The organism is Mycobacterium sp. HM-7, from assembly GCF_053852335.1.
On sequence record NZ_CM132657.1, the window covers coordinates 1,018,874 to 1,127,109 of the forward strand.

At 66.7% G+C, this 108,236-nt stretch carries 121 protein-coding genes, 1 pseudogene and 1 riboswitch (2 of these 123 running past the window's edge); of the genes and pseudogenes, 67 read left to right on the forward strand and 55 right to left on the reverse strand.

What is annotated here, in order from left to right; genetic code table 11:
- Positions 1–86: the final stretch of an NAD(P)H-dependent amine dehydrogenase family protein gene (locus ACWW1C_RS04890; protein ID WP_455982401.1), read on the forward strand. 964 nt of this gene lie to the left of the window's left edge; 86 of the gene's 1,050 nt are visible here — the last part of the coding sequence; its start codon lies off the left edge, out of view; its stop codon occupies positions 84–86.
- A 67-nt stretch (positions 87–153) separates the two neighbouring features.
- On the opposite strand, the gene ACWW1C_RS04895 is transcribed toward ACWW1C_RS04890, so the two are convergent.
- Positions 154–1,197: a zinc-binding dehydrogenase gene (locus ACWW1C_RS04895; RefSeq protein WP_455984146.1), complete on the reverse strand. Its 1,044-nt coding sequence runs from the start codon at positions 1,195–1,197 to the stop codon at positions 154–156.
- A 40-nt stretch (positions 1,198–1,237) separates the two neighbouring features.
- Here ACWW1C_RS04895 and ACWW1C_RS04900 point away from each other — a divergent pair, with 40 nt between their 5' ends.
- Positions 1,238–1,723, forward strand: coding sequence for an SRPBCC family protein (locus ACWW1C_RS04900; protein ID WP_455982402.1), 486 nt, complete (start codon positions 1,238–1,240; stop codon positions 1,721–1,723).
- Between the two features lie 39 nt (positions 1,724–1,762).
- On the forward strand, positions 1,763–2,614 hold the full coding sequence (locus ACWW1C_RS04905; RefSeq protein WP_455982403.1) for a patatin-like phospholipase family protein: 852 nt from the start codon (positions 1,763–1,765) through the stop codon (positions 2,612–2,614).
- Here the strand turns inward: ACWW1C_RS04905 and ACWW1C_RS04910 are convergent.
- The 4 genes from ACWW1C_RS04910 to lpqV form a co-directional block, all read right to left on the reverse strand.
- Positions 2,611–3,582, reverse strand: a complete 972-nt coding sequence (locus ACWW1C_RS04910; RefSeq protein WP_455982404.1) for a patatin-like phospholipase family protein — start codon at positions 3,580–3,582, stop codon at positions 2,611–2,613. The two genes, ACWW1C_RS04905 and ACWW1C_RS04910, sit on opposite strands and share 4 nt — an antisense overlap.
- A gap of 47 nt (positions 3,583–3,629) precedes the next feature.
- Positions 3,630–3,836 carry a hypothetical protein gene (locus tag ACWW1C_RS04915; protein WP_455982405.1) on the reverse strand — a complete coding sequence of 69 codons (207 nt, stop codon included), beginning with the start codon at positions 3,834–3,836 and terminating at the stop codon, positions 3,630–3,632.
- 281 nt (positions 3,837–4,117) lie between these two features.
- Positions 4,118–5,743: an LCP family protein gene (locus tag ACWW1C_RS04920; RefSeq protein WP_455984147.1), complete on the reverse strand. Its 1,626-nt coding sequence runs from the start codon at positions 5,741–5,743 to the stop codon at positions 4,118–4,120.
- A gap of 198 nt (positions 5,744–5,941) precedes the next feature.
- A complete protein-coding gene (lpqV, locus tag ACWW1C_RS04925) occupies positions 5,942–6,361 on the reverse strand; it encodes a lipoprotein LpqV (protein ID WP_455982406.1) in 420 nt (139 codons plus the stop codon).
- A gap of 187 nt (positions 6,362–6,548) precedes the next feature.
- Here lpqV and ACWW1C_RS04930 point away from each other — a divergent pair, with 187 nt between their 5' ends.
- Entirely contained in the window at positions 6,549–7,103 is a 555-nt protein-coding gene (locus ACWW1C_RS04930; protein ID WP_455982407.1) for a cysteine dioxygenase, read from the forward strand.
- Between the two features lie 50 nt (positions 7,104–7,153).
- Positions 7,154–7,549, forward strand: a complete 396-nt coding sequence (locus ACWW1C_RS04935; protein ID WP_455984148.1) for a rhodanese-like domain-containing protein — start codon at positions 7,154–7,156, stop codon at positions 7,547–7,549.
- Here the strand turns inward: ACWW1C_RS04935 and ACWW1C_RS04940 are convergent.
- From ACWW1C_RS04940 to ACWW1C_RS04950, 3 genes are all read right to left on the reverse strand, one after another.
- The gene (locus ACWW1C_RS04940) at positions 7,526–9,181 is read right to left on the reverse strand and encodes an alpha/beta hydrolase (protein WP_455984149.1); all 1,656 of its coding nucleotides are present in this window, start codon (positions 9,179–9,181) and stop codon (positions 7,526–7,528) included. The two genes, ACWW1C_RS04935 and ACWW1C_RS04940, sit on opposite strands and share 24 nt — an antisense overlap.
- Before the next feature lie 105 nt (positions 9,182–9,286).
- Positions 9,287–10,060, reverse strand: coding sequence for an enoyl-CoA hydratase (locus ACWW1C_RS04945; RefSeq protein WP_455982408.1), 774 nt, complete (start codon positions 10,058–10,060; stop codon positions 9,287–9,289).
- 10 nt (positions 10,061–10,070) lie between these two features.
- Entirely contained in the window at positions 10,071–11,105 is a 1,035-nt protein-coding gene (locus ACWW1C_RS04950) for an enoyl-CoA hydratase/isomerase family protein (RefSeq protein WP_455982409.1), read from the reverse strand.
- A 161-nt stretch (positions 11,106–11,266) separates the two neighbouring features.
- Here ACWW1C_RS04950 and ACWW1C_RS04955 point away from each other — a divergent pair, with 161 nt between their 5' ends.
- Positions 11,267–12,109 (forward strand): Bax inhibitor-1/YccA family protein, encoded by an 843-nt coding sequence (locus ACWW1C_RS04955; RefSeq protein WP_455982410.1) that lies wholly within the window; start codon positions 11,267–11,269, stop codon positions 12,107–12,109.
- Between the two features lie 57 nt (positions 12,110–12,166).
- On the opposite strand, the gene purT is transcribed toward ACWW1C_RS04955, so the two are convergent.
- Positions 12,167–13,369 (reverse strand): formate-dependent phosphoribosylglycinamide formyltransferase, encoded by a 1,203-nt coding sequence (gene purT / locus ACWW1C_RS04960; protein ID WP_455982411.1) that lies wholly within the window; start codon positions 13,367–13,369, stop codon positions 12,167–12,169.
- A gap of 274 nt (positions 13,370–13,643) precedes the next feature.
- Between purT and ACWW1C_RS04965 the strand changes: the two genes are divergently transcribed.
- Entirely contained in the window at positions 13,644–14,510 is an 867-nt protein-coding gene (locus tag ACWW1C_RS04965) for an endonuclease domain-containing protein (RefSeq protein WP_455984150.1), read from the forward strand.
- 288 nt (positions 14,511–14,798) lie between these two features.
- On the opposite strand, the gene ACWW1C_RS04970 is transcribed toward ACWW1C_RS04965, so the two are convergent.
- Positions 14,799–16,016, reverse strand: coding sequence for an acetyl-CoA C-acetyltransferase (locus ACWW1C_RS04970; RefSeq protein ID WP_455982412.1), 1,218 nt, complete (start codon positions 16,014–16,016; stop codon positions 14,799–14,801).
- Between the two features lie 39 nt (positions 16,017–16,055).
- Entirely contained in the window at positions 16,056–17,021 is a 966-nt protein-coding gene (locus ACWW1C_RS04975) for an SGNH/GDSL hydrolase family protein (protein ID WP_455982413.1), read from the reverse strand.
- A 206-nt stretch (positions 17,022–17,227) separates the two neighbouring features.
- Between ACWW1C_RS04975 and ACWW1C_RS04980 the strand changes: the two genes are divergently transcribed.
- The 5 genes from ACWW1C_RS04980 (at position 17,228) to ACWW1C_RS05000 (ending at position 22,009) form a co-directional block, all read left to right on the forward strand.
- Complete coding sequence (locus ACWW1C_RS04980) at positions 17,228–18,280, forward strand: alpha/beta hydrolase (RefSeq protein WP_455982414.1); 1,053 nt, start codon at positions 17,228–17,230, stop codon at positions 18,278–18,280.
- A gap of 42 nt (positions 18,281–18,322) precedes the next feature.
- On the forward strand, positions 18,323–19,717 hold the full coding sequence (locus ACWW1C_RS04985) for a cystathionine beta-synthase (RefSeq protein WP_455982415.1): 1,395 nt from the start codon (positions 18,323–18,325) through the stop codon (positions 19,715–19,717).
- 172 nt (positions 19,718–19,889) lie between these two features.
- Entirely contained in the window at positions 19,890–20,960 is a 1,071-nt protein-coding gene (locus ACWW1C_RS04990; protein WP_455982416.1) for a hypothetical protein, read from the forward strand.
- A gap of 135 nt (positions 20,961–21,095) precedes the next feature.
- On the forward strand, positions 21,096–21,515 hold the full coding sequence (locus ACWW1C_RS04995; RefSeq protein WP_455984151.1) for an RDD family protein: 420 nt from the start codon (positions 21,096–21,098) through the stop codon (positions 21,513–21,515).
- The gene (locus ACWW1C_RS05000; protein WP_455982417.1) at positions 21,515–22,009 is read left to right on the forward strand and encodes an RDD family protein; all 495 of its coding nucleotides are present in this window, start codon (positions 21,515–21,517) and stop codon (positions 22,007–22,009) included. Before ACWW1C_RS04995 ends, ACWW1C_RS05000 begins: the two co-directional genes overlap by 1 nt.
- Here the strand turns inward: ACWW1C_RS05000 and ACWW1C_RS05005 are convergent.
- On the reverse strand, positions 21,993–23,159 hold the full coding sequence (locus tag ACWW1C_RS05005; protein ID WP_455982418.1) for an acyl-CoA dehydrogenase family protein: 1,167 nt from the start codon (positions 23,157–23,159) through the stop codon (positions 21,993–21,995). The two genes, ACWW1C_RS05000 and ACWW1C_RS05005, sit on opposite strands and share 17 nt — an antisense overlap.
- An 84-nt stretch (positions 23,160–23,243) precedes the next feature.
- Here ACWW1C_RS05005 and ACWW1C_RS05010 point away from each other — a divergent pair, with 84 nt between their 5' ends.
- Genes ACWW1C_RS05010 through ACWW1C_RS05020 form a run of 3 tightly spaced genes read left to right on the forward strand, consistent with a single transcriptional unit; the run spans position 23,244 to position 25,492 of the window.
- Complete coding sequence (locus ACWW1C_RS05010) at positions 23,244–23,768, forward strand: DUF4190 domain-containing protein (RefSeq protein WP_455982419.1); 525 nt, start codon at positions 23,244–23,246, stop codon at positions 23,766–23,768.
- An 11-nt stretch (positions 23,769–23,779) separates the two neighbouring features.
- On the forward strand, positions 23,780–24,295 hold the full coding sequence (locus tag ACWW1C_RS05015) for an NINE protein (RefSeq protein ID WP_455982420.1): 516 nt from the start codon (positions 23,780–23,782) through the stop codon (positions 24,293–24,295).
- A gap of 24 nt (positions 24,296–24,319) precedes the next feature.
- Positions 24,320–25,492: a cystathionine gamma-synthase gene (locus ACWW1C_RS05020; protein ID WP_455982421.1), complete on the forward strand. Its 1,173-nt coding sequence runs from the start codon at positions 24,320–24,322 to the stop codon at positions 25,490–25,492.
- Positions 25,493–25,556: 64 nt separating this feature from the next.
- Here ACWW1C_RS05020 and ACWW1C_RS05025 read toward each other — a convergent pair whose 3' ends face one another.
- The 3 genes from ACWW1C_RS05025 to ACWW1C_RS05035 form a co-directional block, all read right to left on the reverse strand.
- Entirely contained in the window at positions 25,557–26,219 is a 663-nt protein-coding gene (locus ACWW1C_RS05025) for a GOLPH3/VPS74 family protein (RefSeq protein WP_455982422.1), read from the reverse strand.
- Positions 26,220–26,265: 46 nt separating this feature from the next.
- Entirely contained in the window at positions 26,266–26,760 is a 495-nt protein-coding gene (greA, locus tag ACWW1C_RS05030) for a transcription elongation factor GreA (protein WP_455982423.1), read from the reverse strand.
- A 269-nt stretch (positions 26,761–27,029) separates the two neighbouring features.
- Positions 27,030–27,452 (reverse strand): DUF4307 domain-containing protein, encoded by a 423-nt coding sequence (locus ACWW1C_RS05035; RefSeq protein ID WP_455982424.1) that lies wholly within the window; start codon positions 27,450–27,452, stop codon positions 27,030–27,032.
- Positions 27,453–27,572: 120 nt separating this feature from the next.
- Between ACWW1C_RS05035 and mca the strand changes: the two genes are divergently transcribed.
- Genes mca through ACWW1C_RS05055 form a run of 4 tightly spaced genes read left to right on the forward strand, consistent with a single transcriptional unit; the run spans position 27,573 to position 31,151 of the window.
- Positions 27,573–28,439, forward strand: a complete 867-nt coding sequence (gene mca / locus ACWW1C_RS05040) for a mycothiol conjugate amidase Mca (protein ID WP_455982425.1) — start codon at positions 27,573–27,575, stop codon at positions 28,437–28,439.
- Entirely contained in the window at positions 28,436–28,750 is a 315-nt protein-coding gene (locus ACWW1C_RS05045) for a hypothetical protein (RefSeq protein ID WP_455982426.1), read from the forward strand. Before mca ends, ACWW1C_RS05045 begins: the two co-directional genes overlap by 4 nt.
- Positions 28,751–28,801: 51 nt before the next feature.
- Positions 28,802–30,778, forward strand: coding sequence for a thioredoxin domain-containing protein (locus tag ACWW1C_RS05050; protein WP_455982427.1), 1,977 nt, complete (start codon positions 28,802–28,804; stop codon positions 30,776–30,778).
- Positions 30,779–30,788: 10 nt separating this feature from the next.
- Entirely contained in the window at positions 30,789–31,151 is a 363-nt protein-coding gene (locus ACWW1C_RS05055) for a nuclear transport factor 2 family protein (protein ID WP_455982428.1), read from the forward strand.
- A gap of 51 nt (positions 31,152–31,202) precedes the next feature.
- On the opposite strand, the gene trhA is transcribed toward ACWW1C_RS05055, so the two are convergent.
- Positions 31,203–31,925: a PAQR family membrane homeostasis protein TrhA gene (gene trhA / locus ACWW1C_RS05060; protein ID WP_455982429.1), complete on the reverse strand. Its 723-nt coding sequence runs from the start codon at positions 31,923–31,925 to the stop codon at positions 31,203–31,205.
- 133 nt (positions 31,926–32,058) lie between these two features.
- Here trhA and ACWW1C_RS05065 point away from each other — a divergent pair, with 133 nt between their 5' ends.
- The 4 genes from ACWW1C_RS05065 (at position 32,059) to ACWW1C_RS05080 (ending at position 35,284) form a co-directional block, all read left to right on the forward strand.
- Complete coding sequence (locus tag ACWW1C_RS05065) at positions 32,059–32,856, forward strand: (2Z,6E)-farnesyl diphosphate synthase (protein WP_455982430.1); 798 nt, start codon at positions 32,059–32,061, stop codon at positions 32,854–32,856.
- Positions 32,857–32,877: 21 nt separating this feature from the next.
- Complete coding sequence (locus ACWW1C_RS05070; RefSeq protein ID WP_455982431.1) at positions 32,878–34,242, forward strand: hypothetical protein; 1,365 nt, start codon at positions 32,878–32,880, stop codon at positions 34,240–34,242.
- Positions 34,243–34,371: 129 nt separating this feature from the next.
- Positions 34,372–34,791: a hypothetical protein gene (locus tag ACWW1C_RS05075; protein WP_455982432.1), complete on the forward strand. Its 420-nt coding sequence runs from the start codon at positions 34,372–34,374 to the stop codon at positions 34,789–34,791.
- A 91-nt stretch (positions 34,792–34,882) separates the two neighbouring features.
- The gene (locus ACWW1C_RS05080; RefSeq protein WP_455982433.1) at positions 34,883–35,284 is read left to right on the forward strand and encodes a hypothetical protein; all 402 of its coding nucleotides are present in this window, start codon (positions 34,883–34,885) and stop codon (positions 35,282–35,284) included.
- Between the two features lie 89 nt (positions 35,285–35,373).
- Here ACWW1C_RS05080 and coaA read toward each other — a convergent pair whose 3' ends face one another.
- Positions 35,374–36,312: a type I pantothenate kinase gene (coaA, locus tag ACWW1C_RS05085; RefSeq protein WP_455982434.1), complete on the reverse strand. Its 939-nt coding sequence runs from the start codon at positions 36,310–36,312 to the stop codon at positions 35,374–35,376.
- 63 nt (positions 36,313–36,375) lie between these two features.
- On the opposite strand from coaA, the gene ACWW1C_RS05090 reads away from it, so the two are divergent.
- From ACWW1C_RS05090 to ACWW1C_RS05115, 6 genes are all read left to right on the forward strand, one after another.
- Positions 36,376–37,608: a DUF885 domain-containing protein gene (locus ACWW1C_RS05090; RefSeq protein WP_455982435.1), complete on the forward strand. Its 1,233-nt coding sequence runs from the start codon at positions 36,376–36,378 to the stop codon at positions 37,606–37,608.
- Positions 37,609–37,614: 6 nt separating this feature from the next.
- Positions 37,615–38,124 (forward strand): hypothetical protein, encoded by a 510-nt coding sequence (locus ACWW1C_RS05095; RefSeq protein WP_455982436.1) that lies wholly within the window; start codon positions 37,615–37,617, stop codon positions 38,122–38,124.
- A gap of 10 nt (positions 38,125–38,134) precedes the next feature.
- Positions 38,135–39,610 carry a glycine hydroxymethyltransferase gene (locus ACWW1C_RS05100; RefSeq protein WP_455982437.1) on the forward strand — a complete coding sequence of 492 codons (1,476 nt, stop codon included), beginning with the start codon at positions 38,135–38,137 and terminating at the stop codon, positions 39,608–39,610.
- A gap of 138 nt (positions 39,611–39,748) precedes the next feature.
- On the forward strand, positions 39,749–40,570 hold the full coding sequence (locus tag ACWW1C_RS05105; protein WP_455982438.1) for an acyl-ACP desaturase: 822 nt from the start codon (positions 39,749–39,751) through the stop codon (positions 40,568–40,570).
- Between the two features lie 189 nt (positions 40,571–40,759).
- Positions 40,760–42,073, forward strand: a complete 1,314-nt coding sequence (locus ACWW1C_RS05110) for a PhoH family protein (protein WP_455982439.1) — start codon at positions 40,760–40,762, stop codon at positions 42,071–42,073.
- 86 nt (positions 42,074–42,159) lie between these two features.
- The gene (locus ACWW1C_RS05115; protein ID WP_455982440.1) at positions 42,160–43,029 is read left to right on the forward strand and encodes a polysaccharide deacetylase family protein; all 870 of its coding nucleotides are present in this window, start codon (positions 42,160–42,162) and stop codon (positions 43,027–43,029) included.
- A 13-nt stretch (positions 43,030–43,042) separates the two neighbouring features.
- Here ACWW1C_RS05115 and ACWW1C_RS05120 read toward each other — a convergent pair whose 3' ends face one another.
- The 3 genes from ACWW1C_RS05120 to glpX form a co-directional block, all read right to left on the reverse strand.
- Entirely contained in the window at positions 43,043–43,402 is a 360-nt protein-coding gene (locus ACWW1C_RS05120) for a hypothetical protein (protein ID WP_455982441.1), read from the reverse strand.
- A 352-nt stretch (positions 43,403–43,754) separates the two neighbouring features.
- Positions 43,755–45,167, reverse strand: a complete 1,413-nt coding sequence (locus ACWW1C_RS05125; RefSeq protein WP_455982442.1) for a class II fumarate hydratase — start codon at positions 45,165–45,167, stop codon at positions 43,755–43,757.
- A 29-nt stretch (positions 45,168–45,196) separates the two neighbouring features.
- Positions 45,197–46,225 (reverse strand): class II fructose-bisphosphatase, encoded by a 1,029-nt coding sequence (gene glpX, locus ACWW1C_RS05130; protein WP_020099221.1) that lies wholly within the window; start codon positions 46,223–46,225, stop codon positions 45,197–45,199.
- 127 nt (positions 46,226–46,352) lie between these two features.
- On the opposite strand from glpX, the gene ACWW1C_RS05135 reads away from it, so the two are divergent.
- Positions 46,353–47,009 carry a DUF4245 domain-containing protein gene (locus ACWW1C_RS05135; protein WP_455982443.1) on the forward strand — a complete coding sequence of 219 codons (657 nt, stop codon included), beginning with the start codon at positions 46,353–46,355 and terminating at the stop codon, positions 47,007–47,009.
- On the opposite strand, the gene ACWW1C_RS05140 is transcribed toward ACWW1C_RS05135, so the two are convergent.
- Complete coding sequence (locus ACWW1C_RS05140; RefSeq protein WP_455982444.1) at positions 46,936–48,153, reverse strand: AI-2E family transporter; 1,218 nt, start codon at positions 48,151–48,153, stop codon at positions 46,936–46,938. The two genes, ACWW1C_RS05135 and ACWW1C_RS05140, sit on opposite strands and share 74 nt — an antisense overlap.
- Positions 48,154–48,185: 32 nt before the next feature.
- A complete protein-coding gene (locus ACWW1C_RS05145; RefSeq protein WP_455982445.1) occupies positions 48,186–48,950 on the reverse strand; it encodes an SDR family NAD(P)-dependent oxidoreductase in 765 nt (254 codons plus the stop codon).
- Between the two features lie 174 nt (positions 48,951–49,124).
- Here ACWW1C_RS05145 and ACWW1C_RS05150 point away from each other — a divergent pair, with 174 nt between their 5' ends.
- Complete coding sequence (locus ACWW1C_RS05150) at positions 49,125–49,601, forward strand: MarR family winged helix-turn-helix transcriptional regulator (RefSeq protein ID WP_455982446.1); 477 nt, start codon at positions 49,125–49,127, stop codon at positions 49,599–49,601.
- A 65-nt stretch (positions 49,602–49,666) separates the two neighbouring features.
- On the opposite strand, the gene ACWW1C_RS05155 is transcribed toward ACWW1C_RS05150, so the two are convergent.
- The 3 genes from ACWW1C_RS05155 to ACWW1C_RS05165 form a co-directional block, all read right to left on the reverse strand.
- Positions 49,667–50,269: a maleylpyruvate isomerase family mycothiol-dependent enzyme gene (locus ACWW1C_RS05155; RefSeq protein ID WP_455984152.1), complete on the reverse strand. Its 603-nt coding sequence runs from the start codon at positions 50,267–50,269 to the stop codon at positions 49,667–49,669.
- 42 nt (positions 50,270–50,311) lie between these two features.
- Entirely contained in the window at positions 50,312–51,301 is a 990-nt protein-coding gene (locus tag ACWW1C_RS05160; protein ID WP_455982447.1) for a hypothetical protein, read from the reverse strand.
- 159 nt (positions 51,302–51,460) lie between these two features.
- Positions 51,461–51,958: a nitroreductase family deazaflavin-dependent oxidoreductase gene (locus tag ACWW1C_RS05165; protein ID WP_455982448.1), complete on the reverse strand. Its 498-nt coding sequence runs from the start codon at positions 51,956–51,958 to the stop codon at positions 51,461–51,463.
- Positions 51,959–52,224: 266 nt separating this feature from the next.
- Between ACWW1C_RS05165 and ACWW1C_RS05170 the strand changes: the two genes are divergently transcribed.
- Positions 52,225–52,713 (forward strand): DUF417 family protein, encoded by a 489-nt coding sequence (locus tag ACWW1C_RS05170; RefSeq protein ID WP_455982449.1) that lies wholly within the window; start codon positions 52,225–52,227, stop codon positions 52,711–52,713.
- On the opposite strand, the gene ACWW1C_RS05175 is transcribed toward ACWW1C_RS05170, so the two are convergent.
- Complete coding sequence (locus ACWW1C_RS05175; RefSeq protein ID WP_455982450.1) at positions 52,710–53,336, reverse strand: TetR/AcrR family transcriptional regulator; 627 nt, start codon at positions 53,334–53,336, stop codon at positions 52,710–52,712. The genes ACWW1C_RS05170 and ACWW1C_RS05175 overlap by 4 nt on opposite strands.
- 104 nt (positions 53,337–53,440) lie before the next feature.
- Here ACWW1C_RS05175 and ACWW1C_RS05180 point away from each other — a divergent pair, with 104 nt between their 5' ends.
- A complete protein-coding gene (locus ACWW1C_RS05180; RefSeq protein WP_455982451.1) occupies positions 53,441–53,992 on the forward strand; it encodes a redoxin domain-containing protein in 552 nt (183 codons plus the stop codon).
- A gap of 97 nt (positions 53,993–54,089) precedes the next feature.
- Here ACWW1C_RS05180 and ACWW1C_RS05185 read toward each other — a convergent pair whose 3' ends face one another.
- From ACWW1C_RS05185 to ACWW1C_RS05200, 4 genes are all read right to left on the reverse strand, one after another.
- A complete protein-coding gene (locus ACWW1C_RS05185; RefSeq protein ID WP_455982452.1) occupies positions 54,090–54,968 on the reverse strand; it encodes a formylglycine-generating enzyme family protein in 879 nt (292 codons plus the stop codon).
- A complete protein-coding gene (locus tag ACWW1C_RS05190) occupies positions 54,965–55,858 on the reverse strand; it encodes an HAD family hydrolase (protein WP_455982453.1) in 894 nt (297 codons plus the stop codon). The genes ACWW1C_RS05185 and ACWW1C_RS05190 overlap by 4 nt, the downstream gene beginning before the upstream one ends.
- A 9-nt stretch (positions 55,859–55,867) precedes the next feature.
- Positions 55,868–57,418 (reverse strand): arylsulfatase, encoded by a 1,551-nt coding sequence (locus tag ACWW1C_RS05195; RefSeq protein WP_455982454.1) that lies wholly within the window; start codon positions 57,416–57,418, stop codon positions 55,868–55,870.
- A gap of 82 nt (positions 57,419–57,500) precedes the next feature.
- Positions 57,501–59,855 carry an arylsulfatase gene (locus ACWW1C_RS05200; protein ID WP_455982455.1) on the reverse strand — a complete coding sequence of 785 codons (2,355 nt, stop codon included), beginning with the start codon at positions 59,853–59,855 and terminating at the stop codon, positions 57,501–57,503.
- Positions 59,856–60,169: 314 nt separating this feature from the next.
- On the opposite strand from ACWW1C_RS05200, the gene ACWW1C_RS05205 reads away from it, so the two are divergent.
- On the forward strand, positions 60,170–60,445 hold the full coding sequence (locus tag ACWW1C_RS05205; RefSeq protein ID WP_029104721.1) for a dsRBD fold-containing protein: 276 nt from the start codon (positions 60,170–60,172) through the stop codon (positions 60,443–60,445).
- A 28-nt stretch (positions 60,446–60,473) separates the two neighbouring features.
- Here ACWW1C_RS05205 and ACWW1C_RS05210 read toward each other — a convergent pair whose 3' ends face one another.
- From ACWW1C_RS05210 to ACWW1C_RS05225, 4 genes are all read right to left on the reverse strand, one after another.
- The gene (locus tag ACWW1C_RS05210; protein WP_455982456.1) at positions 60,474–61,550 is read right to left on the reverse strand and encodes a 3-beta-hydroxysteroid dehydrogenase; all 1,077 of its coding nucleotides are present in this window, start codon (positions 61,548–61,550) and stop codon (positions 60,474–60,476) included.
- A 63-nt stretch (positions 61,551–61,613) separates the two neighbouring features.
- On the reverse strand, positions 61,614–61,826 hold the full coding sequence (locus ACWW1C_RS05215; RefSeq protein ID WP_061003281.1) for an exodeoxyribonuclease VII small subunit: 213 nt from the start codon (positions 61,824–61,826) through the stop codon (positions 61,614–61,616).
- Positions 61,813–63,045, reverse strand: coding sequence for an exodeoxyribonuclease VII large subunit (gene xseA, locus ACWW1C_RS05220; protein WP_455982457.1), 1,233 nt, complete (start codon positions 63,043–63,045; stop codon positions 61,813–61,815). Before xseA ends, ACWW1C_RS05215 begins: the two co-directional genes overlap by 14 nt.
- 4 nt (positions 63,046–63,049) lie before the next feature.
- Entirely contained in the window at positions 63,050–63,643 is a 594-nt protein-coding gene (locus tag ACWW1C_RS05225) for a lipid droplet-associated protein (protein ID WP_455982458.1), read from the reverse strand.
- Positions 63,644–63,709: 66 nt separating this feature from the next.
- Here ACWW1C_RS05225 and ACWW1C_RS05230 point away from each other — a divergent pair, with 66 nt between their 5' ends.
- Positions 63,710–64,720: a 4-hydroxy-3-methylbut-2-enyl diphosphate reductase gene (locus tag ACWW1C_RS05230; RefSeq protein WP_455982459.1), complete on the forward strand. Its 1,011-nt coding sequence runs from the start codon at positions 63,710–63,712 to the stop codon at positions 64,718–64,720.
- Positions 64,721–64,745: 25 nt separating this feature from the next.
- On the opposite strand, the gene ACWW1C_RS05235 is transcribed toward ACWW1C_RS05230, so the two are convergent.
- Complete coding sequence (locus ACWW1C_RS05235; RefSeq protein ID WP_455982460.1) at positions 64,746–65,879, reverse strand: DUF6542 domain-containing protein; 1,134 nt, start codon at positions 65,877–65,879, stop codon at positions 64,746–64,748.
- A gap of 83 nt (positions 65,880–65,962) precedes the next feature.
- Between ACWW1C_RS05235 and ychF the strand changes: the two genes are divergently transcribed.
- A complete protein-coding gene (gene ychF / locus ACWW1C_RS05240) occupies positions 65,963–67,036 on the forward strand; it encodes a redox-regulated ATPase YchF (protein WP_455982461.1) in 1,074 nt (357 codons plus the stop codon).
- A 37-nt stretch (positions 67,037–67,073) separates the two neighbouring features.
- Entirely contained in the window at positions 67,074–67,415 is a 342-nt protein-coding gene (locus ACWW1C_RS05245; RefSeq protein ID WP_455982462.1) for a DUF1801 domain-containing protein, read from the forward strand.
- Positions 67,416–67,460: 45 nt separating this feature from the next.
- Here the strand turns inward: ACWW1C_RS05245 and arr are convergent, their stop codons facing one another.
- Genes arr through ACWW1C_RS05260 form a run of 3 tightly spaced genes read right to left on the reverse strand, consistent with a single transcriptional unit; the run spans position 67,461 to position 68,989 of the window.
- Positions 67,461–67,871 (reverse strand): NAD(+)--rifampin ADP-ribosyltransferase, encoded by a 411-nt coding sequence (gene arr, locus ACWW1C_RS05250; RefSeq protein ID WP_455982463.1) that lies wholly within the window; start codon positions 67,869–67,871, stop codon positions 67,461–67,463.
- A gap of 35 nt (positions 67,872–67,906) precedes the next feature.
- On the reverse strand, positions 67,907–68,287 hold the full coding sequence (locus ACWW1C_RS05255) for a nuclear transport factor 2 family protein (RefSeq protein WP_455982464.1): 381 nt from the start codon (positions 68,285–68,287) through the stop codon (positions 67,907–67,909).
- A gap of 33 nt (positions 68,288–68,320) precedes the next feature.
- Positions 68,321–68,989, reverse strand: coding sequence for a DUF2510 domain-containing protein (locus ACWW1C_RS05260; RefSeq protein ID WP_455982465.1), 669 nt, complete (start codon positions 68,987–68,989; stop codon positions 68,321–68,323).
- 222 nt (positions 68,990–69,211) lie between these two features.
- Positions 69,212–69,277: riboswitch (guanidine-III (ykkC-III) riboswitch) on the forward strand.
- A gap of 9 nt (positions 69,278–69,286) precedes the next feature.
- Between ACWW1C_RS05260 and ACWW1C_RS05265 the strand changes: the two genes are divergently transcribed.
- Entirely contained in the window at positions 69,287–69,601 is a 315-nt protein-coding gene (locus ACWW1C_RS05265) for a DMT family transporter (RefSeq protein WP_455982466.1), read from the forward strand.
- A 27-nt stretch (positions 69,602–69,628) separates the two neighbouring features.
- Complete coding sequence (locus ACWW1C_RS05270; protein ID WP_455982467.1) at positions 69,629–70,192, forward strand: dihydrofolate reductase family protein; 564 nt, start codon at positions 69,629–69,631, stop codon at positions 70,190–70,192.
- Between the two features lie 58 nt (positions 70,193–70,250).
- Here ACWW1C_RS05270 and ACWW1C_RS05275 read toward each other — a convergent pair whose 3' ends face one another.
- Positions 70,251–71,204 (reverse strand): oxygenase MpaB family protein, encoded by a 954-nt coding sequence (locus ACWW1C_RS05275; protein ID WP_455982468.1) that lies wholly within the window; start codon positions 71,202–71,204, stop codon positions 70,251–70,253.
- A gap of 112 nt (positions 71,205–71,316) precedes the next feature.
- Here ACWW1C_RS05275 and ACWW1C_RS05280 point away from each other — a divergent pair, with 112 nt between their 5' ends.
- Complete coding sequence (locus ACWW1C_RS05280; protein WP_455982469.1) at positions 71,317–72,048, forward strand: TetR/AcrR family transcriptional regulator; 732 nt, start codon at positions 71,317–71,319, stop codon at positions 72,046–72,048.
- Here the strand turns inward: ACWW1C_RS05280 and ACWW1C_RS05285 are convergent.
- Both ACWW1C_RS05285 and ACWW1C_RS05290 read right to left on the reverse strand, forming a co-directional pair.
- Positions 72,045–72,428, reverse strand: a complete 384-nt coding sequence (locus ACWW1C_RS05285) for a VOC family protein (protein ID WP_455982470.1) — start codon at positions 72,426–72,428, stop codon at positions 72,045–72,047. The two genes, ACWW1C_RS05280 and ACWW1C_RS05285, sit on opposite strands and share 4 nt — an antisense overlap.
- A gap of 127 nt (positions 72,429–72,555) precedes the next feature.
- Complete coding sequence (locus ACWW1C_RS05290) at positions 72,556–73,002, reverse strand: Lrp/AsnC family transcriptional regulator (protein ID WP_455982471.1); 447 nt, start codon at positions 73,000–73,002, stop codon at positions 72,556–72,558.
- Positions 73,003–73,082: 80 nt separating this feature from the next.
- Between ACWW1C_RS05290 and ACWW1C_RS05295 the strand changes: the two genes are divergently transcribed.
- From ACWW1C_RS05295 to ACWW1C_RS05305, 3 genes are read left to right on the forward strand one after another with little or no spacing between them, the layout of a single operon-like run.
- On the forward strand, positions 73,083–73,781 hold the full coding sequence (locus ACWW1C_RS05295) for an AzlC family ABC transporter permease (protein ID WP_455982472.1): 699 nt from the start codon (positions 73,083–73,085) through the stop codon (positions 73,779–73,781).
- Entirely contained in the window at positions 73,774–74,097 is a 324-nt protein-coding gene (locus tag ACWW1C_RS05300) for a branched-chain amino acid transporter permease (RefSeq protein ID WP_455982473.1), read from the forward strand. The genes ACWW1C_RS05295 and ACWW1C_RS05300 overlap by 8 nt, the downstream gene beginning before the upstream one ends.
- Positions 74,098–74,142: 45 nt before the next feature.
- A complete protein-coding gene (locus tag ACWW1C_RS05305; RefSeq protein ID WP_455982474.1) occupies positions 74,143–74,541 on the forward strand; it encodes a VOC family protein in 399 nt (132 codons plus the stop codon).
- Positions 74,542–74,595: 54 nt separating this feature from the next.
- Here the strand turns inward: ACWW1C_RS05305 and ACWW1C_RS05310 are convergent, their stop codons facing one another.
- A complete protein-coding gene (locus ACWW1C_RS05310; protein ID WP_455982475.1) occupies positions 74,596–75,030 on the reverse strand; it encodes a hypothetical protein in 435 nt (144 codons plus the stop codon).
- A 233-nt stretch (positions 75,031–75,263) separates the two neighbouring features.
- Here ACWW1C_RS05310 and ACWW1C_RS05315 point away from each other — a divergent pair, with 233 nt between their 5' ends.
- The gene (locus ACWW1C_RS05315) at positions 75,264–76,010 is read left to right on the forward strand and encodes a class I SAM-dependent methyltransferase (RefSeq protein WP_455982476.1); all 747 of its coding nucleotides are present in this window, start codon (positions 75,264–75,266) and stop codon (positions 76,008–76,010) included.
- A gap of 16 nt (positions 76,011–76,026) precedes the next feature.
- Here the strand turns inward: ACWW1C_RS05315 and ACWW1C_RS05320 are convergent, their stop codons facing one another.
- On the reverse strand, positions 76,027–76,605 hold the full coding sequence (locus ACWW1C_RS05320) for a TetR/AcrR family transcriptional regulator (protein WP_455982477.1): 579 nt from the start codon (positions 76,603–76,605) through the stop codon (positions 76,027–76,029).
- 48 nt (positions 76,606–76,653) lie between these two features.
- Here ACWW1C_RS05320 and ACWW1C_RS05325 point away from each other — a divergent pair, with 48 nt between their 5' ends.
- The 4 genes and pseudogenes from ACWW1C_RS05325 (at position 76,654) to ACWW1C_RS05340 (ending at position 79,590) form a co-directional block, all read left to right on the forward strand.
- Positions 76,654–77,499 carry a phytanoyl-CoA dioxygenase family protein gene (locus ACWW1C_RS05325; protein WP_455982478.1) on the forward strand — a complete coding sequence of 282 codons (846 nt, stop codon included), beginning with the start codon at positions 76,654–76,656 and terminating at the stop codon, positions 77,497–77,499.
- 28 nt (positions 77,500–77,527) lie between these two features.
- Positions 77,528–77,617: pseudogene (locus ACWW1C_RS05330) on the forward strand (hypothetical protein); the annotation flags it as partial.
- A 77-nt stretch (positions 77,618–77,694) separates the two neighbouring features.
- Positions 77,695–78,330, forward strand: a complete 636-nt coding sequence (locus ACWW1C_RS05335) for a TetR/AcrR family transcriptional regulator (protein ID WP_455982479.1) — start codon at positions 77,695–77,697, stop codon at positions 78,328–78,330.
- Between the two features lie 27 nt (positions 78,331–78,357).
- Positions 78,358–79,590, forward strand: a complete 1,233-nt coding sequence (locus ACWW1C_RS05340; RefSeq protein ID WP_455982480.1) for an oxygenase MpaB family protein — start codon at positions 78,358–78,360, stop codon at positions 79,588–79,590.
- An 18-nt stretch (positions 79,591–79,608) separates the two neighbouring features.
- Here the strand turns inward: ACWW1C_RS05340 and ACWW1C_RS05345 are convergent, their stop codons facing one another.
- The gene (locus ACWW1C_RS05345) at positions 79,609–79,836 is read right to left on the reverse strand and encodes a hypothetical protein (RefSeq protein WP_455982481.1); all 228 of its coding nucleotides are present in this window, start codon (positions 79,834–79,836) and stop codon (positions 79,609–79,611) included.
- Between the two features lie 111 nt (positions 79,837–79,947).
- The gene (locus ACWW1C_RS05350) at positions 79,948–80,640 is read right to left on the reverse strand and encodes a guanylate cyclase (protein WP_455982482.1); all 693 of its coding nucleotides are present in this window, start codon (positions 80,638–80,640) and stop codon (positions 79,948–79,950) included.
- 76 nt (positions 80,641–80,716) lie between these two features.
- Here ACWW1C_RS05350 and ACWW1C_RS05355 point away from each other — a divergent pair, with 76 nt between their 5' ends.
- Positions 80,717–80,857 carry a hypothetical protein gene (locus ACWW1C_RS05355; RefSeq protein WP_455984510.1) on the forward strand — a complete coding sequence of 47 codons (141 nt, stop codon included), beginning with the start codon at positions 80,717–80,719 and terminating at the stop codon, positions 80,855–80,857.
- Here the strand turns inward: ACWW1C_RS05355 and ACWW1C_RS05360 are convergent.
- Positions 80,818–81,636, reverse strand: coding sequence for an adenylate/guanylate cyclase domain-containing protein (locus ACWW1C_RS05360; RefSeq protein WP_455982483.1), 819 nt, complete (start codon positions 81,634–81,636; stop codon positions 80,818–80,820). The two genes, ACWW1C_RS05355 and ACWW1C_RS05360, sit on opposite strands and share 40 nt — an antisense overlap.
- A 34-nt stretch (positions 81,637–81,670) precedes the next feature.
- Positions 81,671–82,558, reverse strand: a complete 888-nt coding sequence (locus ACWW1C_RS05365; RefSeq protein WP_455982484.1) for an alpha/beta fold hydrolase — start codon at positions 82,556–82,558, stop codon at positions 81,671–81,673.
- Positions 82,559–82,697: 139 nt separating this feature from the next.
- Between ACWW1C_RS05365 and ACWW1C_RS05370 the strand changes: the two genes are divergently transcribed.
- The 5 genes from ACWW1C_RS05370 (at position 82,698) to ACWW1C_RS05390 (ending at position 87,513) form a co-directional block, all read left to right on the forward strand.
- The gene (locus ACWW1C_RS05370; RefSeq protein WP_455982485.1) at positions 82,698–83,333 is read left to right on the forward strand and encodes an Mce protein; all 636 of its coding nucleotides are present in this window, start codon (positions 82,698–82,700) and stop codon (positions 83,331–83,333) included.
- Positions 83,330–83,905, forward strand: coding sequence for a hypothetical protein (locus ACWW1C_RS05375; RefSeq protein WP_455982486.1), 576 nt, complete (start codon positions 83,330–83,332; stop codon positions 83,903–83,905). Before ACWW1C_RS05370 ends, ACWW1C_RS05375 begins: the two co-directional genes overlap by 4 nt.
- Positions 83,905–85,143 (forward strand): WS/DGAT domain-containing protein, encoded by a 1,239-nt coding sequence (locus tag ACWW1C_RS05380; protein ID WP_455984153.1) that lies wholly within the window; start codon positions 83,905–83,907, stop codon positions 85,141–85,143. Before ACWW1C_RS05375 ends, ACWW1C_RS05380 begins: the two co-directional genes overlap by 1 nt.
- 63 nt (positions 85,144–85,206) lie before the next feature.
- The gene (locus tag ACWW1C_RS05385) at positions 85,207–85,668 is read left to right on the forward strand and encodes a DoxX family protein (RefSeq protein ID WP_455984154.1); all 462 of its coding nucleotides are present in this window, start codon (positions 85,207–85,209) and stop codon (positions 85,666–85,668) included.
- Between the two features lie 117 nt (positions 85,669–85,785).
- The gene (locus ACWW1C_RS05390) at positions 85,786–87,513 is read left to right on the forward strand and encodes a DUF3556 domain-containing protein (RefSeq protein ID WP_455982487.1); all 1,728 of its coding nucleotides are present in this window, start codon (positions 85,786–85,788) and stop codon (positions 87,511–87,513) included.
- Here ACWW1C_RS05390 and ACWW1C_RS05395 read toward each other — a convergent pair.
- Positions 87,503–88,300 (reverse strand): FadR/GntR family transcriptional regulator, encoded by a 798-nt coding sequence (locus ACWW1C_RS05395; RefSeq protein WP_455982488.1) that lies wholly within the window; start codon positions 88,298–88,300, stop codon positions 87,503–87,505. The two genes, ACWW1C_RS05390 and ACWW1C_RS05395, sit on opposite strands and share 11 nt — an antisense overlap.
- A 205-nt stretch (positions 88,301–88,505) precedes the next feature.
- Here ACWW1C_RS05395 and ACWW1C_RS05400 point away from each other — a divergent pair, with 205 nt between their 5' ends.
- Genes ACWW1C_RS05400 through ACWW1C_RS05410 form a run of 3 tightly spaced genes read left to right on the forward strand, consistent with a single transcriptional unit; the run spans position 88,506 to position 91,604 of the window.
- A complete protein-coding gene (locus ACWW1C_RS05400) occupies positions 88,506–89,651 on the forward strand; it encodes a thiolase family protein (RefSeq protein WP_455982489.1) in 1,146 nt (381 codons plus the stop codon).
- Positions 89,648–90,448, forward strand: a complete 801-nt coding sequence (locus tag ACWW1C_RS05405; RefSeq protein WP_455982490.1) for a crotonase/enoyl-CoA hydratase family protein — start codon at positions 89,648–89,650, stop codon at positions 90,446–90,448. The genes ACWW1C_RS05400 and ACWW1C_RS05405 overlap by 4 nt, the downstream gene beginning before the upstream one ends.
- Positions 90,449–90,461: 13 nt before the next feature.
- Positions 90,462–91,604, forward strand: coding sequence for an acyl-CoA dehydrogenase family protein (locus ACWW1C_RS05410; protein ID WP_455982491.1), 1,143 nt, complete (start codon positions 90,462–90,464; stop codon positions 91,602–91,604).
- Between the two features lie 73 nt (positions 91,605–91,677).
- On the opposite strand, the gene ACWW1C_RS05415 is transcribed toward ACWW1C_RS05410, so the two are convergent.
- A complete protein-coding gene (locus ACWW1C_RS05415; RefSeq protein WP_455982492.1) occupies positions 91,678–92,430 on the reverse strand; it encodes a fasciclin domain-containing protein in 753 nt (250 codons plus the stop codon).
- Positions 92,431–92,563: 133 nt separating this feature from the next.
- Positions 92,564–93,784: an MFS transporter gene (locus ACWW1C_RS05420; RefSeq protein WP_455984155.1), complete on the reverse strand. Its 1,221-nt coding sequence runs from the start codon at positions 93,782–93,784 to the stop codon at positions 92,564–92,566.
- 110 nt (positions 93,785–93,894) lie between these two features.
- Here ACWW1C_RS05420 and ACWW1C_RS05425 point away from each other — a divergent pair, with 110 nt between their 5' ends.
- Positions 93,895–94,410 (forward strand): gamma carbonic anhydrase family protein, encoded by a 516-nt coding sequence (locus ACWW1C_RS05425; RefSeq protein WP_020099267.1) that lies wholly within the window; start codon positions 93,895–93,897, stop codon positions 94,408–94,410.
- A 122-nt stretch (positions 94,411–94,532) separates the two neighbouring features.
- Positions 94,533–95,729: an integrase core domain-containing protein gene (locus tag ACWW1C_RS05430; protein ID WP_455984156.1), complete on the forward strand. Its 1,197-nt coding sequence runs from the start codon at positions 94,533–94,535 to the stop codon at positions 95,727–95,729.
- Between the two features lie 82 nt (positions 95,730–95,811).
- On the opposite strand, the gene tet(V) is transcribed toward ACWW1C_RS05430, so the two are convergent.
- Positions 95,812–97,095, reverse strand: a complete 1,284-nt coding sequence (tet(V), locus tag ACWW1C_RS05435) for a tetracycline efflux MFS transporter Tet(V) (protein WP_455982493.1) — start codon at positions 97,093–97,095, stop codon at positions 95,812–95,814.
- Positions 97,096–97,226: 131 nt separating this feature from the next.
- Complete coding sequence (locus ACWW1C_RS05440; protein ID WP_455982494.1) at positions 97,227–98,018, reverse strand: enoyl-CoA hydratase; 792 nt, start codon at positions 98,016–98,018, stop codon at positions 97,227–97,229.
- A 121-nt stretch (positions 98,019–98,139) separates the two neighbouring features.
- Between ACWW1C_RS05440 and ACWW1C_RS05445 the strand changes: the two genes are divergently transcribed.
- The 4 genes from ACWW1C_RS05445 (at position 98,140) to ACWW1C_RS05460 (ending at position 102,304) form a co-directional block, all read left to right on the forward strand.
- Positions 98,140–99,234 (forward strand): CaiB/BaiF CoA transferase family protein, encoded by a 1,095-nt coding sequence (locus tag ACWW1C_RS05445; RefSeq protein WP_455982495.1) that lies wholly within the window; start codon positions 98,140–98,142, stop codon positions 99,232–99,234.
- A 39-nt stretch (positions 99,235–99,273) separates the two neighbouring features.
- Positions 99,274–100,026 carry a 3-hydroxyacyl-CoA dehydrogenase gene (locus tag ACWW1C_RS05450; protein WP_455982496.1) on the forward strand — a complete coding sequence of 251 codons (753 nt, stop codon included), beginning with the start codon at positions 99,274–99,276 and terminating at the stop codon, positions 100,024–100,026.
- 13 nt (positions 100,027–100,039) lie between these two features.
- Complete coding sequence (locus ACWW1C_RS05455) at positions 100,040–101,041, forward strand: NAD(P)H-dependent flavin oxidoreductase (protein ID WP_455982497.1); 1,002 nt, start codon at positions 100,040–100,042, stop codon at positions 101,039–101,041.
- 117 nt (positions 101,042–101,158) lie between these two features.
- On the forward strand, positions 101,159–102,304 hold the full coding sequence (locus tag ACWW1C_RS05460) for an acyl-CoA dehydrogenase family protein (protein WP_455982498.1): 1,146 nt from the start codon (positions 101,159–101,161) through the stop codon (positions 102,302–102,304).
- A gap of 172 nt (positions 102,305–102,476) precedes the next feature.
- Here ACWW1C_RS05460 and ACWW1C_RS05465 read toward each other — a convergent pair whose 3' ends face one another.
- Positions 102,477–102,599, reverse strand: coding sequence for a hypothetical protein (locus ACWW1C_RS05465; protein WP_020099274.1), 123 nt, complete (start codon positions 102,597–102,599; stop codon positions 102,477–102,479).
- A 336-nt stretch (positions 102,600–102,935) separates the two neighbouring features.
- Between ACWW1C_RS05465 and ACWW1C_RS05470 the strand changes: the two genes are divergently transcribed.
- From ACWW1C_RS05470 to ACWW1C_RS05480, 3 genes are read left to right on the forward strand one after another with little or no spacing between them, the layout of a single operon-like run.
- Complete coding sequence (locus tag ACWW1C_RS05470; RefSeq protein WP_455982499.1) at positions 102,936–105,179, forward strand: MMPL family transporter; 2,244 nt, start codon at positions 102,936–102,938, stop codon at positions 105,177–105,179.
- A complete protein-coding gene (locus ACWW1C_RS05475; protein ID WP_455982500.1) occupies positions 105,176–105,844 on the forward strand; it encodes a TetR/AcrR family transcriptional regulator in 669 nt (222 codons plus the stop codon). The genes ACWW1C_RS05470 and ACWW1C_RS05475 overlap by 4 nt, the downstream gene beginning before the upstream one ends.
- Before the next feature lie 2 nt (positions 105,845–105,846).
- The gene (locus ACWW1C_RS05480; protein ID WP_455982501.1) at positions 105,847–106,476 is read left to right on the forward strand and encodes a class I SAM-dependent methyltransferase; all 630 of its coding nucleotides are present in this window, start codon (positions 105,847–105,849) and stop codon (positions 106,474–106,476) included.
- Here ACWW1C_RS05480 and ACWW1C_RS05485 read toward each other — a convergent pair.
- On the reverse strand, positions 106,463–107,191 hold the full coding sequence (locus ACWW1C_RS05485; protein ID WP_455982502.1) for an NAD-dependent deacylase: 729 nt from the start codon (positions 107,189–107,191) through the stop codon (positions 106,463–106,465). The genes ACWW1C_RS05480 and ACWW1C_RS05485 overlap by 14 nt on opposite strands.
- An 86-nt stretch (positions 107,192–107,277) precedes the next feature.
- Between ACWW1C_RS05485 and ACWW1C_RS05490 the strand changes: the two genes are divergently transcribed.
- Entirely contained in the window at positions 107,278–107,640 is a 363-nt protein-coding gene (locus ACWW1C_RS05490; RefSeq protein WP_455982503.1) for a GntR family transcriptional regulator, read from the forward strand.
- Positions 107,641–107,655: 15 nt separating this feature from the next.
- On the opposite strand, the gene ACWW1C_RS05495 is transcribed toward ACWW1C_RS05490, so the two are convergent.
- A protein-coding gene (locus tag ACWW1C_RS05495) for a PucR family transcriptional regulator (RefSeq protein WP_455982504.1) crosses the window boundary here: on the reverse strand, positions 107,656–108,236 show its final stretch. The gene runs 616 nt beyond the window's last position; only the last 581 of its 1,197 coding nucleotides appear in the window; the start codon falls outside the window, past its right edge — the gene reads right to left on this strand; the stop codon is at positions 107,656–107,658.

Genomic DNA, 108,236 nt, shown 5'->3' on the forward strand with positions numbered 1-108,236 from the left:
CCGCGGTGTGCGCGGCGGAACCGGGCATCGCCACCTACCTGGACCTGCCGCTGTTCAGTGCCAAGGCGGCCCCGCGTCTGAGGTGAGCGCGACGTTTTTGTACGCCCGCGGCGGCGTGTCGACGTACAGACACGGCCGCTCGCGGGAGTTGGGCTAAGCCTGGATCAGAATCCGGATCGGATTGCCTTCGGCCCGATCGAGTTTCGCGATCCCTTCGGCGACGTCTTCCAGCGGGACGATCTCGCTGATGGACCGGGTGAGGTCCAGGCGGCCGCGGGACACCAGCGTGGCCAGCGTGCCGATGTCGGCGTTCTGGTAACCCAGGTGCCCGAGCACCTGCTTACGGGTGAGGTTGAAGAACGCCGTCGGTCCGATCGTCGGGGCGTCGGCGCTCATGCCGACGCCGACAAAACGCCCACCGACGGTCAATGAGTTCAGTGCCTGGTCGAATGTCGACCCCTTGCCGACGGCGTCGAACGCGACGTCGAGCATGCGGCCGCCGGTCGCCTGGGCGATCTGCGCCGCCAGCTCCGGGTCGCGGGCGTCGAACGCGTAGTCCGCGCCCACGGCCAGCGCGCGCTCCAGCACCGCCGGATTGACGTCCACAGCGATGATCGGTGCCGCCCCGACCAACCGGGCCAACTGCACGATGTGGGTGCCGAGCCCGCCGACGCCCCACACCCCGACCGACTCGCCGATGCCCACCTGGCCGGTGCGGACCACGGCGCCGAATGGTGTGGACACCGCGTCGGCCAAGATCGCGGCCTGCTCCAGCGGCACGTTGTCGGGTACCCGGGTCAGCCCGAAGGCCTGTGCGACGGTGTACTCGGCCCAGCCGCCGTCGTACGCGAACGCCATGAGCCGGATGCGCAGACAGTTCGACATGTCGCCACGCAGGCAGTTCACGCAGTCCATGCACGGCTTGCCCGCGGCGACGACGACGCGGTCGCCCTCGGCCCAGCCGGTGACCCCCGGTCCCAGCTTGGCGATGGTTCCCGACGTCTCGTGCCCCTGGGTGACCACCGGGAGCTGCGACGGGAATGTGCCGTTGATCAGGCTGAGGTCGGAGTGGCAGATGCCGCAGTAGGCGACCTTGACCAGCACCTCGCCCGGGCCTGGTTCTGGGATCGGAACATCCTGCACCACAACCTTTTTGGTGTCGGCATAGAACCGTTGGGCCCGCATCGTCGAGGTCATGGCACTCCAGTGGTCAGCATCGATGGTTACGATCGCCATCATGGCGCAGCCTTTGGTGGTCGAGCAATCACGAACTGTCCCCGTTCCGGTGGCCGACGCGTTCAGCGGCACCGCCCCGATTCCCCTGAACGAGCTGTTCTGTCGCTGGTACGGTCCGATCCCGCCGATCAAGGCCGTTCGCGACCAGACCGGCATCTGGGATGCGGTGGGGCAGACCCGGACCATCCTGCTCACCGGCGGTGGCAGCATGGCCGAGACCCTGACGTCGTACGACGAGCCGCACTCATTCGGCTACACGCTGTCCGACATCAACGGCCCGCTGGCACCCCTGGTGGGTGGCGTGCAAGGGATGTGGCTGTTCCAGGACGTCTCCGATGGGCAGAACTCCCGCACCAAGATCACCTGGCGTTGGACGCTGCACCCGCGCAGCTCGCTGACCGCACCGCTGCTGCCGGTGTTCGGCAAGCTGTGGAAGGGCTACGCCGGCCGGTCTCTGGAGCATCTTTCTGACCTCCTGGTGGGATGACGGGCCTACGGTGCGCGCCGCATCCTGTTAGATGAACTAATGACCAAGCGCGCACTCGTCCTCGCTGGTGGTGGCATCGCCGGCATCGCATGGGAAACCGGCATCCTGCAGGGCATCGCCGACGAGGCCCCTGAGGTCGCGGCGGCGGTACGAAAGTCGGACGTGGTGTTGGGCACTTCGGCGGGCTCGGCGGTCGGAGCCCAGCTGGGTAGCGCGCTGAGCATCGGTGAGCTGTTCGAACGCCAGGTCGCCGCCGAATCGGCGGAGATCAGCCCGGGTGTCAACATCGAAGTGGTGATCGCCACGTTCGTGGATGCGATGTCGGCGGCCAACGGCAGCCGAGTTGAGCAGCTGCAGCGCCTCGGGGCGGCCGCGGCCACTGCCGAGACCGTCAGCCCGGCCCGGCGTCGCAGCGTCATCGAGCGCCGGTTGCCGTCGCACGAGTGGCCCGACCATGACCTGCGCATCACCGGCGTCGACATCGACACCGGCGAGTTGGTGGTGTTCACCCGCGAGTCGGGGGTGGCCCTGGTCGACGCCGTCGAGGCCAGCTGCGCGGTGCCGGCGGCCTGGCCAGTGGTCACCATCGGCGGCCGCCGGTACATGGACGGTGGGATGGGCAGCAGCGTCAACATGATCGCGGTCAAAGACTGTGACAGCGCCGTCGTACTCGTCCCGGCGCCGGCGGACGCGCCGTCACCGTTCGGGGCGGGCCCCGGCGCGGACGTCAGAAGCTTCGCGGGCAGCGCGTTCGCCATCCACGCCGACGACGAGTCCCTGGCCGCCTTCGGACTCGATCCGCTGGATCCGGCCTGCCGAATCCCGTCGGCGCAGGCCGGCCGGGCGCAGGGCCGGCGCCTGGCGGCCGAGGTCGCCGCGTTCCTGGGTTAGTTTTTGAGATCGAGGGAATCGAGTGCGGCGCAAGCCAATTCGTGCCCGATGTCGATTACCTCATCGGCGCGGTAGAACTCCAGGCTGCGGCACACCGTGCGCGGGACCTCGATCAGCAGATCGGGTGGATACGCCGCGAGGGTGTGCCGCATCAGCGCCGCCTGCGAGATTTCGATGGTGCGGTTCATGACCTCGAACCCACCGAGGCGCGGCACGGCAGCGTCCTCGGCTTCGGCCTCCACCTCGGAATCGCCGACGTGGTCGAAGCCGTCGACCGCGTTGCTGAACCGGCTCAGCATGGACCGCGCCGTGGGGCCGTCGAGCAGCGTGCTCGCCGCGGCCCGGTCGATCAGTGACGTCGTGCTGCGCCGCATCCGGGCCAGCAGTTCGGTGGTGGCGCTGGGCGATTCCTCCGGGCGGGTGGGGTCGCTGGCGTTCAGGCTGACCGCGATGGTCACGTCGGCGTTGACGGCCGCGAGAGGCGCCATCGGCAGGGGATCGAGGATGCCGCCGTCGGCCAGCAATCGGCCGTCGAGCAGATAGGGCGCGATGACGCCGGGGATCGCGATGGAGGCGCGAATGGCCGCGTCGATGGGGCCGCGCTGCAGCCACACCGATTTTCCGGCGATCAGGTCGGTCGAGACGGCGGTGAAGGGGATCGGCAGGCTCTCGATGGTTCGGGGGCCGATGATCTCGCGGACGGTCGCCAGAATCTTCTCTGCGCGGAGCACGCCGGCGGCGGTGAGTGATGGATCGAGGAGGCGGAGTACCGCGCTCTGGGTGAGGGCGCTGGCCCAGGAGGTGAATTCGTCGAGTTTGTCGGCGGCTTGCAGCGCGCCGACGAGCGCGCCCATGGATGAACCGGAGATGCCGACGACATCGAATCCGCGCTCACGTAACGCGTCGATGACTCCGATGTGTGCGTAACCCCGGGCGCCACCGCTGCCAAGGACCAGTGCGACCCGCATGGCCTTATTTTGGCGTGCGGATCAGGCTGCGGCGCGGCCAGGTGACGTCAGCAGCGGATGCGCGAGAAGAACGCCGCCGAGACCAGCCCGATGATCAGGGCGACCTGCGGCTGTCCGCTACTCATGGCGAAGACGATGCCGCTGACGGCCGCGACCGCGATGAGCAGCAGGAGGGTGCCCATGAGGAGCACTCGGCGCCCGTTGACCGCGCCACTGTGGACCCGAGCGACCGGTACGTGCTGAGGAGCAACCATCGAGCTCATCCCTTCGACAATGAGTGAGACACCCCATAGTGTGCACCATTGTGTGAGTCAAAGCACAATTACTGACCAGTAATTGGGAAATACGTCGCTTTCGTTAGCTGATCTCATTGCTTCTGCGACGTTTTGGCTGGTCGGCGGGCGAATTTGTTAGATGTGCTTTGTGTTCTGGAAATGGCTTTCGAGGCCGATTTCCCGCCCTCGATAGGCGGCGAATTTAATTCGTAGAACTAATCTAATTAATTCTGCAGATCGCGCGGCGTAGTGGACGTCAATCAGTTGACGCAGGGGAGCCCGTCGTTGGCGCGCACCGGAGGCCCGGATTCCGGGGTCGGCACTGTGGTGTCGTAGTTGGACGACTTGGCCGCGGCCAGCGACACGCTGTCCAGGGTGTCGGGCACCTGGAACCCCGGCCCCAGCGTGATGTGGATGCGGCCGGCAGGCACCGAAGGGTCGGCGCGGACGGCGTCGATGCCGAGAATCTCCGCGAGGTGCCTGGCCTCGGCGTCGGTCCCGGCGCCGAAGTCGACAGCCGTCGAGCTGAGCTCGCCGTCCTGCGAGCTTCTGGTCTGGCCGATGGAGTATTCGAGGTTGCCCAGGATCTCCGACATCTGCCGGCCCAGGCCCATGACTTCGGAACCGTTGATGACGTCGAGGATGGCGGTCTTGGCGTTCTTCGACGTCGTACCGGTGCTGTCCGCGGCCTTGTCCAGCGTGGAGGGCTCCGTCGACGAACTGGGCGCCGACGACGTCGTCGCTCCCGGCGGCGGCTTGAGGCCGAAGGCCTTGGCGACCTCGGTCTTGATGGCCATCGGGTCGACGATGTTGACGTCCTGGCCGTCGATGTTGTCGTAGCGCACGACGGGCAGCGTCCGGTACTGCACATTCGCGCCGCCGGCGATTTCGCCCATGCGCTTGAACTGCTCCTGGCCCCAGCCGGCCGACAGCACGACGTCCTTCTGCGCCACCCCGATCAGTTGATTCAGCTTGCCGAGGTCGCTGAACGACCCGTCCTTCTGGAGTTGGTGCATGACCGAGATCAGGAACGCCTGCTGGCGGTGTGTCCGGTCCAGGTCGCCGTTGTCCAGGCCGTGCCGCTGCCGGACGAACGCGACGGCCTGCGAGGCGTCGAGCATCTGCCGGCCCGCCGGGAAGTCGGCGCCCGAGTAGTCGTCATACACGGGGTGGTTCAGGCAGATCTCGATGCCGCCGAGACTCTCGGCGATGTCGTAGAAGCCGGCGAGGTTCACCTCGGCGAAGTAGTCGATGGGCGCGCCGGTCAGGTTGCGCACCGCGGCCAGGGTCGCAGCGCGGCCGGCCTCGCGGCTCTTGCGTTCCAGCTCGGCCTGGTCGGTGACGCCCTTGTCCATCAGGTGCTGCATCGCGTTGGCCTTCGTCAGGCCGTACGCCTCTTTGATCTTGATGTGGTCGTATCCGGGGATGCCGGTGACGCGCACGTAGTCGTCACGCGGGATCGAGAACGCGACCACGTGATTGTCGGCGGAGATGTGCGCCAGGATCAGCGTGTTGGTGTTGTAGCCGCCGTTGTCCGAATCCCCGGCGTGCAGCTTGTCGAGCAGCGCCTGCGGCAGGTCGTTGCCCTGCTGGTCTTTGCGCGAATCAAGGCCGATCAGCAGGATGTTCATCGCCCCGCCGGTGGACTTCGGTGCGTCCGCCCCGAGCGCGTCGCTGACCGTGATGCCATGCAGCGCGCCGCGGACCGTCCACCAGCCCAGGCCGGTCGTCGCCACGGCCACCGCGGTGACCAGCGCGAGCACCACGCGGCCGACGGTGTCCCAGCCCACGCGGGTGCTGAGCAGGCTTTGCAGCCGGCTCCGGCGGTGCCGGGCTGGAAGACGATGGCGCGCGGAATCGCTGCGCTGGAAATCGGAGGTGCTCAGGTGCGACCTCGCGGGGATGCGGTCATGGTGTTCATCTCGGCGGGCCTCGCGGGTACGTGAGGACCGCCGGTCGGATCCGGCGGTCGGAAGTTCGCTGTCACCGCGGCCCGCGTGGATGCGTCAGAGCGATCGGACGGCAGTGCCACCGATTTTAGGGCAACGCCGCAGACTCAGCGAATCCTCAGTGAACGGGGCCCATCAGCCGCATTCCCCTTTGGAAGCGCTGGTGGCGGCCATGATCACGCCGGCCTGCTGGCCTGCTGTGAGCTCGGTCCAGGGGATGTTGAAGTTACCGGGATCACGTGTTTGCGGGCGTTGCATGAGGTTCAGATACGGCTCGACGAGCGTCGCCGGGTCGGCGTGCTGAGCGTCCATCCACAGTTTCGCGGCGTGGCAGGCCTGGCCGAACTCGGATTCCGTCGCCGCCGGCGGGGCGTCGACGGCGGTCGTCACACCGCTCGGGGAGACGGCGGCCCCGCCGGGTGCCGGCTGTTCGTGCGACTGCGTGGGCAGTTCGGCGGGGGTGTGGGCGGGGGCCGCCTGCTTGTCCGGACCGCAGGCGGTCAGGAACGTCAGTGCGGTGGTCGTGAGCAGCGTTGCCCGGATGACGGTCTGCATGACAGCCAATCTATGCGGTGCGGCATTCAGGATCACCCTGACGCTAACCATTCCCCGCCGGCCCGGAACTCGGCAATATCGGGAACATGGCAGTGCAGAACTTGCAGAACGCGACGTGTTGTCGGGCTTGAGCCCGGCCTCGTGAGGGCTTGAAGCCCACCGTTCGTTTCTGCATTGGAGTTCCGACATGTCCGTTCTGACAGAGTTTTCTGTATCTGGTCCCACCTCTCTCGCGCCGACCCGGCTGCGGCTACCCGACCTGCTGCACGCCACCGACCGGTGCGCCGACGACGTGCTGAGCGGCCGCTACGATCGGCTGTTGCCGGCCGACGGCCTGCCACTCGGCGAACGCTGGTACCGCCGGTTGTACGGCGACGACGAACTCGACCTCTGGCTCATCAGCTGGGTTCCTGAGCGCAGCACCGAACTGCACGACCACGGCGGATCGCTCGGAGCGCTGACGGTGGTCTCCGGGGCGCTGGAGGAAACCCGGTGGGACGGTCGCCGGTTGCGGCAGCGCACCCTGGAGGCGGGCGACCAGGCCGCTTTCCCGCTGGGCTGGGTGCACGACGTGGTGCGGGCGGGTGTCGAAGACACCGCGGTGGGGTCGCCCGTCCCGCCCACGCTCAGCGTGCACGCCTATTCGCCGCCGCTGACCGCCATGTCGTACTACGACGTCACCGACAGCCAGAAGCTGCGTCGCGTCTACACCGAACTCACCGACAAGCCCGAGGGGGAATAGTGGCTGGGACGAGCGAAGCGACGGGAAATGTGGTGAGCAAGGTCGATGCCATGCTGGATGCGGCCCGTGCGCGGCTGATCCGGCTCTCTGCCGCCGAAGTCCCCGCCGCACTGAACCGCGGCGCCGTCCTCGTGGACATCAGGCCCAGCGCGCAGCGCGCCATCGAGGGCGAGTTCCCGGGCGCGCTCGTGGTGGAACGCAACGTCCTGGAGTGGCGCTGCGACCCGACCAGCGACGCCCGGCTGCCGCAGGCCACCGGCGACGACATCGAATGGGTGGTGCTGTGCTCGCAGGGCTACACCTCGAGCCTGGCCGCCGCGGCGCTGCAGGACCTCGGGCTGTACCGGGCCACCGACGTCATCGGTGGATACCGGGCGCTGGTCGACGAAGGGCTGCTGGGCGGGACGGCCGCCTCGGTGCTGCTACGTGCCGGCGCTTGGGTGTAGCAGCGGCCGCAACCGCTCCGTCTTCTCCGGGGTCCAGCCGGGCGGCTGCAGCACGTCCGCCCAGGCGTTCGCGACGTCACGGACGTAGACGTGGCCGTGCCCGTCCGGCACGTCGACTGCGACGGCCATGTCGGCCGACACCTGCAGGAACGTCACGACGGGAATCCACTCCATCCGCGGTGAGACGTCGCGGCCGCGCGGTTCGTGCAGCCAGTCCGGCCGGGAGAACAGCAGGTCGGGGTTCCACCAGGCGATCGGGTCGGATGCGTGCTGCAGGTACACGACCCTCGGATGATCCCACGGCGCGTCGGCCGGACGGTTCAAATCCTCAGGGCGAGAACCGAACCGGGCGTTGCGGCCGTGGTCGTAGATCGGCAGCTTCTCCGGGGACCCGGCATCACGGTAGCGAGTGAGTTCGGTCCAGATGGGATTGTTGAACGTGGGCCCGGAGAACAGTGCGCCGTTGGTGCGTGCCACCAGGTTGTTGAGGGCCTGGAACGGGGCCTCGCCGCCGAACGAGCCCAGGCTCTCGCCGAACACCACGAGCTTCGGCCGCTTGGCCTCGGGCATCTGCCGCACCAGTGCGTCGACCTCTTCGAAGAGGTCCTGACCGGCTTCTTGGGCGTTGGCCTTGTCCACGAGGAACGAAATCCAGCTGGGCAGGAACGAATACTGCATCGACACGATCGCCGTGTTGCCGTTGTACATGTACTCGAGCGACGCGGCTTCGGCCTCGTTGATCCAACCGGTGCCCGTCGTGGTGGCGACGGCGACGACGGCGCGCTCGAGTCCGCCGGTGCGCTTGAGTTCCTGCGCGGCCAGCTTGGCGGTCGCCCGGATGCCGTCCGCGGAGTGCAGCCCGGCGTAGGTGCGGATGGGTTCGATTGCCTTGCTGCCGTTGAATTTCGAGAGTTCTTCGACGCTCGGGCCGTTGCCGACGAAGATGCGGCCCTGCCGGCCCAGTGACGACCAGGTGGCCAGGGAACCCGGCCCGCCCGTGCGCAATGGTGTTGTGGGAGGCGGGTTGTCGGGGTCGTCCTCGTCGTTGGCGGAGGCGAAGGTCTGGTTGATCCACGACATCGCATAACTGCCGACCACACCGTTGAACACTTCGACGAACACGGCGATCACGAGCAGCACCGCGACCACCCCCGATACCCGCGGCGGGGCGACGCGCTCGAGCTGACGCATCAGGAAACGGACCAATTTGCGGATCAGCTGGCCGATCTCGACGAAACCGAACAGGAAGACGATCGAATACACCGCGGTCAGCGGGTGGTCCCAGAACTTCATCCGGGGCACGCCCATCATGTCGCGGACCTCGTCCTGCCAGACGTGGAACCAGATGATCGCGAGGATCTGGCCGATGACCCCGAGCCCGATCAGGATCAGCCAGGCCCAGCGAGGGGCCTGGGGGCTGGTGTCCTTCGACCGCATGTAGCGGACCAGAAAGACACCGAGCACCCCGAGGCCGTAGCCGCACGCGCCGGCGGCGCCGCTGACGATGCCCTGGAAGAGCGGTCCCCGCGGCAACAGCGACGGGGTCATCGAGAGCCAGATGAACGTCAGGCCGACAGCGGTGCCGAAGAACGTGTAGCGGCGAACCCACCAATCCGAGGGTGGCTCTTCCAATTTCGCGACGAACGACTCCTCGTCCGACGGCTCGGCTACCGCGACAGCGGCGCCGTCGTCGGCGGCGGGATCAGGCAGTTGTGCGGTGTCGGCCACCGATCGACTTTACCGATGCGTGAAGTTCGGCGCGCGCTTCTCGGTGAACGCCGCCATGCCCTCGGTCTGGTCGTCGGTGGCGAAGGCCGAGTGGAACAGGCGGCGCTCGTAGAGCAGCCCCTCGGCGAGCGTGCTCTCGAAGGCACGGTTGACGGCCTCCTTGGCCATCCGCGACGCCGAAAGCGACATGCCGGCAATGGTTTTGGCGACGGCGTTGGCCTCTTCGAGCAGCGTGTCCGCCGGGACGACCCGCGACACCAGGCCGCAGCGCTCGGCCTCCTCGGCGTCCATGTTGCGGCCGGTGAGGATCAGGTCCATGGCCTTGGCCTTGCCGACCGCGCGGGTCAGCCGCTGGCTGCCGCCCATGCCGGGGAGCACGCCCAGCTTGATCTCGGGCTGGCCGAATTTGGCGGTATCGGCGGCGATCAGCAGGTCGCACATCATGGCCAGTTCACAACCGCCGCCGAGCGCATAGCCGGCGACGGCGGCGATGGTGGGGGTGCGGGTCGCGGCGAACTTGTTCCACAGCGCGAAGAAGTCCTGAGAGAACACGTCGGCGAACGACAGGCTCGCCATCTCCTTGATGTCGGCGCCCGCGGCGAAGGCCTTCTCGCTGCCGGTGATGATGATGGCACCGATGCCCGGGTCGGCGTCGAGTTCGGCTGCGGCCGTGGTGACTTCGGCCATGACCTGGCTGTTGAGGGCGTTGAGGGCCTTCGGCCGGTTCAAGGTGATGGTGGCGACGCGGTCGTCGCGGGTGACCAGGATGGTTTCGAATGTCATCAGGAAGCTCCTAGAAAGTCAGGTCGGGGTCGACGGAGACGAAGTAGGCGTCGACATCGGCGGCGGTGACGTCCGACAGGCTAGCCGGGGACCACCGGGGGTTACGGTCCTTGTCGACGAGCTGGGCTCGGATGCCCTCGACGAAATCGTGAGATTTGTGCGATGCCATCGACACTCGGAATTCCTGGATGAGGGTGTCCTCGAGGGTCGGCAGTTTCGCGGCGCGGCGCACAGCCTCCAGTGTGACAGTCAGCGCGATGGGGGATCGGGTGGCGATCAGGTCCGCCGCGGCGTTGGCGGCCGTCTCGGCACTGTTGCGCAGGTTCTCCAGAATCTCCGCGACGGTGCCGGCCGCGTAGCACTCGTCGATCCAATGCTGTTGCGCCAGAAGCTCACTCGCGGGCGGCTCGACTGCGTACTTGGCCAGCGCCGCGTCGGGGCCGGAGCTGATGACCAGGTCTTTGAACGCGGCGAGATCAGCCTGCGGGACGAAATGGTCGGCGAAGCCGAGGGCGATGGCGTCCGGGCCGGAGAACGGGGCGCCGGTGAGCGCGGCGTGCAGTCCGATCAGCCCGGGCGCGCGGGACAGCAGGTACGTGCCGCCGACGTCGGGGATGAAGCCGATGCCGACCTCGGGCATGCCGAGCTTGGTCTTCTCGGTGACGACGCGGATGTTGCCGTGCGCGCCGACTCCGACGCCGCCGCCCATCACGATGCCGTCCATCAGCGAGACGTATGGCTTGGGGTAGCGGCCGATGTGCGCGTTGAGCACATATTCGTCGTGCCAGAACGTCCTGGCTTGGTCGTCTTGTGCCTTGGCGCTGTGATAGAGCGCGATGACGTCGCCGCCCGCGCACAGGCCGCGCTCGCCGGCGCCGGTCAAGAGGACCGCGCGCACGCTGTCGTCGTGCTCCCAGGCGTCGAGCGCGTCGGCGAGGCCGGTGACCATCGCATAGTTGAGCGAATTGATGGCCTTCGGACGGTTCAGCGTGACGACGCCGACGCCGTTCTCGACATTTACTAGGATATCCTCGTTTTCCGCCACGGTAAGCAATCTAGATCGTTGCGCGCCGGCCGCGCCGACCAGGTACCGTTTCACAGTAAGTTCCCAGTTTCTCCGTCTCGCCGGGAACCAACACCCGAAGCCGTACGTTGTGTGGGTGTTCGTCAGCAGACGGACGAAAGCTTCAGGAGAGGAACCCGACGGTGCGCGAGAGCAGCAACCCGATATTTCGTTCCCTGCCCAAATCGCAGGGCGGATACGCGCAATTCGGTAGTGGCGCCGCCGCATATGGTGCCCAGCAGACCATGGCCCAGCCATACACCCAATACCCGCCGCAGCAGGCCGGCTTCTCGCGGCCGCTGACCATCGACGACGTCGTCACCAAGACCGGCATCACGCTGGCGGTGCTGTCGGTCAGCGCGGTCGTCTCGTACTTCACGATCATGTCGAACCTGGCGCTGGCCGGGCCCATCGCCATGATCGGTGCCATCGGCGGTCTGGTGATGGTCCTCATCGCCACGTTCGGCCGTAAGCAGGACAACCCGGGCATCGTGCTCACCTACGCGGTGCTCGAGGGCATGTTCCTCGGTGCCTTCTCGTTCATCATGGCCAACTTCGCGGTGTCCGGCGCCAATGCCGGTGCCCTGATCGGCCAGGCGATCCTCGGCACCTTCGGCGTGTTCTTCGGCATGCTCGTCGTCTACAAGACCGGCGCCATCCGCGTCACCCCGAAGTTCACCCGCATGATCGTCGCCGGCATGTTCGGTGTCCTTGCGCTGATGCTCGGCAACTTGGTCATCGGATTCTTCAACGGCGGCGCCGGCATGGGCCTGCGCAGCGGCGGCACCATCGCGATCATCTTCTCGCTGGTGTGCATCGCCTTGGCGGCGTTCAGCTTCCTGATCGACTTCGACGCCGCGGACCAGATGATCCGCGCCGGTGCTCCGGCGAAGGCCGCCTGGGGCGTCGCGCTCGGCCTGACCGTCACCCTGGTCTGGCTGTACGTCGAAATCCTGCGACTGCTGAGTTACTTCAACAACGACTAGCTCTGGTCCGAAAGAAGGGGCGTCCGCTTCGGCGGGCGCCCCTTCTTCGTGTCGTGCTCAGACTGCGCGCGGTTTGACCCGGCCGGCCGCTTCGGCAGCGTTGCGGCGCGCGGTGTCGATGTCCTCGGCCCGGGCCAGGGCCACACCCATCCGGCGGGTGCGGAAGCTCTCCGGCTTCCCGAACAGACGAATGTCGGTGCCCGGCACCCGCAGAGCCTCATCGACGCCGTCGAAGACGATGCCCTCGGCCTCGACACCGCCGTAGATCACCGCACTGGCGCCCGGACTCTTCAGCGACGTGTCCACACGTAGGCCGAGGATCGCGCGGGCGTGCAGCTCGAATTCGTTCTGCCACTGCGTGATCATCGTGGTCATGCCGGTGTCGTGCGGCCGCGGGCTCACCTCGCTGAACCACACCTGGTCGCCCTTGACGAACAGCTCGACACCGAAAACGCCTTGCCCGCCGAGGTTTTCGGTGACCTTGTGGGCGATCTGCTGCGCGTTGGCCAGGGCGGCAGCCGGCATCGGGTGCGGCTGCCAGCTTTCCACGTAGTCGCCGGCGACCTGCCGATGCCCGATCGGCTCGCAGAACTGGGTGTCGACCTGACCATCGGCACCGACGGCGCGGACGGTCAACAGCGTGATCTCGTAGTCGAAGTCGACGAAGCCCTCGACGATGATCCGGGTGTTGGTGACGCGGGCCCCGCCCATCGCGTAGTCCCAGGCCTTCGCGACGTCGTCCGGCCCGTCGAGCTTGCTCTGACCCTTGCCCGAACTGCTCATCACGGGCTTGACGACGCAGGGGTAGCCGATGCCGTCCTCGATTGCCGCTTGGAGTTCCTCCAGCGAGTCGCAGAATTTGTACGGGCTGGTCGGCACCCCGAGTTCCTCGGCGGCCAGCCGGCGGATGCCCTCGCGGTCCATGGTCAGGCGGGCGGCCCGCGCGGTCGGGATCACCCGCACCACACCGGCTTCCTCGAGTTCCTGCAGCGCCGGCGTCGCGATCGCCTCGATCTCCGGCACCACGAGGTCCGGCTTCTCGGCCTCGATCAGGGCCTTGAGCTGGTCGGGATCGGTCATCGAGATGGTCCGGGCATGGTGGGCCACCTGGTGTCCCGGTGCATTCGGGTAGCGGTCGACGGCGATGGTCTCGACGCCCAGGCGCTGCAGCGCGATCAGCACTTCGCGACCGAGTTCGCCGGAGCCGAGCAGCATTACCTTGGTCGCGCTGGGCGACAGAGGGGTTCCGATGGTGATCATTGGGCGGAAAGTCTATTGGTCGGATGCCGAGTGCCGTTGACCCTGTACTGAGGGCGTGGGTTTCTCGAACTTTTGCGCCGTAGGTGCGGGGTCAATAGCGGGCATCCGTTGACCCTGCACTGATGGCCTCGGCTACTCGAACTTTTGCGCCGCTGCCGCAGCATGAACGGCAGGGGTGTTATCCACAGTTCGGGAGTCGTCCACAAGCGGGCTCGGGTAGCTGATTACGCGCCCAACTGTGTCGGACTGCGTCTGCACGGTTACCGCTATGGACATCGACAAGCAGCCGTTCATCGGCAGCGAGGCGCTGCAAGCGGGGGCCCTCAACCGTTACGAACTGCGTCGGTATTACCGCGCGATCATGCCGAACGTGTACGTGGACAAGCGAATTGATCCGTCTCTGCACCAGCGCGCTGCCGCCGCGTGGTTGTGGTCGCAGCGCGATGCGGTGATCGCGGGCTCGGCGGCGTCAAGCTTGCTGGGCGCGAAGTGGATTCCCGACGATGCCGCGATCGAACTGATCTGGGCGAATGCTCGCCCGCCGCATGGCGTCGTCACTCGCGACGACCTGATTTTTGCTGATGAGGTCCACGTCGTCGACGGCCTGCCGATCACCACGCCTTTGCGCACTGCATTCGACCTGGGACGCCGCGGGCGACTCAACGATGCCGTCGCGCGGCTCGACGCGCTTTGTGTGGCAACGGCATTCGTTGCCGACGAGGTGTTGAGGCTTGCGGGGGAGCATCGACACTGCCGGGGGCTTCGTCAGCTGGAGCGAGCCCTGGACCTCTCCGATCCGGGTGGTCAATCTCCCCAGGAAACGAGGATCCGACTGCTGCTGATCGCCGAGGATTTCCCGCGGCCACAGACGCAGATTCCTGTCCCCGGACCCGATGGCAGTCCCAAGTACTTCCTCGATATGGGCTGGGAAGACCTGATGCTAGCTGTGGAGTACGACGGGGAACAGCATGCAGATCAACTCGGCTATGACATCGTGCGCAGTGAGTACATCGCCGGAATCGGGTGGACGGTTGTTCGGGTCGCGGCGGGCCACCGGAAGCCCGATGTTCTGGCCCGGGTGAATCGCGCCTGGGAGCTAGCGGTGCGTCGGCGAAATCGCGCGGCAATCAGTCTGCGGTGAGGGTGCACGCTACTCGGAAAAATTCGCCGTCAGCGCAGAGCCAGCGACAGAAGCACGTTGACCCTGCGGTGAGGGCACACGCCACTCGAACTTTTGCGCCGCGGCCGCAGAGTCGGCGATGGCGCGGTTGAGTCTGCGGTGAGGGTGCACGCTACTCGGAGAAATTCGCCGCCACCGCAGAGCCAACCTCAGAAACACATTGACCCTGTACCTGGGGCGCATTCCACTCGAACAAATGCGCCCTGAGTACAGGGTCAACGCGAGGCGGCTGGACGCCGCTTGTGGGACTTACGAAAGCCGCTCGATGATCATGGCCATACCCTGGCCACCACCGACACACATGGTCTCGATGCCGAACTGCTTGTCGTGGGTCTGCAGGTTGTTGATCAGCGTGGCGGTGATGCGGGCGCCGGTCATACCGAACGGGTGGCCGAGGGCGATGGCGCCACCGGAGACGTTCAGGCGGTCCTCGTCCATGCCGAGGGCGCGGGCCGAGCCCAGGACCTGCACGGCGAAGGCCTCGTTGATCTCGTAGAGGTCGACGTCACCGATGGCCATGTTGGCGCGGCCGAGGGCCTGCTTGACGGCCTCGATCGGGCCCAGACCCATGATCTCCGGCGACAGACCCGATACACCGGTCGAGACGATGCGCGCCAGCGGGGTCAGGCCGAGGGCCTTGGCCTTCTCGTCGCTCATGATCACGAGGGCGGCGGCGCCGTCGTTCAGCGGGCAGGCGTTACCGGCGGTGATGGTGCCGTTCGGGCGGAACACCGGCTGCAGCTGGCTGATCTTCTCGTAGGTGGTGCCGGCGCGCGGGCCGTCATCCTTGGAGACGACGGTGCCGTCGGGCAGGGTGACCGGGACGATCTCGCGCTCGAAGAAGCCCGAGTTGATGGCTTCCTCGGCCTTGTTCTGCGAGCGGACGCCCCAGTGGTCCTGGTCCTCACGGCTGATGCCGGTGTGCAGGACGACGTTCTCGGCGGTCTGGCCCATGGCGATGTAGACGTCGGGCAGGACGCCGTCTTCGCGCGGGTCGTGCCACTCGGTGGCGCCTTCGGCCTGCTTGATGGTGCGGGCCTGGGCGTCGTCGAACAGCGAGTTCTTGCTGTTCGGGGCGCCGTCGGCAGCGCCGACGCCGAAGCGCGACACGGTCTCGACACCGGCCGAGATGAACACGTCACCCTCGCCGGCCTTGATGGCGTGGAACGCCATGCGGGTGGTCTGCAGCGACGACGAGCAGTAGCGGTTGACGGTGGTGCCCGGCATGAAGTCGTAGCCGAGCTCGACGGCCACGGCGCGGCCGATGTTGTAGGCGGCCTCACCGCCGGGCTGTCCGCAACCCATCATCAGGTCGGCGACATCGCGCGGGTCGAGCGCGGGCACCTTGTCCAGCGCGGCGCGCACCATCTGGGCGGCGAGGTCGTCGGGCCGCATGGTGGCCAACGAGCCCTTGACGGCACGGCCGATGGGGGAGCGGGCGGTGGAGACGATGACGGCTTCGGGCATGACGGGCTCCTAAGGATCCAGGAATACTTCCTGGCGAATTTATCCCGTGACAGGAGCGACGATCGGCGCGGGTACGCCTGTCGTGCGCCGCCAGAGGTGCGCCACGCCGGCCAGCCGGGCCAGCAGGCTTGTCATGTCCGCGGTCCGCGAGACCAGCGCGGATGCCGGCGGGGACTCAGTTGTCCACTCGCCCAACGCTTCACACAGGGCGGGCAGCAGTTGCTGGGCGGCCAGCGAGTATCCGGCGGCCGACGGGTGGAACATGTCCGGGGAGAAGAGCACCTCGGGTGCCTTGAGGAAATCGGGTGCCAACAGGTCGGAGAACGGCACCGGCACGCCGCCGTGTGACCGGACCTGACCGGCCTGCGCGCGGGCGAGACGCAGGCCCCGGTTGCGGGCCACGAAGCGCAGCGGCTGGGGGATGGCGGCGATGGCGCCGAAGTCCGGGCAGGTGCCGACGACGACCGCCCCGCTGGCGCACAGGCGCTGCACCGCGTTGCCGAGACGGCGGGCCGACTGCCCGATGCCGTTGACGGCGGTGATGTCGTTGGCCCCGATCATGATGACCGCGGCGTCCGGCGGCGGCCCGGCGACGAACATGGCGTCGATCTGGCCGGACAGGCCTTTCGAGGTCGCACCGACGATGGCCTTGGTGGACAACCGGATTCGCTTGCCGGATTGCTGCGCGAGCCCGCGGGCGACGAGCACGCCGGGTACCTCGTCGGCGACGCGGCAGCCATATCCGGTGGCGGTGGAGTCACCGAAGATCATCAGGTGGAGGTCGAACGGCACCCCCCGCTGCCACTTTTCGACGGGGCCACCGCCGGGGCTGTAGACGCCGTCGGCGCGGGGCGGGACTTCCCATGATTTGGGGATCACCCGGCGCGCCTTGGCCGCCTGGCCGCTCAAGAAGTTTCGCGCCCCGACGTAGAACGACCCCGTCGAGGCAATGGTGGCTGCGGTCGCCAGAGCGATGGTCGTCCGGCGCGGTGCACGTGTGCCCACGGCGTTCAGTCTAGGTCGGTTGCCGAGATTCGCAGGTCGATGAACCGCGGGAGGCCGGGTTACGTAGTCATATCGACTGGGGCATCAATTCGGCGACTTTGATTGTTGATCTATATAGCGGTGGCAAGCTAAGTTACGCGGGTTGTCTATTAAGTGACGTAAATAACGAAGTGCACCGGAACTACAAAGGCGTAGGAGTGGTGGCGATGACCGCACCGAGCAGGGTTGTCAGAACCCATAGTGTTGCTATAAGTGCTGCTAAGGGGCGGAAACCACGCCGCTATCCGGTCAGCGACGGCGCACCGGTAGAGATCGTCGAGGACGGTCCGAGCCTGGCCGGACGGTTGATGTCGGTAGCCGCGACACTCGCCATCAAGTCAACTCTGACCATCGGCAGCTACGTTCCGAAAGCCCCCTGGCCGTGGGGAATGGTGGACTTCGTCGCCCGGGCCATGAGGCCGGAGCCGGGCACCGTCCGCGCCACGATCGGTTTGCCGAACTGTACGGCGCACCTGGTTCGTGCGAAGGGTGTGCTGCCGGCTGACGGCCGTCGCAGCGTCATCCTCTACATGCACGGCGGGGCGTTCCTGACCTGTGGCGTGCACACGCATGGTCGCGTGGTCGGCGCGCTGTCGAAGTACGCCGACGCTCCCGTTCTGGTCGTCGACTACCGGATGATTCCGAAGCATTCGATCGGCGAGGCCCTCGAGGATTGCCACGACGCGTACCGGTGGCTGCGCCTGAAGGGCTACGAGCCCGATCAGATCGTGCTGGCCGGGGATTCGGCCGGCGGTTACCTGTCGCTCGCGCTGGCCGAGAAGCTCCAGGAGGAAGGCGAGTTGCCGGCCGCGGTCACGACGATGTCGCCACTGTTCGAGATCGACAACGAGAGCCGGGCCCAGCACCCGAACATGAAGTCCGATGCGATGTTCCCGGCGCACGCGTTCGACGCGCTGGTCGAACTCATCGAGCATGCTGCATCGCGCCACCTCGTCGACGGAAAGCCCGAAGAGGTGTACGAACCGCTCGACCACATCGAGCCCGGACTGCCGCGCACCCTCATCCACGTGTCCGGTTCCGAGGTGTTGCTCAACGACGCCCGCAAGGCCGCGCACATGCTGGCCGCCAGCGGCGTGCCGGTCGAGGTGCACGTCTGGCCCGGTCAGATGCACGTGTTCCAACTCGCTGCCCCGCTGGTCAAGGAAGCCGACCGCTCCCTCAAGCAGATCGGCGAGTACATCCGCGAGGCAACCTGGTAATCCGGCATGCGCAACCCGGGTGCGGCCTGACAACATGTACCCATGCGCATCGCCAGGCACGTCAGTGAGCTCATCGGCAATACGCCTCTGGTCCAACTGAACTCGGTTGTTCCAGCGGGGTCGGGGGTGGTGGCGGCCAAGATCGAATACCTCAACCCCGGCGGCAGCGCCAAGGACCGCATCGCGGTCAAGATGATCGACGCCGCCGAGGAAGCCGGACTGCTCAAGCCCGGCGGGACCATCGTCGAACCCACCTCCGGTAACACCGGTGTCGGGCTCGCCATCGTCGCGCAGCAGCGTGGCTACAAGTGCGTCTTCGTCTGCCCCGACAAGGTCAGCGAGGACAAGCAGAATGTGTTGCGCGCGTACGGCGCCGACGTCGTCGTCTGCCCGACGGCCGTGGCCCCCGACCATCCGGACAGCTACTACAGCGTCTCCAACCGACTGGTCACCGAGATCGACGGCGCCTGGAAGCCGGACCAGTACTCCAACCCGAACGGTCCGGCCAGCCACTACGAGACCACCGGTCCGGAGATCTGGGCCGACACCGACGGCAAGGTCACGCATTTCGTGGCGGGCGTCGGGACCGGCGGCACGATCACGGGCACCGGCCGCTACCTCAAAGAGGTCTCTGGCGGCCGGGTGAAGGTCGTCGGCGTCGACCCCGAGGGCTCGGTGTACTCCGGCGGCACCGGCCGGCCGTACCTGGTGGAGGGTGTCGGTGAGGACTTCTGGCCGTCGGCCTACGACCCCAGCGTCCCCGACGAGATCATCGCGGTGTCCGACGCCGATTCGTTCGAGATGACCCGGCGCCTGGCGCGCGAAGAGGCCCTGCTGGTCGGCGGCTCGTGCGGTATGGCCGCGGTCGCCGCGATCAAGGTCGCCGAGCGCGAGGGGCCCGAAGCGGTCGTCGTCGTCCTACTGCCGGATGGCGGAAGAGGTTATCTGTCAAAGGTTTTCAACGACGAGTGGATGTCGTCGTACGGCTTCCTGCGCACCCGGCTGGACGGCTCGCCGGAAGAGCACACCGTCGGCGACGTGCTGCGCGGCAAGTCCGGCGGACTGCCGGACCTGGTGCACACCCACCCCTCGGAGACGGTGCGCGACGCCATCGGCATCCTGCGCGAGTACGGCGTCTCGCAGATGCCGGTCGTCGGGGCCGAGCCGCCGGTCATGGCCGGTGAGGTTGCCGGCAGTGTGTCCGAACGTGAACTGCTCTCGGCGGTTTTCGAAGGCCGGGCGAAACTGGCCGACGCGGTGGCGCAGCACATGAGCCCGCCGCTGCCGCTGATCGGTGCCGGCGAGCTGGCGTCGGCGGCCGCCAAGGAACTGCGCGAGGTCGACGCCGTGATGGTCGTCGACGACGGTAAGCCGGTCGGCGTCCTGACCCGGCACGATCTGCTCGGGTTCCTGTCTCAGGGCGGCTCGCGGAAATAGCCTTCGGCTACGTGGAGGGACGCGAAACACCCGGCAAGTTGTGGAGTCTGCGTGTTTTTCGTCTACAGCGCGTCGTTCGTGCCACGCTGTTCGTATATTCGTGAAGTTCGATGTTGATCTCGTGCCGTGGCGACCGAAGTCACGCCAAATCCTCTCGGAGAGGGACTGAACTATGACGGACAAACCGACGGACGGCACTCCGCCGGACGCCAATCAGCCGACGGAGTACATTCCGCAGCCGCCGCCGGGTGGATTCCCCCCGCCCCCGGGAGGCGCTCCGACGGAGTACATTCCGCAGTCGCCGCAGGGCGGTTTCCCGCCGCCGCCGCAGGGTGGCTACCCGCCCCCTCCGTCGGGCGGATACCCGCCGCCGCAGGGCGGCTACCCGCCGCCGCAAGGTGGGTACGCTCCGCCGCCCCCGCCACCAGGTGGTGCCTACCCGCCGCCCCCGCCGCCGCAGGGCGGCTTCGCGCCGCCGCCTCCGGGGGCGTACCCGCCGGCCGGTTACCAGTACGGTGCGCCGGGTGGTGCGGCTCCGTTCAGCGTCGGCGACGCGCTGTCCTGGGCATGGAACAAGTTCACCAAGAATCCGGCGCCGCTGATCGTGTCGGTTTTGGTCTACGGCCTCATCGTCGGTGTGATCGCCGCGATCGTGGAGTTCACTGCCATTGGCTTGGCTGATACATCGATGTCGAGCTACTCCGCGGACGACGCCGGGTTCAGCTACTCGTACAACGTCACGTCGCTGGGACCGGCGAGCATTGCCGTCCTGGTGCTCGGTTACCTCGTGCTGCTGGTGGTCGCGGCCGCCATCTCGTCGGCTCAGTACGTCGGCCTGCTGGGCATCGCCGACGGGCAACCGACCACCATCGGGTCGTTCTTCAAGCCGCGCTACATCGGCCCGATGATCGTCCTGACGCTCATCGTGGGTGTGCTCGTCGGTATCGGTTACGTGTTGTGCGTGATTCCCGGTTTGATCGTCGCGCTGTTCGCGATGTTCGCGCACCCGATCCTGGTTGATCGCAACCTGTCTCCGATCGATTCGCTGAAGGCCAGCATCGAGATCGTGAAAGCCAATGTCGGGCAGGTGATCCTGGTCTGGCTGGTGGCCGGCCTGATCGCCATCGCCGGCGCCCTCGCCTGCGGCGTCGGTGTCCTGGTCTCCGGTCCGGTCGCCTCGCTGATGCTGGTGTACACCTACCGTCGCCTCAGTGGTGGTCAGGTCGCCCCGCTGACGCCGTAATGCCGTGCCCTGTTCGGGGGACGTGGCCGCGTGGTCTCGGCCCCCGAACAGGCATGACGGCAGCACCACATGAGACAGGACGACTTGAACTACACACCCTGGTGGGCCCGCGTGGTGGCCAGCCTGATCGACCGGATGACGCCGCTGTTCGTCATCATCGTCGGCGGCCTGATCGAGCGATCCCAGCGCGTGACGAAATGTCTTGCCGATCAAGCGGACTACAGCATCGGGCCGTTCTGCGTCACCGGGAACTCTGTCGCCGGCGTGCTGGTCTGGCTGGCCGGCCTCGTCGTCGCGGTGTTGTTCACGGTATGGAATCACGGCTATCTACAGGGCACCACGGGCTCGAGCCTGGGTAAGCGGGTGTTGCATTTCCAGGTGATCGACGAGAGGACGGGCGAGCCCGTCGGTTTCGGTCGCTCGGTGCTGCGGCAGCTGGCCCACGTCGTCGACGCCGTCCCGATGTTCGCCGGGTATCTGTTCCCGCTGTGGGACGCCAAGCGGCAGACCCTGGCGGACAAGATCATGTCGACCGTCTGCGTGCCGACGCGTTGATGACATACGCCCCCTGGTGGCGACGCGCCGCCGCCACCGTCATCGACCTGCTGCCGCTGTTGGTGCTGACCGCGGCCGGTGCGGCGCTGGTGTGGTTCACCCGAGATCGGGTGTGCGACAGCGATACCTCCGCATTCGACGGCGGCGCACAATGCGGCGACGGCTATTCGACGCTGGGCTACGTCAGCCTCGTCGTCACCTGGGCGCTCATGGTCGGCTATCTGGTCTGGAACTTCGGCTACCGTCAGGGGCGCACCGGCGCCAGTCTCGGCAAGACTGCCCTGCGCTGCCGGGTGGTCGGTCAAACCTCAGGGGCACCAATAGGTTTCGCGCGGTCGCTGCTGCGCCAGGCGGTGCACCTGGCCGATCTGTCGATCATCGGCTACCTGTGGCCGCTGTGGGATGGCAAGCGGCAGACCTTCGCCGACATGGTCATGGAGACGGTTTGCGTGACGCCGCCGCGCAAGCGCACCCCCGTCAGCGGAACGCACTGACTCCCGTCAGTGCCTGCCCGATCACCAGCTGGTGCACCTCGGACGTGCCCTCGTAGGTCAGCACCGACTCGAGGTTGTTGGCATGCCGGATCACCGGGTACTCCAGGGTGATGCCATTGGCGCCCAACAGAGTTCGGCACTGCCGGGCGATCTTGATGGCCTCGCGGACATTGTTCAGCTTGCCGACGCTGACCTGCTCGGGCTGAATCCTGCCGGCGTCCTTGAGGCGGCCGAGCTGCAGCGCGAGCAGCTGTGCCTTGCCGAGTTCGACGGCCATGTCCGCGATCTTGGCCTGCGTCAGCTGATATTCCGCGAGTGTCTTGTCGAAAACCGTGCGGGTGCCGACGTAGTCGAGCGTCGCCTGCAGGCAGTCGCGCGCTGCGCCGACGGCGCCGAACACGATGCCGAACCGCGCCTCCGACAGACAGCTCAACGGGCCGGACAGGCCGCGGGCGCCGGGCAGGCGCGCGGACTCGGGCAGCCGCACGTCGTCGAGGCTGAATTCAGACGTGACCGAGGCCCGCAGCGACATCTTGCGCGTCATCTCCCGGGCGCTGAAACCCGGTGTGTCCGTGGGCACCGCGAACCCCAGGACGCCTTCCTCTGCGCGGGCCCACACCACCGCGACATCGGCGACCGAGGCGTTGGTGATCCACATCTTGGACCCGTTGAGCACCCAGTCGTCGCCGTCGCGGCGGGCGGTGGTGCGCATGCCGCCAGGGTTGGAACCGAAGTCCGGTTCGGTGAGGCCGAAACAGCCGATCAGGTCACCGGCCGCCATCCCCGGCAGCCACTGCTCGCGCTGTTCCTCGCTGCCCCAGTGATGGATCGCGAACATCGCCAGCGAACCCTGCACCGACACCAGTGACCGGATGCCGCTGTCGACGGCCTCCAGTTCCTGGCACACCAGCCCGTAGGCCGTCGCCGTCGAACCGCTGCAGCCGTACCCGGTGAGGTGCATGCCGAGCAGACCGAGCTTGCCGACCTCGGCGGCGATCTCCCGAACCGGAACCGAACCGTTCTCGAACCACTCGGCGATGTAGGGACGCAGTCGCTGTTCGCCGAACTGGCGCACCATGGTGCGCAATTCGATGTCCTCGGCGCTCAGCAGGTCGTCGGTGCCGAGAAGATTGTCGAGCGAGGCTGTCATGGTGCAGTTCTACACCGGGAGTTCCGCGTAAAGCGAGTGCAGGCCCCGGCTACGCTGGTCGCTCAGGGATAGACGGGGTGGACGATGACTGAGCAGGAACACAACCAGGGCGCGGGCGAGCCGGAGGCTTCGACGCCGGCCTACGGGATGCCGCCGCTCCCGGCCTATGGCGCGGAGGCCTACCCGTCGATGCCGGCGCCCGAACCGTTTCCGCCGCCACCGCCGATTCCGGGATACCCGGTCCCGGGCTACCCGCCGCCGGTCGGGCCGTATCCGCCTGTGGGCCAGGGATATCCAGGTATGCCGCCGATGCCCGGCATGATGCCGATGGGCTACGCGCCGGTGCCGAAGACCAACGGGCTGGCCATCGCGTCGCTCGTCTGCTCGCTGCTCGGCCTGGTGACGTGTGCGGGTACCTCGATCCTCGGCGTGATCTTCGGGCACCTCGCCAAGTCTCAGATCAAGCAGAGTGGTGAGGAGGGCGAGAGCATGGCTCTCGCAGGCCTGATCGTCGGCTACATCGGATTGGCGATCTTCGCGCTCATCGCAATCTTCTACTTCGGCCTGATCGCGCTCGTCGTGGGCAGCAGCGGGACCAGCACCATCTGAGGGGGAACTCCATGACGAATCCGTACGAGCCCGGCCACGGGTCCGCACAGCAGCAACCGGGCGAGCCGCAGTTCGGCCAGGACCCCACCTACGGGGGCTACGGGCAGGGCGACGCCGCGACAAATGTGCCGCCGGGTTACCTGCCGCCCGGTTACCCCCAACAACCGGGCTACCCGCAACAGCAGGGCTTCCCGCCCGCAGGGTACGGCCAGCCGGTGTATGCACTCGATCCGTCTGCGCCGTACGGCCGGGACCCCATGACGGGGATGCCGTTGTCGGACAAGTCCAAGGTGACCGCCGGCCTGCTGCAGTTGTTCTTCGGGGGTTTCGGTGTCGGCCGGTTTTATCTCGGATACACCAACATTGCCATCGCTCAGCTGTGCCTCGGCATCGTCGGCTGGCTGACGACCATCCTCTTCATCGGGATTTTCATCCTGATGGGTGTCGGCCTCTGGGCTCTGGTCGACGCCATCATGATCTTCACCGGCTCGGTCAAAGATCCCCAAGGCCGTCCGCTTCGCAGCTGACCGGATCGCACTAGGCTGGCGCCTGTGAGTGAGCAGCGCAGCCAGGCAGACCACTACCGGGCGTACGGCCCGGCCACTCGGGCCATCCACGCCGGGTTCCGGCCGGACCCGCAGACCGGTGCCGTCAACACCCCGATCTACGCCAGTTCGACGTTCGCACAGGACGGCGTCGGCGGGCTACGCGGCGGGTTCGAGTACGCCCGCACGGGCAACCCGACGCGGTCCGCGCTGGAGACGCTGCTGGCCGCCGTCGAAGGCGGAAACCACGGCCGCGCGTTCAGCTCCGGCATGGCCGCCACCGACTGCGCGCTGCGCGCCGTGCTGCGTCCAGGCGACCACATCGTCATCCCCGACGACGCCTACGGTGGCACCTTCCGGCTGATCGACAAGGTCTTCACCCAGTGGGGCATCACGCACACGCCGGCACAGCTGTCGAACCTCGACGAGGTGCGCGCCGCGATCACGTCGAAGACCCGAATGATCTGGGTCGAGACGCCGACCAACCCGCTGCTGTCCATCGCTGACATCGCGGCCATCGTGCAGATCGGCGCGACGTCGGGGGTGAAGGTGTTGGTGGACAACACCTTTGCCTCACCGGCGCTGCAGCAGCCGCTGTCGCTCGGGGCAGACATCGTGCTGCACTCGACCACCAAGTACATCGGCGGACACTCCGACGTCGTCGGCGGCGCCCTGGTGACCAATGACGAGGAGCTCGACGCGAAGTTCGCCTTCCTGCAGAACGGCGCCGGCGCCGTACCGGGTCCGTTCGACGCCTACCTGACCTACCGCGGTCTCAAGACGCTGCCGCTGCGCATGCAGCGCCATTGCGAAAACGCCTTGCGGGTCGCCGAATTCCTCAACGACCACAAGGCCGTCGCGACGGTGCTGTACCCGGGCCTGTCGAGTCATCCGGGCTACGAGGTGGCCGCCAAGCAGATGAGCGGCTTCGGCGGCATGGTGTCGGTGCGGCTGCGCGGCGGAGAGCAGGCGGCGCGCGAATTGTGCTCGCGTACAGAGATTTTCATCCTCGCCGAGTCGCTGGGTGGGGTGGAGTCGCTGATCGAGCACCCGGGTGCCATGACGCACGCGTCGACTGCGGGCTCGCAGCTGGAGGTGCCGAACGACCTGGTCCGGCTGTCGGTCGGCATCGAAGACATCGCCGACCTGATCGGTGACCTGGAGCAGGCCCTGGCTTGATTCGCTGAGTGGCCGGTTATCGCACGGAAATCACGAAAATCGTGTCATAACCGGCGATTCGGCGTCAGACGAGTGCGCCCCGCACCGCGGCTGCCGTCACGGCGAGGTTCACCTCGGCAACGCCGGTCTCATATTCGTTGACCCAATGCCCGCTCGCGATGTCGCCGGCGCGGGCGTGTACCCACCGCCAGCCGCGGTCGTTGAGGCTCATCAGCGAGCCCAGACCGTCGACGGTGTGCAGCAACGTCACGATGGCTGCCGTCGCCGGTGCGGGGGGTCTGCGGTCGAACAACGCCGACAGCAGCTCCGCACGGGCCCGGCCGACCCGCGCCCGGTCCGTCAGCGGCAACGCGTAGTGCGGTCGGAACCTGTTGCCGCCCAACGGCTGCCGACGCAACTGCCCGGCGCGCTCGAGCTGGTCGATGAGACCGCTCTCGGTGTTTTTGCGCAGTTTGGACAATGCGGCGGCGGGTCGTCGTGGTCGCTGACGAAGTAGTTCCAGTGCCGGCGCGGACACCGGGTCGACGGCGTCGTCGCCGGAGAGGGCGACCAAGTGTCCGTCGGGTGCGCTGTCACCCGGCGCGGCGGGCCGAATACGGCACGCCAACGCCAGGTCCAGCAGGACGGCGCCGGACAACACCCGGTGCCGACGTGGTTGATCCAGACCTGGCTGTGCGGACGAATTGTCCAGGAGCAGCAGATACAGGTCCTCGGCGATCTGAGCCATGGATGGTCAGCCGGTGGCCGGCCCGGTCGGGCCGGCCGTGGCGGGACTAGGCGTGATAGGGCTCGGCCTTGACCAGCGTGACCTTGACGGTGGCGCCGCTGGGCACCGTGTAGCTGCGCTCCTCGCCGACCTTCGCGTCGATCAGCGCGTGGCCGAGCGGCGAGTTGGGGGAGTACACCTCGAGCTTGCCGTCGGTGACGCCTTCCTGGCGGGTGGCGATGAGGAACGTCTCGGTGTCCTTGTCGTCGCCGTCGTAGAAGACGGTGACGACCGAACCGGGCAGCGCCACACCGGACTTCTTCGGTGCCTCGCCGACCTTCGCGTTGCTCAGCAGATCCTGCAGCTGACGGATGCGGGCTTCCTGCTGGCCCTGCTCTTCGCGGGCCGCGTGGTAGCCACCGTTCTCGCGGAGGTCGCCCTCTTCGCGACGGTCGTTGATTTCGGCAGCGATGACCGGGCGGTTGGCGATCAGCTGATCGAGCTCAGCCTTCAAGCGCTCGAATGCCTCTTCGGTGAGCCAGGTGACCTGGGTATCGGTCATATCTGCTGCTCTCCTGTCGTTGTAAGCGTGCGTGTATGCCCGGGCGTTGTGTCCGGGGTTGCCCCGTTGCTTGGGGCCGGCGGTGCTGCGATCGCGAGGACATCGCCAGGTTCTGGGTCCCCCGGAAGGTGCCAGCAAGTGCCCACTAATGCAGCAATACACGGCCCCAGTCGGAACCGTGTACTGAGCAAGCGTACCACTTGGGCGTCTCCAAACCGTCATGATTTCGCAGTTCGGAGTTCGCCGGATGGATGGTCGGCGCGGCGGGGTCAGGGCGCGACGAGGTAGCCCGGAACGTCGGTGCCGCAGCCGTACACATCCCCGACGACCGGCGGTTTTGCCGACTTCACGACGGCGGTCACCTGGACCGTCTTGGCCTGAGCCGGTGCGACCAGGATCTCGCGTCGCCCGGTTTCGCTGCCGTCGAGGGCCCTGGCCCGCACGATGCACACCGCCGGCCGGCCCGGGTCCTCGCGGGTGACCGAGATCGTCACCGCCACCGTTTCGTTGTCGACCAGCTTGTAGGTGCTCAATTCACCCTTGACCGGAGACGTCCCGAGGCGCTGGAAACCGACGAAGGCAAGCGCCACACCAGCCACGACGATGAGCAGAGTGAGGCCGATCGCCAGGCGGCGACGAGTCAGCCGAGACAGGCGCTGCTGCCCGTAGCGGGCGGTCGGACGCTCGATCATGGCTGCTTTGGGTGCCCCGTCGGTCGGTTCGGATTACTTGGACTGGAACTATAGAACCCAGCGACATGGTTGGACTGCATCGAGTTGTCCCACCGAGTAGAGACAGTAGGTAAGGCACACGTGAGCGAACTGCGGTTGATGGCGGTGCACGCGCACCCCGACGACGAGTCGAGCAAGGGTGCGGCCACCACGGCCAAGTACGCGGCCAACGGCGCCCGGGTCATGGTCGTGACGCTGACCGGCGGCGAGCGCGGCGACATCCTTAATCCGGCGATGGACCTGCCCGAGGTGCACGGCCGGATCCACGAGGTCCGCCGCGACGAGATGGCGAGGGCGGCCGAAATCCTGGGTGTCGAGCACCATTGGCTGGGGTTCATCGACTCCGGGCTGCCCGAGGGCGATCCGCTGCCACCGCTGCCCGACGACTGCTTCGCGGTGGTGCCGATCGAAGAGCCCGTCCGCCGGCTGGTCCGGGTGATCCGCGAATTCCGGCCGCACGTGATCACCACGTATGACGAGAACGGCGGCTACCCGCACCCCGACCACATCCGCACGCACCAGGTGTCGATGGCTGCCTACGAAGCGGCCGCCGACCATGTGCAGTTCCCCGACGAGGGTGAGCCCTGGAGCATCTCGAAGCTGTACTACGGCCACGGTTTCCTGCGCCGGCGCATGCAGCTGCTGCAGGACGAGTTCGCCAAGAACGGTGAAGTCGGGCCGTTCGAGAAGTGGCTGCAGCACTGGGACCCCGAGCACGATCCCTTCGCCAACCGGGTGACGACCCGCATCGAGTGCGCCGACTTCTTCGAGCAGCGGGACCGAGCGCTGCTGGCCCATGCCACGCAGATCGACCCGAACGGCGATTTCTTCCGCGCGCCCATCGAATGGCAGCAGCGGCTGTGGCCGACCGAGGAGTACGAATTGGCCCGATCCAGGGTTCCGGTGACGTTGCCCGAGACCGATCTGTTCACGGGAGTATCGCTGTGATTTCTGTTCCGCTCACCATCCTGCTGGCCGAGGGCCCACGCCAGACGGGTCCCGACTTCGGCAAGGCCAGCCCGGCCGGGCTGGTGATCACGCTGATCCTGCTGATCGCCGTGGTGGCCCTGGTCTGGTCGATGAACCGGCACCTGCGCAAGCTGCCCGAGTCCTTCGACCCCGCGCATCCCGAACCGGATCAGGCGGTCGACGACGGGACTGTCGGCGGCGTGCCGCACGATGCGCCGACGGCCGATGCTGGGCACGAGGATGCGGGCAAGCCGGAAGCTGGGTCAGACTCCAGAGATGGCAATGTCTGATGCACCGGGCTTCTCATCGCGGCTCGTACCTCACCGCTTGATCGGCGCCCGGTGAACGCACTCGGCTCCGCCACCAGCCCCTACCTGCGCCAGCACGCCGACAACCCGGTGCACTGGCAGCAGTGGACACCGGAGGCGCTGGCCGAGGCCGCCGCCCGCGACGTGCCGATCCTGCTGTCCATCGGCTACGCGGCCTGCCACTGGTGCCATGTGATGGCGCACGAGTCCTTCGAGGACTCGGATGTCGCTGCGGTGGCCAACGACAATTTCGTGTGCATCAAGGTCGACCGGGAGGAACGACCCGACCTCGACGCGATCTACATGAGTGCCACCGTCGCGATGACGGGTCAGGGTGGCTGGCCCATGACGTGCTTCCTGACGCCCGACGGCCGGCCCTTCTTCTGCGGGACCTACTATCCGAAAGCCGGCTTCCTGCAGCTGCTTTCGGCGGTGACCGACACCTGGCGGAACCGGCGGGCCGAGGTCGAAGACGCGTCCGACCAGATCGCCACGGAGCTCCGCAAGATGTCGTCCGGGCTGCCCTCCGGCGGCCCCGCGCCTTCTCCCGAACTGTGCGACCACGCCGTCGCCGCGGTGCTGCGTGACGAGGACCTGCCGCGGGGCGGCTTCGGTCGAGCCCCGAAATTCCCGCCCTCGGCATTGCTGGAAGCCCTGCTGCGGCACCACGAACGCACCGGGTCCGCACTCGACGCGGTGGAACGTACCTGCACCGCGATGGCCCGTGGCGGCATCTACGACCAACTGGCGGGCGGCTTTGCCCGCTACAGTGTGGACGCCTCATGGGTGGTGCCGCATTTCGAAAAGATGTTGTACGACAACGCCTTGCTGCTGCGGGTGTACGCGCACTGGGCGCGGCTGACGGGAAACCCGTTGGCGCGCAAGGTGGCCGTCGAGACGGCGCGGTTCATCATCGATGGCCTCGGTGACGGCGGTATGTTCGTCTCGTCGCTGGACGCTGACACCGCCGGGCATGAGGGCCTGACGTACGTGTGGACGCCCGCCGAGCTGGTGTCGGTACTGGGTGACGATGACGGCCGTTGGGCCGCTTCACTCTTCGAGGTCACCGCGGCCGGGACTTTCGAGCACGGCAGCTCGGTGCTGCAGCTGCTCGCCGACCCCGACGACGCCGCGCGCTTCGAGCAGGTCCGTGCGAAGTTGACGGCCGCGCGGGAACTGCGGCCGCAACCGGGTCGCGACGACAAGGTCGTCACCGCCTGGAACGGTTTCGCCGTCACGGCCCTGGCGGAAGCCGCCGTCGCGCTCGGAGAGTCCGAATTCCTCGATGCCGCAACGGGTTGCGCGCGTCGGCTGCTGGACCTGCATCTGGTCGACGGCCGGTTGCGCCGGGCCAGCCTCGGGGGCGTCGTCGGCGACAGTGTCGGGATCCTGGAGGACTACGCGGCCCTGGCGACCGGTTTGTTGACCCTGCATCAGGTGACCGGCGAGCAGTCATGGCTCGACGCCGCACACGGACTGCTCGACACCGCGCTGACACACTTCACCGACCCCGACCGCGGCGGTCGCTGGTTCGACACCGCGGACGACGCCGAGGCCCTGCTGGTGCGTCCCGCGGACCCGGTCGACGGGGCGACGCCGGCGGGCGCGTCGTTGGTCGCCGAGGCGCTGCTGACGTTCGCGCACCTGGCCGCCGAGCCTGAGCGATACATCAATGCGGCTGCCGCCACCCTGGCCTCGGCGACCCCGATCCTGGCCCGCTCGCCGCGCGGCGGCGGACACTGGTTGGCGGTCACGGAAGCGGCCGTCCGCGGCCCCATCCAGATCGCGGTGGCCTGCGCCGACCCGGATTCCGAATTGCTCGGTGCGGCACGCAGATTCGCTCCCGGCGGGGCTGTCGTCGTCGGCGGTCCGGAGGGGTCGTCGACGTTGCTGGAAGGCCGCGGCCGGGTGAACGGTCAGGACGCCGCGTACGTCTGTCGCGGCCACGTGTGCAACCTTCCGGTCACGACGGCGGGGGACCTCGCCGCTGCCCTCGGCGCGGCCGTGTAGCGTGCGGCGCATGCCCAGCGCTGAGCAGATCACCGAAAACGTCAACCGCTACCTGGACCTCGTCGACGTCGCCGACGCAGACGGGATCGCGGAGCTGTACGCCGTCGATGCCGCCATCGAGGACCCGGTCGGTGGTGAGGTGCATGTCGGCCGTCAGACGATCCACGGTTTCTACTCGAACATCGCGGGCACCAAGAACTCCCACGAACTGCACACGCTGCGGGTCTGCGGCCACGAGGCCGCGTTCTACTGGACCCTGACCGTCAACAGCGCGATGCGCATCGACATCATCAGCACCATGAACTTCGACGCCGAGGCCAAGATCACGTCGATGAAGGCGTACTGGGGCCCCGCGAACGTCACCCAGCTTTAGCGATTTGTGCACGATTTTCCGCGCCTACCGCGGAAAATCGTGCACAAATCCCTAGGAGAAGACGGCGAACCACATCGCGATGTAGTGGCAGATGGCCGCTACCGCGGTGCAGGCGTGGAAGAACTCGTGGTGTCCGAACGTCCGGGGCCACGGGTTGGGCCACTTGAGCGCGTAGAGCACGCCGCCGATCGAATACAGCGCGCCGCCGACGATCAGTAGCACGACCGCCGTGACGCCCGCGCCTTCCAGGATCGGGCCGATGAACCAGGCCGCGACCCAGCCCAACAGGATGTACAGCGGCACGCCGAGCCAGCGCGGCGCCGTCGGCCACAGCATCTTGAGGGCCACCCCGGCCAGCGCGCCGCCCCACACGATCCAGAACAGCAGCCAGCCGTCGGTGCGAACCGCCAGCAGTGCGAACGGCGTGTAGCTGCCCGCGATGAAGATGAAGATCATCGAGTGATCGAGGCGTTTCATCCAGGTGCGCGACTTCACCGACTTCCAGTTCACCCGGTGATACGTGCCGCTGACGGTGAACATCGCGACGATGGTGAAGGTGTAGAGCAACGTCGCCAAACCCGCGCGAGTGCCCTGCATGGCCCACGACACCGAAACCAGTGCGGCACCGGCAAAGAACGCGACCACCGCCGAGTACACGTGGATCCAGCCACGTGCGCGCGGCTTGCCGAAGAACTCGACGACGCTCTCCACCACGACGTCCGGCAGCGAATCCGAGTGGCGGAGCACTGCGGCAGCGCGGTAGGGCTTGGTCATGTTCGACGGTGCAGGAGCCGGGTTGGTGGCAGCCGGATCTGTATTGCTCGGAGCGGTCAATGTTCCTCCAACTGCGACGGTCCTCCACTAACAGTCATGGGATACCCAGAAGTCCACAGTAGTCTGGTTTCTCGTGGACATCATTCCTCCGCGCCTCAAGGAACCGGCGTACCGGCTCTATGAGCTGCGGCTGCGCCAGGAGCTTGCGCAATCGAAAGCGCAACTGCCACGCCATATTGCGGTGCTGTGCGACGGAAACCGGCGTTGGGCACGTGAGGCAGGTCACGACGACGTCAGCTACGGCTACCGCATGGGCGCCGCCAAGATCGCCGAAGTGCTGCGCTGGTGCCAGCAGGCCGGTGTCGAGATGGCGACGATCTACCTGCTCTCCACCGAGAACCTGCAGCGCGACCCGCAGGAGCTGGCGCCGCTGATCGAGATCATCACCGACGTCGTCGAAGAGATCTGTGCGCCCGACAAGCAGTGGACCGTGCGTACCGTCGGCGACCTGGAGCTGCTCGGTGAGGAACCGGCCAAGCGGCTGCGCGACGCCGTCGAGTCGACCGCCGAGCGCAGCGGCGCCGGCTCGTTCCACGTCAACGTCGCCGTGGGTTACGGCGGCCGCCAGGAGATCGCCGACGCGGTCCGCACCCTGCTGAGCAAGGCACTGGCCAACGGTGCGACGGCAGAGGAGCTCATCGAGTCGGTCACCGTCGACGCCATCTCGGAGAACCTCTACACCTCCGGCCAGCCCGACCCCGACCTCGTCATCCGCACGTCGGGGGAGCAGCGACTCAGCGGATTCCTGTTGTGGCAGAGCGCCTACTCGGAGATGTGGTTCACCGACGCGCACTGGCCGGCCTTCCGGCGCGTGGACTTCCTGCGGGCACTGCGCGACTACGCGCTGCGAAACCGTCGCTACGGAAAATAGCGTTCGTGCCAAACTGAAGACATGGCTGCGCTGTCGGCAGTGGTCTTCGCCCTGAGCTGGTGGCTGGGGTTGTACCTGCTCGCGCGCGATCCCCGCAAGCCGATGCTGGCGTGGTCGGCGTTCGGACTGTGCAGCTTCGCCGTGGTGGTCGCGGTCGACGCGATCCGGCTGGCCGGCGACGCACCGACCGGCCCACTCAGTCACATCGAGGCGTACCTGGCCGTGCTGCCCGGCATCGCCTGGCTCACCGTGCTGCTCGAGTTGTCCCGGCCCGTCGATTCGGCGCGGAGCCGGTGGGGCTTCTTCGTCGTCGCTGTGGTGGCGTCCATCGCGTTGGTCGGAGCCGGGATTTCCGGTGGTGTGCACCCGCCGCTGCGACCGGGGCACTGGGTGATGGTCGGGGCCATCGCCCTGTCGGCGTTCGGCGCCCTCGTGCTGGCGGTGCGGCGGCTGCGCCGCGGTGCGTCGTCGCGCAAGATCGTGCCGCCGGTGGTGGCGGCGACGTTGTTCTTCGGACTCGGCAACGCGATTCTGCTGATCCCGTTGGGGTTGTTGCCCAGCTGGCTGGTGCTGGCGTCCGCCGCCTTCGACGTGCTGCTGCTCGGTATCGCGGTGGCGTGGTGGGACGCCTTCGACGAAGGACAGGCGCTGCGCGCGGGTATGCGCCGGTCGCTGGTCGGCAGCATGGCGGTGGCGGTGCTGTTCGGTGGTCAGGTGCTGATCGGCCTGGCGGTCACCGGTGAGCACCTGGCGCTCATGGTGTTGTTGTTCACCAGCCTCGCGGTAGCGATCGCCATCAACGTGCTGGCCGATCCATTGTCCGGGCTGCTGGACCGGCTGGCCTTCGCGCGCGAACCGGGCCTGCGAGCCGACCGCGCCGCGCTGCGTCGTACCGAGGCGGCCCTGCCGCTGCGGGCCACGAACCCACTGGACCACATCGACGACGAGACCTTCGTCCGGCTGACTCGTCGCGCCCTCGGCCACTACGCCGACCTGTCCAAACTCGTCGCGTCACCGCTGACGACGTTGCCCGTGATCGACGACAGACTGGCCCGGCGCGGCGCCCCCGACCAGCCGCTCGAGCGCGCCAACGAACTCAAGGATTTGCTGGCCGACCGGATAGCGGCGCTCAAACCCCGCGACGCCGGCGACTTCGGCACCACCGAACAGTGGCGCCACTACAACTCGCTGTACTTCCCGTACGTCGTCGGGGTACGGGCGTACGCGCAGAACGCGACGGCGGCCGGGCTGGATCCCGTGGCGCGCCAGGCCTGGCAGTGGTTCGTCACCGAGGTGCCGCAGCGGTCGCTGCACAACTGGCAGAACGCGGCGGCCCGCGTGATCGCCGCCGACTTGCGCGGTACCCCGGTGTCGACGCTGACCTGAACGCTTCACGGCGCTGACCTGCGGTTGGCAGTGCCTGGCAGTAACTGGCAGTGTTTTGTGCAGACCGGGCAGCGCGGTCCGAGCAGTGTCATGGGTGTCCCCACACCGGCACCGCAAGGAGCGACCGCCATGACCGCAATCAACCCCGGGCTCCACACCCGACCACTGTCCGACAGTTCCGATTCCCTGCTCCGCTTCGCCCTCCGCGTCGACGGCACGCTGTGCTCGCTCACCGGCCTGCTGATGGCGTTCACCGCTGATCCGCTGTCCCGGTTGTCGGGGTTGTCGGCGACGTCCGAATGGATCATCGGCGCGGTGTTGGTCGTCTGGGGGTTTGCTCTGTACGTCCTGGCGGCCGTCCCCAAGATTCGGCGCGTCGGGCGGGGGGTGCTGATCGGCAACCTGATCGGCACCGCCGCAGTGCTCGGTGTGCTGGCATCCGGAGTGCTCCCACTGACCGCGGCAGGCAACGTCCTGGTGCTTGCAGTCATGGCTGTGGGCCTGGGCTGCGCCTGGCTGCAATACCTCGGAGTGCGCCGTCTGGCGTGACTCCCTCCCCGCCGGGCGGGGGCGTCACTGACAGAGGTTGCAGTAGACGTCCCCGCACCGGCCTTCATCCCCTCCAACGAAAGGCAACTCCATGACCACCATCACCTCACCCGTCCGCGTCCGCTCCGATCGTCTGCTGCGGCTGGCCCTGCGCGCCGATGCCCTCATCAGCGGCACCGGCGGCGTCATTCTGGCGGCCGCGGCCGGCGCGGTCGCGTCGGAGTCGGGCATCCCGCAGTCGGCCGTCTACGTACTGGCCGCGGTCCTCGTCGTCTACGGCGTCGGCGTCTACGGGCTTTCGACCATGGCGGCGGTGCGGCGTCCCGGCATCGCGGTGGCGATCGCCAACGTGGTCTTCACCATCGCCGCGGTGCTGGCCGTGGTCGACGACGTCTGGCCGCTGACGGCGACGGGAGTGGCCATGATGATCGTCAGTGCGGTGTACACGCTGGCGATGGCGGAGTTGCAGTACCAGGGCGTCCGCCGCGCCTGAGCTGCACACTCACTGCCCGCGAGCGGCCGCAAAATGTACGCCACAGACCGCGTGTCGGCGTACAGACACGGCCGCTCGCGGGAAATGGGTTAGAGCTTGCGGAGGCGCAGCCGGTTGATCGAATGGTCGGCGTCTTTGCGCAGCACCAGGGTGGCCCGCGGCCGGGTCGGCAGGATGTTGTGGATCAGGTTGGGCAGGTTGATCGATTGCCAGATGTCGCGCGCGGCGAAGATGGCCTGCTCGTCGGTCAGTGTCGAGTAGTGGTGGAAGTGCGACTGCGGATCGGCGAAGGCGCCGGCGCGCATCGCCAGGAACCGCGACACGTACCACTGCTCGATGTCTTCGATACGGGCGTCGACGTACACCGAGAAATCGAACAGGTCCGAGATCATCAGGGCCGGCCCGGTCTGCAGGACGTTGAGGCCCTCGATGATCAGGATGTCGGGGTGCCGGACGACGACCTTCTCGCCGGGCACGATGTCGTAGATCAGGTGGGAGTACACCGGGGCGGACGCCTGATCGGCGCCCGACTTGACCGCGGTGACGAACCGCATGAGCGCCCGGCGATCGTAACTCTCTGGAAAGCCCTTGCGGTGCATGATCTTTCGCCGCATCAGCTCGGCGTTCGGGTACAGGAAACCGTCGGTGGTCACCAGGTCGACGCGGGGGTGGTGGCCGAAGCGGGCGAGCAGGGCCTGCAGCACACGGGCGGTGGTCGACTTGCCGACGGCGACGCTGCCGGCCACGCCGATGACGAACGGCACCGGACGGTCCGGGCTCTGCTGCGGTTCGCCGAGGAACTCGGAGGTGGCCGCGAAGAGGCGCTGCCGGGCGGCGACCTGCAGGTGGATCAGACGGGCCAGCGGCAGGTAGACCTCTTCGACTTCCAGCAGGTCGAGTTGCTCGCCCATACCGCGCAGACCCAGCAGTTCATGAGCAGTGAGTTTCAGCGGAGTCGCCATACGCAGAGCGCGCCATTGGCGCCTGTCGAACTCGACGTAGGGACTCGGCTCGCTCGGCCGCGGCATGCGCTCAGTCTTGCAGTAATTGCCGGGGAATGAACGCGGGGGTACCGGCTAACGTGGGCGGGTATGAGCACTGGGCACATCCCGATGCCGGTTCCCGATACCGCCGCCGACGCCTTGATCCGCGAATATCTGCTGCTCGGTCTGCGGTTCGACCGCATCGAGGAGGGCTACGTCGACTCGTTCACCGGTGACCCCGCGCTGCGGCACGCGGTCGCCGACGAGGCCGCGCCGGACCCCGCGGCGCTGGCCCGCCAGGCGCGCCGCCTGCACGACGAGGTCGACGCCTCCGGCCTGGACCCGCAGCGTGCGGATTACCTCAAGGCCCATCTGCGGGCCCTGGACTGCGCGGGGCGCAAGTTCGCGGGGGAGGACGTCGGCTTCGTCGACGAGGTCCGCGACTACTTCGACGTCTCGATCGCCAAAGGCGACGAGGACCGGTACCGCGAGGCGCACCGGGCGCTGGACGAGGCACTGGGCGGCAGTGGCCCGCTGGTCGAGCGCATGCAGGCCCACCGCTCGGGCGAGGAGATTCCGCCGGAGCGGCTCGAGGAGTGCATCCATGCGTTCTCGTCCGCGCTGCGCGATCGCGTCCGGGCCGACTTCCCGCTGCCGGACACCGAGACCATCAACTACGAGATCGTCACCGACAAGCCGTGGTCGGGCTTCAACTACTACGAGGGCAATTTCCGGTCGACGGTCGCGGTCAACGCGGACCTCAAGCAGCAGATGTCGAACCTGCCGCGGCTGGTGGCGCACGAGTCGTACCCGGGACACCACACCGAGCACTGCCGTAAAGAAGCCGGCCTCGTCGAGGTGGGCGGCCAGGCCGAGCAGACGATCTTCCTGGTCAACACCCCGCAGTGCCTGATGGCGGAGGGCCTGGCGGACCTGGCGTTGCACGCGGCCGTGCCCGACCACTGGGGCGCGTGGGCGGCCGACATCTACGCCGACCTGGGCCTGCGTTTCGATGGCGAACGCGCAGAAGCGATTTCGTCGGCCAGCGCCGCTCTGGCCGACGTCCGCCAGGACGCCGCGCTGATGCTGCACGACGAACATCGCGACGCCGACGACGTCGTCGCCTTCCTGCAGCGCTGGCTGCTGACCAGCCCGGAGCGGGCGCGGCAGTCCATGCGGTTCCTGTCGTCGCCGCTGTGGCGCGCGTACACGTCGACGTATGTCGAGGGCTACCGCCTGCTGCGCGGCTGGCTCGATGCCCGGCCCGACGGCGTGAGCCTCACCGCGCGCTTCGGCCGGTTGCTCGACGAGCCCTTGATCCCGTCGTCGCTGCGCGGTTAGGCGGCAATGGCGACCCTGCGGCGGGACAGCGCGGGCAAGGCCATGCCACTCAACATCCTGTTGGTGGTGTGGATGGCGATCGGGCGCGGATTATTCGCGCCGCTGGGGTGGATGACGGTGTTCGTCGTCCTCGTCTCGCCGGCACTGCTGATCTGCCTGACGATGACGACCAGGATGATCCGGCAGCTGCCCGGGCGGCAGCTGACCCCTGCCCAGACCCGCGCGCAGGTGATCGTGTGGTCGGCGATGTTCGGCTTCGGCGTGTTCTGCGCCGACGGCGGTGACAGCGGCACCACGTCGTCGATCCTGATGAAACTGCTGGGCGAGCCGTCCTGGTCGGAAACCGTGAGCGGGCTGCTCTGGTGGGGCTGCGTCATCGCCGGGCCCGTCGCGTGGTGCGTGCTGTTCTCCAAGCTCAGCCGTAGCCTCGCGCCCGCCCGGCCACTGCAGCGGCCGTACCCCGACCCGGGATATCCAGGCCCGGGTCAGGTGAACGGCCACGACCGCCCCTATTAGGCTGAGCGCCATGGCAGCAGACTCGTCATCCACCTTGCCCGCGGCTTCCGGCGCTGATTACGCCGAGACCTCAAGCGCCGCCTATCAGGCCGCTCTTCAGGTCATCGAATCCGTCGAGCCCCGGGTCGCCGCGGCGACCCGGAAAGAGCTTGAGGATCAACGCAGTTCGCTGAAGCTGATCGCCAGCGAGAACTACGCGTCGCCGGCCGTGCTGCTGACCATGGGCACCTGGTTCTCGGACAAATACGCCGAGGGCACCGTCGGACACCGGTTCTACGCGGCCTGCCAGAACGTCGACACCGTCGAGGCACTCGCCGCCGAGCACGCCCGCGAGCTGTTCGGCGCGCCCTACGCCTACGCGCAGCCGCACTCGGGCATCGATGCCAACCTCGTCGCGTTCTGGGCCATTCTGGCTACCCGCATCGAGGCCCCCGGCCTGGCCGAGCTCGGTGCCAAGCACGTCAACGACCTGTCCGAGGCGGACTGGGAGACCCTGCGCAACAAGCTGGGCAACCAGCGCCTGCTGGGTATGTCGCTGGATACCGGCGGCCACCTGACGCACGGCTTCCGGCCGAACATCTCGGGCAAGATGTTCCACCAGCGCAGCTACGGCACTGACGCGCAGACCGGTCTGATCGACTACGACGCCGTCGCCGCCGCGGCCCGCGAGTTCAAACCGCTGGTGCTGGTCGCCGGCTACTCGGCGTACCCGCGCCGGGTGAACTTCGCCAAGATGCGCGAGATCGCCGACGAGGTCGGCGCCACCCTGATGGTCGACATGGCCCACTTCGCGGGCCTGGTCGCCGGCAAGGTGTTCACCGGCGACGAAGACCCGGTGCCGCACGCCCACGTGACCACCACCACGACGCACAAGTCGCTGCGCGGGCCGCGCGGTGGCCTGGTGCTGGCCACCGAGGAGTACGCCCCGGCCGTCGACAAGGGCTGCCCGATGGTGCTCGGCGGCCCGCTGTCGCACGTGATGGCCGCCAAGGCCGTTGCGTTGGCCGAGGCCCGTCAGCCCGCGTTCCGGACCTACGCCCAGAACGTCGCCGACAACGCCAAGTCACTGGCTGACGGCTTCCTCAAGCGCGGCGCCACGCTGGTCACCGGCGGCACCGACAACCACCTGGTGCTGCTGGACGTGCAGTCCTTCGGCCTCACCGGCCGGCAGGCTGAGTCGGCGCTGCTGGACGCCGGCGTCGTCACCAACCGCAACGCCATCCCCAACGACCCGAACGGCGCCTGGTACACCAGCGGCATCCGCTTCGGCACCCCGGCGCTCACCTCGCGCGGCTTCGGCGCCGACGAGTTCGACAAGGTCGCCGAGCTGGTCGTCGACGTGCTCAAGAACACCTCCGCCGACGCGGGCCCCAACGGCCCGTCCAAGGCCAAGTACACGCTGGCCGACGGCACCGCTGACCGCGTCCGCGGTGCGTCGGCCGAGATGCTGGACGCCAACCCGCTGTACCCGGGGCTGACGCTCTGAGTTTCTGACACCGACAGTGGGGCCTATGACCGCAGAATCAGCGAATTCTCGGTCGTAGGCCCCACTGTCGTCGCGCCTTGGTTACGTTTCGGCGGGCCTGATTTCAAAAACATGTGAACTCGGGTTACAGTTACTTTCATGGCTGAGAAACCAGTTGCCAACGCACTGACCCTCGAGCTCGAGCCCGTGGTGGATACCGAGCTGTCCCGGCACCTCGCGACCGAGGAAGCCTGGTACGCCCACGACTACGTGCCGTTCGAGGAAGGAGAGAACTTCGCTTTCCTCGGTGGCACCGACTGGGACGCCTCGAGCGTCACGCTGCCGAAGCCGGTCACCGATGCGCTGGAAATCCTGCTCATCACCAAGGACAACCTCGCGGGTTATCACCGTGAGCTGGTCGAACACTTCATCCTCGAGGACAAGTGGGGCCGCTGGCTGGGCCGGTGGACCGCCGAGGAGCACCTGCACGCCATCGCGCTGCGCAACTACCTCGTCGTAACCCGCGAGATCGACCCGACCGCCAACGAGGACGTGCGCGTCGCGCACGCGATGAAGGGCTACCGCGCCGACAAGTTCAGCCAGATCGAGACGCTGGTCTTCATGGCGTTCTTCGAGCGCGCGCACGCCGTCTTCACCCGCAACCTGCAGGCCCAGATCGAGGAGCCCGTGCTGGCCGCCATGGCCGGCCGCATCGCCCGCGACGAAGAACGCCACGAGGAGTTCTTCGCCAATCTGGTGACGCACCTGCTGGAGACGCACCGCGACGAGACCATCGCCGCCATCGCGGCCCGCGCTGCCGGCATCGAGGTCATCGGTGCGGACATCGACGCCTACCAGGACAAGGTCCAGGTCGTCGCCGACGCGGGCATCTTCGATGCCGCGGCGTTGCGCACCGTCATCTCCGACCGCATCAAGGCGTGGGGATTGAGCGGCGAACCGTCGCTCGCCCAGTTCATCTAGACGTCACAAAACAGTCACGGCGCGCCGTCAGCGTGGGGCGGTGGCCGGGAGTAGCGTCGCCGGTGATGGCTAGCGAACTGCTCTGCTATCCGGGCGGTACCCGATTAGAGATTGGGACCGGCCCCGGTCCAGGTACCGCTGCGTCCACCGAAGTACTCGTGTGGGGCCGCACGGGCCGAGGAGCGCCACGTGTCTGATTCGCAGGTCCGTACCTACGTGCTCGATACCTCCGTGCTGCTGTCCGATCCTTGGGCATGCACGCGTTTCGCCGAGCACGAAGTGGTTGTCCCCCTGGTGGTCATCAGTGAGCTGGAGGGTAAACGCCACCACCACGAACTGGGCTGGTTCGCCCGGCAGGCACTGCGCATGTTCGACGACTTGCGGTTGGAACACGGTCGGCTGGATCAGCCGATTCCTGTTGGGACACAAGGCGGTTCGCTGCAGGTGGAGCTGAACCACATCGACCAGTCGGTGCTGCCGTCAGGCTTCCGGACCGATACCAATGACCACCGCATCCTGGCCTGCGCCGCCAACCTCGCTGCCGAGGGCAAGCGAGTTACGTTGGTCAGCAAGGACATTCCGCTGCGGGTCAAGGCCGGCGCGGTGGGCCTGCTCGCCGACGAGTACCACGCCCAGGACGTCATCACGTCGGGCTGGACCGGTATGACCGAGATGGACGCCACGCCCGAGGACATCGACAGCCTGTTCGCCGACGGCGAGGTCGACCTGCTGGAAGCGCGGGATCTGCCGTGCCACACCGGAATCCGGCTGCTCGGTGGCACCTCGCACGCGCTGGGCCGGGTCAACGCCGAGAAGCGGGTGCAGCTGGTCCGTGGTGATCGCGAAGTGTTCGGCCTCCGGGGAAGGTCAGCCGAACAACGCGTCGCCCTCGATCTGCTGCTCGACGAGTCCGTCGGCATCGTCTCGCTCGGTGGCAAGGCCGGTACCGGCAAGTCGGCGCTGGCGCTGTGCGCCGGCCTGGAGGCGGTGCTCGAGCGCCGTACCCAGCGCAAGGTCGTGGTGTTCCGGCCGCTGTATGCCGTTGGTGGACAAGACCTTGGCTACCTGCCGGGCAGCGAGAGCGAGAAGATGGGCCCGTGGGCGCAGGCCGTCTTCGACACCCTGGAAGGGCTGGCCAGCCCGGCCGTGCTGGAGGAGGTGCTCTCCCGCGGAATGCTGGAAGTGTTGCCGCTGACGCACATTCGCGGCCGCTCGTTGCACGACTCGTTCGTCATCGTCGACGAGGCCCAGTCGCTGGAGCGCAACGTGCTGCTGACGGTGCTGTCGCGACTCGGCTCCGGGTCCCGCGTGGTGCTCACCCACGACGTCGCCCAGCGCGACAACCTGCGCGTCGGCCGGCATGACGGTGTCGCCGCGGTGATCGAGAAGCTCAAGGGTCACCCGCTGTTCGCGCACATCACCCTGATGCGCAGCGAGCGGTCGCCGATCGCCGCGCTCGTCACCGAGATGCTCGAGGAGATCAGCCCCGGCACCCTGCCGTGACCTGAGCCGCGCCGCGATTTGTGCACGATTCTCCGCGCTGAACACGGGTTTTCGTGCACAAATCGCGGCGTCGGTAAGGTGATTGAGTGCGACGAGAGAACAAGGCCTGGCCCTATTGGCGAACCGTCCTCGGCGTGTGTGCCGGTGTGACGATCGTCGTGGTCGGGTGCCAGACCGGAAACGTCGCCAAGGCCGACGAAGTCGACTGCAGCAAGTACAAGTGCATCGCGCTCACCTTCGACGACGGTCCCAGCCCCTACACCGACCGGCTGCTGAAGGTGCTGCAGGACAACGACGCCAAGGCGACGTTCTTCGAGATCGGCAACAAGGTCGCCGCCAACCCGGACGGCGCCAAGCGCGTCGTCGACGCCGGGATGGAACTGGGCAGCCACACCTGGGAACACCCCAACATGACGACCATCCCGCCGGAGTTCATCGCGGGCCAGTTCAGCAAGGCCAGCGACGCCATCGAGAAGGCCACCGGGCAGCGCCCGAAACTGGTGCGCACCGCGGGCGGCCTGATCAACGACCAGGTGCTCGCCGAGGCCAAGAAGCAGGGCCTGGCCGACATCAACTGGGACGTCATCCCTTTCGACTGGGCCAATGACTCCAACACCGCGGCCACCCGCTACATGCTGATGACGCAGATCAAGCCGAATTCGGTGGTCCTGTTCCACGACACCTATTCGTCGACGGTCGATCTCGTGCAGCAGTTCATCCCCGTCCTCAAGGCCAACGGCTACCACATGGTGACGGTCAGCCACATGGTCGGCCACCGCGAACCGGGCACCAGCTACGGCAGCCGGGACAACGGCCCGCCGGTCAACGATCTGACCGACATTCCGCCGGCCGAGATTCCCACGCTGCCCAACACCCCATCGCCGCCGCCGATGCCGAACATCCCGATCACGGACATCCCGGGCGCCAACTCCGGCGGCTCGAACAACGGCCAGTAGCTGCGAGGTACCGCTACGCAGTGGGGAAGCGGTCGGCGATCGCGTCGACCATCGCCAGAAGTTCGGCGATGCGTCCGCGCAGCACGTCGAGATGCTTGTCGGCGCCCTGCTTCGCCCCCCGGCGCTCCGTCACCGCCAGTTGCAGGTGCAACTCGGCCAGCTCGTCCTCGAGCAGTTCGATGAACAGCCGGGCCTGCAGGACATCCGCATTGCGCTGACCCGGTGATGTCGTCACAAGTTTGAGGACCTCGGCCTGGGGTTTGGGCAACGGCTCGCCCGCGTGTGTGTGCGGCACGTGATAGCGGCGGTGCGTCATGCACGGGACCGCGTCCAGCCGGGCACCTCGGTGAGAATCGGTGAGCTCGGCCGTCATTGCAACACAATTGCAAACGCACGGGTCGGATCCCGTTTCCCGGCAGTATCTGTCCAGTAAGGACCTGTTCACATTCCCTTCACCCACGATGTGAGCTGGTTGCTGCCGAGCGGTCCTCCGGAGCTCTGTCACTTGATCCTGCGGCCTGGGTCCCGCGCACTCGGGATTTTGCGCCCTAGCCGCGGAATCAACGTCGGTCTCACGTTGATCCTGCGGCCTGGGCCTTCGCTACTCGATCTTCGTGACCGTCAGCGCAGGGTCAACGCCGCCCATCTTCGAACCCCTCCCGGCGAAACGCAAAAACCCCCAGAATCCAATGATTCTGGAGGTTTTCGCGACAGCTGGCGAGAAACTACTCGCTGTCCTTGACCTTCGCCATGGCCAGCACATCAAGACGCTTGTCCAGCTCGGCCAGGGAGAGGTTTTCGCCGATCAGGCCGCGGTCGATGACCGTCTGCCGGATGGTCTTCTTCTCCTTGAGGGCTTCCTTGGCCACCTTGGCGGCTTCCTCGTAGCCGATGGCCGAGTTCAGCGGCGTCACGATCGACGGCGACGACTCCGCCAGCGTGCGGAGGTGGTCCTCGTTGGCGACCAGGCCGTCGATGCACTTGGAGGCGAACAGGCGCGAGACGTTGGACAGCAGCGTGAAGGACTCGAGCACGTTGCGGGCCATCATCGGGATGTAGACGTTCAGCTCGAAGGCGCCGGACAGGCCGCCGACGGTGACCGCCGCGTCGTTGCCGATCACCTGCGCGGCCACCTGGGTAACCGCTTCGGGCAGAACGGGATTCACCTTGCCCGGCATGATCGAGCTACCCGGCTGCAGGTCCGGCAGCTGGATTTCGCCGAGGCCGGTCAGCGGGCCGGAGCCCATCCAGCGCACGTCGTTGGCGATCTTGGTCAGCGACACGGCAATGGTCTTCAGCGCGCCGGACGCCTCGACGAGTCCGTCGCGGGCGGCCTGAGCCTCGAAAGAGTCTGCGGCGGTGCGCAGTTCGGCGATGCCGGTCTGGTTCACCAGCACCTCGACCACCTTGGCGCCGAAGCCGTCGGGGGCGTTGAGGCCGGTGCCGACGGCGGTGCCGCCGATGGCCAGCTCACCCAGACGGGGAAGCGTCGCCTTGACGCGCTCGATGCCGGCCTCGATCTGGCGGGCATAGCCGCCGAACTCCTGGCCGAGGGTGACGGGCACCGCGTCCATCAGGTGGGTGCGGCCGGACTTGACGACGGTGCGCCACGCGCGGGCCTTGTTGGCCAGCGACTCGTGCAGCACCTCGAGCGCCGGAATCAGGTGGCGCACAGCGGCTTCCGTCGCCGCGATGTGCGTGGCGGTGGGGAAGGTGTCGTTGGAGCTCTGCGACATGTTGACGTGGTCGTTGGGGTGGACCTCAACGCCGGCCCGGGCCGCGATGGACGCGATGACCTCGTTGGCGTTCATGTTCGAGCTGGTGCCCGAGCCGGTCTGGAACACGTCGATGGGGAACTGGTCATCGTGCAGACCGTCGGCGATCTCACCGGCGGCGGCGATGATGGCGTCGGCCTTCTCGGGGGCCAGCAGGCCCAGGTCCTTGTTGACCTGCGCGCAGGCGGCCTTCAGCAGACCCAGAGCACGGATCTGGGTGCGCTCCAGACCACGGAACGAGATGGGGAAGTTGTCCACCGCTCGTTGGGTCTGCGCGCGCCACAGAGCGTTGATCGGCACCCGGACTTCGCCCATGGTGTCGTGCTCGATCCGGTAATCCACTTCGACAGCGTTGTCGGACATGTGCTCCCTTTTGTTGAGGTGAACGGTAGTTACGGCAGGGGGTGTGCGGCGGAGAGGTCTCCGGTGAAGTCCACCGCGGAGTACTCGTTGAGCTTGGACAGCCGGTGATAGGCCTCGATCATCCGGACGGTGCCGGACTTCGACCGCATCACGATCGACTGGGTGGTGCAACCGCCGGCGAAGTAGCGCACCCCGTTGAGCAGGTCGCCGTCGGTGACGCCGGTGGCGCAGAAGAACACGTTGTCGCCCGCGACCAGGTCTTCTGTGGTCAGCACGCGCTCCAGGTCGTAGCCGCGGTCCAGGGCGCGCTGGCGTTCGTCGTCGTCGGTGGGGGCGAGGACGGCCTGGATCGCGCCGCCCATGCAGCGGATGGCGGCCGCGGCGATGATGCCCTCGGGCGTCCCGCCGATGCCGGCGAGGATGTCGGTCCCGGATTCGGGGCGGCAGGCCGAGATGGCGCCGGCGACGTCGCCGTCGGAGATCAGCCGGATGCGGGCACCGGCTTCACGGACCTCGCTGATCAGCTGGGCGTGCCGGGGCCGGTCCAGGATGCACACCGTGACATCGGCCACCGACTCGTTGAGCCGCTTGGCGACGCGGCGGATGTTCTCGCCGATGGGCACCGTGATGTCGATGACGTCGGCCGCGTCCGGGCCGACGGCGATCTTGTTCATGTAGAAGACGGCCGACGGGTCGAACATGGTGCCGCGCTCGGAGACCGCCAGCACCGAGATGGCGTTGGGCATGCCCTTGCTCATCAGGGTGGTGCCGTCGACGGGGTCGACGGCGAAGTCGCAGTCGGGGCCGTCGCCGTTGCCGACCTCTTCGCCGTTGTAGAGCATCGGGGCGTGGTCCTTCTCGCCCTCGCCGATGACCACGACGCCGCGCATCGAGACCGAATTGACCAGCTCACGCATGGCGTCAACGGCCGCGCCGTCGCCGCCTTCCTTATCGCCGCGACCGACCCACCGGCCGGCGGCCATGGCGCCGGCTTCGGTGACCCGTACGAGTTCGAGTGCGAGGTTGCGGTCTGGGGCTTCCCGGCGCGAAGGCGTCATGCGCAGATTGTCCCATTAGCCATTTGGCGGTGCGCGTTCGGGAGTTGGGATACTGAGCACTGTGACGTCATCATCGCCGGAACCAGGAGAGCGGCCAGCCGCCCCATCCGATGGGCAGCCCGCCGCCGTGCCCGAGGCAGTCGCCGAGGGCCAGTCGGTGCCGGTGCCCCGCCCGGCGAAGGACCGGCTGCTGCAGGACGGCCGGGACATGTTCTGGTCGATCGCACCGCTGGTGGTGGCATGTATCGCGCTCGCCGGGATGCTCGGGATGTGCTCGTTCGCGCCGCAGGGGCCGGGTAAGGGGCCGGCACCGCAGTACGACGCCCCGGCCGCGCTCAAGGCCGACGCGGCCGCGATGCACATTCCGATCCGGGTGCCGGAGCTGCCGTCCGGCTGGCACGCCAACTCCGGGTCGCGTGGCGGCATCGAGGCGGGCCGCATCGACCCCGTCACCAAGCAGCCGACGCGGGCGCTGACGTCCAAGGTGGGCTATCTGACCGCTGCCGGGATGTATGTGGCGCTGGTCCAGAGCAATGCCGACGAGGAAAAGCTGGTGTCCTCGATTCACACCGGGATGTACCCGACCGGTGCGCAGGACCTGGGCGGCGTGCACTGGGTGGTGTACGAAGGAGCCGGCGAAGACCAGCAGGGCACCGAGCCGATCTGGACCGCCAAGCTCGACGGCCCGACCGGCCCGGCGCAGGTCGCCGTCAGTGGTTCGGCGAGTGCGGCGGACTATCGGACTCTGGCCGAGGCGACGCAGAAGGCGCAGCCGCTGCGTTAGCGGGTTCCTTACGTCGCATCGCGGCGATCAACCGTGCCAGGCGGCCGGGTGGGCGGGGTTCGTCAGGTTCCGGCTCGGTCAGCGGAACACCTTTGTAGACAGCGAGATACACGCTGATCGTGGTGACGACGACGATCATCAGCACCGGGCCTATCACCAGACCCAGGAAACCGAACATCGCGATCCCGGAGAACACCGACAGCAGCATCAGGGCGGAGTCCAGCCGGGCTGCTCGCGGCACCAGGACCGGCCGCAGCACGTTGTCGATGTTGGTGACGACCAGGATGTGGAACGCGATGACGAACAGGCCGCCGCCGACATTGCCGAACAGTGCCATCCCGATCCCGAACGGGATGCTGACGATGCCGCCACCGAGCGGGATCACCGACAGTGCGCTCAGCAGGATCGCGAAGATGAAGAACCCGTCGTGGAAGCCGGCGATGTAGATCGAGATCGCGCCGGCCACGCCCTGGGCCAGCGCGATGACGAACTGGCCGAGGACCGTCCCGCGGACCATGGCACCCATCTTGGCCAGGTACAGGTCGGTGACCTCCTCGCCGAGCGGATTGAGCCGCCGGATCAGTAGGACCAGTTGGTCGCCGTTGACCAGCAGCGAGATGAACACGTACAGGAAGATCACGGCACCGGCGAGCGCGCCGAACAGTCCGCCAGCGGCGTCCTGCAGCACGTTCAGGCCCCATTCGCCGGCCCGCTGCGCGAACGTGATGATCCATTTCTGTAGCGACTCACGCGTCAGGGTCACGTCGTGCAGGAACGGGATTTGTGCCAGCAGGTCGTTGACGGCCCGCAGCGAGCGGGTGCCAAGGGCACCCATGTCGGTGCGGCTCACCCAGTCCGACACGTTGCGGATCATGATGGTGATCTGCATGATGCCGATCGCGACGGCTGCGGCGATCGGCACGATCACCATGAAAAGTGCGGCCAGCAGGGTCAGCGTGGCCGACAGGCCGGTGCTGAGCCGGGTCGACAGCCGGCGGAACAATGGCGTGAACAGATAGGCCACCACTCCGGCGACCACGACGAGCATGAACTGCCCGCGCAGGAAATACGCGCCGAACCCGACCGCTAGAACCGTCGCGACGGCGAGTGCCCGCTTCTGGGTGACCGTGAAATCGGTGTCCATGACGGTGATTCTGTCGGATTTGCGGCCGGCGGCTACCCCGACGCGAGCTTGAGTACGTGACTCATGATGTCGGGGTACCGCTTGAGGTGCGCGCCGCCGTTGAGGTCGAGCACCTCGCCCGTCATCCACGACGATTGCTCGGAGCACAGGAACAGCACGGCGTTCGCGATGTCCTCTGGGGTGCCGGCGCGGCCCAGTGCGGTGTTCTCCACGTACTCGTCGACGACGCCGGGGATCAATGCAGCGCCCTCGGTCAGCGGGGTGTGCACGAACCCGGGGGCGACGGCGTTGACGCGAATTCCCTTGGGGCCCAACTCTAATGCGGCCACCTCGGTCAGCATGGACAGGCCCGCCTTGGCGGCGCTGTAGGCGCTCATGCCGATGGCCGGCTGGCGGCCGTTGAGCGACGAGATGCACACCAGTGATCCACCCGCGCGGAGTTGGCGCCCGGCGTACTTGGCGACGATGAACGACCCCGTCAGGCAGCAGTCGACGACGGCGCGGAAATCCTCGACCGGCATGTCCACGATGAGGCCGAAGGTCGAGAACCCGGCGCAGCTGACGACGGCGTCGAGCTCGCCGGCCTGTTCGAAGACCGCGGCGACGGACGCTTCGTCGGTGACGTCGACGGTGACTGCGGTGTGCGGGGCGCCGAGTTCGGCGGCGCGAGCCTCGGCCAGCTCGGCATTCCGGTCGGCGATGGTGACGCGGTAGCCCTGTGCCGAAAGGCCCTGGGCGGTGGCCCAGCCGATACCGGAAGCCCCGCCGACGACGAGGGCGCTGCGCTGTGTGCTCACTGATTTCTCCTGGCGTGATCGACGGCTGGGCCGGCCGGCCGCGACCTTGCCGGTGTGAACAGATTATCAAATCTGTTCACACCGGCGGGGAGAAACGACCCGGTGGCCGGCCGGGGCTCGGCGCCTGACCTGTCGGGGAGCGGATTAGCCTGATGTCCGAGGAGGGTCCCCCGGGTGAACGCGCAGACCAAGACAACGGCCGGCCAATCGGTCGATGCCATTACCGATGCTTTGATCACCGCATCGCGGCTGTTGGTCAGCATTTCGGCTCGGTCTATCGCTGAGGTGGACGACACGATCACCATTCCGCAATTCCGGGTGCTGGTGATCTTGTCCAACCGCGGCATCACGAACCTGGCGACGTTGGCCGGGCTGCTCGATGTGCAACCGTCGACGATCGGCAGAATGGCCGACCGGCTGGTTGTCGCTGGGTTGATCGACCGTCGCCCGCATCCCACGTCGCGCCGCGAGCTGGTGGTGGAACTGACTGCGCGCGGCCGCAAAGTCGTGCGCACCGTCACTGCGCGTCGCCGCGCGGAAATCGCCCGGGTTGTGGAGGCGATGCCGGCGCGGCAGCGTCAGGGCATGGTCGGTGCACTCACCGCTTTCACCGAAGCCGGCGGAGAACCGCCGGCGATCATCGATTTCTAACCTGACGGACCGAGCGCGGCGATGCCGTGAGTCGGCTGACTTGTTGTCGTCGTCGAGCTGATGCTTCAGTGCGCGAGTCGGCCGGCCAGCACCCGTTTCCCCGGCCCGGCCAACTCGCCAACGGCACTTCGTCTTCCGGTGATCGCCATCAGCATGGCTTCTGCCGGCCCTGTGATTACCGGTCCCGAGCCGTGCTCCCAGTCCAGGTCGGTCGGAGCGAGGTGGATGCCGCGGGCGAGGTGCCACGCGGGGAGCTCGGGGCTGTACAAGCTGGCCCCCAGGACCCACCGCAGCCGTTCGGCCGGGATCTGGCGAGGGATACCCAGCGGACGGCGGATGTCCTGATGATGAATGGTGACGTCCAGCAGAGCGAGCCGGCCGCCGAAGGTAGTGGCGAGCCCCTGCGGCCGCAGATGAGCCCGCAGCCGACGCAGGAGCTGTGCGGTGGTGAGGGTGGCGAGCTCGTCAACGCCCACCTGGTTGACATGGACGATCCGGCCTCGGATGGCACGGCGAAACATGCCGAGAAGATCCACCTCGTCGAAGCTCATGACGTGAGCGACGACGTCCCGTACCCGCCAGCCCTGGCACAGCGACGGCGTCTCCCACTGCTCGGGCGTCAGAGTCTCCAGAAGATCAGCCAGGTCGCTGCGCTCGGCGGTGGCCATCGCCAGACCGTCCACGGCATCACCTCCTGAGCCAGTTGGTGGTCACTGGCGGCAGTTCTCGTAGCGGTGAATCAGGGCGCGTTCGCCGGCAGTGGGCTGATAGACGCGTAGATCGCGCCGCGTACATCCGCCGATGGTGATCGCCACCGGTCCCCGTGAGACCCCGTAGCCCCCGATGTGGCCCGAAAGTTGACTGCCTGCGGTGTACAGCACCGGGGCCGGCAGTGTCGCGGCCAGCGGCAGGTGCCGGTTCGCCAGCGTCAATGCGACGTCGATGGAGTCGGTGCCCGCCGTGGCTTCGGAAATCCATACCGGGGGAGTGACCGGTCCGTTGATCTGCATGCTGTCGGTGTGCGCGATGGTTTGGTCGGAGTTCAGCCGGCGCCAGAGGTCGAGTTCGGCGGACGTCGGGAAGCGCCCGGTAAACGCAATCCGGTCTTCCGCATGGGCCGCGCTGACCGTCCACTTCAAGGCAGCCAGATACGGGAAATGGGTTGCGATCGTACTGACGGCAGTCGCGATACCTACGCCGTGGGCGTTCTCGGGAAGATCGATGTCAGCGAGGTTCGAACTTTCGGTCTCCCTCGGGGTCAGGTGCGCCAACGGATGACTGACCGTGGAGCGCAGAGCGACGGTGGCCCCAGGAAGCATGGCGCGCAAGGCAATCCAGTTGCGCGCCTGGTCGAGGATTTGGGTGGTGTTGGTCAACGGACGGCCACTGCTGTCGACGGCGAAGACGTTCCATCCGCGGCGCACGTCGAGCTCGGTGTGGTAGTCGCGGTATCGGCCGGATGACAGGTTTTGCAGATAGGTGTCCACGATGGCGGCGAGGCCCTCGGCGGTCAAGCTGTCCGCGACATCGACATGGATGGTGAACATCACGGCGCCCTCGGACCAGCGGTTCGCGTAGTCGGCGTGAGCCGCCTCCACTCCGGGCATCGAACCCAGCTGCGCACTGAGGTGGTCGACATCGGCGCGACGATCAGGAACCTTGTTGTCGCACCCCGACACTGGCACCAATGCGGTCGCCACGGCCCCACACGCAACGGCTCGGCGCAGGCTCCACCTTCGCGCCGCGCCGCGCCACCCTCCAATAATCGCGGACAACAATTGTTGCATTATGCGATAATAGTTAATGCGCCGTGTGGGCGGACCGCAGGGCGGTCAGTGCCCACCGCAGATGGTCGATTTTCAGGTCGACGAGCCGCCGCGGCGCGGGACGAATCGGACGAAGGGCAGGTGTCGCCCCGCCTCCCGGAAATCGGCTTCGGAACCGTCGACTGAGAACCCCATCACGCGCGGGAGAGCCTGCTTCGCCAGCACGCGATGACGCATCGCATAGCGGGCGAAGACGTCCGCTCCCTCGTCGGTATCGAGCGCCACCGCTGTCGCGGGAATGGTTCGCCGCCCCACGTCGATGGTGACGTCCGGTGTGTGCAGCACGTTCTGGTACCAGGCGGCATTCGGTCCCCATCCAGAGGCGACGACGAAACTGTCGCTCGCACAATCGTGTTCGACGACCTCCAGAACCGCCAGGCGTGGCTTGCCGGACACTCGCCCCAGGTGGTGCAGCAACAGAATGCGTTCCCCGAACACCCAGCCGAGGTGAGCTCTGTAGGCGTAGATGGGTAGTCGGTACAGGAATCTGGTCAATCCTGTTGGGGGTCTGACGTTCTTCACGATCTTCACAACTGCCGCCCTTTCAGCTCGCGGTGATCAGGTGTCACCTACACGCGCAAGCGTCGAGCGCAGTGACGGCCGGCCGATGCGCGCGTCATATACAACCCTACTGCAACTATTGCAGATTGCAATGATCTAGGGATGTGCGGATCTTGCGGGGTATTCGGACACGGACACCTGGCGCATCACTTATGTATTGGAAAGTACAATTAATGTACTGTATAGTACATAGAGGTGACCGGGCATGGGTAGATGTCGAGAATGGGGATGGTCAGTTGTCGGTTCAGCGCGCGGCCCTGGCGGGCCGCATCACGACTGCCGGTCAGACGGTTGCCAGGTACGGACTCGTCGTCGTGCTGGCCTGGATCGGCATCGGCAAGTACGTGAAAATGGAAGCTCATGTGCTCATCGAGCACAACCCGCTGATGTCCTGGATTTACCTGGTGCTCAGCCACCATGCTGTGGCAGCGGTGCTGGGTACCGCCGAGATTCTCGCCGCGGTGCTCATCGCGGTCCGGCCGCTGTGGCCGCTGCTGTCGGCGGCGGGGAGCGCGATAGCGGTGGTGTTGTTCGTCGGCACACTGAGTTTTCTGTTCACCACGCCGGGACTGTTCGTCGGGCATGCCGGGCCCATCCCGATACTCGGTGCGCTGCCGGGCCAGTTTCTGCTGAAGGACCTGGTGCTCCTCGGGGTGTCCTTGTGGACCTTGGGCGACGCACTCACCGATCGCGTCTCAGCGGCGGCGACGTGTTCACCGAGCTAGCGTGATCGCTTTCGCGCCGGCGGTGGCCCCACTGCGGCCGCCAACGCGGTGTCCAGCGCATGTTGCAACGGCGCGACGTCGCCGCAGACATCGGCCAGCAGCATCCCGCCCTGGTATGCCGCGAGTAGGCCGGCGGCCAGCGCGGCGGGGTCGGTGTCGGGCAGCAACCCGCCGTCATCGGCGACTCGCTGATAGGCATCGGCGATGATCTGCTCCCAGCGGCCGAACCCGGCCTTGAGTGTCGCGCGGGCCGAGCCGTCGGCGGAACGGTCGAGTTCGTAGACGAGCGATCCGATGGGGCAGCGGATGGGGTCATCAGAGGATGCGTGCGCGCGGAGCGCGTCGGCGCACCATGCGCGCAGATCGGCTGCGGTGTTGACGTCGTCGAATGATGGCTGGACCGCGGACAGCACCCGGTCGACCTGGAATCGGACCACATCGGACACCAGGTCGGCCTTGTCCGCGAAAAAGTGATACATCTGGCTGCGACCGGCGCCGGCGACGGTGCCGATCTCGTCGAGCGTCGTCGCTCGCACGCCCTGCCGGGCGAACAACACGCATGCTGCCTCGAGGATCCGGGCCACCGTCGCACGGCCGCGGTCGGTCGCCGGTTCGGTAATCACCTGACCAATGTATCAATCAGTCCAATTTCTGTACTCTGTAGTACAGAATTGGCGAATGCCGCTGTCCGGCAGATGTCTGGACTACAGAATGATGGGAGGTGGCAGTGAGTCTTGTTGTGGGAGATCAGTTTCCGGTCGATGTCTCGGTGACCGCAGCCGATGGACAGGTCACCGTCGCGCAGCTGATTGCGACCGGACCCGTCGTGGTGGCATTTCACAGGCTCTGGTGCCCGTTCTGTCAGCAGGCTGCCCGCGATCTCGAACGCGTCAGTGACCAACTCGCGGCGGCGGGCGCGCGCGTGGTAATCGTCTATCGCGAAGACGTCGCCACGGTGGTCGCGTCCTGCGCCGACCGAGAGCTCACTGCCAACTGCGTCAGTGACCCTCGGCGGGAACTTGAGCGGGCAACGGAAGTCGAGCGCTTTTCGATCAGGCGCTATGCCCTGTTCTCTCCGATGAGTTTGATTCGCGTCCTGCGCTCGGGTAGCCGCGCCGGCAAGGTGACGTCGGACATCCTGCAGGGTCGTGGCACCTTCGTCGTGGGCCGTGACGGACGCGTTGCGTATGCCCATCACGCCGTCACCGCAGCCGACATTCCGCCAGTCGGTGACATTGTCGCCGTGGTTCGGTCCATCGCCGGCACAGCGGGCGCGTGAACGGCGGCGGTCGCACTCGCTCCGGCAGCGTCTGCGGCAACGGCGGAGCGCCGTCCGCCCTCGTCGATGTCCTCTGTCCAGTCGGCAGCTGAGTCGGCTACGCGTCGGTCCGCACGCACCTGAATCCGATGTGGCTCATGCCCGTGTCGACTGCCTGCGGGCGGCGGGCCGCCGGCCGGTAGCGCTGGCAGTAGCTGTCCGCGCACAGGAACGAACCGCCCTTGATCACCCGGCGCGCTACTTGGAACTGCGGCTGGTCGGGATCGTAACTGTCTGCGGCACAACACGGTTGGCAGTCGCGGGTCGCCCCGTAGAAGTCGGTGGTCCACTCCCAGACGTTGCCGGCCATGTCGAACAGGCCGTAGTCGTTCGGCGGGAAGCTGCCGACCTGCGCGGTCTGGCCGTAGCCGGTGTCGGGCAGGTACGGGAACTCGCCGTGCCAGAAGTTGGCCAGCCGTTGGCCGGGCTGCTCGGGCTTGTCGCCCCAGGTGTAGGTGGCGCGGTCCAGGCCGCCGCGGGCCGCGACCTCCCACTGCGCCTCGGTGGGCAGGGCCAGCCCGGCCCACTCGGCGTATGCCGCAGCGTCATCGAACGCCACGTGCACGACGGGGTGGTGCTCGCGGTTCCGCAGTGACGACTTCGGGCCACGCGGATGGTTCCAGCACGCGCCCGGCGTCCACGTCCACCACTGGCTGAGGTGACGCAGGTCGACGGGGCCGGGCGTGCGCCGGAACACCATCGAGCCGGGTTGCAGATTTTCCGCCGGGGTGCCGGGATAGTCGGCCGGGTTGAGTGGCCGTTCTGCCACGGTGACGTAACCGGTGGCCTCGACGAACGCGGCGAAGTCGGCGTTGGTCACCTGGTGAGGCTGGATCCAGAATCCATCGACGGTGACCTCGCGGGCCGGCGCCTCCTCGGGGTAGTGGTCATCGGAGCCCAGCACGGTGGTCTGCGGAGGAATCCAGACCAGGGTCAACGGGGGAACACCTCGCCCCAGTCGGACTGCATGCTCGCGACCGCCCACCCTTCGGACTTCGCCAGCTCCAGCACACGTTCTGCTCCTGCGACATAAGAGAATTCGCGTTCGACATCGTCATGCAACACCAGCAGGCGGAAGCCTCGGGCGTATTCGAGCATCTCGATGTCACCGTTGGAATTCCCCGCGGCGAAGATGGGCCGGCGACCGGTCCGGCCCCAGATTCGGGCCGGCTTCACCGGACCGTCGTCGAGGAATTCCGGCTGTGACGTGGTGTAAAGGTCGCCGTCTTTGTATTGCAGCGCAACCGAACTGCCGATCACCCGCTCCGGCGGGATGCCGTAGATGCCGCCGGTGACGGGCCGCATGAAATCCCGTCCGCCGCCGGAGACGATGTAGCAGGTGAACCCGTTCGACTCCAGGTAACGCAGCAGTTCGATCATCGGCACATAGCCGCATTCGGTGTACGGCCGGTCCAGCGTGGGATGCCGGACCTCGGCGAAGAACCCCGTTACCCGCTCGGTGAGTTCGTCGACGGTGATGGCGTCGTTGGCCGAAAGAATGCCGGCAGCAAGGATTTTCAGTTCACTATCGTCACCTTCGTAATGTTTGGTGACGGCATCGCCGAACCACGCCAGGTCGCCCGCCGCGGCTGCGGTGTACGGCTGCCGCGCGGCGAGCGCCGGCTCCGCAGCGGCCTGCGCAGCCAGGCGGCGCACCAGGAAATCCAGCTGGACGTATGCCGGCTTCTCGCACCACAGCGTGCCGTCGTTGTCGAAGACCGCAATCCGGTCTTGTGGCGCAACGAAATCCGGTCCTTCGGTGGTGACCCGCCCGACGAAGTCGACGATCGCCGACTTCGTCGGGCCGTCGTTCCAATGCTCCAGCACCTGTCGCCTTTAGTCCGAGGCCAAGAACTCGTGCAGCTTCTCGACGATTTGATCGATGCTGAAGCTGGCGGGTGGGTGCCGCGGCGGGAATTCCTTGAACGTGTCCAGGAACATCGAAGCCATTGCCGTCGCGTAGAAGGCGAAGAAATCTCGCCGCAGGAACCACTCGTAGTAGGTGTTGGACGTGATGTCGGCGTACTCGAACGGGTCGGTGCGCAGGTTGAACAGCTTGGGTACGCGCAGCGGCGTGAACGGCTCGGCCCAAATCCGAAGCGTGCCCTGGCAGCGTTGTTCGGCGAAGACGATCTTCCAGTTCTCGAAGCGCATCGCGACCAACTCGGCGTCGTCGTTGAAGTAGAAGAAGCCACGCCGCGGGCTGTGCTCGACCTCGCCCATCAGATACGGCAGCAGGTTGAAACCGTCGATGTGGACCTTGTACTCGGTCTCGCCGTCGGCGCCCGCCTTGTGGCCCTTCTTGAGCTTGTCGGCGACGTCGGGGTCGCCGGCGGCGGCCAGCAGTGTGGGCAGCCAGTCGTGATGCTGGATGATGTCGTTGGAGACGCTGCCCGCCTTGATCTTTCCGGGCCAGCGGATCAGCTCGGGCACCCGGAAGGCACCCTCCCAGTTGGTGTTCTTCTCGCTGCGGAACGGCGTGGTGCCGCCGTCGGGCCACGTGTTGCGGTGCGGGCCGTTGTCGGTGGAGTAGATGACGATGGTGTCGTCGGCGATGCCGAGCTCGTCCAGCACATCGATCACGGTGCCGACGTTCTTGTCGTGGTCGATCATCGCGTCGTGGTACTCGGACTGCCACAGCCCGGCCTGACCGCGGCTCTCCGGCTTCACGTGCGTGTACAGGTGCATGTGGGTGAAGTTGCACCACACGAAGAACGGGTTGCCCGCCTCGTGCTGCCGTTTGATGTAGTCGACGGTGCGGTCGGCGATGTCGTCGTCGATGGTCTCCATGCGCTTGGCCGTGAGTGGGCCGGTGTCCTTGATGGTCTGCTTGCCGACCGGACCGAACTTCGGGTCGTCGGGTTCGGTGGAGACCTCGGTGGTGGCCTTGCAGTCCATCACCCCACGGGGCAGCGCCTTCTCGTAGAGCATGGGGAACTGGTCTTTGTGCGGGTAGTCGAATTGCTCGGGTTCTTCTTCGGCGTTGAGGTGATACAGGTTGCCGTAGAACTCGTCGAAGCCGTGCACCGTCGGCAGGTACTTGTTCAGATCGCCGAAGTGGTTTTTGCCGAACTGGCCGGTGGCGTAGCCTAGCGGCTTCAGCAGTTCGGCGATGGTCGGATCCTCTGCGGCCCAACCGATGTCGACGCCCGGCACGCCGACTTTGCTCATCCCGGTGCGGTACACGCTCTGCCCGCTGATGAACGCCGCCCGGCCCGCGGTGCAGCTTTGCTCGCCGTAGGAATCGGTGAAGCGCATGCCCTCGGCGGCGATGCGGTCGATGTTCGGGGTGCGGTAGCCCATGAGCCCGTCGCTGTAACAACTCAGGTTGCTGATGCCGATGTCGTCGCCCCAGATGACCAGGATGTTGGGTTTGCCGTCGGGCATGTGGTTCTCCTTCAAGCTTCGAAAGTTGTCGTTGGCTAGAGGTTGATGGCCGTTTCTTGGTGTGCCACGGTTCGCCGGCGGGCTAGTCGAGTTTGGTGGCCAGTTTCAGTCGTTCCATGCCCGAGGGCTCGTCGACATCCCCGAACCTGAACGTCACCGATCCGAGTGTTCCTGTGAACGGAAATGGTGCCCTGTCGGTGTAGTCGTCGCAAACCGGCGACACGCAATCCATTCCGACGTCGAATGTTTCGGTGCCACAACGCTGCGGAACCTGGCGATCGACGCGTGTCTCGGCGACTGGGGTGCCGTCCACGGACACCGTCACGCGCGCGGGGGCACCGGGCTGAGGACTGTCGGGTTTGAAGTCCACCACGATGACGTGCTTGCCCGGCGCCAATGGCTCGTCCGCGATCGCGTCGTAGCGCTCGATGCCGAAATAGTTGTAGTGGTAACGGACTTTGCCTTCCCAGAGGAACAACGCGAATCCTGCCGCGTCGCCGCCGAGCGCGGCCAGCACGCCCTCCGCTCCGCCGGCGGGGATCTCCACCGGCACCGTGATCTCGTGCGGGACGCCGACCATCTTGGGTGCCGACCCCTCGGGCAATCGGATCATTCCGGGGTAGAAGGTGACCTCTTTACGACCGGTGAAGAAACTCGGCCGCAGTGTCACGTCCAGACGTTCGGCGAAGCGGTCGTCGAGGGGCAACACGTTGTACTTGGCCGCCTCGGCCAGGAACATGTCTTGCAGCTCTTTGAGTTTCGTGGGCTCCCGGTCGGCGAGATCGACCGACTCGCTGAAATCCTCGGCGATGTTGTACAGCTCCCAGGTGTCGTCACCGAAGGAGAAGGTGCCGGCCGTCTCCCACGGGAGCCGGCCGTGTCGGCAGCACGCGATCCACCCGTCGTGGTACATGGCCCGGTTGCCCAGCATCTCGAAGTACTGCTTGTCATGACGGCTCGTGGCAGCGCCGTCCGCGAACGAGTAGGCGAAGCTCACGCCCTCGATTGGCCGCTGGATATATCCGTTGACCGCCACCGGTTCGCGAATTCCGACGACCTCTAAAAGCGTTGGTAAGACGTCGATCACGTGATGGAACTGGGAACGCACCGCACCGTGTTCAGCGATCTGGTCCGGCCACGAGATGATCATGCTGTTACGGGTCCCGCCGAAATGGGAGGCGACCTGCTTGGTCCACTGGAACGGCGTGTCCCCGGCGTGTGCCCAACCGACCGCGTAATGCGGAGAGGTCCCGGGCAGTCCCCAGCGGTCCATGAAGCGCAGCGACTCCTCGATGGTGGGCTGCTGGCCGTTGAGGCTCATGATCTCGTTGGGCGTACCGATCAGCGATCCTTCGCCGGAAGAGCCGTTGTCGCCGAGGATGTAGATGACGACGGTGTTGTCGAGCTGGCCGATCGCGTCGATGGCGTCCACCACGCGGCCGACCTCGTAGTCGGTGTGCTCCAGGAAGTCGGCGAAGTTCTCGGCCTGGCGGGCGAACAGCGCCTGATACTCGGCGGGTTGGCTGTCCCACGACGGGATTTGATCGGGGCGTTCGGTGAGTTGGGTGCCCGCCGGGATGATGCCCATGTCCAACTGGTTCTGGTGCACGATCTTGCGATACTCGTCCCAGCCCATGTCGAAACGGCCCACGTTGCGTCCCCGCCAGTCGAGCGGCGGCTGATGCGGAGCGTGCGCGGCGCCGGTGGAGAAATACCCGAAGAACGGGCGGTCGGGCGCGATCGCCTTCTGCATCTGGATCCACGCGATGGCGTCATCGGCCAGGTCACGCTGCAGCTGATAACCGTCCTGCGGCCGGGCCGGCGGCTCGACGGGTGTGGTTCCGCGGATCAGCGACGGGTAGAACTGGTCGGTCTCGCCGGAGATGAAACCGTAGAAATGGTCGAAACCCTGATTGGTCGGCCAATTGTCGAAGGGCCCGGCGGGGCTGGTCTGGTTGTCGGGCACATTGTGGTTCTTGCCCCACCAGGCACAGGTGTAGCCGGCCTGCTTGAGCAGCTCGCCCATGGTGGCGCAGCTCTTGGGAATGATGCCGCAGTAGCCGGGATAGCCGGTGGCCATCTCCTGGATGACGCCCGTGGCGACGGAGTGATGGTTGCGTCCGGTCAGCAGGGCCGCGCGCGTGGGGGAGCACAGTGCGGTGGTGTGGAATTGGTTGTAGAACAACCCTTTGTTGTGCAGCCGTTCGGCGGTGGGCATGCGCACGAGTCCACCGTTGACACTCGGCCAGCCGAATCCGACATCGTCGAGCAGCACCAGCAAGATGTTCGGTGCGCCTGGCGGTGCCTCGCGAACCGGTGGGAAATCCGGTTCGGAGTCCTGCGCGTAGAGATTGATGTGGGCGTTCGGGAAGGTCCACTCGGGCTGCGGAAGATGGTAGCGATCGAGATGCAGCGGGAACCCGTCATCTACAGGCATGCTCCGATCGTGTCACGCCGACGCCCGCGAAGAGCGCGTTACTCTCAGATGCCTTGTCTTGCTGCGTTATTCGGTAGCGCTGCCAGCGACAGATGGGCGACGGGTGGCCGGAACCGGTGCGGCCGAATTTGGCCATCGCGTTTGCCGTGCCGTAGCGTAGTGGCCAAGTTTCCCCGGTCCTGTAGATTCCGAGAGCGAAACGAGAGGCCGGAGCGCTACAGCGCTGCCGGCCTCGTCCAGTTTGATATCCCTCGCGTCCAGGCTCTGGATTACCTGCCCATGGCGGCGCATCCTAGATGTGGAAGGTGATCGACATGTACGACAAGGATCTGACCAACAAGTGGCACGTCGAGATCGAGTTCTTCGAAGACGATGTCCACACCCACGCCTCCGCCCACGCCCGGCTGCGTGACGACACCCTCACCACGACTGGGGATGCCTACCGCAATCCCAAAGACCCGAGTGCGCCGCTCGTCGGTGAGGAGATCGCGGCGGCCCGCGCGCTCATCGCGCTGGGCACCGACCTGCTGATGGCGGCATCGGCGAACATCGAGAAATCAACGCAGCACCCGGTGCACCTCTACCGCTGAAATCGGTAGAGGCACACGGGCCCCGCGGCTACTTCGCGGCGTCCGCCGCTGCCATCTGGTGGAACAGGTCGACGTAGTACGGCATGCATTCCTTCATGGCCTGCTCGGTGTTGAACAGAGGCTCGTAGCCCAGGTCGCGCTTGGCCTTGGCGATCGAGAAGTAGTTGTTCAGGTAGAGCCGTTCCACGGCCAGCGGCTCGATCAGCGGCTCGGGCAGGGCGAACCTGAAGTGCAGCCACTGCCACGCCATCATCACGCGGTGCACCAGCTTGCCGGACACGTAGAACGCGGGCAGCTTGCGGTCGCACGCGGTGATCACCGGACGGGCGAACTCGAACATGTTGAGCGGTTCGCCATCGTTGATGAAGTACGCCTGCCCGGGTGAGGTGCCGCCCGGCACCAAATGCTCGCCGGCCAGGATGAAACCGTGAATCAGGTTGTGCACGTAGGAGTTGTCCAGCTTGATGTTCTTGTTGCCCACCAGCACCTTGACGTGCCCGGCGAGGATGTTCTCGAACACCTTGCGGAACATGGTCTGGTCGCCCCGGCCCCAGATGCCGCTGGGCCGAATGGAACAGGTGAGCATGCCGTCGACACCGTTCTGCGACAGCACGAACTTCTCGGCAGCGACCTTGGTCTCGGTGTAGAGGTCGTTGAAACGCGTGGTGTACGGCATGGTCTCGTCGCCGTTCCGGATGTCCTGTCCACCCATCACCACGCTGTTCGAAGCGGTGTAGACGAACCGCTTGACGCCCGCGGCCCGGCCCAGCTTCACCAGGTTCTCGGTGCCGCCGACGTTCACGCCGAAGCTGCGGTTGCGGTACTCGTCGGTGACGGACGCGCCGCCCATGAGGTCGATGATCGCCGCGGTGTGGATGATCGTGTCGATGTCCTTGACGGCTGCCGCGACATCGTCGGGATTGGTGATGTCGCCGACCTGCGTCTCCAGGTTCGGGTTGGCCGGCAGCGGGGACGGTGCCCGGTCGAAGGACCGGACGCGGTGGCCGCGGTCGAGCAGTTCGGTCACCAGGTTGGCACCGACGAAGCCAGACCCGCCGGTTACCAGCACACGGCCGAGGTCTGTGGTCAGGGAAGCATCACGCATGGTGCAGGAGCATAACTGAAACGTGTTTCAGTTAACAGGGTGCGGGAAGAATGACCGCGCTGATCAATTTTCGTCGTCGGCGCCCGAGGCGAGCGCGTCCTCGACTTTCTTGCGGGCGCCGGCCAGGTGCTCTTCGCACCGTTTTGCCAGTTGTTCGCCCCTTTCCCAGAGCTGGAGCGAGGTGTCGAGATCAAGTCCGCCCGCTTCCAGTTTGCGGACGACCTCGATCAGTTCGTCGCGGGCAGCTTCGTAGCCGAGCTGACTAATGTTCGTCATATATTCCTTCGCTCACGGTCGTGACGGCGCCGTCGGCCACCCGGATTCGGAGTCTCGTTCCCGCCGGGGCGTCCTGCGCCGACCGCAGGACCGCACCGGCCGCCGACAGGTTCTGCACCACGGCGTACCCGCGGGCCAGCGTCGCGGCCGGCCCGAGGGTGGCCAACCGCGCCGACAGGTGGCCCACATGGTCGGTTTCGGTGGCGATCAGCCGCCGGATGTCACGGCGCGCGGCCGTCACCGCCCGGGTGATCCCCTCGGCGTGGGCATCCAGCGCCTGCAAAGGCTGGGCCAGGACGGGGCGCCCGCGCAGTTGGCCGATGAAGCGCTCTTCGCGGTGCACCCAGTTGCGCAGGGCCTGGGCACTGCGCCGACGAAGGTCGGTCACCAGCGCCTGCTCGGCGGCAGAGTCGGGGACGACCCGTTTGGCGGCGTCGGTCGGGGTGGCGGCCCGCAGGTCGGCGACCAGGTCGCACAGCGGGTTGTCCGGCTCGTGCCCGACGGCGCTGACGACGGGCGTGGTGCAGGCGGCGATCTCGCGGCACAGGGTCTCGTCGGAGAACGGCAGCAGGTCCTCGACACTGCCGCCGCCGCGCGCGATGACGATGACGTCGACGTGCGGTTCGGCGTCCAGTGCGCGCAGGGCCTCGACGATCTGCGGCACCGCGTTGGTGCCTTGGACGGCCGTGTTGCGGACATCGAAGTGAACTGCGGGCCAACGGCTTTGGGCGACGGAGACGACGTCGTGCTCGGCCGCCGACGCCCGGCCGGTGATGAGGCCAATCGTGTTGGGCAGGAACGGAATCGGGCGCTTCAAGCGGGGATCGAACAGGCCCTCGGCGTCCAGTAGGCGGCGCAGCCGGTCGATCCGGGCCAGCAGCTCACCGATGCCGACCGCGCGAATCTGGCTGATGCGCAACGAGAATGAGCCGTTGCGGGTGTAGAACTGCGGCTTGCCCAGCATGATCACCTGGGTGCCCTCGGACAGGGCGACCGGGGCGTCGTCGACCAGGGCGCGGGGGCAGCTGACCGACAGTGACATGTCGGCGGCCGGGTCGCGCAGCACCATCCAGGCCGTCGACTGGCGCAACTTCAGCTCGGTGAGCTGGCCCTCGATCCAGATGGTGCCGAGCCGGTCGATGTACTTGGCCACGCGGGTGGACACGGCCCGGACCGGCCACGGGTTCTCGGCCGAGTTCGGGATCTCGGCAGCTGTCACCGCATCACTTCGCGGTCGCGCGGGTGATCCTGTTGGCCAGCAGCGTCTGGAACGGCGCGCGGGACTTCGTGTTGTTCTCGTAGGCCAGCAGCGCCTCGAGGTCGTCGACCTTGAGCTGGGGCAGCCGCGCCCGCAGCTGGGCCAGGGTCAGTTCGGCGTAGTCGAGGTCGGTGACGATCGCGGGCTTGATCCGCGGCGCCGCGCCGCCGGCTCCGTTGGTGGCCGAACCGTTCGTCGCCGACTTCGGCGCCTCGGCGGCGCCGGTGCTGTACAGCGCGAAGCGACCCTCTGTCAGGCGGGTGCCGTCACGCGCCTCCGTGGTGGCGGCCGCGTCCGTCGGGGCGGCGTCCAGCAGATCCTCGTCGAATGTGGCCCACTCGGGCTGCTCGTCTTTCGGCGGGAACCACTGCTCAAGGGTCTCGTCGCCCTTGTTGACCAGCTCGGCCAGGTCCTGCTGCATCTTCATGACCAGCTGGGCGAGCTGACTGGCCAGAGTCATCGGGTAGGTCAGGATGGTTTGGGGGAGCCGAATGGTCTCCTCGAGCGCGGTCGCAGCCGCGCCGACCAGCAGCCGGACTCCGTAGGGCGCAGTAGACATGCTTGCCAGAGTACGGCTGGCTGCGGCGAAGCGGTGATACGCACCCGTGAGCAGTACCCTCGGGGTATGCCACCGACGATCAATATGGGCATTCCCGGCGCCACCGTTTCGGTCGCCGGAGCCGCCATGAGCAAGAGCGGTAAGCGCGTGCTGCTCGCCGAGCCACGCGGTTACTGCGCCGGCGTCGACCGCGCCGTCGAGACCGTCGAGCGGGCGCTGGAGAAGCATGGCGCCCCGGTTTACGTGCGGCACGAGATCGTGCACAACCGCTACGTGGTGGACACCCTGGCCAAGGCCGGTGCGGTGTTCGTCGAGCAGACCGAAGAGGTGCCCGAGGGCGCCATCGTGGTGTTCTCCGCCCACGGCGTGGCGCCGACGGTGCACGAGGAAGCCGCCGCGCGCAATCTGCGGACCATCGACGCCACCTGCCCGCTGGTCACCAAGGTGCACAACGAGGCCAAGCGCTTCGCCCGCGACGACTACGACATCCTGCTGGTCGGTCACGAGGGCCACGAAGAGGTCGTCGGCACCGCCGGCGAGGCCCCGGAGCATGTCCAGGTCGTCGACAACCCGGACGCCGTCGACAAGGTGACCGTCCGCGATCCGAACAAGGTCATCTGGCTGTCCCAGACCACCCTGTCCGTCGACGAGACCATGGAGACCGTCCGGCGGCTGCGGGAGAAATTCCCGACGCTGCAGGACCCGCCCAGCGACGACATCTGCTACGCCACCCAGAACCGCCAGGTCGCGGTCAAGGCGATGGCTCCGGAGTGCGAGCTGGTGATCGTCGTCGGTTCACGTAACTCGTCGAACTCGGTTCGTCTGGTCGAGGTGGCGCTGGGCGCCGGCTCGAACGCGGCCAAGCTCGTCGACTACGCCGAGGACATCGACCCGGCCTGGTTGGAGGACGTCACGACGGTTGGCGTCACCTCGGGCGCCTCGGTGCCCGAGATTCTGGTGCGTGGCGTCCTCGAGCGACTCGCGGAGTTCGGCTACGACACCGTCCAGCCGGTCACCACCGCCAACGAGACGCTGGTATTCGCGCTGCCGCGCGAGATTCGTCCGGCCCGGCACTGACCTTCGAACGCAGACGCTGCGCGCGTCAGTCCCAGTTGTGGGGCTGACGCGGCCGGCGCTCTGCGCGCGGCTCTGCCGCGTCGTCGTCTGAACCGCGGTACCGCACCCGGGAGACGGGGTGATGGGCGCCGCTGGGCGGCGCGCTGCGGGACGGACGGGCGGGGGACTGGTAGCGGTCGCCTGCTTCGTATCCCTCGTCGGCGTAGCGACGACGGCGCGGCTCCGACGCGGACGGGCGCTGCGTCGGGCGCTCGTACCGATCCCGTTCCCGCGGCTCGCGGTAGTCGTAGCGCTCCTGTGGCGGCGTACGACGCGATTCGCGCGGGTCCGATGCCGAACGCGGACGACGCCGTGGCTCGTCGGGTACGGCATACGAGTCGGTGGCCGCCGGGCGCGGACGGGCCGGCCGTGGCCGCCGCATCTGGCCGGGCACCGGTTCGATCAGTTCGGTGTCGCCGGCCTGCGCGCGGGCACGAGCCGGACGCGGTGCGCGCTGCGGATCGGCGGAGCCGCGGCGGGGAGATTCGGCCGCGGTACGGCGCGACGGGGTCGCGCGGGTGCGCGAGCTGCGGGGCGTCTGGCCGGTGGTCAGCTTGGTGAGCTTGGCCGACAGTGTCGCGGCGAGTCCGGCGGGCGCGGCGTCTTCGTCGCCGGCCTGGCGGCGGGAGCGACGCGGCTTGGCCTCGGCGACCGCCTCTTCGTCGTCGTCATCCTCGAAAGTCTGGAACTGCGGAAGGACGAACCAGCGGATCAGGCCGAGGATCAGCACCGTCGCCGCGGTGAAGAACATCGTCGGAAAACGCTCGATCAGTGGATACCCGCAATTGATCAGCAGGTCCTTGATGCCGGCGATCTTGTCGCTGTGGAACGTGAAGAACGCGCCCGGCACGGCGACGAAAAGAATCAGCGGGGGCTGGATGACCGCGGTGAAAATCCCGGACCGCCGCACCGCGAGCACAGCGAGTACACAGCCGGCCACATAGCAGAAAGTGAAGAAAGCGCTGAGTTCTTTGTCACCGGTGCCGGCGTCGTAGGCGAAGCCGATCGCGGTGGCTGTGACCGCCAGCACAATGGCTCCCCACCAGGGGATTCCCGGGATGCTGGGCAGCGCCGAGCGGCGATCGAGGGCGGCTTCGGGCCCATGATGCTCTGCTGACACTCCTAGACCGTACCGGCAATCTGGGCCGCTGTGCCTGCAGGCGGGCGTTGGGACGGTGTGGCGTCTCCTAAACTAACGAACTCGTGGGTCTGAACCTGGGAATCGTCGGTCTGCCGAACGTCGGGAAGTCAACGTTGTTCAACGCGTTGACACGTAACGACGTGCTCGCGGCTAATTATCCGTTCGCAACGATCGAGCCCAATGAGGGCGTGGTGCCGTTGCCGGACCCGCGGCTCGACAAGCTCGCCGAGATCTTCGGTTCCGAGAAGACCGTCCCGGCGCCCGTGACGTTCGTGGACATCGCGGGCATCGTCAAGGGCGCGTCCGAGGGCGCGGGTCTGGGCAACAAGTTCCTGGCCAACATCCGCGAGGCCGACGCCATCTGTCAGGTGGTGCGCGCCTTCGCCGACGACGACGTCGTGCACGTCGACGGCCGGGTCGACCCCAAGTCCGACATCGAGGTCATCGAGACCGAGCTGATCCTCGCCGACATGCAGACGCTGGAGAAGGCGCTGCCGCGGCTGGAGAAGGAAGCCCGGACCAACAAGGACCGCAAGCCGGTCGTCGAAGCCGTGGCGGCCGCCCAGGCCGTGTTCGACGAGGGCAACACGCTGTTCTCGACCGGCAAGGACTGGTCGGTGCTGCGCGAGCTGAACCTGATGACCGTCAAGCCGTTCCTCTACGTTTTCAACGCCGACGAGTCGGTGCTCACCGACGAGGCGCGCAAGGCCGAGCTGACCGCGATGGTCGCGCCAGCCGAGGCCGTGTTCCTGGACGCCAAGATCGAGGCCGAGCTGCTCGAGCTCGACGACGAGTCCGCCGCCGAGCTCCTGGAGTCGATCGGCCAGACCGAGCGTGGCCTGGATGCGTTGGCGCGCGCAGGTTTTCGGACGCTGAAGCTGCAGACCTACCTGACTGCCGGCCCCAAGGAATCGCGGGCGTGGACCATCCACCAGGGCGACACCGCGCCCAAGGCGGCCGGCGTCATCCACACCGACTTCGAAAAAGGCTTCATCAAGGCCGAGATCGTGGCCTTCGACGACCTCGTCGAGGCCGGCTCCATGGCTGCCGCCAAAGCCGCCGGCAAGGTGCGGATGGAAGGCAAGGACTACGTCATGGTCGACGGGGACGTGGTGGAGTTCCGCTTCAACGTGTAGGCCTCGACAGGCGGATTTGCCTAGTACATTGACGGCTGTGAGTGGGGATTGGCGTAGCGATCGAGTCGACGAACTCCGGTCATTGATCAAACAAGCCGAACCGGATGTCGTCGAAGAGTCCAAGTGGCGCAAGCCCTCCAACCCTGACGGCGTGCCGACGTTTTCACTGGACGGCTTGATCTGCACGCTGGAGACGTACAAGGACAAGGTCAAGGCGACGTTCGCCAAAGGCGCGTCGCTGAAGGACCCGGATCATTTGTTCAACGCGAGTCTCGACGCGGCAGTCCGTCGTGCCATTGATCTGAGCGAAGGCGACGAGCTGGACGCAGATGCGTTCAAAGCACTAATTCACGAGGCGGCGAACGCCAACCGCGGTTAGCGCGCTGGCGATCGTTCACGGGGCCCGAGGTGCCCCGGCGCTGGCTCAGTTGATGATCGCGCCACGCTGGTCGGCATGGATTGCGGCAAGCCGGTCTCGCCACATCTGCAGAGCTTCGGGCGTCAGCCGCGTCCAATCGGTGACCTCGCGGACGACCTGAAGTGGCGCCGTGCTGCGATACGACCGGGTGGGGTTGCCCGGGAACTTCTTGTCGGTGACGTTGGGGTCGTTCTCGAACTCTCCGGTCGGTTCCACCTCATAGACTCTCGGGGCGCCGTCCCCGGCGGCGAGTTCTGCCGCGAGGCCTGCGCCGTCGCGCAATGCCGTGAAGTAGATGTGGTTCATCACGACTTCCGGCCGATAGTTGGATCGAAATCCGGCGGTGAGGTGATCTCCCACCCGCAGTTCAGCTTTCGTGCCATGGAAGAACGGCCCCTCGTCCAATACCTCGCCCATGCACCCAGGCTACAAACGGGTCGGTGACGTCGCGGTCAGCCGATGGGTTCGACCCACTGAGCGCGCGACGGCCCGGGGGTGAACGGATCGCCGAAGTACTGCGTCTCGTGGATGACCTTGCCGTCCTCGAACTCCATGATGCTCACCATGTACGAAGGTTGTCCGTCGTAGGTCATGACGAGTTCGCTGATCCACAGGTTGCCGCCGCCGAGAATGCGGCGCACGGTGAAGTGCTTGGCGTTCGGCTGAGCTTCGCGCGAAGCCTGAATTCTGTTGCGGCCGAGGAGTTTTTCACCGGACTGTGGGTATTCGAGGACGGCGTCAGAACTGTAGATCTGATGTTCTGTGTCGAAGTCGTTCACATCGGATGACGCCCAGTGCAGATCGAGCGCGGCCCGTACGTCGTCATCAGCCATGTGCCGACGGTATCCGGGTGAACTCACCGGCACCTAGTCAAATGCGGAGGCTTCCGGAATGAGGATTGTGACGCGAGCGCGGATAATCCCGTCGTCGCTCTTTGCCCAAATTCTCGCTTCGCCTGTGGTTAGAGAGCCGAGTCGCGCGATGCGCTGTAGGCCATCGGTGTAGGACACAGCAAGCTCGGCGGCGAGATAGCCAACATGGTTCTGCCCGATCATCACAGCGACCGCGTTCGGGTCGTGCTCATTCCATGGCTCGGGGACGAGGATGCACCGGACTGATTTGAGGGTTACACCGCGTTCGGTGATCGGCATGCCTGCGTCCGCGAATACCCGGCGAATGTCTTTGGCGCGGTATGTCTCCCCGACAACCTCAATCTGTTCTTCGAGCGGATAGCGGGGTTCCTCAAGCGTCGCCGCTGAAACGATATCGGCGAGTGGGGATGAGTTTCGGCCGTTCGCGCTCGCCCGGGGAATTGCTGACTTCGTCGTCGCGTGGAGCGTGGAGTCAGCGACTGACGGTGAGGCCTGCGTGGCGAATACAGCGACCGCAGCCGGTACGGCGGGCGTGGGCGCAGGAATTGGCGCGTACAGATCGGTCCACTTCGACCCGTCCCACCAGCGGAGCCGGTCGGTTCCAGCGGGATCCAGGCACCACATAGGTGGAGGCAACGACTGTGGGTGCTGGCTGCGCTCCATGCATCCCCCAAGATTTATTCGACGCAATCGTCCGCCAATGCTACGAGTAGCCATCAACTTTCGTGGGCGGTATCGCTCTATCTGGAGTGAGTTCTCGCATGGCTGGGATTCCGCGTTGATACGTCGATGTCGCAGCGTTGGTCCTCCGTCACATGACTTGGATAGATCCCGATGGTGACCGACCTGACATTGCCTCCCGCTCGCACCTGTGAGAACTTCGTAACAGAGCCTTAACGCAGGCTTCCGGACGATGGGTGCCGTACCCGGTGTGCGACAAGACGGCCCGGGAGAGACGTCATGTCGTGGGTGATTCTCGTCATTTCCGGTGTCCTCGAAGCGGTGTGGGCCACCGCGATGGGCAAGTCCGAAGGGTTCAGCAGGCTGTCGCCGAGCATCGTGTTCGCGGTCGCGCTGGTCGCGAGCATGGCCGGGTTGGCCTACGCCATGCGCGATCTTCCGGTCGGGACCGCCTATGCGGTCTGGGTGGGAATCGGCGCAGTGCTCACGGTGGTTTACGCGATGGCGACGGGGGATGAGCCGGCGTCACTGCTCAAGGCGGCGTTCCTGGTGATGATCATCGGTGGCGTTGTCGGGCTCAAGCTCGTGCACTGACGCTGTGTCGGGCGTAGGTTGCCCAGCATGGGGGCCCTGTACTACAGCACGACGATTTCGCTCGACGGCTACGTCGCTGACGCCGACGGCGACTTCCAGTGGTCGGGGCCGGACGACGCGGTATTCGCTGTTCACCTCGCGCGGTTAGCGGGTGTTTCGACCGAGGTCCTCGGGCGGAAAACCTTTGCGCTGATGCAGTATTGGGAGGATTTCACGGGAGACGCGAACTCCACCGCGGACGAGGTGGAGTTCGCCCGGGGCTGGCGCGGCATCGACAAGGTCGTGGTGTCATCAACGCTGACGCGTGCCGACCTCGGGGCCATTCGGGCTCGGCTGGTTCCCGAGCTCACCCTGGCCGAATTGCGCCGCATCGTCGACGACGCGCCGGGTGCGGTCGAGATCTTCGGGCCCACCACCGCGGCCGCCGCGATCCGCGCCGGCATGATCGACGACTTCCACTTGTTCGTCGTCCCGAAAGTTGTCGGCGGCGGCCTGCGGGCACTGCCCGACGATGTGCGCCTCGACTTGAGGCTCGTGGAGCAGCAAGTCTTCGACAACGGCACGCTGTATCTGCACTACCAGCCGCGCTGAGCCCCTCCGCGACTGTGAGGGTTGCTCACGCGATCGGCGCGATTTTCGTTCACAGGGCTCACGCCCGTGGCGACGCTGCCTGGGCGCGTAAGGCCTGGATCTGGATCTCAAATCCCTGGGGCGACAACAATTTCAAGATTGACGGATAGGTGCCGGTGCTGTGCAGGAGCCCAGTGGTGGCGCGGGCGGCGGTGATGGCGATCGCGTCCGCGCGCGCGGATGCCGGCAGGCCGCAGGTGTGCCGGATGTGGCGGGGGATGAGCGCAAGACCGACCCGTGCCAAGAGTGGATACGCTTGGAAGAGTGCGGCTTTGATCGGGTCACCGTCGAGCGCGCGCGGGTGCAGGATCGCATCGAGGGCGCCGCGGGTCTGCTCGTTGACGCAGATCAGGTGTCGCGATGCCGCCCACAACTTGCGGTATTCGTCGCGCGTGGCGGGTGCCTGCTCGGGGATGGCGTCGGCGGGAATCCCGTGTTCGCGCGCAGATTCGCGGATTTCGTCGTGGTCGATGCCGAACGATTCGAATGCGACGACAGCTTCGGCGAAGAAGCGGTTCTGCTCTTCGGCATTGAGGCCGGGTGTCAGGGTTTGATACGCGAAAAACACTGAGTGCCAAGACATCATGTGGTTGCCCAGTCGCAGGTACGGATCCATCGCGCTGTATTTCCGGCCGCTCATGGGCTCGATGCCGTTGATGCGAGCATGCATCCGGTCCAATCGCTGATTTGCGGCTGCGACGGTCGCGGTGTCGGCGAACACTGCGGTCAAGAAGTAGTACATGGTTCGGTTGAGCCGCCCGAGTGGGTCCTCGCGATAGCGGCTGTGTTCTTCGAGGGCCGCGGCGCCGTGAGTGCTGCCGACCATGTCCAGGATGAACGACCGCATCACCCCGGGGATCACCGCGGGATGCGACCACACCCGCCACGACACCGAATCGGGCCCCAATAGGCCATCGTCGGCGCGCTCGCTCGGCAGGTCGAAGTGGAACTGCTGGTCGACAAAGTTGGTCACGGTAGGGCCCTTCTTGCGGAACGGTGATCGGCGACTCAATAGAGACACGACATGTGTTTGAAAAAAAGAGAATACATCATGTGTCTCTAATGGCGACGGTAGTGTTTCGACTGTGACCGCCGCCGACACCGACACCGCCGTCGATGACGCCGAGCTGGCGCGTCTGACGTTCGAGCTGCTGTCCGGGGCGGGCGCTGAGCCACTGCCGCGGCACCGTCATCAACTCAGCCGTGATGACGTGCGACGGTCCCAGACGGCTCGCATTCTGGCGGCGGCGATCGAGCTGTTCGGCGATCGGGGCTATGCCGATACGACCGTCGCCCAGATTGCCGACCGAGCCGGCGTCTCTCGGCGCACCGTCTACGACCTCTACGACAGCAAGGAAGCGGTCTTCCTGCACACCTACCGGTGTACGCAGCTCTTGATGATGAAAGGGGCCGGCTCGGTCGACGACGAGCTGGAGCGCTCGACGCTCGCCGTCGAGGATCTGCCGGACGCGGTGCGCGGGCTGTTGTCCTTCATCGCCGCATCACCCGTCGCGGTCCGCATGTTCTTCTTGGAAGCCACAGGCGCGGGCCCCCGTGTGCGCGCTCGGCGCAACGAAGCCATCGCGGAATTTGTCTCGGTCGTCGCACCGGGGCTGCAGCGGTTGCGCGCCGCCACCGAACCCACGCTGCCCCCGCTGTCTGTGGAACTGTGCAACGCGATCGTCGCTGCCGCCATTGAACTGGTCGTTCAGCATCTCGGCCGGAGCCAACCGGAATCGCTCACCGACATCGCGCCGGCCGTGGCCGAACTCATCCGGGCCGTTGTGGCGCCCAACTGCGCGCGAGTTGCGTCTTAGGTACTGGCACTTGGCTTTTCGAAATACTGAACCAGGCAGAACTCGTGGCCTTCGGGATCGAGCATGACCATGACGATGCCCTCCTCGTAGTCGTGACGAGTGCCTGACCACCGCCCGCCGAGGTCTTCGACTCGCCGGCGGCCGTTATCGATATCGGCGACCTCGACGTCGAGATGAATGCGAACCTTCGCCGACTTCGGCTCGGGTACGCGTTGAAAGGTGAGTCGCGGTGTCGGGCCTGAGCTCGATCCGACGGTGGCCCAACCCGGGTTGTCGCCGTGCTCGGTGGTCTGCTCGATCCCGAGCAGTTGACCCCAGAACGTCGCCATCCGGCTCGGGTCGGCGCAATCGATCGTGATTCCTGACCAGCGAACGGACAATGCCGACTCCCGCCTCGCCCGCAATCGTGGGCTGTATCCAGTTCTAGACGACCGACGCCGAGCGTGGGGGCTTCCGTGGAAAACCGGCCGGAATCCTGCGTCATGACCCACGCTCGACGAGGCGCTCCTACACCGGTCGCAGCGACTTGATGGTCTTCATCGGGAACCGCGACGAGACGCGGTGGATGCCCGGGATGGAGAGCACCTTGCTCGTCAGGAACTGCTCGTAGGCAGCGAGGTCCGCGACGGCGACGCGGCAGAGATAATCGGGCGAACCGAACAGTCGATGGAGTTCGAGGACCTGAGGGTAGGCGGCCATCTTGTCTTCGAACGACTCGATGCTCTTCATGTCGAAGTCTGTGATCTCGATGTCCAGGAGGACCTCGAAGCTCTGGTTCGCGGCCGCGGGGGAGATCTGCGCCTGGTAGCCGACGATGACGCCGTCGGCCTCGAGTCGCTGCACCCGCCGCAGGCACGGCCCCGGTGTGAGCCCGACCCGTTCGGCCAGGGCAACGTTCGCAATGCGGCCGTCTTGGCGCAGGACCTCAATTATTGCCGCATCAAGTCTGTCCACGCCTAATTATTGCTTGTTGAGGCCGTGTAGCGCACTAAGTGGCAACCATATGCTGCATGAATCCTGGGATCATTGTCGTCATGGATACTTTGGCGCCGACATCTCGGAAGTCCGAGGTCGCGGCCGGGGTGCGGGCATCGCTGGCCGCCGGACTGGGCATGTATCCGATCGGCGTCGCCTTCGGCTTGCTGGTTGTCCAAGCGGGCCTGCCCTGGTGGGTCGCGCCGGCGTTGTCCATCGCATGCTTCGCCGGCTCGTTGGAGCTGCTGCTGATCGGCATGATCGTCGCGGTCACGCCGCTGGCGACCATCGCACTGACCGCGTTTCTGGTGAACTTCCGCCACGTGTTCTACGCGTTCACGTTCCCGCTGCACGTGGTGCGGAACCGGTTCGCCCGCGCCTACTCGGTGTACACCCTCGTCGACGAGGCGTATGCGGTGACGGCGGCCAACCCGCGCGGCTGGACCTCGTGGCGCCTGGTCTCGATGCAGGCCGCGTTCCAGTTCTATTGGGTCGGTGGCGGTTTGACGGGCGTTCTGCTCGGCTCGTTGCTGCCCACGCGCATCGAAGGGCTGGAGTTCGCGCTGTGCGCATTGTTCGTCACGCTGACGCTCGACGCGTGCCGGTCCCGCGATGGTGTGCCGTCGCTCCTGCTCGCCGCTCTCAGCTTCTCGATCGCGGTGGTGGTCGCGCCGCACGCGGCCTTGTTCGTCGGGCTGCTGTTGTTCATCGGCATGCTCGTGGTGCGCTACCTCCTGGCGCGGTGGCGTCATGGTTGATCTGCAGTACCTTGCGGCCGTCCTGGCGACGGTCTTCGTCATCAATCTGGCCCTGCGGGCGGTGCCGTTCGCGATCCTCCAGCCGCTGCGAAAGTCCCGCTTCGTCAACACGATGGCGACCTGGATGCCGGTCGGCATCGTGGTGATCCTCGCGGCGAGCACTCTGCGCTCGGTCGCCGGCGACGCCGGCCGCCTGGCGTGTGCAGCATTCGCCGTGGCGCTCACGGTGGGCGTCCACCTGCTCGGCGGACGGCGGACCCTGCTCAGCGTCGGAGCCGGCACGCTTGCCTATGTGCTGCTCGTGAACGCGTTCTGATTCGCCGGTGCGAATCTGTCGGTGCCCACCGATAGCCTGCGCGACATGAAGCTTGTCTCCACCCGCATCATCACCGCCGACGTGCCGAGTCTGGTCGGCTTCTATGAATTGGTGACCGGCGCCGACGCCCTCTGGGCCAATGAGCTGTTCGCGGAAATCCCCACGCCGGTGGGCACCTTGGCCATCGGCAGTGACAAGACCGTCGCTCTTTTCGGGGCGGGTTCCGCTGAGCCGGCGGCCAACCGAAGCGCCATCATCGAGTTCATGGTGGCCGACGTCGACGCCGAATATGAACGGCTGCGCGACAGGCTGGACGAGGTCGTCACCGAACCCACCACCATGCCGTGGGGCAATCGCGCCCTGTTGTTCCGCGATCCCGATGGCAATCTGGTCAACCTGTTCACGCCGGTCAGCGACGAGGCAAGGGCCAAGTTCGCGGTCTGAGGCGCGAACGACTGCCCCGAGCTTCGGCAGGCGTCCGACAGGACGCCGAGCGGCTCAATTCCGGATGCGGGATAAGCGGCCGAAGGCGGTACGCGCCGACGCGGGCGCTCCCGGCGAAGGGTGTGGCGCGTCGGCGATCGCGCCCGGCGACGCATGCCGCGGGAGGGTGGTGCGTCGGCGCCCTGACAGGCCAGATCGCAGCGCCAGACCGATGGCCGACAGCGTCATGATGATCCCGGCCGCACCCACCGGAATGGCGATCGACCGGCGCCGTGAGTGCACCGCAGCGCATTGGCCGGCGTAATCGCTGGCGACGAATGCGGGTCCGCGGTTGACGTGCTCGGCAAGGTTGACGGCGTCCTGATCGCGCGCGACGTCATACCGTGGATGGATGCCGTCGCCGCAAGGAATCGGATTGCCGCTCCGGTCAACGGAATTCAGATGGATCGGTATCGAGAGCGCAAGCAACACACCCAGTAGCGATGCCATCCCCATCACTATCAGCGAACGAACCAACACGCTGGCTCAGCACCTCCCCGCGCCGCCCCCCGACAGCAACAACCCTCGATGACGAACGTTATCCGGAGACACCGTATAGCAAACATTTCGTATTCGCCAGGGTTAACATATCTAGCCTCTGGCCTGCGCATATATTGCGTCTCTGGCGCGGCAATACGGCGATATGGCAACATTCCCGCGGTTTGTCGGATTAGCATCTGCCAGTGAGCTTCGTCGTCTCGCCGGAAGCGTACGGTCGCTATATGGGCCGCTATGCCGAACCGCTCGCGGCGGTCTTCGGTGCCTTCGCCGAGATAGCCGCCGGTGGCAAAATCCTCGACGTCGGCTGCGGTCCGGGTGCGCTGACGGCCTGTGCCCGATCGCGAGGAGCCGAGGTGTCGGCAATCGACCCGTCGCCGCCGTTCGTCGACGCGATCCGTGAGCGGTTTCCCGGAATCGACGCACGTATCGGTACGGCAGAGGAATTGCCTTACGACGCAGGTACTTTCGATGCTGCGCTGGCGCAGCTGGTGGTGCATTTCATGACGGACCCCGTCGCCGGCATCAGGCAGATGGCGCGGGTGGTGCGGCCCGGCGGCGTCGTCGCGGCGTGCGTGTGGGACGGGCCGGCCGGTGCGTTGGCACCGTTCTGGGATGTCGTCCACCTGATCGACCCTGACGCGCAGGACGAGGCGTTGCTCTCAGGCGCGCACCGGGGCCACCTGACCGAGCTGTTCGAGGCGGCCGGCCTGCGCGATGTGAGTGAAGACGCCATCGTGGTCGACGTGGTGCACCCGACCTTCGCCGAATGGTGGGAGCCCTACACGTTCGGCGTCGGTCCAGCCGGTGACTACGTCCAGCGTCTCGACGATGACGGGCGCAGCGCGCTGGAAGCCGTTGCGCGCGAACGATTGGGCGCCGGTCCGTTCACGGTCACCGCAACCGCCTGGGCTGCCCGCGGGACGGTCTGATCCCGGCGGGGAACGCTCAGGCGATACCCAGCGCCGCGGCCGTCAGATGCCAGAGCCGTTCGGCGGCCAGATCGGGATCGGTTCGCGGGGTGGCCCGAAGTTGTTGGGCGATGCTGTGGCGCAGGCCGCCGATGACGAACGCGCCGGCGCTGTCGGCATCGATATCGTCGGGCAATTGGCCGGATTTCTGTCCACTGCGGATGTTCTCGGCCGCGAACTCGCTCATGGTCTGGAGATGGACGGCTTCGAGTTCGGCGAGTTCAGGGTCCAGTGTCGCGCGGCCGAGCAGGATCGGCGCCAGGTCGTCGTCGAAGTGATAGGCGACGAAACGCCGGGTGCGCTCGCGTTCCCGGACGCCCCAGTCGGCGTCGACGGGCAGGTGCGCATCGGCGATGGCGTGGCGCAGCCCGTGGTAGAAGTCGTCGTACACCGCTGCGAGAAGCCCACTTTTGGAGCCGAAGTGGTGGTAGAGGGCGCCGGTACTCAGCTGCGCCCGACGCGTCAGTGCGCTCAGTTCGAGCACGCCGTTGCCGCGCACCAGTTCGTCGCGCGCGGCGGTCAGAAGTTGTTGACGTCCGATCGGGGCACGTGCCATAGTCCAAAACATAACAGAACTCGGTTATGTTTCGGGCGGGAGTGGGCAATGAGCACTGAAGTGTCATCGTTGGCGGATCTGAGCGGCGACCTGGCCGGCACATACCGCCGTACCGAGAGCAGCGGCGCGACCGTTGACCCCGCGATCGTGGACGCCGACCTCGCTGCGATGGCGCGCGACGGTTACGTGGTCCTGCCCGACCTGCTCACGCCGGCGCAGCTCGACGAGATTCGGAAAGCCGTCACGCCGCTGCTGAATCTGCACGGCCGCAACGGATTTGAGGGACGGTCGACGCAGCGCATCTACAGTGTGCTGAACAAAACAGCGGCGTGCGACGTCATCGTCGACCATCCGCGGGTGCTGGCGCTGCTCGACCGGATGTTCCTGCCGAACTACCTGCTGTCGATGCTCCAGGTGATCAACATCCTGCCGGGCGAGCAGGCGCAGATGCTGCACACCGACGACGGCTTCTATCCACTGCCGCGGCCCCGAGCCGCGTTGGGGGCGGCGACCATCTGGGCCATCGACGATTTCACCGCCGACAACGGCGCTACGGACGTGGTGCCCGGCAGTGACCGCTGGGGCGATCAGCTGCCGGGCGCCGCCGAGCGCAAACCCGTTGTGATGTCAGCGGGTTCGTGCGTGTTCTTCCCGGGCACGCTGTGGCACGGCGGTGGCGCCAACCGGACACCCAATCCGCGCCTGGCCGTCACCGCCCAATACTGCGAGCCGTGGCTGCGACCGCAGGAGGCGTTCACGTTGTCCATGACCAAGGACACCGTCCGCCGGGTGTCGGAGGATATTCGCCGCATGCTCGGCTACAGCATCCATCCGCCGTTCATCGGGCAGGTCGACGGTATGCACCCGAAGCGGCTGTTGGAATCGAGCTCCTGAACTACTGACAGCCTGTCGGTGTCGATCCCTATTGGTGTGCCCGTATCACCTTCGGTTACACCACAAAGGTGGCATCACCATCACCGGGCCCGCTGACCGGCTGGTGGTCACCGATGCCCACCAACACCGTCGGCCAACTAGATAGCGGCTCGCGGCCCGGCTCGACGACCGTCCCGCTGAGGTTAGGGTCAGGTCATGAGCAGCGCCGCGGAGAATCCCGCACAAGTCAGGGGTGAACGCCGCCGGATGCGGACGAGGGCCGCGTTGCTCGATGCGGCCGAGCAGCTGCTCGCGGATCGGTCGACGGACGCGATCCGGATGGAAGACGTGGCCGAGGTCGCCGGGATTTCACCGGCGTCGGTCTATGTCCACTTCGGTACCAAAGATGCCTTGGTATCGGCCGTCATTCAGCGGCTGCTCGACGCCTCGATGGCCGAATTGATGGCGGCCTACGCCACGGAGGGCACCGCGTTCGAACAGGTATTGGAGGCGGGTGTCGCCTACATGCGGTTGCTGATCGACCGGCCGGCGCTGACCCGCTATCTGTCGGTGAATGCCCTTGGCGGACCGAGTAATCCACTCGATGGCGAGGTATCCGCGCGAATTGATCTGCTGCGCAATGCTTTCGAGCAGCGAATTCAGGCTGCCGTCGACGGCGGCGAGGTACAGGCCGTCGACAGCAAGATGTTGTCGTATTTCTTGTTCGGGGCCTGGAACGGCGTGGCGGCGCTGGCATTGCGTACCGACAACGTCCGGTTGACGCCCGCCGAAGTCGAAGAATGCCTGCTCCAGGCCCGTGGGTTGCTGGCTCGAGCCGTCACCATTGCGTAATTTAGAGTCTCACTCTAAATTAAATGCATGACATCACTCGAAGCTCGGTCGACGGCCGAGCTCTATGAGCGGGTCCCGAGCCCCGAACTGGCGAACTCCGCCCTGCTGCGACTGCTGCCGAAGATCCTCTCGGAGGACCTGAGGCCCACCCAGGCCCAGGTCGCGGGCTTCGCGAAGTACGGCGTGACCGGAGACCCGTTGGCCGACGCGGTCGTTGCGGCCATGAAGGGGCCGGGCGGCAAGGCACTGCGCGGCCAGTTCGAACAGGCACTGACGCACGGCATCGACACCGTCGAGGACGCGCCGCTGGTACTTCGCGAGTTCTTCGCCGCGGTCGAAGAAGTGCCGTATTGGGTCGACCCGGAAAAGCTGCAGCGCGGCGCCGAGGTGACCAGCCGGATGGGTCCGCTCCTTGCCCCGAGCCTCCTCGTCGGTTTGGCGCTGACGTACACCACGCCCGATGGCAACGCGGTGCTGCTGCGTGCCGGCGATACCCGGGACAAGGCCGGCACCCGCGCCGTCGAGACCCTGTCCTGGCTGTCCTCGGTGACCACCCCGGGCGCGCTGCGTCGCGGTGAGTCGGGTTTCCAGTCGTCGGTGCGGGTTCGGCTGACCCATGCGTTCCTACGGTCCGGCATGCCATCGCGCGCGGACTGGGATGAGGGCCGCTTTGCGGTGCATCAGCAGGTGTTCAGTTCGGTCATCATCGCGTTCACCCTGGTGCCGATGGTCGTCGCGGGCATGGCCGGTAATCGCTTGCGCCGCAAGGACCGTGAGGCCGTCGTGCACCTCTGGCGCTACATCGCGTACATCGTCGGGGTGCATCCGAACCTGATCCCGGCCACCGAATCGGATACCAGCAGGCTGCTGTGGATGTTCCTCGACGAGGTGATCGCCCCCGACGCCGGTTCCACGGAACTGGGCACCGCACTGATCGACGCCTATCCCGAGATCTACGGTGTTACCGGCAACAAGCCGAGTCATCGGATCGCGCGCTGGCTGCTGCCGCAGTCGCACTCAGTGGTGGCACGCGCCGCCCTGGGGAACGAGGTCTCCGATGTCCTGGGCTTCCCGAAGATCAATCCGGCGATGGTGCCGCTGGTCGGTCTCACCATGGCAGTCACCACGGTGTGGTCGGCGCTGGACTTCATTCCGCCCGTGCGCCGCGCGCGTACCCGGGTGATGTACCGCAGCCGGGTCAGGATCATCGACCGGATGTGCCGGCGAACGCACGCCGACCTCAGCTACCGCCGCGAATAGCGCGAATCAGGCGATCGCTCAGTACGGCACGTCGGTGGCGCCGGCGGACGTGTCCTTCTCGTCGTGATTCGACTCGTGGAAACCGAAGCCTCCTGGATTGGGGCCCTGCCCTGGAGCCTCGAATTCGTCGCCGCCGTAAGGCACATCGGGGTCCGGCTGGGCACCGGCCATGGGGGCAAGGCTGACCGCCCCGCCGATCGCGGCAGCGGCAATCCACGATGCAATGAGCGCGTTTTTCATTCGCATGACGCCTCCTGAGGGCTTACCCGTAATCGGGAATTTGCCCACCGATGTTAATCGCGGCAGGACTCCATTGACGCCGATTGAAATTATTCGCCCGATTCCCGGACCTGCAGGTCAGGCGAGTACTTCGATCTCGTCGCCCAGGCGATATCCCGGCGTCAATGACAGCGAATCGCCGCTCCAGAACGACCCCGGGTCGAAATAGTTCTCCCGCTTCTCGGTGACCAGCAGACCCATTTCCTCATAGGTGATGGCCACGGTCTCGGCGCAGTACGCGGTCTCGAGCCCGGCCGTGCGCCGGCGCTTCTTGTCGCGCTCGGCAGTTTCGCGAACCCTGCGGTGCACCACGGGAATTCCGCGTGTGTAGTCGCTGACCACCGGCGCCCGCCCGCGGAACCACCGACCCGTCAGCCGTGCAGTGGTCGGGAATGCGGTGCCGTCCATGCGGGCCACCACTTTCAGCGCGAGGTCTTCCTGCTCGCGGGTGGCGTACGGCGTCAGTTGCCGCAGCCAGCACCGCTGCCCGTAGACGTACACCCAGCGTTCGACCGCTGCGCGCAGGTCATTGAGTTGCACGCCGCGGTGATGGCTGCCGCTCCATAGACATTCGAGTTTGTCGCCGAGTTCGGCGTGCCAGATCAGCGGCGGCAGATCGTCGATGGCGACCGTCATGCCGACATGGTTCACCGGCGCGTTGGTGAGCGTCTGGATCGCGCGGTCAGGCTTGGAAGCGCCACGGAACAACCAGATATCGCCGGTCCGGGTTTCGGCCAGCGCCCGCTCCAGAGTCACCGCGTTACCAGTCATCTGGGCAGCTTAGACATTCCCCGTCGCTTCGCTCGTCCATAATCGCCCCATGCGTGGCTTATGGAAGTGGGTTGGCATGGCTGGTGTCGCGGGCGTGGTCGCCGGTGGCGTGTTGGTCGCTCGTGACCAGCGCAAGCGCAACTCGTACACCGCCGAGGATATTCGGGCGCGGTTACATCAGCGGGTGGCCGACTCTGACGGCCAGTCGACCGCGTAGAGCCGGTGGTCGCCGGTGAAGCCCTTGAGCTCGGCGGCCCGGCCGGCGTCGAAGCTGATATCGGCGCAGGAACCCAAGGCGGACAAGGTATCCCGCACGGCCTTGCTCACCAGGATTTCGCCCCCGTCGGCCTGGCTCGCGACGCGGGCCGCCATGGCCACGTTGCGGCCGAACAGGTCATCACCGCGGCGCACCGACTTTCCGGTGTGAATACCGATGCGAACCCGAACGCCACCCGGCGCCTTGGCCAACTGCTGTTGCATGTCGATGCTGCAGCGCACGGCCTGCTCGGGCTCGGCGAAGGCGATCATGAAACCGTCGCCCTGACTCTTCACGACGTACCCGGCCTGTTTCTTGACGCACCGGCTCACCAACTTGTCGTGGTGATCGATCAGCCGCACCCAGGCCCGGTCGCCCATGCGCTCGTTGAGAGCCGTGGACCCCTCGATGTCCGAGAACACGATCGCGACCCGACCCGTCGGCGCCAACTTGGCCAGGTCGGGCCGTTCCACCTCGGCCCAGCCGGCCAGCTCCTCGATCGACGACCACATCGCGCCGCCGAAACCCTCTTTGTTGATGAGATTGGCGGTCTGCCACATCGTCTTGACCGCAGCCCGCCCGCCGGCCAGCAGCAGGTTGGTGCGCGGCTCCGTTGGTGCGCGCAACGACTCGATCTCCTGCCGCGCGGCCCGCAACCGGGTGCGCGTCACGCGCAGCGCAATCGCCTCGGCGGCAACGACCACCGCGAGGACGCAGATTGCGACCAGCTCTACCGTCACCGCTCAAGTATCGAGGCGATGGCCCGCGATCGGCTCATTGACGAACGAACTGCACCACCGCGTCGGTGAACGCGTCATTGTCGTCACCGGCTGCGGTGTGCCCGGCGTCGGACAATTCGACGAACTGCGCGCCGGGGACCTTCTGCAGGAAGTCCTGCACGCCTTCGGTGCTGACGACGTCGGAGAGCTTGCCGCGGATCAGCAGGATCGGGATCTGCAGGTTGATCGCCGCGTGCTCGAGCATCTCGGCACGCTCGAACGGGTCGTCGCCCGGGGCGGTGAGGAATGCCGGGTCCCAGTGCCAGAACCACTTGCCGTCGCGCAGCCGCAGGTTCTTCTTGAGCCCTTCGACGCTGCGTGGTCGGGCGCGGTGCGGCAGGTACGCCGCGACGGCGTCGGCGGCCTGTTCGAGCGAGGTGAAGCCGTCGATGCCGCTGAACATGAAGTCGCGGATTCGTGCGCTGCCACTCTTCTCGAACCGCGGTACGACGTCGACCAGGACCAGCTTGGTGACCAGTTCGGGACCGGCCTCGTGCGCGACCGGCAGACTGGTCAGGCCGCCCATGCTGGCGCCGATCAGGGCCACCGGCCGGCCGATCTGGTAGATCACCTGCAGCGTGTCACCGGTCAGCGTCTCGAGCGAGTAGTTCGCGGTGGGGGAGCGGTCGCTGTCCCCGTGCCCGCGGCTGTCCAGCGCGACGACGTGGAAGCCGGCGTCCGCGAGAATATGGCCGGTGTTCTTCCAGGAGTGCCGATTCTGACCACCGCCATGCAGCATCAGGATGGTGGGCTTGTCCGCAGCGATGTCCGCGTCGCGGTTCCACTCGTCGGCGGCCAGGGCCAGCTCGTCGATACCGCGGAATCGCACCGTCTGTGGACTGCTGCCGTCATCGGCCGGGGAAGTGCGTTCGTCGGTGCTCACTGGGGAATCCTCTCGTCACTTCTCCTGCACGTTACCGAGCTGTGCTAACTGAACCGAACATGACCCTCGTAACCCCGTGGTCTCTAGACTCGGCCGAGGTGTCGCCGCCCAGGCCGGGCGCGCGGCGAGAGGAAGGCATATGGCTGACGAGCACGGGCGGCACAGGGATCCCGACGAGGTGGACGACGAACACGCGGACGCCCCGGACGTGACTCCCGATGCCGCCGACGAGAAACCGGCCATTTCGGACGAGGAGGCCCTCGCTTTCCTGAAACCGGCTGCGCCCAAACGCGATAGCCGCGTGATCGTGGCGCTCGTCGTCGGAGTGCTGGTGGTTGGCGCGCTGGGCGCGGTGGTGACGTGGCTCGGTCAGCGCGAGCTGCAGCTGCGTCGTGACGATGCCCTGCACGAGATGTATCTGACTGCCGGGAAACAGGTCGCGGTGAATCTCACGACCATCGATTACCGGCACGTCGACGAGGACATCAAGCGGGCGCTGGACGCCTCGACCGGCGCCTTTTTCGATGACTTCAAGCTGCGCTCGCCGGCCGTCGTGGACTCGGTGAAACAGCAGCAGTCGGTATCGGTCGGCACGGTCACCGAGGCCGGCGTGGACTCGGCGACCGACACCAGTGGCACGGTGCTGGTCGCGGTGAAGGTGCACACCGAGGTCGGCAACGGGCCGCCGCAACGCGACCGCTACTGGCGCGTGCGCCTGACGATGCAGAAGGTGGGCGACAGCGCCAAGGTGTCGAAGGTGGAGCCGATCCAATGAGCAAGCACGGGATTGACGAGCCCGAAGAGCCGGCCGAAGCCGAGCCTGCGGTCAATGTTGCTGCGCCGCAACCGAAACGGCGAAAGGCCGGCGGCGTTGACTGGGTCCGCGTGACGGCGTACCGGGTCCTGCCGGCGCTGGCGGTCGTGCTCGCGGCCGCGGCCGGCGGCCTGTGGTACCTGACCTCGAGGCACGGCAACGAGGCCGACCGGACCGCGGTGATCAAGGTCGCCAGCGACGGCACGACCGCCCTGCTGTCGTACGAGCCGGACACGGTCCGTCAACAACTGACCGACGCGCGCAAACTGCTCACCACCCCGTTCCTGGACGAGTACACGACGCTGACCAAGTCGGTGATTCCCGGCGCCGAACAGCGGCACATCGCCGCGGCGACGTCGGTGCCGGCGGCGGCCGCGGTGTCGGTCGAGGAGAACCATGCGGTGGTGCTGGTGTTCGTCAACCAGACGGTCCGTGTCGGTGACCAGCCGCCGACCAGCACTCCGACGAGCGCGCGGGTGACCCTGGAACGACTGGGGGGCCAGTGGCTGATCGCCAAGTTCGAACCGGTGTGATGGCGGCCGCCGACGCCCAGAGTTTCTGGATGTCGGCGGAAATCCCCAATGACATGTTTCAGATCTGCGCGTTCGACGGTGTCCCCGCAGACCTGGACGAGGCGCTCGCCGCGGTACGCCGCAATGTCGCCGCATGTCCAGAGTTGTTGGTACGCATCGATGATTCGGCGTCCTGGCGCTATCCGTCCTGGGTGCGGTGCGACGCCGCGGAGATCGTCGTGCACGAACTCGAGGACGCCACGTGGTCCGGGTGTCTGAACGCCGTGCGCGGGGTGGCCGCCGGTGACCAGCTCGATGCCACCGTCCGGGCGTGGCGCCTGCACGTGTTCGTCGGCGTCAGCGGGATACCGGAGACGACGAGGCCGGGCACGGTCGTCGTCGTGCAGATGTCGCATGCCCTCGCCGACGGGCGGCGCGCGACGGCACTCGTGGGACGAATCTTCGGCCGGGACCAGCAGGTGCCGGCAGTGGTCGAATCGCGCCTGGGGTCATGGGCGCTGCCGTACCTGGCTGCGCGGGCCAGTGCGGCGCACCGTCGACTCGTGCAGGACACGGAGTCGGGTGTTGTTGCCGCCCCCGCGGATTCGTGGCCGTTGCAGTCGACCAACAACGTGCCGGCGGGGCCCGACGAATTGCGGACAGTGGTCCGCCGTCGTGCGGACCTGCCCGGGCCGACGGTGACGGTCGGTGTCCTGGCGGCCGTCTCGGAGGCGCTCGCCGCCGAGTTGGGCGGCGTCACCGCGCTCGGGGCCGAGGTGCCCATGGCCAAGAGCGGTACCCGTCGCGCCTACAACCATTACGGCAACGTGGGCGTGGCATTGCACCCGCAATTGCCCTTTCATGAGCGCGCGGTCCAGATCGAGGCGGAACTCGCCATGCGGCGGCAGCGGTTCGAGCATCCCGCGGTCGCGGCGAGCGATGCCGCCACTGCGGCGGTGCCGGCGCGACTGCTGCGTTGGGGCACGGAACAATTCGACGCGCATGCGCGCTCGACGACGGTCACCGGCAACACCGTGGTGTCGAGCGTCAACCGCGGTCCGGCCGATCTGACGTTCGGTGGGTGCCCCGTTGCGTTGACCACCGCCTGCCCGGCGCTGTCCCCGATGATGGGTTTGACGCACGGGGTGCACGGCATCGGCGACGTCGTGACGATCAGCGTGCACGCGTCCCCGTCGGCCTTACCGGATGTCGAATCGTATGTGGAACGGTTGTCAGCGGTTCTCGACTCCGGGGCTTAGTCTCGACGCGTGACTGCTTACGCCTTCTCGATCCTGCTGCTGCGGGTGGTGCTCGGCCTGACCATGGCCGCGCACGGGTACAACAAGTTCTTCGGTGGCGGCCGGATCCCGGGCACCGCCGGCTGGTTCGACAGCATCGGCATGAAGCCGGGCATGCTGCACGCCCGGCTGGCCGCCAGCACCGAGATTCTCGCCGGTCTGGGTCTCGCGGTCGGCTTCCTGACGCCGATCCCCGCCGCGGGCTTCGTGGCGCTGATGGTGGTGGCCGCGTGGACCGTGCACCGCGAGAACGGCTTCTTCATCGTGAAGTCCGGTTGGGAGTACAACCTGGTGCTGGGCGTGGCCGCGGTGACGATCGCGGGTACCGGCGCGGGCCGCTACAGCCTGGACTGCCTGCTCTTCCACAAGACCGGCTTCTACCACCTGCTACATGGCTGGTGTGGGCTGGCGATTGCCGTCGGGCTCGGGCTCGCCGGTGGCATCGGGCAGCTGCTGATCTTCTTCCGCCCGCCGGCCAAGGTCTGAGCACTCGTCGCTGACCCGGCTTCCAGGGCGCTGATTCTCGAACTTTTGCACCCGGAATGCAGAGTCAACTGTGGGATCCGATTCCGTCAGACTAGAACACGTTCTAGTCTGACGGGCATGGGGTTTTTGAAACAGGACACTCCCGTCATCGACTTCGACGAGTGGAGCAAGGGCACCCGCGCGCAGAGGATCATTCCGATGGCCCGGCACTGGGCCGAGGTGGGCTTCGGCACCCCGGTGGCGCTGCACCTGTTCTACGTCGTCAAGATCGGCCTGTACATCCTCGGTGGCTGGCTGATCGCGTTGTCCACCAACGGGATCGACGGCTTCACGAACGTCGCGGCGTGGTGGACCGAGCCGATCGTCTTCGAGAAGGTCGTGCTGTACACGATGCTGTTCGAGGTGGTCGGCCTCGGCTGCGGGTTCGGCCCGCTGAACAACCGCTTCTTCCCGCCGCTGGGCTCGATCCTGTATTGGCTGCGGCCGAAGACCATTCGTCTGCCACCGTGGCCCGGGCGTATCCCGCTGACCAAGGGGGACGCCCGCGGGCCGGTCGATGTGCTGCTCTACGGCGCACTGCTGGTGCTGCTCGTCGTGGCGTTGTGCTCGGACGGCACCGGCCCGGTCGTGCCCGGCGCGCAGGTCGGGGTGCTCCCGATGTGGCAGATCTGGGCGATTCTGAGTGTCCTCGCGCTGGCCGGCCTGCGGGACAAGGTGATCTTCCTGGCCGCCCGCGGCGAGGTGTACGGCTCGTTCACCGTCGCGTTCCTGTTCGCGGGTTACGGCGTCGACCTGATCATCGCCGCCAAGCTCGTGTGCATGGTGATCTGGCTGGGCGCCGCGACCTCCAAACTCAACCACCACTTCCCGTTCGTCATCTCCACGATGATGAGCAACAACCCGGTCCTGCGGCCGAAGTTCATCAAGCGCGCATTCTTTGAGCACTTCCCCGATGACCTGCGTCCCGGCCGCCCGTCCCGCTTCATGGCGCACTTCAGCACCGTCATCGAGGGTGCCGTGCCGGTGGTGCTGTTCTTCAGCGGCGGCGGCTGGCCGACCTACATCGCCGCGTTCGTCATGCTGTGCTTCCACTTCGGCATCCTGTCGGCGATCCCGATGGGGGTGCCGCTGGAGTGGAACGTCTTCATGATGTTCTGCGTCGTGACCCTGTTCGTCGGGCACGCCGACATCGGCCTCACGGACCTGACCTCGCCGTGGCCCGTCGTCCTGTTCGCGGTCGTCGCGGGCACCGTCGTCATCGGAAACCTGTTCCCGCGCAAGGTGTCTTTCCTGCCCGGCATGCGGTACTACGCCGGCAACTGGGACACGTCGCTGTGGTGCATCAAGCCGTCCGCATCGGAGAAGATCGAGAAGAACATCGTCGCGATCGCCAGCATGCCCGCCGCGCAGCTCGAAAAGTTCTACGGCAGCAAGGAAGCCGCTCAGATCCCGATGTACATGGGCTACGCGTTCCGTGCCTTCAACACGCACGGGCGCGCGCTGTTCACGCTCGCCCACCGCGCGATGGCCGGGTACAACGAGGACGACTACACCCTGACGGACGGCGAACGCATCGTCTCGACCGCCATCGGCTGGAACTTCGGCGACGGGCACATGTCCAACGAACAGCTCGTCGCGGCCCTGCAGGAGCGGTGCCGGTTCGAGCCGGGCGAGGTGCGGATCGTCATGCTCGACGCCCAGCCCATCCACCGGCAGACGCAGCAGTACCGCCTGGTCGACGCCGCCACCGGCGAATTCGAGAGCGGCTACGTCAAGGTTCGCGACATGGTGACCCGCCAGCCGTGGGCCGACGACGTGCCGGTCTACGACGTCACTAGCGCATGACGTCGCGGACTTTGACGTCCTCCATGCCGGCGAACAGCAGGCTGTTCGCGATGTCGAGGTGCTTGCGCCAATGCGCCTCGGCGGCGGCGCCGTTGCCGGACCGCATGAGCGTCATGAGCCGCTTGTGCGAGCGCATCATGATGTCGTAGTCGGCTTTGGACATCGGGCGGTTCTCGCGCATCGCGAACGCGGTGTGCCGCACGGTGATCTCCTGCAGCATGCCGGTGATGACGGTCAGCGTCGCGTTGCCGGACAGCTCGACCATGCGCCGGTAGAAATCGGCTGTCGTCTCGGCCATGCGGCCGGACTCGTACCCCGACGGGACGTACTCGGCCAGCATGGTGTCGAGCTCGTCGAACGCTTCCTTGCTGCCGGACTCGGCCAGCAGCCGCACCGCGATCGGTGCGATGGCCGACCATGCGGTCATCACGTCGGCGATCGTCGCGCCGGACAGTTCCAGCAGCAGACCGGCCGGGCGGGCGACGATCTCCGGTCCGGGCACGCGGACGCGGGCCCCGGTGCGCGAGCCGCGCCGCACCTCCACCAGGCGCTCGGATTCCAGGACCCGGACGGCTTCGCGCAGGGTCGGGCGGCTGACCCCGAAGTGCGCCATCAGCTCGGCCTCGTTGGGCAGGAAGTCGCCCTCCTTGAGCTGGCCGTCGACGACCATGCGGCGCAGAGTGCCGGCCACCAGTTCCGCGGTTTTGGGGGAGCGGATGGGGCCGCTGGCCGAGGATGGCACAGTACGTGGGTCGATCATCGGCGACAACGGCGGAGTCTGCGCCATCTGGGCCCTCCTTGAACCGAATCGCTGGCCTCGTGTTAGGCAACTCAGTAAACCATGTACGGCGCTGCACGCTGCGCATTCCCGAATCGGCGTTGTCTACCAACTAGTAGGTTGACCTAGTAAACCTACTGTTCTATGTTCACTGATAAGGGCGCCTTTACGGGTGTCAATACCGTGTCGATATTCAACGTTGAAGGAGAAGTCCGTGGCTGAAGCAGTCATCGTCGAGGCGGTCCGGTCGCCCATCGGCAAGCGCAACGGCGCCCTGTCGGGTGTGCACCCGGCCGAGCTGTCGGCTCAGGTACTCAACGCGCTAGTGCAGCGCGCCGGCGTCGACCCCGCCCTCGTCGACGACGTGATCTGGGGCTGCGTCATGCAGGCCGGCGAGCAGGCGCTGGATATCGCCCGCACCGCGGTGCTGACCGCCGGCTGGCCCGAGACCGTCCCCGGCGTCACCGTCGACCGCCAGTGCGGCTCGAGCCAGCAGTCGGTGCACTTCGCCGCCGCCGGTGTGGTCGCCGGCCACTACGACGTCGTCGTCGCCGGTGGCGTCGAATCGATGTCGCGCACCCCGATGGGCTCGTCGCTCGCCAACGGTGGACACCCCTACCCGGAGGCCTTCCGCACTCGCTACGACCAGACCCCGAACCAGGGCACCGGCGCCGAGATGATGGCCGAGAAGTGCGGCCTGTCCCGCACGCAGCTCGACGAGTTCTCGCTGCGGTCGCACGAAAAGGCAGCTGCCGCACAGGATGCGGGCGCCTTCAAGGACCAGATCGTGGCCATCAAGGACCAGGACGGCAATATCGTCTCCGAGGACGGCGGCATCCGCCGCGGTGGCACCGTCGAGTCCATGGCCGCCATCAAGCCGGCCTTCAAGGAAGACGGCGTCATCCACGCAGGCAACTCGTCGCAGATTTCCGATGGCTCGGCCGCGCTGCTGATCATGTCCGCCGAGAAGGCAAAAGAGTTGGGGCTCAAGCCCCTTGCTCGCCTGCACACGGGTGTCCTGGCCGGCGCCGACCCGGTGATGATGCTCAGCGCCCCGATCCCCGCCACGCAGAAGGCGCTGGCCAAGTCCGGCCTGAGTGTCGGCGACATCGGCGTGTTCGAGGTCAACGAGGCCTTCGCCCCCGTTCCGATGGCGTGGCTCAAGGACATCGGCGCCGACGAGAGCCGGCTGAACCCGAACGGCGGCGCCATCGCCCTCGGCCACCCGCTCGGTGGTTCCGGTGCGCGCATCATGACCACGCTGCTGCACCACATGCGGGACAACAACATTCAGTACGGTTTCCAGACCATGTGTGAGGGCGGCGGCCAGGCCAACGCGACCATCCTGGAGCTGTTGTGACCTCTGACGCCATCGCTCCGGGTGCTCTTGCCGAACGCAGGGGGAACGTCCTGCTGATCACGATCAACCGGCCCGAGGCCCGCAACGCCGTCAATCAGTCGGTGAGCATCGGGGTCGGCGACGCACTGCAGGCGGCGCAGGACGACCCCGAGATCCGGGCCGTGGTGATCACCGGGTCCGGCGACAAATCGTTCTGTGCCGGTGCGGATCTCAAGGCGCTCTCGCGCGGCGAGAACCTCTTCCACCCCGACCACACGGAGTGGGGCTTCGCCGGCTACGTCAGCCATTTCATCGACAAGCCCACCATCGCGGCGGTCAACGGCACCGCCCTCGGGGGCGGCACGGAGCTGGCGCTGGCCAGCGATCTCGTGATCGCCGAGGACAGCGCGAAATTCGGTCTGCCGGAAGTGAAACGGGGACTGATCGCCGGCGCCGGCGGAGTGTTCCGCATCGTCGATCAGCTCCCGCGCAAAGTGGCGCTGGAGCTGATGTTCACGGGTGATCCCATGACCTCGGCCGACGCGCTGCGCTGGGGCCTGATCAACCAGGTAGTGCCGGACGGCACGGTCGTCGACGCGGCGCTGGCACTGGCGGAACGGATCACCTCCAACGCGCCGCTGGCCGTGCAGGCCAGCAAGCGGGTGGCGTACGGCGCCGACGACGGCGTGGTGACCGCCGAGAAGGACGGCTGGCGGCGCACCAACCGCGAGTTCGTGACGCTGTTGCAGTCCGAGGACGCCAAGGAAGGCCCGTTGGCCTTCGCGCAGAAACGCCAGCCCGTATGGAAAGCCAAGTGACGGAGAAGAAATCGTGAAGCGGACAGTATTCGAAGCGGAGCATGAGGCACTGCGGGAATCGACCCGGCAGTACATCGAGCGTGAGCTCGTCCCCAATGCCGAGAAGTGGGAAGAACAGCGCATGGTCGACCGGTCGGCGTTCGTCGCCGCCGGAAAGTACGGCCTGATCGGGTTCAACATGCCCGAGGAGTTCGGCGGCGGTGGGTCCGACGACTTCCGCTTCAATGCCGTGATCGACGAGGAGCTGGCCCGCTACGGCGGCCCGGCGCCGTCGCTCAGTCTCCAGAACGACGTCGTCGCACCGTATTTCAAGCACCTCGCGAACGACGAGCAGAACGCGCGGTGGATGCCGGGCATCGCCAGCGGTGAACTGATCCTTGCCGTCGCGATGACCGAGCCCGGTGCCGGCAGCGACCTGGCGGGCATCCGCACCTCCGCCGTGCGCGACGGGGACGACTGGATCATCAACGGCTCCAAGACATTCATCTCGTCGGGCATCAACTGCGACCTCGTCGTCGTGGTGTGTCGCACCAATCCCGAAGCGGGTCACAAGGGCTTCACCCTGCTGGTCGTCGAGCGTGGCATGGAAGGCTTCGAGCGCGGCCGCAAGCTGGACAAGATGGGCCTGCACGCGCAGGACACCTCGGAGCTGCACTTCGAGAACGTTCGGGTGCCGCAGGCCAACCTGCTGGGCGAGGAAGGCCGCGGCTTCTACCACCTGATGCAGAACCTGCCGTCCGAACGCCTCGGCATTGCGATCTCGGCGATCGCGGGCGCGCGCGAATGCTGGCGCCAGACACTGCAATACGCCAAGGACCGCAAGGCCTTTGGGCAGTCGATCGGCAATTTCCAGCACAACCGGTTCCTGCTGGCCGAGATGGACACCGAACTCGACGTGTGCGAACGCTACATCGACCGGTGCCTGGAGGGCGTGCTCGACGGGGACCTGTCTGCCGTCGAGGCGGCGAAGGCCAAGTGGTTCTGCACCGAGACCGCCAAGAAGGTCATCGACGGCTGCCTGCAGTTGCACGGTGGCTACGGCTACATGATGGAGTACCGCGTCGCCCGCGACTACTGCGACAGCCGCATCCAGACGATCTTCGGTGGCACCACCGAGATCATGAAGGACATCATCGGCCGCGACCTGGGTCTGTAGTCACCCGAAAAGCCAATCGGCGCCCCTGCACAACGTGGTGCAGGGGCGCCGATTTCGGTTGTCTGGCTGCTGACTACCGCGCGGCAGACGTCGTGGTGGTCGGGGTCGCCGAGGTCGACGCCGGAGCCGACTCGGCGGCGCTCGGCGCTGCGGAGGTCGACGTGGCCGTCGTGGCCGAGGTGGCGGTCTCGCTACCCGCTGCGGTGACCGGAGCCGGGGCCTCCGCCAGGTCCAGCACGGTGTCGATGATGTAGATGCGGGCGTTGCTCGCCTCGATGGCGCCACACACCAGCTTGGCGGTGTCGTTGACCTTGATGTCGCCGCCGTCGCCGGTCACCTTGATCTGGGTGCCCTGCTGCGTCGGACGCTGGCCCTTCACGGTGTCATTGCCCAGTACGCCCAGGAACACGTGGTAGTAGTCCAGGCTGGTCAGCGCGGCCGGGTCGGCCTTCAGGGACTCGAGCTTGGCCGGGTCCAGCGCCGCGAAGGCTTCGTTGGTGGGCGCGAACACCACGTACGGGCCGTTGTCCAGCACGCTGGTGACGTTCACGGCGGGGTTCAGGCCACCGGACACCGCCGAGTTGAAGGTGCTGATCGCCGGAATGGCGGCCAGCGCCTGGCTCACCGGCTTGTTGGCCAAGGTCTTCAGGTCCGGCATGCCGGCCTTGACCTTGTCGCAGCCGGGGCCCTGCGGGTCCACCGTCTTGTTGGTCGGCGGCGGCAGCGGCGGCGGGTCTGCGTAGGCGGATACCGCCAGGGGCAGCGACGCCGTCAACGCGGCGACGGCCGTGGTTACGCCCAGAAATCTGCTGGTGCGAGTCTTCATGTTTCGGCTCCTCAGCTGTTCATGATGCGCACACAGACCGGTCGGGGATACCCCATCCGAGGCGTGGCGCCCGTCGAATGGTACTGGCTGGCGCCGTGAAACAGCAAAATCAGCTACCGGTGGTCCGGTTTGGTCAGGCGGTTCTGACCTGCACTTTTCGCACGCTGAAGCACAGCGCCGCGGCCACCGCGCACAGGCCTGCGGCCAGTTGAAAGGCCAGGTCATAGTTACCTTGCAGGTCGCGCAGCCAGCCGGCCGCCTCCGCTGCGACCGCCGCGCCGACTTGATGCGCGGCAAACACCCAGCCGAACACCACAGGGGACCGATCGCCGAAGTAGTCGCGGCACAGCGCGATCGTGGGCGGCACCGTGGCAACCCAGTCCAGGCCGTAGAAGACGATGAACACCCAGGTGCCCGGGTCGGCGTGCGGAGAAAGCAGCGAAGGCAGCAGCATCAGGGAGATGCCGCGTCCGACGTAGTAGACGGTGAGCAGGAGCCGCGGATCGACCCGGTCGGTGAGCCAGCCCGAACAGACCGTGCCGGCCACGTCGAGGACGCCGATGGTGGCCAGGAGACCCGCGGCGACCGTCGTCGGCATGCCGTGGTCGCCCGCGGCGGGGATGAAGTGGGTACCGATCAGTCCGTTGGTGGTCATCCCGCAGATCGCGAAGCTGCCGGCCAGGAGCCAGAATACCGGCGCCCGCGCGCCGATGACGAGGCCGTCCAGCGCGGACCGGAAACCGTTCGTCGGTGCGGCGGTCCGGGCCGGCGGATGGTGGCGCATGACGACGAGGACGGGCGCGATGACCGCGAACGCGGCAGCGGCGACGATGAGGCAGGCCCAGCGCCAGCCGTGACGGGTCGCGACCTCGGCGACCAGCGGCAGGAAGATCAGTTGTCCCGTGGCGCTCGCCGCGGTCAGTACTCCGGTCACCAAGCCACGGCGTTCGTCGAACCAGCGGGTGGCGACAATCGCGACGAAGCCCATCGAGATGCAGCCGGTGCCGATGCCGACCAGGACGCCCCAGCACGCCACCAACTGCCAGCCGGTCGTCATCCGGATCGACAGCGCCGAGCCGGCGGTGATCAATCCCAGCGCCACCGTCAGCACCGGCCGGACCCCGAACCGGTCCATCAGTGCGGCCGCGAACGGAGCAGTGACTCCGAAGAGCGTCATGTTGACCGACATCGCCAGGCCCACCGTGGCGTGCGACCAGCCGAACTCGTGGTGCAGAGGCGTCATCAGGACACCGGGCACCGCACGGAAGCCGGCGGCGGCCAGGATGGCCAGGAAACTGACGGCGGCCACCGTCCATGCGGCGCGAGTCGGCGCTGTCGTCGAGGTGAGCGTCACCGCATCACTTTGGCCGGTGGCGGCAGGAGAGGCCAGTGGCGGAACCGACACGAACCGCACAGATTGCGCCACGCTCTGGGTCGGCTGGGCGTGCGACCTACCATGTGGCCATGTCAGGACCGTTGATTCTTCCCATCCAGGGCCACGCGCCGCAGCTGCACGACGAGTCGTGGGTCGCGCCGACCGCTTCGGTGCTCGGCCAGGTGACGCTCGCCGCGCGGGCCAGCATCTGGTACGGCACCACGCTGCGTGCCGAGTTCGAGCCCATCGAGATCGGTGAAGGCTCCAACATCCAGGACGGCTGCACGGTGCACGTCGACCCGGGCTTCCCGGTGAAGGTCGGCGCGGGCGTCAGCGTCGGGCACAACGCGGTCCTGCACGGCTGCACCGTCGAGGACGGTGCCCTGGTCGGCATGGGGGCCATCGTGCTCAACGGCGCGACGATCGGCGCCGGCTCGCTGGTCGCGGCCGGAACCGTTGTGCCGCAGGGGTTTGTGGTGCCGCCGGGCACGATGATCGCCGGTGTGCCGGGCAAGATCCGGCGCGAGCTGACCGAGGACGAGATCAACCACAACCGCATCAACGGCCAGGTTTACGAGCACCTGCTCACGCTGCACCGCGGCTGAGGCGAGGGATTTGTGCACGATTTTCCGCGGCCGGCGCGGTGTCTTGTTTCGGGACATCGCTGACACATGTATGTCTCGGGACATCGCTGACACCTGAGTGAGGTGTGGACCCATCGTGGTTCATGGCCCAGAAGGTGACGGCGATGGATATTCGTGCTGCGACGGCGTTGGCCGGGCAGGTCGAGAATGTGGCGGCGTTCTGCCGGGATCAGCAGATCAGTCGACAGACGTTCTATAAGTGGCGCAAGCGGTTCGGGCAGCTAGGGCTGACCGGACTCGAAGAGCTATCACGACGGCCGGTGTCGTGTCCCGGGCAGACCGCGGCCGCGGTCGAGGAGCTGGTGCTGCGCCGCCGCAAGGAGCTATTGGAAGCCGGCCGCGACCACGGCGCACACTCGATCCACTGGGCGCTACGGCGTGAGGGCCATGTTGGTGTGCCCGCACCGGCCACGATCTGGCGGATCTTGACGCGCCACGGTGCGATCACCCCGCAGCCGCGTAAACGGCCCAAGTCAGCGACCAAACGGTTTGTCTTCGATCGCCCGAACGGTTGCTGGCAATCAGACTGGACCGAATGGGCACTGGCGGACGGCACGGCGGTGGCCATTGCGGGCTGTCTGGATGATCATTCCCGCTACCTGGTCGGGTTGGCCGCCGCAGCCGGGCCGGGCACCGGCGAGTTGGTGTGGTCGGTGATGCTGGCCGGTATCAGCGAGTGCGGGATTCCGTCAATATCGTTGTCGGACAACGGCCTGATGTACACCGGGCGGCGGCTCGGGTTTGAAACGACGTTCGAGGCGAACCTGCGGGCCCTGGGAGTGAAAACGATCAACTCGACCCCCTATCACCCGCAGACGTGCGGCAAGATCGAGCGGTTCTGGCAGACCCTCAAAAAGTGGCTCCACGCGCACCCCACCCCGGACACTGTCGCTGACCTCGACGATCTGCTCGCGGTGTTCCGACACTGCTACAACCACCAACGACCACATCGAGCGCTCGGCGGAGCCACTCCGGCAGAGGTTTTCGCGGCCACCGAACGCGCCCGCCCCGCAGACCGGCCCTTGCCGGCCCCGGTGTTTGTCACCACCGGCACCGTTAACGACACGACCGGTCGGGTGTTCGTGCCGCCCTACGTCATCAACGTCGGCCGGTATTGGGCTGGGCACCAATGCGACTGCATCCGCGACGGCGACCACATCGCCATCTTCAGCGGCACCACCTTGATCCGCGAACTCACCGCCGACCCAACCCGCCGCTATCAGCCCGGCGACAAAACCACGCGAACATACCGCACCCGCGCACCCAAACCCGCACACTGACTGTCAGCGATGTCCCGAGACATAAGTGTCAGCGATGTCCCGAGACACCACACCGCGGCCGGCGCGGAAAATCGTGCACAGATCACAGGGGGTGGGCCAGTTCGTCGGCGCGCATCTTCGCGATGACCCAGGCAAAGGCTGTCAGCACCGCCGGCACCACGCCGGACACCACGAATATCCATTGCATGGGGACGATTTTCGACAGTGGGCCGACGATCGCGTAGGACACCGGCAGGAACACCAGCGAGACGAAGAAGTCGAGACTCGACACCCGGCCCAGCATCTCGGTCGGTACCCGCATCTGCAGCAGAGTTCCCCAGATCACCATGCTGGCGCCCTCGCCGATGCCGACGAGGAACGTCGCGGTCAGCATCACCGGAAATGACCACGTGCTGCCGACCACGACCAGTGGTAGCGCGCCCAGGCCCCAGATCGCCATCATCGCGGTCAGGTAGTGCCGTGGCATCCGGGCTGCGGAAACCGCAAGCGCGCCAACGGCACTGCCGATGCCGAAGCCGGCCATGATGAACCCGTAGGCACGCGGGCCGTCCTCGAAGCGTCGTTCGGCGATGAACGGCACCAGCACCTCGATGGGTCCCAGCACCACCAGCACGTAGACGCTGGCGACGAGCAGTGTCCACAACAACCACGGGGTGCGGGTCATGAACCGGAAACCGTCACGCAGATCGTGCAATACGTGCTTGTGCTCGACCGGTTCCTCGTCGGACCGGACGGTGCTGGGCCGGGTGGCCACCAGCAATACCAGGCCCACGGCGAACAACACCGCGACGGTCGTCGCGCCGACGCTCGGGAACGTCAGGCCGACGAGGACGCCCGCGGCGGCCGGGCCGATCGCCTGCTGGAGGACGGGCCGCACCACGCCCTCAATGCCGTTGGCCGCCAACAGTTGTTCGCTCGGCAGGATGCGGGGGAGCAGTGCACTGTAGGCGGGGAAGAAGAATGCCGCAGCGATGCCCAGGCATGTCGCTGCCACCGCCATGTGCCAAATGCGCAGTGACCCAGTCGAACTGAGGACAGCGACGGCCGTCACCGCGGCCAGGTTGACGGCCTCGACGGTGATGATGATGTTGCGCCGGTTCAGCCGGTCGGCCGCGATGCCACCGACCAACACGAAGCACACCAGGCCGGTACCCAGGCAGGTCGCTACCAGGGACAGCGCGGCCGGGTCGTTGTCCAGCGCGATGACCTGCAGCGCGGCCACGACCGTCCACATGCCCTCGGCGAAGATGGACAGTGAGACGGCCGCGATGAGCAGACGGTATTCGCGGAAACGTAAGGGCGCGAACACCCGCCAGCGGTCAGTGGTCCGCGGTTCGGGCGTGTCGACGTCGAACTGGGAACTCACCAGTCCATGGTCCCGCGCCCGTCAAGCGATTTAGATGGGAAACGTAAGGGCGCCCTGTCGCGAATGTGCAGCCAGATCACCGATTTTGCGGATCCGGCGATCCAGCGGCACGCTCGCGACGTCGCGCGCTTCTATACGTCGGAGTAGGCGGGCAGCCGCCGCTGCTGGAACGACGCGACGCCCTCCCGGAAGTCGGCGGCGTGCAACAGCTGGATCTGCCCGGCGGATTCCCGGGCGAACGCGTTGTTCAACTCGGTCAGGGTGGCGTCGTTGACGGCCTGCTTCGTCTTGCGCAGGGCCACGGCGGGGCCGGACTTGAGGACCGCGAGCACGCGATCCACTTCGGCATCGAGTTCCTCCGCGGCGTGCACCGAGCTGACCAACCCGGCGGCGTATGCGTCGGCGGCGGGCAGCTTCTCGGCCAGTAGTGCCATCCGCATGGCCCGGGCCCGGCCGATCGACGCGGCGACCAGAGCCGAGGCGCCGCCGTCGGGCATCAGGCCGATCTTGGTGAAGGCCAGTAGGAAGGACGACTTCTCGGACGCCAGCACGATGTCGCACCCGAGGGCCAGGGATACCCCGACGCCGGCGGCCACGCCGTGCACCACCGCGACCGCGGGCTTGGGTAGGTTCACCAGAGCCGCAACGGCCCGGTTGGCCGCGTTCAGGACCGCTGCCGCGTCGAACTGCTTTGCGTCCTGATCCTCGGCGCTCAGGCCCGCACCGGAGCAGAAGCCCCGACCGGCGCCGCCGAGGCGGACCACCTTGACCTCGGGGTCGGTCGCCGCCTGGAGTACCGCATCGCCGAGAAGTTCGAGCATTCCCAGCGACAGCGAGTTCAGCGTGTCCGGCCGGTTGAGCGTCACGGACAACACGCCGTCGTCCAGTGAGACGGTCAGATCGTCGGATCCGGTGTAAGTCATTCAGTACCCCAGTTTCACGGGCGGGCCAGATGCCCGCACTAGACAGACTTCGTTATACAAGTAAGCTATGTCGCGGTCAATAGAACTGGGCTCAAACCGATCGACCAAGAGGTGCATTTAGATGGCTGGACCACTGCAGGGACTGCGCGTTGTCGAGTTGGCCGGCATCGGCCCCGGGCCGCACGCGGCGATGATCCTCGGTGACCTGGGCGCCGACGTGGTGCGGGTGGAACGCCCCAGCAAGTCCGGCAAGCCCAGCGGCGACTCGATGCTGCGCAACCGCCGATCCGTCACCGCCGACCTGAAGAGCGACGACGGCCGCGAGCTGGTCCTGAGCCTGATCAAGAAGGCCGACGTCCTCATCGAAGGCTTCCGCCCGGGTGTCACCGAGCGTCTGGGTCTGGGACCCGAGGACTGCGCCAAGGTCAACGAGAAGCTGATCTACGGCCGCATGACCGGCTGGGGCCAGAGCGGTCCGCGCGCGCTGCAGGCCGGCCACGACATCAACTACATCTCGCTCAACGGCCTGTTGCACGCCGTCGGCCGCAAGGGCGAGCGCCCGGTCCCTCCGCTGAACCTGGCCGGTGACTTCGGCGGTGGCTCGATGTTCCTGCTGGTCGGCATCCTGTCCGCGCTGTTCGAGCGGCAGACCTCCGGCAAGGGTCAGGTGGTCGACGCCGCCATGGTCGACGGCTCCAGCGTGCTGATGCAGATGATGTGGAGCTTCCGCAGGCAGGGCATGTGGAGCGACGAGCGCGGCACCAACATGCTCGACACCGGCGCGCCGTACTACGACACCTACGAGACCTCCGACGGCAAGTACATGGCCGTCGGCTCCATCGAGCCACAGTTCTATGCCGAGCTGCTGGCCAAGTTGGAACTCGACCCGGCCGCGCTGCCCGACCAGAACGACGTCGCCCGCTGGGCCGAACTGCGTGACACCTTCACCGCCGCGTTCAAGGCGCAGACCCGGGACCACTGGACCAAGGTGTTCACCGGCTCGGACGCGTGCGTCAGCCCCGTCCTGAGCTTCGCCGAGGTCGAGACCGAACCGCACATCACCGAGCGCGACACCTTCTTCCGGTTCGCGCCCGAAGACGGCGGCAACCTCGAGCCGATGCCGGCGCCGCGGTTCTCCCGCAGCGTGCCGGCCACCCCGACCCCACCGCGCGTGCCCGGTTCTGACACCGAGTCCGTGCTTCGCGACTGGGCCTGAGGCCACCGCAGGTTTCCGTAACAAGAAGGGATTGCATCAATGCAGATCAAAGATTCCGTCGCCGTCGTGACCGGCGGTGCGTCAGGCCTCGGCCTGGCGACCACCAAGCGTCTGCTCGACGCCGGTGGCAGCGTCGTCGTCATCGACCTCAAGGGTGAAGAGGTCGTCGCCGAGCTGGGCCCGCGCGCCAAGTTCGTCGCCACCGACGTCACCGACGAGGCCGGCGTCAGCGCGGCGCTGGACGCGGCCGAGGAGATGGGCCCGCTCCGCATCAACGTCAACTGCGCCGGCATCGGCAACGCCATCAAGACACTGAGCAAGAACGGCGCGTTCCCGCTCGACGGCTTCCGCAAGGTGGTCGAGGTCAACCTGATCGGCACCTTCAACGTCATCCGCCTGTCGGCCGAGCGCATCGCCAAGACCGACGAAATCAACGGCGAGAAGGGTGTCATCATCAACACCGCGTCGGTGGCGGCGTTCGACGGCCAGATCGGGCAGGCCGCCTACTCGGCGTCCAAGGGCGGCGTCGTCGGCATGACCCTGCCGATCGCCCGCGACCTGTCGCGTGAACTGATCCGCGTGTGCACCATCGCCCCGGGGCTGTTCAAGACCCCGCTGCTGGGCTCGCTGCCCGAGGAGGCGCAGAAGTCCCTGGGGCAGCAGGTGCCGCACCCGGCCCGTCTGGGTGACCCCGACGAGTACGGCTTCCTGGCGCAGCACATCATCGAGAACCCGATGCTCAACGGCGAGGTCATCCGTCTGGATGGCGCGATCCGCATGGCCCCGCGGTAAGTAAGGAACAGCGATGAGCATCCAGACGAAGTTCACCGAGGCCTTCGGCGTCGAGCACCCGATCGCCCAGGGCGGTATGCAGTGGGTCGGCCGCGCGGAACTGGTTGCCGCGGTTGCCAATGCGGGCGGCCTCGGTTTCATCACCGCGCTGACGCAGCCGACACCGGCTGACCTGGCCAACGAGATCGCCAAGACCCGCGATCTGACGGACAAGCCGTTCGGTGTGAACCTGACGATCCTGCCGTCGATCAACCCACCGCCGTACGACGAGTACCGCCAGGTGATCGTCGACGCGGGCATCAAGATCGTCGAGACCGCAGGCTCCAACCCCGGGCCGCATCTGCCGATGTTCCACGACAACGGCATCAAGGTCCTGCACAAGTGCACCTCGGTGCGCCACGCGGTCAAGGCCCAGAGCCTGGGTGTCGACGGCATCAGCATCGACGGTTTCGAGTGCGCAGGTCACCCCGGCGAGGACGACGTGCCAGGGCTGGTGCTGATCCCGGCCGCCGCCAAGGAGATCGAGATTCCGATGATCGCCTCGGGCGGTTTCGGTGACGCGCGCGGACTGGTGGCCGCGCTGGCGCTGGGTGCGGACGGCATCAACATGGGCACGCGCTTCATGTGCACCGTCGAGTCGTGCATCCACGAGAACGTCAAGGAAGCCATCGTGGCGACCGACGAGCGGGGCACCGAGCTGATCTTCCGCAGCTTGAAGAACACCGCGCGCGTGGCGTCCAACGCCGTCTCGCGTGAGGTGGTGGAAATCCTCAAGGGCGGCGGCCAGTTCGAGGACGTCAAGGATCTGGTGGCCGGCGTGCGTGGCCGCAAGGTGTTCGAGAACGGCGACATTGACGCCGGCATCTGGACCGCGGGCACCGTCATGGGGCTGATCCACGACATCCCCACGTGCGACGAGCTGATCAGCCGCATCGTCGGGGAAGCCGAGGACATCATCACGGGCCGTCTGGCCCGGATGGTCGGCGCGGGCGAAGCCGAGCTCGCCGCCGTCTAGCTGTCTGAACGCTGAGGGCCGTGGCTCCACCGGAGTCACGGCCCTCACTTCGTTCGGCAGGGGGCAGCCAGGTAGCTTTTGGCCATAGGCGACCCGGCCCGCGTTAAGGAATTCGATATGCAGCGCAGCTTGTTCGAGGTAGATCACGACGACTTCCGGGCCTCCGTGCGCGAATTCGTCTCTCGCCACATCGAACCGAATGAAGACAAATTCATCGAGCAGCGCTACATCGACCGCGAGGTGTGGCTGGAGGCCGGCCGCAACGGGTATCTGGGGCTCGAGGTGCCCGAGGAGTACGGCGGCAGCGCCGCCGGGGACTACCGCTTCAATACCGTTCTGTGTGAAGAGCTTTCGCGTTCCAGCGCTGCGGCGGCGTCGGCATTCACCATCCACTACGACTGTGCCGCACCATATCTGGTCACGCTGACCACCGAGGAACAGAAGCGTCGGTGGCTGCCGAGGTTCTGCACCGGCGAGATGATCACTGCCATCGGTATGACCGAGCCTTCTGGTGGATCGGATCTGGCCGCGTTGAAGACAACCGCGGTCAAAGACGGTTCCAGTTACATCATCAACGGTTCGAAGACGTTCATCACCAATGGGACCCAGGCCGACATGGTTATCGTCGCCTCGCGAACCGCACCGGAAAAGGGTTCCAAGGGCATCACCCTGTTCGCTGTCGAGACGGGCATGCCGGGCTTCACGCGTGGGCGCAAGCTGGACAAGGTCGGCCAGCCCGAAGCTGACACCGCGGAGCTGTTCTTCGAAGACGTCCGGGTCGACGAGTCGGCGATCATCGGTGAGGTCGACCGGGGCTTCATCCACATGATGACGCTGCTGCCCCAGGAACGGATCAGCGTTGCGGTGGCCAACCTCGCCCACGTCCGGCGGATTCTGGAAGACACCGTCGAGTACGCCAAGGAACGCAAGGCGTTCGGCCAAGCCATCGGCTCCCTGCAATGGAACAAGTTCCTTCTCGCTGACATGGTCACCAAGCTCGATGTGGCGCAGGCCTATGTCGACAACTGCGTGGTGGCGCACCTGAGCGGCGAGTTGACCGCCGTCGATGCGGCGAAGGCCAAGTACTGGAGTTCGGTGGTGCAGAACGAAATCTTGGACAACTGCGTCCAGATCCACGGCGGCTACGGCTTCATGAATGAATACCGGGTCGCTCGGGCGTGGAAGGACGCTCGCGTCACCAAGATCTGGGCGGGCTCGAACGAGATCATGCGTGAGGTCATCGGTCGCGATCTCGGTCTGTAGGTGTGTGTCGCGTCAGCGGGGCCTGAATCCAGACACACAAAAAGCCACCGACCGTGTCGGTCGGTGGCTTTCACGCTGGTGATCACTCCAGCGAGTCCCTACGTGCACGCGGTTTCAGTGCACGGGCGTCGCGCCTCGGCGCGGCGTCAGACTCGCGGGTGGACCCGCGGAATCAGACAGCCTCGGCGAGATCGGGGAACTGCTCGGACGTGTCACCCTCGATCAGGACGTCCCCGTGGTACAGGGCATCGAAATCTACTTTGATGACATCTGCGTTGGTGTCGTCGATCCACATGTCTATGAGGCTATGGGTCGCTATTAAGAAATCATTGAGTCACGATTCGGAAAACGTTGGCAATTCTTACCGCTGGGTAGGTTGGCCGACCCGGACCCCTAAGTGACCCGCGGGTAGCTCACATTCCGCAAGGCCACGGGTGATCTTGATGCAGTGTCTGCGCCCCTGTTCGCGGCTTAGTTCACTGGCCAGTAGCAAACATGACAACCGTCACGTGGATAGCGCCTGGTCGGTCCGGTGAACCGGACGTCAATAAATCTCGTATCCCTTGGTAGTGACCGTTGACACGCCTAAGTTATCGACGCTAACTTAGCGGTGTTACGAAAAGGGGAATGCATGCTGAACCGCATCGCGCTGCTGGCCATCGCCGCGCCGAAGAGAATTCTGGTGCTCGCGGGGTTGGTGCTCATCGCCGCGGCGATCTTCGGCATCCCGGTGGTCAAGACCCTGCCCGCGGGCGGTTTCCAAGATCCCAAGGCCGAGTCGTCGCAAGCCGGCCGACTGCTGGCCACCAAGTTCCACCAAGGCGACATGCCGATGTTGGTTACCGTCACCGCGCCCGACGGGGTGCACGGGCCGGCTGCCTCCGCGGCCGCCCGCGACATCGTCGACCACCTGAAGGCCTCGCCCCACGTCGCCTACGTCTCCTCGGCCTGGACCGTGCCACCAGCCGCAGCCGGAGAACTGACCAGCAAGGACGGCACCTCCGGGTTGATCGTCGCCGGCATGAACGGTGGTGAGAACAACGCGCAGAAGTACGCGCAGGAACTCGCCGATCAGGTGGTGCACGACCGGCCCGGCGTCACCGTCAAAGCCGGCGGCGGGGCCATCATCTACTCCCAGATCAACACCCAGACCGAGCATGACCTGTTCGTCATGGAGTCCATCGCGATACCGCTCAGCTTCCTGGTGCTGGTGTGGGTGTTCGGCGGACTGGTCGCCGCCGCCCTGCCGATCCTGGTCGGCGGGCTGGCCATGACCGGCACGCTCGCGGTGCTGCGCACCATCACTTTCTTCACCGACGTATCGGTGTTCGCGCTGAACGTGGCCACCGCCCTTGGGCTGGCCCTCGCCATCGACTACACGCTGTTGATCATCAGCCGCTACCGCGACGAGGTCGCCGAAGGGCAGCCGCGGGATCGGGCGCTGATCCGCACCATGGTCACCGCGGGCCGCACCGTGCTGTTCTCGGCGACGACGGTCGGGCTGTCGATGGCAGCCATGCTGATGTTTCCGATGTACTTCCTCACGTCCATCGCCTACGCCGGCATCGCGACGGTGGCGTTCGCGGCAGCGGCCGCGGTGATCGTCACGCCGGCGGCCATCTGGCTGCTCGGCGACCGGCTCGACGCCCTCAGCCTGCCGCACCTGTTCCGGCGCGACACCACGCCCAAGCCCGTGCAGGCGACGTTCTTCTACCGCACGGCCAAGGCGGTCATGCGCCGTTCGGTGTCGGCTGGTGTGGCCGTCGTCGTACTGCTGCTGGTGCTGGGTGCGCCGTTCCTCGGCGCGAAATGGGGATTCCCCGACGAGCGGGTGCTGCCGACGACGGCGTCGGCGCACGAGGTGGGGGACCAGCTGCGCAACGACTACGCCAACAACTCGGCCACCGACATCACGGCCGTCATTCCCGACGCCGTGGGGTTGACCCCGGCCGCGTTCGATACCTATGCCGCCGACCTCTCGCGCGTCACCGCGGTCACCGAAGTCTCCTCGCCGACCGGAACTTTCGTCGGCGGCCGGAAAGTGGCGCCGGCCGGTCCCGGTGCCGCGATCGTCGACGGCAGTGCCTTCCTGACGATCGGCAGCAGCGCGCCGCTGTTCTCGGACGCGTCTCAGGCGCAGCTCGACGCGGTGCACGCGGTCAAGGGGCCGGACGGGCGCACGGTGCAGCTCGCGGGCGTGGCGCAGATCAGCCACGACAGCGTGCAGGCCGTCACCGACCGGCTGCCGTGGGTGCTGGCTGTCATCGCCGTCATCACGCTCGGGCTCCTGTTCCTGCTCACCGGCAGCGTGGTCCTGCCCGTGAAAGCCGTTGTCCTCAACGTTCTTTCGCTCACGGCGGCGTTCGGTGCCCTGGTCTGGATCTTCCAGGACGGTCACCTCGGCGCGCTCGGCACCACGGCGACCGGGACGTTGGCGTCCAACATGCCGGTCCTGCTGTTCTGTATCGCGTTCGGGCTGTCGATGGATTACGAGGTGTTCCTGGTCGCCCGCATCCGTGAGTTCTGGCAGGCGGGGCAGGCCGCCACTCAAGAAGCCAACGACGAGAGCGTCGCGCTCGGCCTGGCCCACACCGGCCGGGTCATCACCGCCGCGGCGCTGGTGATGTCGATTTCGTTCGGCGCGCTGATCGCCGCGGAAGTGTCGTTCATGCGGATGTTCGGACTCGGCCTGACGATCGCCGTTCTGGTCGATGCCACTCTCGTGCGGACGGTGCTGGTACCGGCCTTCATGCACCTGATGGGACGGTGGAACTGGTGGGCGCCGGCGCCACTGGCCCGGCTGCACAAGCGCATCGGCATCAGTGAGTCCGGTGCGAGCGACCCACCCGTGCCGTCGGCATGCGGAGCGCAATGACCGAGGCCAAGCGGCGGCGGGCCCCGCGCGGGGCCGGAGACCAGCTGCGCGACGAAATCCTCGATGCGGCAACCGAATTGCTACTGGACACCGGCAGCGCCAAGGAGGTGTCCATCCGATCGGTCTCGCAGCGGGTGGGCGTCACCCCGCCATCGATCTACCTCCATTTCGCCGACAAGGACGCCTTGTTGGACGCGGTGTGCGGCCGGTACTTCGAGCGACTCGACGACGTCATGCAGCAGGTGGCCGCCGAGCAGCCGACGACCATCGACCGGTTGCGTGCGCAGGGCCTGGCGTATGTCCGCTTCGCGCGGCAGAACCCCGAGCTCTACCGGATCGCCATGATGTCCGAGGGGCACCCGGGCAGCGACGTGGATCAGGCCCTCGACGCCGCGGCCTTCGTGCATATGCGGGATTCGGTGCAGGCGCTGATGGACGAGGGCAATTATCCGCGCGGCGATGTGACGGTGGCGGCACTCGGATTGTGGACGGTGGCGCACGGGCTGGCGGCATTGTTCATCTCGCGGCCATATCTGCCGTTCGGCGATCTCGAGGAGTTCGCGGACCGGGTGCTCAGCGCCGCGTGCCTCGGTGGCATGGTGAGAGGACTGGGCGCCTCGGGTACGACGCCGCAGCAGCTGGTCGAGCGACTGAAAGGTTCCTGACGATGACCGACACCTCGGTGGACAACCCGTTCTTCGCCCGCATGTGGATCGCGATGTCGTCGCGCGAACGCAAGTTCATGACCAAGCTGCGGCAGGAGAATCTCGCCGGTTTGCGCGGCCGGGTGCTGGAGATCGGCGCCGGAACCGGAACCAACTTCGCGTTCTACCCGGACACCGTGACCGAGGTGGTGGCCGTCGAGCCGGAGGTCCGGCTGGCACCGCTGGCGCGGAAGGCGGCGCTCACCGCGCCGGTGCCGGTGACGGTCCGCACCGAGACCGTCGAGAACTACGACAGCGGCGATCTTTTCGACGCGGTGGTGTGCTCACTCGTGCTGTGCTCGGTCGACGAACCGGAAAGCGTGCTGCGGCAGATGTATTCGCGGCTGAAGCCGGGCGGCGAGCTGCGCTACTTCGAGCACGTCGCGAGCGGCGGGGTGCGTGGCCGGGTGCAGCGTTTCCTGGATTCGACATTCTGGCCGAAGATTTCGGGCAACTGTCACGCACACCGGGAAACCGAGCAGAGCATCGTCGGCGCCGGATTCCAGGTTTCGGATGCCCGTCGCGTGCTGATGCTGCCGGGCTGGGTGCCCCTGGCCGAGGTGGCGTTGGGTCGAGCCGTCAGGCCTGCTTGATCGTCGGGAGCAGATCGGGCAGCCGCTGTAACAGGGTCGGCAGCGCAGTGGCCGCCGTCTCGCGCAGGGACACCGTGGCCTGATCCGAGAACGGCGTCGGCTTCGGGTTCACCTCGATCACCGGAATACCCTGCGCCGCAGCGGCTTCCGGCAGGGACGCCGCGGGGTACACCACCGACGAGGTGCCGACGGTGATCACCAGGTCGGCCGCGCTGACCGCTCTGACGGAGCTGTCCCACGCGTCGGCGGGCAGGTTCTCGCCGAACCACACCACATTGGGCCGCACCAGACCGCCGCAGTAGCACTCCGGCGGCTCGACCGTGATGGCCGGCTCGGGCATCGCTGGCAGCGTGCCGTCGAATCCGGCTTTGCAACTGTCGCAATGGAAGTGGAACAAGCTGCCGTGCAGATGGTGGACCCGCGTGCTGCCGGCCCGCTCATGCAGGTTGTCGATGTTCTGGGTGACGACGTCGACCTCGGTGTAGTCCTGCCACGCGGCCACTGCCCGGTGCCCGTCGTTGGGGGACACGTTGCCCATCATGTGATGGCGCCACAGATACCAGGCGAACACGCGCTCGGGGTGGCGGCGCCAGGCATCCGAACTCGAGATCTCGTAGGGGTCGGTGTTGGCCCACAAGCCGGTCTCGGCATCCCGGAAGGTCGGCACGCCACTGTCGGCGGACATCCCCGCACCGCTGAACACCGTCACCCGCATCCGACCACGTTATCGGGTTACGGGTGATCTGGGCCACTTCGGTGGCGGCGAACGTGTTGTTCAGGGCCATCGGCCATACTCGGCGGATGACCGATTTCGGTGAGTGGGTCCGGCTCGATCCGCACGTGGGGCCCCTGTTCGACCAGCTCCGGCTGCAGATCATCGGGGCCATTCGCGACGGACGCCTGCCCGCGGGGGCCCGGCTGCCCACCGTGCGCGACCTGGCCGGCACGTTGGGCATGGCGGCCAATACCGTCGCCCGGGCCTATCGCGAGCTCGAGACCGCGGGGGTCCTCGAAACCCGGGGTCGGTCAGGCACTTTCGTGGCCGCTGCTGACCCGGCCGCCGCCGCCATGGTGGACGCGGCCAATACCTTCGCGGACACGGCCCGGGCATTTGGCGTGTTGAAAGCCGACGCGCTGCGGTATCTGGACGCGGCGTTCGAGTAGCGCGGCGGTGAAAACTCAACCGCGCCAGTGCAACACGTCGAGCGCCACGCCGACTTCTACGCTGTTCTCGGACAGCGGGCGCGGCAGCAGTTCGTCGGCCCGGGCCAGCCTGCGCAGCAAGGTGTTGCGATGCGTGAAGAGCTTGCCCGCGGCGCGGGACACGTTGCACTGCTCACGCACGAATATCCGTACCGCGGAGCGCAATTCCGGGCTCGCGGTTTCCAGCTCACCCAACACCCGCTTGACGAAGACCGCGGCCCGGTCGGCGTCGGCGGTGAGCAGCGCGACCAGTTCGATATCGGTGTACTCCGCGATCTGCTGTGGCGAATGCAGTCGCGCCATCATCTGTTGGGTGGTGATCGCGTCGAAGTGGCTTCGGCGGAACCCGTCCACCCCAGGGCCCGTCGAGCCGATCGCGATGCGGACGTCGCGGCCGGCCGCAGGTGCCAGCGCATCGACGTCGACCGGACCCGGCGCCCACACCCACCGCGTGGCGGTACTCGCCGGCACGCTGAGTGGCCGGCCACCCGCGGAATGCCCGAAAGCCTCTGCGGCGCGGTCCAATTGGGACAGGTCGCCATTCGGATTGTCGGTCC

What these genes read in the sequence shown, in the direction of transcription:
- ACWW1C_RS05485 (WP_455982502.1), bottom strand. Translation starts at nt 107,191, where the DNA reads ATGCGGGTGACGGTGTTCAGCGGTGCGGGGATGTCCGCCGACAGTGGC.
- ACWW1C_RS05260 (WP_455982465.1), bottom strand. Translation starts at nt 68,989, where the DNA reads ATGGAGCGCAGCCAGCACCCACAGTCGTTGCCTCCACCTATGTGGTGC.
- ACWW1C_RS04905 (WP_455982403.1), top strand. Translation starts at nt 1,763, where the DNA reads ATGACCAAGCGCGCACTCGTCCTCGCTGGTGGTGGCATCGCCGGCATC.
- ACWW1C_RS05460 (WP_455982498.1), top strand. Translation starts at nt 101,159, where the DNA reads ATGCAGCGCAGCTTGTTCGAGGTAGATCACGACGACTTCCGGGCCTCC.
- ACWW1C_RS05470 (WP_455982499.1), top strand. Translation starts at nt 102,936, where the DNA reads ATGCTGAACCGCATCGCGCTGCTGGCCATCGCCGCGCCGAAGAGAATT.
- ACWW1C_RS05195 (WP_455982454.1), bottom strand. Translation starts at nt 57,418, where the DNA reads ATGCCCGACGGCAAACCCAACATCCTGGTCATCTGGGGCGACGACATC.
- ACWW1C_RS05350 (WP_455982482.1), bottom strand. Translation starts at nt 80,640, where the DNA reads ATGACTGGTAACGCGGTGACTCTGGAGCGGGCGCTGGCCGAAACCCGG.
- ACWW1C_RS05430 (WP_455984156.1), top strand. Translation starts at nt 94,533, where the DNA reads ATGGCCCAGAAGGTGACGGCGATGGATATTCGTGCTGCGACGGCGTTG.
- ACWW1C_RS04980 (WP_455982414.1), top strand. Translation starts at nt 17,228, where the DNA reads ATGACCGCACCGAGCAGGGTTGTCAGAACCCATAGTGTTGCTATAAGT.
- ACWW1C_RS05455 (WP_455982497.1), top strand. Translation starts at nt 100,040, where the DNA reads ATGAGCATCCAGACGAAGTTCACCGAGGCCTTCGGCGTCGAGCACCCG.
- ACWW1C_RS04970 (WP_455982412.1), bottom strand. Translation starts at nt 16,016, where the DNA reads ATGCCCGAAGCCGTCATCGTCTCCACCGCCCGCTCCCCCATCGGCCGT.
- ACWW1C_RS04985 (WP_455982415.1), top strand. Translation starts at nt 18,323, where the DNA reads ATGCGCATCGCCAGGCACGTCAGTGAGCTCATCGGCAATACGCCTCTG.
- ACWW1C_RS04995 (WP_455984151.1), top strand. Translation starts at nt 21,096, where the DNA reads ATGACGCCGCTGTTCGTCATCATCGTCGGCGGCCTGATCGAGCGATCC.
- ACWW1C_RS05475 (WP_455982500.1), top strand. Translation starts at nt 105,176, where the DNA reads ATGACCGAGGCCAAGCGGCGGCGGGCCCCGCGCGGGGCCGGAGACCAG.
- ACWW1C_RS05255 (WP_455982464.1), bottom strand. Translation starts at nt 68,287, where the DNA reads ATGGCTGATGACGACGTACGGGCCGCGCTCGATCTGCACTGGGCGTCA.
- ACWW1C_RS05395 (WP_455982488.1), bottom strand. Translation starts at nt 88,300, where the DNA reads ATGGCGCAGACTCCGCCGTTGTCGCCGATGATCGACCCACGTACTGTG.
- ACWW1C_RS05340 (WP_455982480.1), top strand. Translation starts at nt 78,358, where the DNA reads ATGACATCACTCGAAGCTCGGTCGACGGCCGAGCTCTATGAGCGGGTC.
- ACWW1C_RS05090 (WP_455982435.1), top strand. Translation starts at nt 36,376, where the DNA reads ATGAGCACTGGGCACATCCCGATGCCGGTTCCCGATACCGCCGCCGAC.
- ACWW1C_RS05200 (WP_455982455.1), bottom strand. Translation starts at nt 59,855, where the DNA reads ATGCCTGTAGATGACGGGTTCCCGCTGCATCTCGATCGCTACCATCTT.
- ACWW1C_RS05265 (WP_455982466.1), top strand. Translation starts at nt 69,287, where the DNA reads ATGTCGTGGGTGATTCTCGTCATTTCCGGTGTCCTCGAAGCGGTGTGG.
- ACWW1C_RS05215 (WP_061003281.1), bottom strand. Translation starts at nt 61,826, where the DNA reads ATGACGAACATTAGTCAGCTCGGCTACGAAGCTGCCCGCGACGAACTG.
- ACWW1C_RS05095 (WP_455982436.1), top strand. Translation starts at nt 37,615, where the DNA reads ATGGCGACCCTGCGGCGGGACAGCGCGGGCAAGGCCATGCCACTCAAC.
- ACWW1C_RS04910 (WP_455982404.1), bottom strand. Translation starts at nt 3,582, where the DNA reads ATGCGGGTCGCACTGGTCCTTGGCAGCGGTGGCGCCCGGGGTTACGCA.
- ACWW1C_RS05070 (WP_455982431.1), top strand. Translation starts at nt 32,878, where the DNA reads ATGGCTGCGCTGTCGGCAGTGGTCTTCGCCCTGAGCTGGTGGCTGGGG.
- trhA (WP_455982429.1), bottom strand. Translation starts at nt 31,925, where the DNA reads ATGACCAAGCCCTACCGCGCTGCCGCAGTGCTCCGCCACTCGGATTCG.
- ACWW1C_RS05480 (WP_455982501.1), top strand. Translation starts at nt 105,847, where the DNA reads ATGACCGACACCTCGGTGGACAACCCGTTCTTCGCCCGCATGTGGATC.
- ACWW1C_RS05370 (WP_455982485.1), top strand. Translation starts at nt 82,698, where the DNA reads ATGGCTGACGAGCACGGGCGGCACAGGGATCCCGACGAGGTGGACGAC.
- ACWW1C_RS05415 (WP_455982492.1), bottom strand. Translation starts at nt 92,430, where the DNA reads ATGAAGACTCGCACCAGCAGATTTCTGGGCGTAACCACGGCCGTCGCC.
- ACWW1C_RS05120 (WP_455982441.1), bottom strand. Translation starts at nt 43,402, where the DNA reads ATGACGGCCGAGCTCACCGATTCTCACCGAGGTGCCCGGCTGGACGCG.
- ACWW1C_RS04945 (WP_455982408.1), bottom strand. Translation starts at nt 10,060, where the DNA reads ATGACATTCGAAACCATCCTGGTCACCCGCGACGACCGCGTCGCCACC.
- ACWW1C_RS05305 (WP_455982474.1), top strand. Translation starts at nt 74,143, where the DNA reads ATGAAGCTTGTCTCCACCCGCATCATCACCGCCGACGTGCCGAGTCTG.
- ACWW1C_RS05450 (WP_455982496.1), top strand. Translation starts at nt 99,274, where the DNA reads ATGCAGATCAAAGATTCCGTCGCCGTCGTGACCGGCGGTGCGTCAGGC.
- ACWW1C_RS05310 (WP_455982475.1), bottom strand. Translation starts at nt 75,030, where the DNA reads ATGGCATCGCTACTGGGTGTGTTGCTTGCGCTCTCGATACCGATCCAT.
- ACWW1C_RS04935 (WP_455984148.1), top strand. Translation starts at nt 7,154, where the DNA reads ATGCTGGATGCGGCCCGTGCGCGGCTGATCCGGCTCTCTGCCGCCGAA.
- ACWW1C_RS05015 (WP_455982420.1), top strand. Translation starts at nt 23,780, where the DNA reads ATGACGAATCCGTACGAGCCCGGCCACGGGTCCGCACAGCAGCAACCG.
- ACWW1C_RS05010 (WP_455982419.1), top strand. Translation starts at nt 23,244, where the DNA reads ATGACTGAGCAGGAACACAACCAGGGCGCGGGCGAGCCGGAGGCTTCG.
- lpqV (WP_455982406.1), bottom strand. Translation starts at nt 6,361, where the DNA reads ATGCAGACCGTCATCCGGGCAACGCTGCTCACGACCACCGCACTGACG.
- ACWW1C_RS05055 (WP_455982428.1), top strand. Translation starts at nt 30,789, where the DNA reads ATGCCCAGCGCTGAGCAGATCACCGAAAACGTCAACCGCTACCTGGAC.
- greA (WP_455982423.1), bottom strand. Translation starts at nt 26,760, where the DNA reads ATGACCGATACCCAGGTCACCTGGCTCACCGAAGAGGCATTCGAGCGC.
- ACWW1C_RS05025 (WP_455982422.1), bottom strand. Translation starts at nt 26,219, where the DNA reads ATGGCTCAGATCGCCGAGGACCTGTATCTGCTGCTCCTGGACAATTCG.
- ACWW1C_RS05205 (WP_029104721.1), top strand. Translation starts at nt 60,170, where the DNA reads ATGTACGACAAGGATCTGACCAACAAGTGGCACGTCGAGATCGAGTTC.
- ACWW1C_RS05380 (WP_455984153.1), top strand. Translation starts at nt 83,905, where the DNA reads ATGGCGGCCGCCGACGCCCAGAGTTTCTGGATGTCGGCGGAAATCCCC.
- ACWW1C_RS05100 (WP_455982437.1), top strand. Translation starts at nt 38,135, where the DNA reads ATGGCAGCAGACTCGTCATCCACCTTGCCCGCGGCTTCCGGCGCTGAT.
- ACWW1C_RS05080 (WP_455982433.1), top strand. Translation starts at nt 34,883, where the DNA reads ATGACCACCATCACCTCACCCGTCCGCGTCCGCTCCGATCGTCTGCTG.
- glpX (WP_020099221.1), bottom strand. Translation starts at nt 46,225, where the DNA reads ATGACGCCTTCGCGCCGGGAAGCCCCAGACCGCAACCTCGCACTCGAA.
- ACWW1C_RS05125 (WP_455982442.1), bottom strand. Translation starts at nt 45,167, where the DNA reads ATGTCCGACAACGCTGTCGAAGTGGATTACCGGATCGAGCACGACACC.
- ACWW1C_RS05155 (WP_455984152.1), bottom strand. Translation starts at nt 50,269, where the DNA reads ATGGCCACCGCCGAGCGCAGCGACCTGGCTGATCTTCTGGAGACTCTG.
- ACWW1C_RS05355 (WP_455984510.1), top strand. Translation starts at nt 80,717, where the DNA reads ATGGCTGGTGTCGCGGGCGTGGTCGCCGGTGGCGTGTTGGTCGCTCGT.
- coaA (WP_455982434.1), bottom strand. Translation starts at nt 36,312, where the DNA reads ATGCCGCGGCCGAGCGAGCCGAGTCCCTACGTCGAGTTCGACAGGCGC.
- ACWW1C_RS04915 (WP_455982405.1), bottom strand. Translation starts at nt 3,836, where the DNA reads ATGGTTGCTCCTCAGCACGTACCGGTCGCTCGGGTCCACAGTGGCGCG.
- ACWW1C_RS05445 (WP_455982495.1), top strand. Translation starts at nt 98,140, where the DNA reads ATGGCTGGACCACTGCAGGGACTGCGCGTTGTCGAGTTGGCCGGCATC.
- ACWW1C_RS05300 (WP_455982473.1), top strand. Translation starts at nt 73,774, where the DNA reads ATGGTTGATCTGCAGTACCTTGCGGCCGTCCTGGCGACGGTCTTCGTC.
- ACWW1C_RS05335 (WP_455982479.1), top strand. Translation starts at nt 77,695, where the DNA reads ATGAGCAGCGCCGCGGAGAATCCCGCACAAGTCAGGGGTGAACGCCGC.
- ACWW1C_RS05230 (WP_455982459.1), top strand. Translation starts at nt 63,710, where the DNA reads ATGCCACCGACGATCAATATGGGCATTCCCGGCGCCACCGTTTCGGTC.
- ACWW1C_RS04990 (WP_455982416.1), top strand. Translation starts at nt 19,890, where the DNA reads ATGACGGACAAACCGACGGACGGCACTCCGCCGGACGCCAATCAGCCG.
- ACWW1C_RS05375 (WP_455982486.1), top strand. Translation starts at nt 83,330, where the DNA reads ATGAGCAAGCACGGGATTGACGAGCCCGAAGAGCCGGCCGAAGCCGAG.
- ACWW1C_RS05490 (WP_455982503.1), top strand. Translation starts at nt 107,278, where the DNA reads ATGACCGATTTCGGTGAGTGGGTCCGGCTCGATCCGCACGTGGGGCCC.
- ACWW1C_RS05325 (WP_455982478.1), top strand. Translation starts at nt 76,654, where the DNA reads ATGAGCACTGAAGTGTCATCGTTGGCGGATCTGAGCGGCGACCTGGCC.
- ACWW1C_RS05345 (WP_455982481.1), bottom strand. Translation starts at nt 79,836, where the DNA reads ATGCGAATGAAAAACGCGCTCATTGCATCGTGGATTGCCGCTGCCGCG.
- ACWW1C_RS05035 (WP_455982424.1), bottom strand. Translation starts at nt 27,452, where the DNA reads ATGATCGAGCGTCCGACCGCCCGCTACGGGCAGCAGCGCCTGTCTCGG.
- ACWW1C_RS05000 (WP_455982417.1), top strand. Translation starts at nt 21,515, where the DNA reads ATGACATACGCCCCCTGGTGGCGACGCGCCGCCGCCACCGTCATCGAC.
- arr (WP_455982463.1), bottom strand. Translation starts at nt 67,871, where the DNA reads ATGGGCGAGGTATTGGACGAGGGGCCGTTCTTCCATGGCACGAAAGCT.
- ACWW1C_RS05140 (WP_455982444.1), bottom strand. Translation starts at nt 48,153, where the DNA reads ATGGACACCGATTTCACGGTCACCCAGAAGCGGGCACTCGCCGTCGCG.
- ACWW1C_RS05320 (WP_455982477.1), bottom strand. Translation starts at nt 76,605, where the DNA reads ATGGCACGTGCCCCGATCGGACGTCAACAACTTCTGACCGCCGCGCGC.
- ACWW1C_RS05105 (WP_455982438.1), top strand. Translation starts at nt 39,749, where the DNA reads ATGGCTGAGAAACCAGTTGCCAACGCACTGACCCTCGAGCTCGAGCCC.
- ACWW1C_RS05225 (WP_455982458.1), bottom strand. Translation starts at nt 63,643, where the DNA reads ATGTCTACTGCGCCCTACGGAGTCCGGCTGCTGGTCGGCGCGGCTGCG.
- ACWW1C_RS05385 (WP_455984154.1), top strand. Translation starts at nt 85,207, where the DNA reads ATGGCCGCGCACGGGTACAACAAGTTCTTCGGTGGCGGCCGGATCCCG.
- ACWW1C_RS05270 (WP_455982467.1), top strand. Translation starts at nt 69,629, where the DNA reads ATGGGGGCCCTGTACTACAGCACGACGATTTCGCTCGACGGCTACGTC.
- ACWW1C_RS04895 (WP_455984146.1), bottom strand. Translation starts at nt 1,197, where the DNA reads ATGACCTCGACGATGCGGGCCCAACGGTTCTATGCCGACACCAAAAAG.
- ACWW1C_RS04930 (WP_455982407.1), top strand. Translation starts at nt 6,549, where the DNA reads ATGTCCGTTCTGACAGAGTTTTCTGTATCTGGTCCCACCTCTCTCGCG.
- ACWW1C_RS05390 (WP_455982487.1), top strand. Translation starts at nt 85,786, where the DNA reads ATGGGGTTTTTGAAACAGGACACTCCCGTCATCGACTTCGACGAGTGG.
- ACWW1C_RS05295 (WP_455982472.1), top strand. Translation starts at nt 73,083, where the DNA reads ATGGATACTTTGGCGCCGACATCTCGGAAGTCCGAGGTCGCGGCCGGG.
- ACWW1C_RS04900 (WP_455982402.1), top strand. Translation starts at nt 1,238, where the DNA reads ATGGCGCAGCCTTTGGTGGTCGAGCAATCACGAACTGTCCCCGTTCCG.
- ACWW1C_RS05425 (WP_020099267.1), top strand. Translation starts at nt 93,895, where the DNA reads ATGTCAGGACCGTTGATTCTTCCCATCCAGGGCCACGCGCCGCAGCTG.
- purT (WP_455982411.1), bottom strand. Translation starts at nt 13,369, where the DNA reads ATGATCACCATCGGAACCCCTCTGTCGCCCAGCGCGACCAAGGTAATG.
- ACWW1C_RS05005 (WP_455982418.1), bottom strand. Translation starts at nt 23,159, where the DNA reads ATGACAGCCTCGCTCGACAATCTTCTCGGCACCGACGACCTGCTGAGC.
- ACWW1C_RS05465 (WP_020099274.1), bottom strand. Translation starts at nt 102,599, where the DNA reads ATGTGGATCGACGACACCAACGCAGATGTCATCAAAGTAGATTTCGAT.
- ACWW1C_RS05210 (WP_455982456.1), bottom strand. Translation starts at nt 61,550, where the DNA reads ATGCGTGATGCTTCCCTGACCACAGACCTCGGCCGTGTGCTGGTAACC.
- ACWW1C_RS05440 (WP_455982494.1), bottom strand. Translation starts at nt 98,018, where the DNA reads ATGACTTACACCGGATCCGACGATCTGACCGTCTCACTGGACGACGGC.
- ACWW1C_RS05075 (WP_455982432.1), top strand. Translation starts at nt 34,372, where the DNA reads ATGACCGCAATCAACCCCGGGCTCCACACCCGACCACTGTCCGACAGT.